Origin of the sequence: [Clostridium] celerecrescens 18A, from assembly GCF_002797975.1 — a bacterium.
GTDB lineage: Bacteria > Bacillota > Clostridia > Lachnospirales > Lachnospiraceae > Lacrimispora > Lacrimispora celerecrescens.
The window spans coordinates 980,415-1,095,757 of the sequence record NZ_PGET01000001.1; the positions used below are offsets into that span (position 1 = coordinate 980,415).

General features: G+C 45.1%; 99 protein-coding genes and 1 pseudogene (2 of these 100 cut by a window edge). 91 read left to right on the forward strand and 9 right to left on the reverse strand.

Annotated features, from left to right (window positions below; translation table 11 throughout):
• From H171_RS04625 to H171_RS04660, 7 genes are all read left to right on the forward strand, one after another.
• Window positions 1-284, forward strand: partial view of a dUTP diphosphatase gene (locus tag H171_RS04625; RefSeq protein WP_100042302.1) — the 3' portion only. Its footprint begins 154 nt before the window's first position; 284 of the gene's 438 nt are visible here — the last part of the coding sequence; the start codon falls outside the window, past its left edge; its stop codon occupies window positions 282-284.
• 50 nt (window positions 285-334) lie between these two features.
• Entirely contained in the window at window positions 335-1,114 is a 780-nt protein-coding gene (locus tag H171_RS04630) for a tetratricopeptide repeat protein (RefSeq protein ID WP_100304102.1), read from the forward strand.
• A gap of 13 nt (window positions 1,115-1,127) precedes the next feature.
• Window positions 1,128-2,399, forward strand: a complete 1,272-nt coding sequence (hflX, locus tag H171_RS04635) for a GTPase HflX (protein ID WP_100304103.1) — start codon at window positions 1,128-1,130, stop codon at window positions 2,397-2,399.
• 321 nt (window positions 2,400-2,720) lie between these two features.
• On the forward strand, window positions 2,721-5,087 hold the full coding sequence (locus H171_RS04645; protein ID WP_100304105.1) for a ribonucleoside triphosphate reductase: 2,367 nt from the start codon (window positions 2,721-2,723) through the stop codon (window positions 5,085-5,087).
• A 182-nt stretch (window positions 5,088-5,269) separates the two neighbouring features.
• The gene (locus H171_RS04650) at window positions 5,270-6,637 is read left to right on the forward strand and encodes a sodium-dependent transporter (RefSeq protein WP_100304106.1); all 1,368 of its coding nucleotides are present in this window, start codon (window positions 5,270-5,272) and stop codon (window positions 6,635-6,637) included.
• Window positions 6,638-6,884: 247 nt separating this feature from the next.
• Window positions 6,885-7,706, forward strand: coding sequence for an oxygen-binding di-iron domain-containing protein (locus tag H171_RS04655; protein ID WP_100304107.1), 822 nt, complete (start codon window positions 6,885-6,887; stop codon window positions 7,704-7,706).
• On the forward strand, window positions 7,703-8,974 hold the full coding sequence (locus tag H171_RS04660; RefSeq protein WP_100304108.1) for an HD-GYP domain-containing protein: 1,272 nt from the start codon (window positions 7,703-7,705) through the stop codon (window positions 8,972-8,974). Before H171_RS04655 ends, H171_RS04660 begins: the two co-directional genes overlap by 4 nt.
• A gap of 79 nt (window positions 8,975-9,053) precedes the next feature.
• Here H171_RS04660 and H171_RS04665 read toward each other — a convergent pair whose 3' ends face one another.
• Window positions 9,054-9,494, reverse strand: coding sequence for an RrF2 family transcriptional regulator (locus tag H171_RS04665; RefSeq protein WP_100304109.1), 441 nt, complete (start codon window positions 9,492-9,494; stop codon window positions 9,054-9,056).
• Window positions 9,495-9,661: 167 nt separating this feature from the next.
• On the opposite strand from H171_RS04665, the gene H171_RS04670 reads away from it, so the two are divergent.
• The 24 genes from H171_RS04670 to H171_RS04785 all read left to right on the forward strand — a co-directional run bounded on the left by H171_RS04670 (window position 9,662) and on the right by H171_RS04785 (window position 39,931).
• The gene (locus H171_RS04670; RefSeq protein ID WP_207655174.1) at window positions 9,662-11,020 is read left to right on the forward strand and encodes an MATE family efflux transporter; all 1,359 of its coding nucleotides are present in this window, start codon (window positions 9,662-9,664) and stop codon (window positions 11,018-11,020) included.
• A gap of 16 nt (window positions 11,021-11,036) precedes the next feature.
• On the forward strand, window positions 11,037-12,947 hold the full coding sequence (locus H171_RS04675) for an NAD(+) synthase (protein ID WP_100304110.1): 1,911 nt from the start codon (window positions 11,037-11,039) through the stop codon (window positions 12,945-12,947).
• 14 nt (window positions 12,948-12,961) lie between these two features.
• Entirely contained in the window at window positions 12,962-13,741 is a 780-nt protein-coding gene (locus H171_RS04680) for a TrmH family RNA methyltransferase (RefSeq protein WP_100304111.1), read from the forward strand.
• A gap of 216 nt (window positions 13,742-13,957) precedes the next feature.
• On the forward strand, window positions 13,958-14,398 hold the full coding sequence (locus H171_RS04685; protein WP_100307421.1) for an NfeD family protein: 441 nt from the start codon (window positions 13,958-13,960) through the stop codon (window positions 14,396-14,398).
• A gap of 1 nt (window position 14,399) precedes the next feature.
• The gene (locus H171_RS04690) at window positions 14,400-15,338 is read left to right on the forward strand and encodes an SPFH domain-containing protein (protein ID WP_100304112.1); all 939 of its coding nucleotides are present in this window, start codon (window positions 14,400-14,402) and stop codon (window positions 15,336-15,338) included.
• Window positions 15,339-15,484: 146 nt separating this feature from the next.
• Entirely contained in the window at window positions 15,485-16,651 is a 1,167-nt protein-coding gene (locus tag H171_RS04695; protein ID WP_100304113.1) for a patatin-like phospholipase family protein, read from the forward strand.
• 164 nt (window positions 16,652-16,815) lie between these two features.
• Window positions 16,816-17,751 carry an ornithine carbamoyltransferase gene (argF, locus tag H171_RS04700; protein WP_100304114.1) on the forward strand — a complete coding sequence of 312 codons (936 nt, stop codon included), beginning with the start codon at window positions 16,816-16,818 and terminating at the stop codon, window positions 17,749-17,751.
• A 3-nt stretch (window positions 17,752-17,754) separates the two neighbouring features.
• Window positions 17,755-18,063 carry a DUF6637 family protein gene (locus H171_RS04705; RefSeq protein WP_100304115.1) on the forward strand — a complete coding sequence of 103 codons (309 nt, stop codon included), beginning with the start codon at window positions 17,755-17,757 and terminating at the stop codon, window positions 18,061-18,063.
• A 5-nt stretch (window positions 18,064-18,068) separates the two neighbouring features.
• Window positions 18,069-19,046: a biotin--[acetyl-CoA-carboxylase] ligase gene (locus H171_RS04710; RefSeq protein WP_100304116.1), complete on the forward strand. Its 978-nt coding sequence runs from the start codon at window positions 18,069-18,071 to the stop codon at window positions 19,044-19,046.
• Window positions 19,046-20,143, forward strand: coding sequence for an A/G-specific adenine glycosylase (gene mutY, locus H171_RS04715; RefSeq protein ID WP_100304117.1), 1,098 nt, complete (start codon window positions 19,046-19,048; stop codon window positions 20,141-20,143). Before H171_RS04710 ends, mutY begins: the two co-directional genes overlap by 1 nt.
• Window positions 20,144-20,147: 4 nt before the next feature.
• Window positions 20,148-21,050 carry a diacylglycerol/lipid kinase family protein gene (locus H171_RS04720; protein WP_100304118.1) on the forward strand — a complete coding sequence of 301 codons (903 nt, stop codon included), beginning with the start codon at window positions 20,148-20,150 and terminating at the stop codon, window positions 21,048-21,050.
• A 104-nt stretch (window positions 21,051-21,154) separates the two neighbouring features.
• Window positions 21,155-22,297 (forward strand): RNA polymerase sigma factor RpoD, encoded by a 1,143-nt coding sequence (gene rpoD, locus H171_RS04725; protein ID WP_100304119.1) that lies wholly within the window; start codon window positions 21,155-21,157, stop codon window positions 22,295-22,297.
• Between the two features lie 71 nt (window positions 22,298-22,368).
• Window positions 22,369-23,004, forward strand: a complete 636-nt coding sequence (locus H171_RS04730; protein WP_100307422.1) for an epoxyqueuosine reductase QueH — start codon at window positions 22,369-22,371, stop codon at window positions 23,002-23,004.
• A gap of 121 nt (window positions 23,005-23,125) precedes the next feature.
• Entirely contained in the window at window positions 23,126-23,392 is a 267-nt protein-coding gene (locus tag H171_RS04735) for an HPr family phosphocarrier protein (RefSeq protein ID WP_025233660.1), read from the forward strand.
• Between the two features lie 607 nt (window positions 23,393-23,999).
• A complete protein-coding gene (gene gltB, locus H171_RS04740; protein ID WP_100304120.1) occupies window positions 24,000-28,559 on the forward strand; it encodes a glutamate synthase large subunit in 4,560 nt (1,519 codons plus the stop codon).
• Window positions 28,560-28,572: 13 nt separating this feature from the next.
• On the forward strand, window positions 28,573-30,060 hold the full coding sequence (locus H171_RS04745; protein WP_100304121.1) for a glutamate synthase subunit beta: 1,488 nt from the start codon (window positions 28,573-28,575) through the stop codon (window positions 30,058-30,060).
• 474 nt (window positions 30,061-30,534) lie between these two features.
• Window positions 30,535-32,238, forward strand: a complete 1,704-nt coding sequence (locus tag H171_RS04750) for a cache domain-containing sensor histidine kinase (RefSeq protein ID WP_242976859.1) — start codon at window positions 30,535-30,537, stop codon at window positions 32,236-32,238.
• A complete protein-coding gene (locus H171_RS04755) occupies window positions 32,213-33,790 on the forward strand; it encodes a response regulator (protein ID WP_100304122.1) in 1,578 nt (525 codons plus the stop codon). The genes H171_RS04750 and H171_RS04755 overlap by 26 nt, the downstream gene beginning before the upstream one ends.
• A gap of 170 nt (window positions 33,791-33,960) precedes the next feature.
• Window positions 33,961-35,370, forward strand: coding sequence for an ABC transporter substrate-binding protein (locus H171_RS04760; RefSeq protein ID WP_100304123.1), 1,410 nt, complete (start codon window positions 33,961-33,963; stop codon window positions 35,368-35,370).
• A 54-nt stretch (window positions 35,371-35,424) separates the two neighbouring features.
• Window positions 35,425-36,309 carry a carbohydrate ABC transporter permease gene (locus H171_RS04765; protein ID WP_100304124.1) on the forward strand — a complete coding sequence of 295 codons (885 nt, stop codon included), beginning with the start codon at window positions 35,425-35,427 and terminating at the stop codon, window positions 36,307-36,309.
• Entirely contained in the window at window positions 36,299-37,135 is an 837-nt protein-coding gene (locus tag H171_RS04770) for a carbohydrate ABC transporter permease (protein ID WP_100304125.1), read from the forward strand. Before H171_RS04765 ends, H171_RS04770 begins: the two co-directional genes overlap by 11 nt.
• 44 nt (window positions 37,136-37,179) lie before the next feature.
• Entirely contained in the window at window positions 37,180-38,286 is a 1,107-nt protein-coding gene (locus H171_RS04775; RefSeq protein WP_100304126.1) for a D-TA family PLP-dependent enzyme, read from the forward strand.
• Between the two features lie 36 nt (window positions 38,287-38,322).
• On the forward strand, window positions 38,323-39,438 hold the full coding sequence (locus H171_RS04780) for a M20 family metallopeptidase (RefSeq protein ID WP_100304127.1): 1,116 nt from the start codon (window positions 38,323-38,325) through the stop codon (window positions 39,436-39,438).
• A gap of 25 nt (window positions 39,439-39,463) precedes the next feature.
• The gene (locus H171_RS04785) at window positions 39,464-39,931 is read left to right on the forward strand and encodes a RidA family protein (RefSeq protein ID WP_100304128.1); all 468 of its coding nucleotides are present in this window, start codon (window positions 39,464-39,466) and stop codon (window positions 39,929-39,931) included.
• 526 nt (window positions 39,932-40,457) lie between these two features.
• Here the strand turns inward: H171_RS04785 and H171_RS04790 are convergent.
• Together H171_RS04790 and ychF are read right to left on the reverse strand one after the other, a co-directional pair.
• A complete protein-coding gene (locus H171_RS04790; protein WP_100304129.1) occupies window positions 40,458-41,156 on the reverse strand; it encodes a formate/nitrite transporter family protein in 699 nt (232 codons plus the stop codon).
• A gap of 175 nt (window positions 41,157-41,331) precedes the next feature.
• The gene (gene ychF, locus H171_RS04795) at window positions 41,332-42,429 is read right to left on the reverse strand and encodes a redox-regulated ATPase YchF (RefSeq protein ID WP_100304130.1); all 1,098 of its coding nucleotides are present in this window, start codon (window positions 42,427-42,429) and stop codon (window positions 41,332-41,334) included.
• A gap of 205 nt (window positions 42,430-42,634) precedes the next feature.
• Between ychF and lgt the strand changes: the two genes are divergently transcribed.
• The 30 genes and pseudogenes from lgt to H171_RS24870 form a co-directional block, all read left to right on the forward strand.
• Window positions 42,635-43,519, forward strand: a complete 885-nt coding sequence (gene lgt / locus H171_RS04800; RefSeq protein WP_100304131.1) for a prolipoprotein diacylglyceryl transferase — start codon at window positions 42,635-42,637, stop codon at window positions 43,517-43,519.
• Window positions 43,516-43,668, forward strand: coding sequence for an aspartyl-phosphate phosphatase Spo0E family protein (locus tag H171_RS04805; RefSeq protein ID WP_186802580.1), 153 nt, complete (start codon window positions 43,516-43,518; stop codon window positions 43,666-43,668). The genes lgt and H171_RS04805 overlap by 4 nt, the downstream gene beginning before the upstream one ends.
• A 195-nt stretch (window positions 43,669-43,863) precedes the next feature.
• Complete coding sequence (locus H171_RS04810) at window positions 43,864-45,684, forward strand: cache domain-containing sensor histidine kinase (protein WP_100304132.1); 1,821 nt, start codon at window positions 43,864-43,866, stop codon at window positions 45,682-45,684.
• Entirely contained in the window at window positions 45,662-46,420 is a 759-nt protein-coding gene (locus tag H171_RS04815; RefSeq protein ID WP_100304133.1) for a response regulator transcription factor, read from the forward strand. The genes H171_RS04810 and H171_RS04815 overlap by 23 nt, the downstream gene beginning before the upstream one ends.
• A gap of 235 nt (window positions 46,421-46,655) precedes the next feature.
• Window positions 46,656-47,699: a BMP family protein gene (locus H171_RS04820; protein WP_100304134.1), complete on the forward strand. Its 1,044-nt coding sequence runs from the start codon at window positions 46,656-46,658 to the stop codon at window positions 47,697-47,699.
• A gap of 175 nt (window positions 47,700-47,874) precedes the next feature.
• Window positions 47,875-49,395, forward strand: coding sequence for an ABC transporter ATP-binding protein (locus tag H171_RS04825; protein WP_100304135.1), 1,521 nt, complete (start codon window positions 47,875-47,877; stop codon window positions 49,393-49,395).
• Between the two features lie 3 nt (window positions 49,396-49,398).
• On the forward strand, window positions 49,399-50,463 hold the full coding sequence (locus H171_RS04830; protein ID WP_100304136.1) for an ABC transporter permease: 1,065 nt from the start codon (window positions 49,399-49,401) through the stop codon (window positions 50,461-50,463).
• An 8-nt stretch (window positions 50,464-50,471) separates the two neighbouring features.
• A complete protein-coding gene (locus tag H171_RS04835; protein WP_100307424.1) occupies window positions 50,472-51,389 on the forward strand; it encodes an ABC transporter permease in 918 nt (305 codons plus the stop codon).
• A gap of 269 nt (window positions 51,390-51,658) precedes the next feature.
• Window positions 51,659-52,084 carry a division/cell wall cluster transcriptional repressor MraZ gene (mraZ, locus tag H171_RS04840; RefSeq protein WP_025233638.1) on the forward strand — a complete coding sequence of 142 codons (426 nt, stop codon included), beginning with the start codon at window positions 51,659-51,661 and terminating at the stop codon, window positions 52,082-52,084.
• Entirely contained in the window at window positions 52,081-53,019 is a 939-nt protein-coding gene (rsmH, locus tag H171_RS04845; protein ID WP_100304137.1) for a 16S rRNA (cytosine(1402)-N(4))-methyltransferase RsmH, read from the forward strand. The genes mraZ and rsmH overlap by 4 nt, the downstream gene beginning before the upstream one ends.
• 17 nt (window positions 53,020-53,036) lie before the next feature.
• On the forward strand, window positions 53,037-53,519 hold the full coding sequence (locus H171_RS04850) for a cell division protein FtsL (protein WP_100304138.1): 483 nt from the start codon (window positions 53,037-53,039) through the stop codon (window positions 53,517-53,519).
• A 40-nt stretch (window positions 53,520-53,559) separates the two neighbouring features.
• Window positions 53,560-55,716, forward strand: coding sequence for a peptidoglycan D,D-transpeptidase FtsI family protein (locus H171_RS04855; protein WP_100304139.1), 2,157 nt, complete (start codon window positions 53,560-53,562; stop codon window positions 55,714-55,716).
• Between the two features lie 74 nt (window positions 55,717-55,790).
• Window positions 55,791-57,551, forward strand: coding sequence for a peptidoglycan D,D-transpeptidase FtsI family protein (locus H171_RS04860; protein ID WP_100304140.1), 1,761 nt, complete (start codon window positions 55,791-55,793; stop codon window positions 57,549-57,551).
• Between the two features lie 75 nt (window positions 57,552-57,626).
• Window positions 57,627-58,595 carry a phospho-N-acetylmuramoyl-pentapeptide-transferase gene (mraY, locus tag H171_RS04865; protein WP_100304141.1) on the forward strand — a complete coding sequence of 323 codons (969 nt, stop codon included), beginning with the start codon at window positions 57,627-57,629 and terminating at the stop codon, window positions 58,593-58,595.
• A gap of 12 nt (window positions 58,596-58,607) precedes the next feature.
• Complete coding sequence (murD, locus tag H171_RS04870) at window positions 58,608-59,954, forward strand: UDP-N-acetylmuramoyl-L-alanine--D-glutamate ligase (RefSeq protein ID WP_100304142.1); 1,347 nt, start codon at window positions 58,608-58,610, stop codon at window positions 59,952-59,954.
• 195 nt (window positions 59,955-60,149) lie between these two features.
• On the forward strand, window positions 60,150-61,301 hold the full coding sequence (locus H171_RS04875) for an FtsW/RodA/SpoVE family cell cycle protein (protein ID WP_100304143.1): 1,152 nt from the start codon (window positions 60,150-60,152) through the stop codon (window positions 61,299-61,301).
• Window positions 61,302-61,369: 68 nt separating this feature from the next.
• The gene (gene murA, locus H171_RS04880; RefSeq protein WP_100304144.1) at window positions 61,370-62,620 is read left to right on the forward strand and encodes a UDP-N-acetylglucosamine 1-carboxyvinyltransferase; all 1,251 of its coding nucleotides are present in this window, start codon (window positions 61,370-61,372) and stop codon (window positions 62,618-62,620) included.
• A complete protein-coding gene (locus tag H171_RS04885; protein WP_025233629.1) occupies window positions 62,617-63,342 on the forward strand; it encodes a cell division protein FtsQ/DivIB in 726 nt (241 codons plus the stop codon). Before murA ends, H171_RS04885 begins: the two co-directional genes overlap by 4 nt.
• Before the next feature lie 121 nt (window positions 63,343-63,463).
• Window positions 63,464-64,804 carry a cell division protein FtsZ gene (ftsZ, locus tag H171_RS04890; RefSeq protein ID WP_100304145.1) on the forward strand — a complete coding sequence of 447 codons (1,341 nt, stop codon included), beginning with the start codon at window positions 63,464-63,466 and terminating at the stop codon, window positions 64,802-64,804.
• A 145-nt stretch (window positions 64,805-64,949) separates the two neighbouring features.
• Complete coding sequence (locus H171_RS04895; protein WP_100304146.1) at window positions 64,950-65,276, forward strand: hypothetical protein; 327 nt, start codon at window positions 64,950-64,952, stop codon at window positions 65,274-65,276.
• A 15-nt stretch (window positions 65,277-65,291) separates the two neighbouring features.
• Window positions 65,292-66,356 carry a hypothetical protein gene (locus H171_RS04900; RefSeq protein WP_100304147.1) on the forward strand — a complete coding sequence of 355 codons (1,065 nt, stop codon included), beginning with the start codon at window positions 65,292-65,294 and terminating at the stop codon, window positions 66,354-66,356.
• Window positions 66,357-66,534: 178 nt separating this feature from the next.
• Window positions 66,535-67,392 (forward strand): methylenetetrahydrofolate reductase [NAD(P)H], encoded by an 858-nt coding sequence (gene metF / locus H171_RS04905; protein ID WP_100304148.1) that lies wholly within the window; start codon window positions 66,535-66,537, stop codon window positions 67,390-67,392.
• Window positions 67,393-67,465: 73 nt separating this feature from the next.
• On the forward strand, window positions 67,466-68,110 hold the full coding sequence (locus tag H171_RS04910; protein ID WP_100304149.1) for a vitamin B12 dependent-methionine synthase activation domain-containing protein: 645 nt from the start codon (window positions 67,466-67,468) through the stop codon (window positions 68,108-68,110).
• Between the two features lie 27 nt (window positions 68,111-68,137).
• A complete protein-coding gene (locus tag H171_RS04915; protein ID WP_100304150.1) occupies window positions 68,138-70,576 on the forward strand; it encodes a homocysteine S-methyltransferase family protein in 2,439 nt (812 codons plus the stop codon).
• 212 nt (window positions 70,577-70,788) lie between these two features.
• Window positions 70,789-71,880: a tryptophan--tRNA ligase gene (gene trpS, locus H171_RS04920; protein WP_100304151.1), complete on the forward strand. Its 1,092-nt coding sequence runs from the start codon at window positions 70,789-70,791 to the stop codon at window positions 71,878-71,880.
• Window positions 71,881-71,888: 8 nt separating this feature from the next.
• Window positions 71,889-72,131: an RDAC family protein gene (locus H171_RS04925; RefSeq protein ID WP_100304152.1), complete on the forward strand. Its 243-nt coding sequence runs from the start codon at window positions 71,889-71,891 to the stop codon at window positions 72,129-72,131.
• Between the two features lie 377 nt (window positions 72,132-72,508).
• A complete protein-coding gene (locus H171_RS04930) occupies window positions 72,509-73,864 on the forward strand; it encodes an NCS2 family permease (protein WP_100304153.1) in 1,356 nt (451 codons plus the stop codon).
• A gap of 383 nt (window positions 73,865-74,247) precedes the next feature.
• The gene (eno, locus tag H171_RS04935; RefSeq protein ID WP_100304154.1) at window positions 74,248-75,546 is read left to right on the forward strand and encodes a phosphopyruvate hydratase; all 1,299 of its coding nucleotides are present in this window, start codon (window positions 74,248-74,250) and stop codon (window positions 75,544-75,546) included.
• 374 nt (window positions 75,547-75,920) lie between these two features.
• Window positions 75,921-76,577, forward strand: a complete 657-nt coding sequence (locus H171_RS04940) for an MBL fold metallo-hydrolase (RefSeq protein WP_242976860.1) — start codon at window positions 75,921-75,923, stop codon at window positions 76,575-76,577.
• A gap of 108 nt (window positions 76,578-76,685) precedes the next feature.
• A pseudogene (locus H171_RS24870) lies at window positions 76,686-77,129 on the forward strand (4'-phosphopantetheinyl transferase family protein); the annotation flags it as partial.
• A gap of 31 nt (window positions 77,130-77,160) precedes the next feature.
• Here the strand turns inward: H171_RS24870 and H171_RS04950 are convergent.
• Entirely contained in the window at window positions 77,161-78,093 is a 933-nt protein-coding gene (locus tag H171_RS04950) for a DMT family transporter (RefSeq protein ID WP_100304155.1), read from the reverse strand.
• A 174-nt stretch (window positions 78,094-78,267) separates the two neighbouring features.
• On the opposite strand from H171_RS04950, the gene H171_RS04955 reads away from it, so the two are divergent.
• From H171_RS04955 to H171_RS04965, 3 genes are all read left to right on the forward strand, one after another.
• On the forward strand, window positions 78,268-79,440 hold the full coding sequence (locus H171_RS04955; RefSeq protein ID WP_100304156.1) for an SAM-dependent methyltransferase: 1,173 nt from the start codon (window positions 78,268-78,270) through the stop codon (window positions 79,438-79,440).
• Window positions 79,441-79,564: 124 nt separating this feature from the next.
• On the forward strand, window positions 79,565-81,109 hold the full coding sequence (locus H171_RS04960; protein WP_100304157.1) for a metallophosphoesterase: 1,545 nt from the start codon (window positions 79,565-79,567) through the stop codon (window positions 81,107-81,109).
• Window positions 81,110-81,218: 109 nt separating this feature from the next.
• Window positions 81,219-82,073, forward strand: coding sequence for a MurR/RpiR family transcriptional regulator (locus H171_RS04965; RefSeq protein ID WP_100304158.1), 855 nt, complete (start codon window positions 81,219-81,221; stop codon window positions 82,071-82,073).
• Between the two features lie 94 nt (window positions 82,074-82,167).
• Here the strand turns inward: H171_RS04965 and H171_RS04970 are convergent, their stop codons facing one another.
• Window positions 82,168-82,596, reverse strand: coding sequence for a PTS sugar transporter subunit IIA (locus H171_RS04970; RefSeq protein ID WP_100304159.1), 429 nt, complete (start codon window positions 82,594-82,596; stop codon window positions 82,168-82,170).
• Window positions 82,597-83,511 carry an N-acetylmuramic acid 6-phosphate etherase gene (gene murQ / locus H171_RS04975; RefSeq protein WP_100304160.1) on the reverse strand — a complete coding sequence of 305 codons (915 nt, stop codon included), beginning with the start codon at window positions 83,509-83,511 and terminating at the stop codon, window positions 82,597-82,599. It lies immediately after the preceding gene.
• A 164-nt stretch (window positions 83,512-83,675) separates the two neighbouring features.
• Here murQ and H171_RS04980 point away from each other — a divergent pair, with 164 nt between their 5' ends.
• The 15 genes from H171_RS04980 to H171_RS05050 all read left to right on the forward strand — a co-directional run bounded on the left by H171_RS04980 (window position 83,676) and on the right by H171_RS05050 (window position 99,759).
• Window positions 83,676-84,509 carry a MurR/RpiR family transcriptional regulator gene (locus tag H171_RS04980; RefSeq protein ID WP_100304161.1) on the forward strand — a complete coding sequence of 278 codons (834 nt, stop codon included), beginning with the start codon at window positions 83,676-83,678 and terminating at the stop codon, window positions 84,507-84,509.
• Between the two features lie 101 nt (window positions 84,510-84,610).
• Window positions 84,611-85,075: a PTS system mannose/fructose/N-acetylgalactosamine-transporter subunit IIB gene (locus tag H171_RS04985; protein WP_100304162.1), complete on the forward strand. Its 465-nt coding sequence runs from the start codon at window positions 84,611-84,613 to the stop codon at window positions 85,073-85,075.
• Window positions 85,076-85,100: 25 nt separating this feature from the next.
• On the forward strand, window positions 85,101-86,684 hold the full coding sequence (locus tag H171_RS04990; protein WP_100304163.1) for a PTS system mannose/fructose/sorbose family transporter subunit IID: 1,584 nt from the start codon (window positions 85,101-85,103) through the stop codon (window positions 86,682-86,684).
• Entirely contained in the window at window positions 86,685-87,392 is a 708-nt protein-coding gene (locus H171_RS04995) for an N-acetylmannosamine-6-phosphate 2-epimerase (RefSeq protein ID WP_100304164.1), read from the forward strand. It begins immediately after the preceding gene.
• Between the two features lie 278 nt (window positions 87,393-87,670).
• Window positions 87,671-89,737 (forward strand): methyl-accepting chemotaxis protein, encoded by a 2,067-nt coding sequence (locus H171_RS05000; protein WP_100304165.1) that lies wholly within the window; start codon window positions 87,671-87,673, stop codon window positions 89,735-89,737.
• A 327-nt stretch (window positions 89,738-90,064) separates the two neighbouring features.
• A complete protein-coding gene (pfkB, locus tag H171_RS05005; protein ID WP_100304166.1) occupies window positions 90,065-90,982 on the forward strand; it encodes a 1-phosphofructokinase in 918 nt (305 codons plus the stop codon).
• On the forward strand, window positions 90,982-92,901 hold the full coding sequence (locus H171_RS05010; RefSeq protein ID WP_100304167.1) for a PTS fructose transporter subunit IIABC: 1,920 nt from the start codon (window positions 90,982-90,984) through the stop codon (window positions 92,899-92,901). The genes pfkB and H171_RS05010 overlap by 1 nt, the downstream gene beginning before the upstream one ends.
• A 146-nt stretch (window positions 92,902-93,047) precedes the next feature.
• Window positions 93,048-93,701, forward strand: coding sequence for an HAD family hydrolase (locus tag H171_RS05015; protein WP_100304168.1), 654 nt, complete (start codon window positions 93,048-93,050; stop codon window positions 93,699-93,701).
• A 32-nt stretch (window positions 93,702-93,733) separates the two neighbouring features.
• Entirely contained in the window at window positions 93,734-94,801 is a 1,068-nt protein-coding gene (locus H171_RS05020; RefSeq protein ID WP_242976863.1) for an LCP family protein, read from the forward strand.
• 138 nt (window positions 94,802-94,939) lie between these two features.
• Window positions 94,940-95,929, forward strand: coding sequence for a metal ABC transporter substrate-binding protein (locus H171_RS05025; RefSeq protein ID WP_207655175.1), 990 nt, complete (start codon window positions 94,940-94,942; stop codon window positions 95,927-95,929).
• Entirely contained in the window at window positions 95,926-96,630 is a 705-nt protein-coding gene (locus H171_RS05030; RefSeq protein ID WP_100304170.1) for a metal ABC transporter ATP-binding protein, read from the forward strand. Before H171_RS05025 ends, H171_RS05030 begins: the two co-directional genes overlap by 4 nt.
• 2 nt (window positions 96,631-96,632) lie before the next feature.
• Window positions 96,633-97,496 carry a metal ABC transporter permease gene (locus H171_RS05035; protein WP_100304171.1) on the forward strand — a complete coding sequence of 288 codons (864 nt, stop codon included), beginning with the start codon at window positions 96,633-96,635 and terminating at the stop codon, window positions 97,494-97,496.
• 7 nt (window positions 97,497-97,503) lie between these two features.
• Window positions 97,504-98,865, forward strand: coding sequence for a TrkH family potassium uptake protein (locus H171_RS05040; protein WP_100304172.1), 1,362 nt, complete (start codon window positions 97,504-97,506; stop codon window positions 98,863-98,865).
• Window positions 98,866-98,883: 18 nt separating this feature from the next.
• Window positions 98,884-99,537, forward strand: coding sequence for a potassium channel family protein (locus H171_RS05045; RefSeq protein WP_100304173.1), 654 nt, complete (start codon window positions 98,884-98,886; stop codon window positions 99,535-99,537).
• Window positions 99,538-99,558: 21 nt separating this feature from the next.
• The gene (locus tag H171_RS05050; RefSeq protein WP_100304174.1) at window positions 99,559-99,759 is read left to right on the forward strand and encodes a FeoB-associated Cys-rich membrane protein; all 201 of its coding nucleotides are present in this window, start codon (window positions 99,559-99,561) and stop codon (window positions 99,757-99,759) included.
• Between the two features lie 64 nt (window positions 99,760-99,823).
• Here H171_RS05050 and H171_RS05055 read toward each other — a convergent pair whose 3' ends face one another.
• Complete coding sequence (locus H171_RS05055; RefSeq protein WP_100304175.1) at window positions 99,824-100,849, reverse strand: PTS transporter subunit IIC; 1,026 nt, start codon at window positions 100,847-100,849, stop codon at window positions 99,824-99,826.
• A gap of 247 nt (window positions 100,850-101,096) precedes the next feature.
• On the opposite strand from H171_RS05055, the gene H171_RS05060 reads away from it, so the two are divergent.
• Both H171_RS05060 and H171_RS05065 read left to right on the forward strand, forming a co-directional pair.
• A complete protein-coding gene (locus H171_RS05060; RefSeq protein WP_100304176.1) occupies window positions 101,097-102,371 on the forward strand; it encodes a CobW family GTP-binding protein in 1,275 nt (424 codons plus the stop codon).
• Between the two features lie 68 nt (window positions 102,372-102,439).
• Window positions 102,440-103,393: a TIGR03943 family putative permease subunit gene (locus H171_RS05065; protein ID WP_242976865.1), complete on the forward strand. Its 954-nt coding sequence runs from the start codon at window positions 102,440-102,442 to the stop codon at window positions 103,391-103,393.
• Between the two features lie 115 nt (window positions 103,394-103,508).
• Here H171_RS05065 and H171_RS05070 read toward each other — a convergent pair whose 3' ends face one another.
• Window positions 103,509-103,760, reverse strand: coding sequence for a VOC family protein (locus H171_RS05070; protein WP_100304177.1), 252 nt, complete (start codon window positions 103,758-103,760; stop codon window positions 103,509-103,511).
• 207 nt (window positions 103,761-103,967) lie between these two features.
• Window positions 103,968-105,377: a polysaccharide deacetylase family protein gene (locus tag H171_RS05075; protein WP_100304178.1), complete on the reverse strand. Its 1,410-nt coding sequence runs from the start codon at window positions 105,375-105,377 to the stop codon at window positions 103,968-103,970.
• Between the two features lie 188 nt (window positions 105,378-105,565).
• Between H171_RS05075 and H171_RS05080 the strand changes: the two genes are divergently transcribed.
• The 10 genes from H171_RS05080 to H171_RS05125 all read left to right on the forward strand — a co-directional run.
• Complete coding sequence (locus H171_RS05080; protein WP_100304179.1) at window positions 105,566-106,801, forward strand: D-alanyl-D-alanine carboxypeptidase family protein; 1,236 nt, start codon at window positions 105,566-105,568, stop codon at window positions 106,799-106,801.
• Window positions 106,802-106,939: 138 nt separating this feature from the next.
• The gene (locus H171_RS05085; protein WP_100304180.1) at window positions 106,940-108,457 is read left to right on the forward strand and encodes a sensor histidine kinase; all 1,518 of its coding nucleotides are present in this window, start codon (window positions 106,940-106,942) and stop codon (window positions 108,455-108,457) included.
• Window positions 108,429-109,238: a response regulator transcription factor gene (locus H171_RS05090; RefSeq protein ID WP_100304181.1), complete on the forward strand. Its 810-nt coding sequence runs from the start codon at window positions 108,429-108,431 to the stop codon at window positions 109,236-109,238. The genes H171_RS05085 and H171_RS05090 overlap by 29 nt, the downstream gene beginning before the upstream one ends.
• Window positions 109,239-109,415: 177 nt before the next feature.
• Entirely contained in the window at window positions 109,416-110,960 is a 1,545-nt protein-coding gene (locus H171_RS05095; protein WP_100304182.1) for a sugar ABC transporter ATP-binding protein, read from the forward strand.
• 2 nt (window positions 110,961-110,962) lie between these two features.
• Window positions 110,963-112,012: an ABC transporter permease gene (locus H171_RS05100; RefSeq protein WP_100304183.1), complete on the forward strand. Its 1,050-nt coding sequence runs from the start codon at window positions 110,963-110,965 to the stop codon at window positions 112,010-112,012.
• A gap of 26 nt (window positions 112,013-112,038) precedes the next feature.
• Complete coding sequence (locus H171_RS05105) at window positions 112,039-113,115, forward strand: ABC transporter substrate-binding protein (protein WP_100304184.1); 1,077 nt, start codon at window positions 112,039-112,041, stop codon at window positions 113,113-113,115.
• 67 nt (window positions 113,116-113,182) lie between these two features.
• On the forward strand, window positions 113,183-114,223 hold the full coding sequence (locus H171_RS05110; RefSeq protein WP_100307428.1) for a TRAP transporter substrate-binding protein: 1,041 nt from the start codon (window positions 113,183-113,185) through the stop codon (window positions 114,221-114,223).
• A 189-nt stretch (window positions 114,224-114,412) separates the two neighbouring features.
• The gene (locus H171_RS05115) at window positions 114,413-114,661 is read left to right on the forward strand and encodes a PspC domain-containing protein (protein ID WP_025233589.1); all 249 of its coding nucleotides are present in this window, start codon (window positions 114,413-114,415) and stop codon (window positions 114,659-114,661) included.
• A 189-nt stretch (window positions 114,662-114,850) separates the two neighbouring features.
• On the forward strand, window positions 114,851-115,171 hold the full coding sequence (locus H171_RS05120) for a PadR family transcriptional regulator (RefSeq protein ID WP_025233588.1): 321 nt from the start codon (window positions 114,851-114,853) through the stop codon (window positions 115,169-115,171).
• A protein-coding gene (locus H171_RS05125) for a DUF1700 domain-containing protein (protein WP_100304185.1) crosses the window boundary here: on the forward strand, window positions 115,168-115,343 show its beginning. It continues 568 nt past the right edge of the window; the window shows 176 of its 744 coding nt (coding positions 1-176); the start codon lies at window positions 115,168-115,170; its stop codon lies off the right edge, out of view. Before H171_RS05120 ends, H171_RS05125 begins: the two co-directional genes overlap by 4 nt.

Genomic DNA, 115,343 nt, shown 5'->3' on the forward strand with positions numbered 1-115,343 from the left:
AACTGCCGGCTGGATTTGAAGCCCATGTGGTTCCAAGAAGCAGTACATTTAAGAATTACGGCGTGATCCAGACCAACAGCATGGGAATTATTGATGAGACATACTGCGGGGACAATGACCAGTGGTTTTTCCCTGCCTATGCGTTGCGGGATACGGTGATCCATGTAAATGACCGCATCTGCCAGTTCCGCATTATGGAGCATCAGCCTGCTTTATGTTTAGAAGAAGTGGAACTTCTGGGACATGAGGACCGCGGCGGCCATGGAAGCACAGGAAAACAATGATATTGGTGAGATAGTGGCGAATCGAACTTCTTAAAGTTGGAGATAATAGCATGAGAAGAAAGACAGGATATGCGGCTGCCATCCTAGGGCTGGCACTGACAGTTACCATAGCAGCTGGCGGCTGCGGAAAAAAAGAAAACAAATATTCTTACCGGGCCGCAGGAATCGAGGCTCTTAACCAGGGCAATTATGACAATGCCGTGGAAGCGTTTGATCAGGCCATCGACTCATCCAAAGGATTAGTTGGGAAATTTGATGTGGATGTATTAAAGTACCGGGCAGAAGCCGAATACCTGGCAGGAGACTATTCTTCCGCCGCAGATACCTATGGCATACTCATAAAGGTGGATAAAGAACGGCCGGAATATTTAAATCTGCGTTCCGTTTCAAGGGCAGGGGCCGGCGATTTAAACGGTGCCATAGAGGACTATAAGAAAAGCGCTGAACTGGATAAAGAGAAAAAGGCACCGGGCAGGATGAAAGCCCTGCTGGCTGCAGGAGCAGCCATGGAAAAGGCCGGAACGGCTTCTGATGCCATGAGCCTCTATGAGGAAGCCCTTAGTGAAGGGGAAGAAAGCGCACAGCTTTATAACCGGATGGGCTTATGTAAGATGGCTGATGAAGATTGGGATGGAGCAGCCGAATATTTTAAGAAGGGCCTTTTAACAACCGACAGTTCAGAGGTCCCGGAACTTTTGTTTAATCAGGCGGTTGCCGAGGAGCGTAAAGGGGAATTTAAAACAGCCCTGGATCTGATGCAGCAGTATGTCTCAGCTCACGGCCCTGATGAGGAAGCGGAGCGGGAGATCACATTTTTAAAGACAAGATAGGTTGGGATGATTGATGGCAGAGCTGATTGAGTTAAAGGAAATAGAAGAACGGGTAATCCTGGTGGCAGTAAGTACCGAGGATGAGAATGACACAAAGGCGTCCCTTGACGAGCTGGAAGAGCTGGTAAAAACGGCTGGAGCCGTTACCGTGGATAAGATAATCCAGAACCGGGAGAGAATCCATCCGGGGACTTATCTGGGAAAAGGAAAGATTGAAGAAATAAAGGACCGTATCTGGGAGCTAGATGCAACCGGAATCGTCTGCGACGATGAACTGTCTCCGGCCCAGCTTCGTAATTTGGAAGAGGCCCTGGATACAAAGATCATGGACCGGACCATGGTGATCCTGGATATTTTTGCTTCCAGAGCCACCACCAGGGAAGGGAAGATCCAGGTGGAGCTGGCACAGCTTAAGTACCGGTCGGCCCGTCTGGTGGGCCTTAGAAGCTCCTTGTCCCGTCTGGGAGGCGGAATCGGTACCCGCGGACCCGGAGAGAAAAAGCTGGAAATGGACCGCCGTCTGATCCATGACAGGATCGGAATGCTAAAGGCCGATTTAGAGGATGTGAAACGTCACAGAGAAGTTGTCAGGCAGCAGAGGGATAAAAACCATGTTCCTACCGCCGCCATTGTAGGCTATACCAATGCCGGGAAATCCACCTTGTTAAACAGGCTTACAGATGCCGGGATACTGGCTGAGGATAAGCTGTTTGCAACCCTGGATCCAACCACAAGGAATTTAAGCCTGCCGGGCGGGCAGCAGATTCTTTTAACGGATACGGTAGGATTTATCAGGAAGCTTCCCCATCATTTGATCGAAGCTTTTAAAAGCACCCTGGAGGAAGCCAAGTACAGCGATATCATCCTTCATGTGGTGGACTGTTCCAATCCCCAGATGGACATGCAGATGTATGTTGTGTACGAAACGTTGAGGGAGCTTGGGGTTTGTGATAAGGTGATGGTTACAGTGTTCAATAAGATCGATACGGCAGAAGGCGGTGTGATCCTGAGGGATGTATCTTCCGATCACCAGGTGAGGATCTCTGCAAAAACCGGAGAAGGCCTTGACGAACTTTTAAATCTTTTAGAAACCATTCTTAGAAACCAGAAAATATATCTGGAAAAGGTTTATTCCTATAAGGAAGCAGGGAAAATCCAGCTGATCCGCAAATACGGGCAGCTGCTTAAGGAAGAGTATCAGGAAGACGGAATTCTGGTGAACGCCTATGTGCCATCGGAGCTGTTTGCCTCTCTGGCAGACAATGCCGATGCCTTTAATGAATGAAAAAACACAATATGTGGATTCGTATTAAAAAACCAATCCACATATTGTGTTTTTTCTTTTCTTCTGCTATAATGTTACTTATCAGGAATCGCTTTTAAAGTCTCTGATAAAAGGCAGTATATTTTCTGCCGTACATACGATTATCGGATTTGTTTTTTATTCCGGTAATGTTATAGCTTATCAGAAATCGGTTTTAAGATTGCTGATAAAAGGCAGTATTTTTACTGCCGTACACCCGATTATGAAAACTTGTTTTCATAATGTACTGTATGATAAAAATAGGAACATAAGGGGTTTTGCAGAGGAAAGGAGTTTAGTTTTATGATCCAGGTGGTAAAAAGAGATGGGGAAAGTGCTGAATTCAGTCTGAATAAAATCACGGAAGCGATTAAAAAAGCATTTAAAGCCACTCAAAAGGAGTATAACAATGAAATACTGGAACTGCTGTCTCTTCGGGTAACTGCTGATTTTCAGGGGAAGATGACAGGAGGCCAGATCGCGGTTGAACAGATTCAGGACAGTGTAGAACACGTTCTTGAGCAGGCGGGATATACCGATGTGGCGAAGGCTTATATTTTATACAGGAAGCAGAGAGAAAAGATACGGAATATGAAGGATACCATTCTGGATTACAAAGCTGTGGTGAACAGCTACGTAAAGGTAGAGGATTGGCGTGTCAAGGAAAATTCCACTGTTACCTATTCCGTCGGAGGGCTGATATTAAGCAACTCCGGTGCGGTTACGGCGAATTACTGGCTGTCTGAAATTTATGACCAGGAGATCGCTAATGCACACCGGAACGCGGATGTCCATATTCACGATTTGTCCATGCTCACCGGATACTGCGCCGGCTGGTCCTTAAAGCAGCTTCTTCTTGAGGGACTTGGCGGAATACCGGGAAAGATCACTTCTTCCCCTGCAAAGCATTTATCCGTACTTTGTAACCAAATGGTTAATTTCCTGGGAATCATGCAGAATGAATGGGCAGGAGCCCAGGCCTTTTCTTCTTTTGATACTTATCTGGCTCCTTTTGTAAAGGCTGACGATTTATCCTACCGGGAAGTGAAGAAATGCATTGAATCCTTTATCTATGGCGTGAATACGCCAAGCCGTTGGGGAACTCAGGCTCCGTTCTCTAATATTACTCTGGACTGGACCGTTCCTGCTGATATGGCAGAGCTTAACGCAATCATTGGCGGTGAAGAAGCGGATTTTAAATATAAAGACTGCAAGGCTGAGATGGATATGATCAATAAGGCCTTTATTGAAACCATGATAGAGGGAGACGCCAATGGGCGGGGCTTCCAGTATCCCATTCCTACTTACTCCATTACCAGGGATTTTGACTGGTCCAATACTGAAAATAACCGGCTGCTGTTTGAGATGACCTCCAAGTACGGTACCCCTTACTTTTCAAATTATATAAACAGCGATATGGAGCCAAGCGATGTAAGAAGTATGTGCTGCCGCTTGCGACTTGATTTAAGAGAACTTAGAAGGAAAACCGGCGGATTCTTCGGTTCCGGCGAAAGCACCGGTTCCGTGGGCGTTGTAACTATCAACATGCCAAGAATCGCTTACCTTTCTCATAATGAGGCTGATTTTTACAAGCGCCTGGATCATATGATGGATATTTCAGCCCGGTCATTAAAGACCAAGCGGGAGGTCATAACAAAACTTTTGAATCAGGGACTCTATCCTTATACGAAACGCTATCTGGGCAGTTTTGAAAATCATTTTTCCACCATTGGCCTGATCGGTATGAACGAAGTTGGCTTAAATGCCAAGTGGCTGGGCCAGGATATGACGAATGAAAAAACCAGACAGTTTACAAAGGATGTGTTAAATCACATGCGTGAAAGGCTGTCGGATTATCAGGAAATCTACGGAGACTTATACAATCTGGAGGCAACCCCGGCAGAGTCTACCACATACCGTCTGGCAAAGCATGACAAGAAGCATTATCCGGATATCAAAACAGCAGGAAATCCGGGAGATACCCCTTATTATACCAACAGCTCCCACCTTCCTGTGGATTATACGGCAGATATCTTTGATGCGCTTGATATTCAGGATGAGCTGCAGACCCTCTATACATCAGGAACCGTATTCCATGCATTTCTGGGAGAGAAGCTTCCTGACTGGGAAGCTGCGGCAAAGCTGGTACACACCATTGCGGAGAATTACAAGCTGCCTTATTATACCCTGTCGCCGACCTATTCCATTTGTTCGGAGCACGGATATCTTTCCGGCGAGCATAATGTATGTCCGGTCTGCGGAAAAAAGGCTGAGGTATACAGCAGGATCACCGGATACTACCGGCCGGTGCAGAACTGGAATGAGGGTAAAACCCAGGAATACAAGAACCGGACAACATACGATCCAGTCCGCTCTGTACTGAAAAAAGAAGCTGCTTTAGAGAACCAGGATAAGACATCGGTGAAAAATGCGGAGATCCCGGCCGGTACCTATCTCTTTACGACTAAGACCTGCCCGAATTGCCGGATGGCAAAACAGTTTTTACAAAACATGGATTATGAAGTAGTAGATGCAGAGGAAAATGCAGAGCTTGCCACAAAGTTTGGGATTATGCAGGCCCCTACTCTGGTGGTTATAAAGAACGACCAGATCCAGAAGATCACCAATGCTTCTGATATCAGGAAGTTTGCGGAAAGCACGATCTGCTGAAAGGAACCCCTTCCTCCGTCAATCCATCATTAAGATATGGTAGTCAGTAAAAAGATTCTATGCTATAATGGCATGGAATCTTTTGTCATTTCAAGCATAAATAGGGATGCCGGAATATAAAAAGAACGGACCCCGTTTGGAAAGATGGCAGAAAAAATGTGACTGAAGAGGAGCTTAGAAAGATGAAGAGAGAAAAATTTTCATCACGACTGGGATTTATCCTGATCTCAGCAGGATGTGCCATTGGCCTTGGAAACGTCTGGCGATTTCCGTATATTGTAGGCCAATACGGAGGAGCGGCTTTTGTTTTGATTTATGCGGTGTTTCTGCTCATTTTGGGCCTGCCTATTGTGGCAATGGAATTTGCCGTGGGACGTGCCAGCCAGAAGAGTATCGCTTTGTCTTATGATGTGCTGGAGCCAAAGGGCAGCAAATGGCATTATGCCAAGTACCTGGGGATGGCGGGAAATTACATTCTTATGATGTTTTATACCACGGTTTCCGGCTGGATGGTTCTATATTTTTTTAAGATGGCTAAGGGAGATTTTGTGGGTCTTGATGCGGAAGGAGTAGCCGGGGAGTTTGGGAACATGCTTGCGAATCCTGTTATCATGGGGATATTTATGATCATCATGGTAGTCGGCTGCTTTTCTATTTGTGCAAGAGGGCTTCAGGGCGGCGTGGAAAAGATCACAAAATGGATGATGTTATGCCTGTTGGGCCTAATGGCCATACTGGCCGTTCATTCGGTGCTCATGGAAAACAGCAGGGCAGGACTGGAATTTTACTTAAAGCCTGATTTTAATAAGATCAGGGAAGCAGGGATCGGTGAAGTCATATTCGCTGCTATGGGACAGGCTTTTTTCACCTTAAGCATTGGAATCGGTGCTCTTGCCATCTTTGGAAGCTACATCGGAAAGGATCACAGGCTGGCAGGAGAAGCCATCAGTGTGGCTGTTTTGGATACCTTTGTGGCTTTTATGGCGGGACTTATTATTTTCCCTGCCTGTTTTGCATTTCATATCGAGCCAGGGCAAGGGCCAAAGCTGGTCTTTGTGACGCTGCCTAACGTATTTAACAACATGGCAGGCGGAAGACTGTTAGGCAGTCTGTTTTTCCTTTTTATGTCATTTGCAGCTATTTCCACGGTAATTGCAGTTTTCCAGAATATCGTATCTTTTGCAACGGATTTAACTGGATGCACCGTAAAAAAAGCGGTGTGGATGAATGCAGCAGCCATTATCCTTTTATCTCTGCCCTGCGTGCTTGGATTTAATGTGTGGAGCGGATTTATGCCTTTTGGCGAAGGAAGCAATGTGCTGGACTTGGAAGACTTTATTATCAGCAATAACTTACTTCCCTTAGGAAGTCTGATCTATCTGGCTTTCTGCACCTCCAGATATGGCTGGGGATATGAGAATTTCATGAAGGAAGCCAACGAAGGAAGGGGAATCCGCTTTCCCAGATGGGCAAGGGCTTATGTAACGTTTGTTCTTCCTGTTATTGTTCTGGTGATCTTTATCCAGGGCTATGTGGCTAAATTCTTTTAAAAGGCTAAGTATAACCGTATTTCAGCACAGAGGCCCGCAGGCCAAACCCTGCGGGTCTCTGTGCTGTTATCCGGCCTTGTGGTAATCTGATTATTTTAAACGGCAGGCTGGAAAAAATAGACTTATAAAAATAAATATGGTATATTATGTCATAATATGCAGTATTTACATGGCAGAATTTTTATGCCGAACGGCATGCCATAGAAGGAAAGGAACGCAGCCAATTATATATTGGAGGACAATACAAATGAATAAGCAGGATTTGAATTACAAAGAGTATGTCGAAATTGCAGAAGGGATTTACTGGGTAGGCTTTTTTGACGAAAGTGCAGGTCTTCACTGCAATCCTTACCTAATAGTAGACGGTGGTGAAGCAGTGCTCATCGACAGCGGAAGCCGTGATGATTTCAGCACAGTTATGTTAAAAGTTATGCGCACGGGAATCAGCCCGGGCAAGATCAGCCGCCTGATTTATCAGCACTATGATCCGGATTTATGCGGTAATATTCCCCATATAGAAACGCTCATTAACAGCGAAGATTTAAAAATTATTTCCCATCATGAAAACAATATTTTCATCAATTATTATTCCATGAGTACACCGAAGCAGTGCATTGAACAATTAGGATTTCATTTTGAATTTGCCAGCGGCAGGCGTCTTGAATTTATCAGGACGCCTTATTCCCACTCACCGGGCAGCTTCATTACTTATGATGTGAAGACAAAAACATTATTCAGCAGCGATATTTTCGGAAGCTACGATTACAACTGGGACTTATATACAAGGATCGGCACGGAATGCAGGGACTGTACGCCTTTTAAGATCTGTCCCATCACCCGGAAAGCATGCCAGATAAAGGGAATTCTAGACTTTCACCAGCGAATTATGCCATCGAAAAAGGCGCTGCAGTATGCCCTTGAACGGATAGAGGAGCTGGATATTTCCCTGATCGCACCTCAGCATGGAAGTATCCTTGATACTCCTGCGGCGCAGGAAGCCGCAATCAGACAGCTGAAAGAATTGACCAATGTGGGGATCGACTATTTTCTTAAGGAGGAAGAAAATTGAGGCGGACGGACGCAGCCCTGCTGGGACAAAGAATAGGATTGGAACGGTCGGGTTCAGATGAATATGTAAAAGCCATGCTTGACCATTTTGTAAAACAGGTGGATAACCAGACTTATACCAAACTGGTCTCGGAGATCATGGAGCGGTATGTTGACGTGTCAAAACAGCTGGAAATAAAGAGCAGGGAATTGGAGAAAAGTGACGCCTCCCGCCGGGAAGCCCAGGAAATTGCACTAATAGGAAACTGGGAACTGAGCCTTTGCACAAAAAAGCTATGGTGGTCGGACACCATGTACAGAATCCTGGAGACAGACCAGTCCGTAGAACCGGATCTGATGGTTTATTTTCAAAAGGTTTATCCTGATGATAAAAAACTGGTGAATCAAATTTATCATGATATGCAAAGCGGAATGGTGCCTGCTGAATACCGGTACCGGCTGTTGATGGAGGGAGACCGGATCAAGTGGGTTCAGATCCGGTTTGTGGGATCAAAGGATTCCAATGGAATGCTTGCCAAAGTCCATGGCACGATCCAGGACATCACCAGTACGAAGGCGATTGAGGAAAAGCTGGAGGAATATAATCATCATTTAGAAGATCTGGTACAGAAAAAGGTGGCGGAGGTATCCGCTTCTCAGATGGCCACGATCCATGCGTTAGTAAAGCTTTCGGAGTCCAGGGATGATGAGACAGGAGAGCATATTGTCAGAACGTCACAATACTGCAGACTCCTTGCGGAAAAACTTTGGGAAATGGGGGCTCATAAGAAGGAAATAGACCGGGCCTTTATAGATGGTATCACCCAGGCCAGTCCTTTGCACGACATTGGAAAGGTGGGAATTCCGGATGGGGTTCTGCTAAAGCCCGGCAAATTGACACCAGAGGAATTTGAGATCATGAAAACCCATACCACCATCGGATATCAGACCCTGGCCAGCATTGAAAAGAAGGATACAGGAAGCGCATTCATCAAAGTCGGTAAGGAAATCACACTTTGCCATCATGAAAAATGGGATGGGAGCGGATACCCAAAGGGGTTTAAAAGGGAAGAAATTCCAATATCAGCGCGTATTATGGCTTTGGCCGATGTGTATGACGCGCTGCGCTCAAAACGTGTGTATAAAGAGAGTTTCTCCCACGAGAAAAGTTTGGGGATTATTACTCAGGGAAGAGGCAGTCATTTTGATCCTCTTTTAGTAGATCTTTTCCTTGAACATGATTCCTCTTTCCGCGAAATATTCGATGGGACTTTAACTGGCAAGGAATAAACGGCTGAATGAATTTAAGTTTCAAAAAGTTCGTGTTTTCCTCTGACGTTGGAGAACACGAACTTTTATATGCCATTGTTTAGATTTCGTAATAATTGGCCTGGCCATCCAGCCTTTTTTGTTCTTCCACCAAATCTGCCAGGGTGATGCCGTCTACCACATCGGAGATCGCATGATCCAGCTTTTTCCATACCATGAGTGTGGCACAATTATGGGAACGGCTGCAAGGGTTGACTTCATCTTCCAGACAAGATACGGGAACCAGACTTCCCTCAGCAAGGCGCAGGATCATGCCGACGGTATACTCCGAAGGATCCTTTGTCAGATAATAACCGCCCTGGGCACCCCTTCTGCTTTTCACGTACCCGGCCCTGCTTAAGATGGTGACGATCTGTTCCAGATATTTATCCGATATTTCCTGGCGTTCCGCCACCTGATTGATTTTTGTGCATTCGCCCGGATGAAGTGCAAATTCAAGCATCATACGAAGGGCGTAGCGTCCCTTGGTAGAAAATTTCATGGTAAAAAATCCCCTTCCTAATTATTCTTATCTGTTTAGTAGGATATAAAAATATTGTACACGAAACCACCTGGAAAGTAAACCTCAAATTATCCGGCTTCCCAATTCATGAAAATGGATGTATACTAATATTCATTGGGGAATTGGGAAAAGAAGGGAGGAAATTTGTGAAAAAAAAGCAAAGTACAAACCAGATTATTATGACGGAAGGCGAAATCTGGAAACAGCTCCTTGCTTTTTCTGTGCCTCTTCTGGCCGGAAACTTATTTCAGCAGCTTTATAATACCGTGGACTCCGTGGTAGTTGGCAATTTTATCGGAAGCGATGCCCTGGCTGCCGTAGGTTCAAGCAACTCTCTGATCAATTTGATCATTGGCATGTTCATGGGAATCGGCACAGGTGCAGGCGTCATCATATCCCAGTATTATGGGGCAAGGGATGAGATGAAGCTTCACTGGGCGGTTCACACCAGCATGGCATTAAGTTTGATGGGAGGCCTGATCCTGATCGTATTAGGGGTGCTTATGTCACCTTTTATTTTAAGCTGGATGGGGACGCCGGAAAAGGTCATGCCCAGTTCAGTAGCGTATTTAAGAATATTTTTCTGCGGTTCTCTGTTTAATATTGTATACAATATGGGAGCAGGAATTTTAAGGGCAGTGGGAGATTCCAAAAGGCCTCTTTATTATCTTTGCGTGTCTTCTGTGATAAATATCGTCCTGGATCTGGTTTTTGTGGTGGTCTTTGGTATGGGTACAGCAGGAGTGGGGTATGCAACAGTTATAGCCCAGGCAGTCTCTTCAGTTCTGGTCGTATGGGCATTGGTTAAAACAGAAGATATCTACCAGCTTGTTCCGGGGAAAATAAGAATAGACAGGAGGATGATGGTGCGTATTTTAAAGCTTGGCATTCCAAGCGGAATCCAGCAGTCTATTATTTCCCTGTCCAATGTCATTGTTCAGGCAAATGTCAACAGCTTTGGCTCTGCCGCTATGGCGGGATTTGGCGCTTATAGCAAGATTGACGGATTTGCCATGCTCCCCCTTCAAAGTTTCTGTATGGCGGCTACCACCTTTACCGGACAGAATATCGGAGCAAAAAAACCAAAACGGGTAAAGCAGGGGGTGTTTCAGGGCATTGCCATAAGTATGGCATATACGGCATTCATTTCAGTAATTTTATATCTGAATGCAGAACATATCCTTAAAATCTTTTCAACGGATGAAGACGTTATTGCCTATGGATATTCCACCATGCTGGTACTGCTTCCTTTTTACTGGACCATAGCCATTCACCAGATTTTAATGGGCAGTATCCGGGGCAGCGGGCGGACAATGGTATCTATGCTGATCGGCGTGGGAAACATGTGTATACTGCGTATGATCTATATTAATCTGCTGGTGCCATTTTTCCCCAGTTTTGGAGCGGTGATGTGGTGTTATCCTATAACATGGATTACAACCATGCTGATGGACTGTGTTTACAGCATAAAGGCCAAGTGGATTCCAAATGGTAGCAATGAATAGATAGGAGATAAAAGAGATGAAACATGGATATATCCGGGTTGCCGCGGCAACCCCTGATGTAAAGGTAGCAGACCCGGAATTTAACAGGGAGCGGATTTGTGAGCAGATAAAAGAGGGAATTAAACGTGAGGCAAAACTCATGGTGTTTCCGGAGCTTTGCCTCACGGCCTATACCTGCGGCGATTTATTTGGGCAGGATGCCCTGTTAAGAAAGGCCCGAAAGGAGCTTAAAGAGATTTTAAAGGCTACGGAAGGCTACGATCTTCTATGCTTTATAGGCATGCCCTGGGAATGGGGAGGAAAGTTATATAATACGGCCGTTGCCATACAAAACGGCAGGATTCTAGGGATCGTACCAAAGACGAATCTACCCAATTATTCAGAGTTTTATGAACTGCGTTATTTCCAGCCGGGAAACGATATACCTGTGATGGTAAAATGGGAAGATGAACTGATTCCCATGGGTGCCAATATTCTTTTTGCATGTGAGGACATTCCCCAGCTTATCGTGGCTGCGGAGGTCTGCGAGGATGCATGGGTTCCAAATCCTCCATCCATCCGCCATGCTACCGCCGGAGCAACGGTGATCGTAAACTGTTCTGCCAGCGATGAGACAACAGGTAAGGATATTTACCGGAGAAGCCTTATCACGGGACATTCTGCCAGTCTGGTATGTGGTTTCATCTATGCCAACGCAGGAGAGGGTGAATCCACTCAGGATCTTGTATTCGGCGGCCAGAACCTCATAGCAGAAAATGGCTCTCTGCTTGCAGAATCCAAACGTTTTGGAAATGAAACCATATACGGGGATATGGACTTGGAGAGGCTGATTCATGAAAGACGGCGGATGACAACCTTTCCCAAAGCCGACCATACGAATTATACGGTGGTTTCTTTTAAAATGAAGAAAAAGGAACTGGACTTAAAGAGATCCATTGATCCAAGGCCCTTTGTCCCGGACAATGAGAAGGAGAGGAACAGAAGATGTGAGGAAATTCTTTCCATACAGGCTATGGGCTTAAAAAAGAGGCTTGCCCATACTGGCTGTAAGCATGCGGTGATAGGAATATCCGGAGGCTTAGATTCCACCCTTGCCCTTCTTGTGACAGTCCGGGCCTTTGATATGCTGGAAATCACCAGAAATCAGATCCATGCGGTGACCATGCCCTGTTTCGGAACAACGGACCGTACCTATCAGAATGCATGCACCCTGACCAAAACCCTTGGAGCTGAGCTTATAGAGGTGAATATCAGGGAAGCCGTAAGCCTTCATTTCCGGGATATTGGACACAGGGAGGATGTTCACGATGTAACCTATGAAAACTCCCAGGCCAGGGAGAGGACCCAGGTGTTAATGGATATGGCAAACAAGCTGAATGGAATGGTCATAGGAACGGGTGATATGTCTGAGTTAGCTCTAGGCTGGGCAACCTATAACGGCGACCATATGTCCATGTACGGAGTGAATTCATCGGTGCCGAAGACCCTGGTGCGCCATCTGGTACACTACTATGCGGATACCTGCGGGGAAGAGTCTTTAAGCGGTGTGCTTCTTGATGTTTTGGACACGCCTGTTAGCCCGGAACTTCTTCCGCCTCAGGATGGAGAGATTGCCCAGAAGACAGAGGACCTGGTAGGCCCTTATGAGCTTCACGATTTCTTCCTGTACCAGATCTTAAGGTTTGGCTGCCGGCCGGAGAAGGTATACCGCATGGCGGTCTACGCCTTTACAGGTAATTATGAGAAGGAAGTCATTTTAAAATGGTTAAAGGTATTTTACCGCAGATTTTTCAGCCAGCAGTTTAAGCGTTCCTGCATGCCTGACGGACCCAAGGTAGGTTCTGTGGCAGTATCCCCAAGGGGAGATTTACGCATGCCAAGTGATGCCGTAAGCCGCCTGTGGCTGGAAGAACTGGAAAATTTATAAAAGAGAGGTACGTTATGATAACCAGCAGTGCCAATGCAAGGGTGAAACAGGTGATGAACCTGTCAAAGAAGGCCAAAGTCAGAAATTTAAACGGCCTCTTTGTAGCGGAAGGCCTTCGCATGTTTAAGGAAATTCCGGTGGACAGGATCGACAGCGTATTTGTATCGGAAGGTTTTTTAAAGGCTGAAGACCATAAAAGGCTTTTGTCAGAAGTGAAGTACGAGGTTGTTTCGGAGGATGTGTTTAAGGTCATGTCAGATACCCAGACACCTCAGGGGATTTTAGCCATTGTCAGGCAGCATGCCTTTAAGGAAGAGGACTTGCTGGCTGCACCTGGCCCTTTGTTTCTGATGATTTTGGAAAACATTCAGGACCCGGGGAATCTTGGAACGATTCTCAGGGCCGGGGAAGGAGCTGGAATCACCGGTGTGCTCATGAGCGATACTACGGCGGACGTTTATAATCCAAAGGTAATCCGTTCCACCATGGGATCAGTTTTCCGCGTTCCATTTGTTTATACGAAAGACCTTACGGCCTCTTTAAAGGCCCTAAAAGCCGGCGGGGTCAGATTGTATGCGGCACATTTAAATGGCAGGAATAATTATGAAAAAGAGGATTATACTGTTGATACAGGCTTTTTAGTGGGAAATGAAGCAAACGGCCTGACAGATGAAACGGCAGCGCTGGCGGATGCTTATGTAAAGATCCCCATGAAAGGGAAGGTAGAATCCTTAAACGCGGCGGTTGCGGCCTCTGTATTGATGTTTGAGGCTGCCAGACAGCGGCGGATGTAACTGTCAGAAAATTGTAAGGCTTTTTACTGCAGAAATATTGAGAAATATTGGAACATATAGTATGATAGAAGTAGTTCAGCCATATTGAGACATGTGCCCTTCGTAAATATGTTCTTTCCGACAAATTATGAATGGCGTGGCTAAACGATAACGCATGTCCACAGATAGATTTGCCAGGCAGCTTTGCCTACAATGGCAGGGAAGGGGAATGATAAGATGGCAGCAGTCTATTGGCTTATTGTATTTGTAGTGCTTCTTGGAACTGAAGCGGTAACCATGGCCTTAACGACCGTTTGGTTTGCGGGAGGAGCATTGGTTGCATTTGTGCTGGCGCTGTTTGGGGTAAATACCCAGGTGCAGCTGGCGGTATTTGTAATTGTATCATTTGTTCTTCTTTTCTTTACCAGGCCTTTTGCTTTAAAGTATGTAAACCGGAACACGGTAAAGACCAATTGGGAAAGTCTCATTGGAAAAAAAGCCAGGGTTACGGTTGAGATTAACAATGCGGAGAGCAAAGGTGCAGCGATCCTAAACGGCCAGGAGTGGACGGCCAGGGCGTTGGAGGACGACAAAGTATATCCCGTTGATGCTATGGTGGAAGTAAAGGAAATAAGAGGCGTAAAATTAATTGTGAGTATGGAACAGGAGGAATTATAATATGGGACCAGTTGGATTTACAGCAGTTATTATTATATTGATTGTTATTCTTGCGTTATTGTCATCCTGTATCAGGATCGTTCCCCAGGCGCAGGCCCTGGTTGTAGAGCGTTTGGGCGCTTTCCTGGAAACATGGTCCGTAGGCGTTCATATTAAGATGCCTATTCTTGACCGGGTGGCCAAAAGAGTAAATTTAAAAGAGCAGGTGGCAGATTTCCCGCCTCAGCCGGTTATCACCAAGGATAACGTTACCATGAGAATTGATACGGTAGTATTTTTCCAGATCACAGACCCGAAGCTTTATGCATACGGCGTTGAGAATCCCATCATGGCCATTGAAAATCTGACGGCTACGACCCTTCGTAATATCATTGGTGACCTGGAACTGGATCAGACGTTAACCTCAAGAGAGACGATCAATGCAAAGATGAGAGAAACCCTTGATATTGCCACAGACCCATGGGGAATTAAGGTAAACCGTGTGGAACTTAAAAATATCATGCCTCCGGCAGCGATTCAGGATGCCATGGAGAAACAGATGAAGGCAGAGCGGGAACGCCGTGAAGCCATCTTAAGGGCGGAAGGAGAGAAGAAATCCACCGTTCTTGTAGCGGAAGGAAAGAAAGAATCCGCTATTCTTGATGCGGAAGCTGAAAAGCAGGCTGCGATCCTTCGTGCAGAAGCAGAGAAGGAGAAGAGAATCCGTGAGTCAGAAGGCCAGGCGGAGGCAATCCTTAAGATCCAGCAGGCAAATGCTGATGGAATCCGTATGATCAAGGCTGCCGGTGCGGATCAGGCAGTTTTAGTCCTTAAGAGCCTGGAGGCATTTAAGACGATTGCGGACGGTAAGGCGACCAAGATCATTATCCCTTCTGAGATTCAGGGCCTGGCTGGGCTGGTTTCTTCCATTACGGAGATTCCAAAGAATCCGGTGGAATAGTTATTATACTTCCATTTAAACACACCGCAGCAGGGGGCAGATGCCCTCTTGCTGCGTTTTTAGCATAATTTCTCTGATTCTGCCCATGCTTGTTGGGCATAGAGGTATACCCGCAGGTGTTTCCTTATAGTGTGAAAGGAGGGCTTATGGAACTGAAACTGGATTTAAGCAGAGCGTATGGACTGGTGCTTGAAGGCGGAGGAGCCAAGGGAGCTTACCAGATCGGTGCCTGGAAGGCTCTGAGGGAAGAAGGAGTAAAGATAAGGGGAGTTGCAGGTGTTTCCGTTGGCTCCTTAAACGGTGCTCTTATTTGCATGGATGATCTGGAACGGGCGGAAGAGATATGGAAGAACATTGAGTACTCTCATGTTATGTCGGTAAACGATGAGACCATAAAGGCGTTAAAGGAAAAGGATTTCAAGTCCTTAAATCTACAGGAGCTGATAAGCAGCGGACTGCAGATCGTAAAGGATGGCGGATTTGATATCACACCTCTGAAAAATCTCATTGAGGAAGTGGTGGGAGATGAGGAAAAGCTCAGAAATTCTGACAGGGAACTTTATACCGTAACGTATTCGGTTTCAGACAGGAAGGAAATAGCCGAGGATATTATAAAAAGCGATGCAGGATCCATCAAGGATATGCTGCTGGCCAGCGCTTACTTCCTGGCTTTTAAAAATGAAAAGCTGGGCGGAAAACGGTATATGGATGGCGGAGGAGTCAACAATGTCCCCATTAATGTTCTTATTGATCATGGGTATGAGGACATCATTGTGATCCGCATCTATGGTCTGGGGTTTGACAAAGAAAGGGTGACTGAGATACCGGAGGGGATCCGTGTGTATCACATTGCTCCCAGACAGGACCTTGGGGGAATCCTGGAGTTTGATAAAAAGCAGACGAGAAAAAATATGACTTTGGGATATTTTGATGCAAAAAGGTTCTTATATGGACTTTGCGGGCGTATTTATTATATTGATGCACCAAATACGGAACCCTACTATTTTGATAAGATGATGTCGGAAGTGGAACTTTTTAAAATATATATGCAGGATACACTTAATGAGGAAGGAATGGCTGCTCTGACGGGGTACCGTGCCTTTACGGAAACGTTATTCCCCAGGCTGGCTGTGGAATTTAAGCTGAAGGAGGACTGGGATTACAAGGATATGTACTTAGGCCTGTTGGAAGATCTGGCAAAACGTTTGAAGGTCAAACGATTTCAGATTTATACGGTAGATCAGCTGATGGAGGAGATCAGAAAGAAACTCCGGTCCCTTGACAAGGTGAAACCGCAGCAGCAGGGGATATAGTCTGAAAGAAAAACACCTTTCCCCCCCTTTTTGTGAATTGACCGGGGATACAGTTATATATCCTTAATGCATTAATATACAAAAATAAAAAAAGTATTGCATAACTATGCGGGATACTCTATAATAATGTATAAAAATACAAATAGAAAAGCGGAGGATGCAATATGAATTTAAAAGGAAGAAATTTTATCACATTAAAAGATTATTCACCGGAAGAAATTGGGTACCTGCTGGACTTAGCAGCTGATTTAAAAGCCAAGAAAAAACAGGGGATTACGGGTAACTCCCTGAAGGGTAAAAACATCGCTCTTATTTTTGAAAAGCCGTCAACCCGCACCAGATGTTCTTTTGTGGTCGCTGCGGTTGATGAAGGAGCACATCCGGAATATTTAGGAAAAGATGATATTCAGCTTGGACATAAGGAAAGTGTGGAAGATACGGCAAGAGTTTTGGGAAGAGTATTTGACGGAATCGAATTCCGTGGATTTAAACATAAGACCGTGGAAGATCTGGCTGAATATGCAGGCGTTCCGGTGTGGAACGGGCTGACTGATGATTATCATCCAACACAGATTCTGGCAGATCTTCTCACGATGAAAGAACATTTCGGATATTTAAAGGGACTCCGTTTCGTATACGCAGGGGATGGACGCAATAATATGGCTAACAGCCTGATGATCGGCATGAGCAAGATGGGCGTTCATTTTACCATTCTGGCTCCTAAGAGCCTCTGGCCTAAGGGGGAGCTGGTGGAATTATGCCAGGATTATGCCGCGGAAAGCGGAAGTACCATCACTCTGACAGAGGATACGGATGAAGTTAAGGATGCAGATACCATTTATACTGACGTATGGTGCTCCATGGGTGAAGAGGACAAGGCTGCCCAGCGTATTGCACTTTTAAAGCCATATCAGGTGAATAAGGATCTGATGGAAAAAACAGGGAAAGACACTACCATATTTATGCACTGCCTGCCGGCTGTCAAAGGAAATGAAGTAACAGAGGAGGTCTTTGAATCCGGCGCATCTGTGGTATTTGATGAAGCAGAAAACAGAATGCACACCATTAAGGCGGTAATGGTGGCAACGTTAGGAGAGTAGAACATGTATATACAAGAACGAGGAAGAAGCCTAAGAAACGCTTCCATGATTGTGGATGTCCTCCATATTGTAGTAGGAATCCTGATTGTAACATTGGCTGTTATATCATTTTTAAATCCGGAAGATCATATGTTTCTTTTCCCGGCAATATTTTTTCTGGCCGGCATGCTAAACCTGGTCAATGGGATTTATAAAATAAGACTTAGTGGCAGAGAGAAAAAGAAGAAGGCGGCCGGCATTGCTGTCCTCATGTTCGGATTTCTTCTTATCGCCCTTACGGTAATCAGTGCGGTCAGTATCTGGTGGAGGTGATATCAATGAAAGCTGAGATTCTTAAGCTGCTTAAGGAAAGTGACGGTTACTTATCCGGGCAGGAGCTGTGCGGCCGCTTTGGGGTTTCCAGGACGGCTATTTGGAAAGCCATCCGCCAGCTTGAAGAAGAGGGATATCAAATTGAGGCGGTTCGAAATAAAGGGTATCATTTCATCGGTTCTTGTGATATAATGACGAAAACAGAGATAGAAAGCTGTATGAAAGGGAGATTTGGCCGGGAGGTGGAATACCACAAGGTCATAGATTCCACCAACATAAGGGCCAGGCGTCTGGCAGAGGAAGGGGCTTCCTGCGGAACCCTTGTTGTGTCTGACAGCCAGAGTGCAGGGCGGGGCAGAAGAGGGCGCGCCTGGGTGTCCCCGTCCGGGAAGAACATATTTATGAGCCTGATCTTAAGGCCGGACATTCTTCCAGCTTCCGCTTCCATGATTACACTGGTAGCCGCCCTGGCGGTCTATGACGGGATAAGGAACGTTACGGGCCTTGATGCCGGCATTAAGTGGCCGAATGATATTGTGGCAAATGGGAAAAAGCTATGCGGCATTTTGACAGAAATGAGCGCCGAACTGGAAGGAATCCATTATATCGTAGTGGGGATCGGAATCAACGTCAATATGGAGGGATTTCCGGAAGAAGTAAGTCAGATGGCCACCTCCCTGCTTCTGGAAACAGGAGAAAAGGTGAGAAGAAGCAGGTTGGTTGCCGCCATTATGGAGGCATTTGAACAATATTATGAAGAATTTATCAGCCAGGGTGATTTATCCGGGCTGATAAGTGTCTATAATAAGCATATGGTCAATACGGGAAAGGAAGTAAGAATTCTGGACAGATCAGGTGAATATACCGGCTTGGCCCTGGGAATTAATGAAAAGGGAGAGCTTCTTGTGGAAGTACAGCCGGGAGAGGTAAAACATGTAATCTCCGGAGAGGTATCTGTCCGGGGAATCTATGGATATGTGTAATGAAGAACCATTCGCTTTATGATCAATTACAGGTTTTAGAACCCCAGGAAAAAGAATTGGGCACCAGGGAGCGTTTAAAAGCCATGGAACGCCCGCTTTTGTCCTGGTACCTGGAGAATGCCAGGGCCCTTCCTTGGAGGGACAAGCCGGAACCATACCGGGTATGGATATCGGAAATCATGCTGCAACAGACCAGAGTAGAAGCTGTAAAACCTTATTTTGAGCGTTTTATGGAGGCCTTACCAGGAATCAATGATCTGGCGGCAGTGCCGGAGGACCGGCTGCTGAAACTCTGGGAAGGGCTTGGCTATTACAGCAGGGCTAAAAATCTAAAGAAAACAGCGGAGCTTCTTGTAGAGCAGTATGGCGGAGAGCTTCCGGCATCCTACGAGGAGCTTAAAAAGCTTCCGGGGATCGGGTCTTATACCGCAGGTGCAATTGCGTCCATCGCTTATGGCATCCCGGTCCCGGCGGTTGACGGCAATGTCTTACGGGTGGTTTCCAGAGTAACAGGCAGCAGAGAAGACATATTAAAGCAGGCAGTCAAAAGCCGTATGCAAGAGGAATTAAAGGCGGTAATGCCAGAACAGGAAGCCAGTTCTTATAATCAGGGCCTCATTGAAATCGGAGCGATTGTCTGCGTGCCAAACGGTTCGCCCCTGTGCAGCCAATGTCCTCTGGCCTCCATCTGCATTGCCAGGATCAAGGGCCTTACCGGTGAGATACCGGTGAAAACGCCTAAAAAGGCCCGCAGGGCGGAGGATAAGACAGTCATGCTCCTTTGGCTGGAAGGACGGGTTGCCATCCGTAAACGGGATGATACAGGGCTTCTGGCTTCTCTTTATGAGTTCCCCAATGTTGAGGGACACTTAGAAGAGGAAGCGCTGCTTGCCAGGCTGGGAATAGAGGAGGCCAAAATAACGCCTCTTCCTGCAGCAAAGCATGTGTTCAGCCATGTGGAATGGCATATGATAGGATTTCGGATTGAACTTGGAGAACGGCCCAATGGAGATTTTTTATGGGTTACTGCGGAAGATTTAGAAAAAACATATTCCCTGCCAGGTGCATTTAAGACGTATACAAAATTGATCAGGTGATATAATGAAAAAGATTCTATTTATATTTAATCCGCGTTCCGGGAAGGCTCAGATCAGGAATAAGCTGATGGATATCCTGGATATTTTTACAAAAGCCGGTTATGAATTGTTGGTTCATGTGACACAGCGGACAGGTGATGCAATGGAGGCTGCTGCAGCATACGGGGATAGTGTTGATCTGGTTGTGTGCAGCGGCGGAGACGGGACTTTAAATGAAACCATAAGCGGTCTCATGAAATTGGATAATATTCCAGACCTGGGATATATCCCTGCCGGTTCCACCAATGATTTTGCTTCCAGCTTAAAGATTTCCAAAAGCATGGTAAAAGCGGCAGAAGCGGCGGTTTTTGGCGAGCCTTTTCCCATTGATATCGGCTGTTTCTGCGGGGACAGGCACTTTGTGTATATTGCAGCGTTCGGGGCCTTTACAGAGGTTTCCTATTTAACCCCTCAGGATAAGAAGAATGTCCTGGGGCATCAGGCGTATATGCTGGAAGGCATGAAGAGCCTGGCTTCCATACAGTCCTATGAGCTGCGGATTGAGTGTGAAGAACTCACGCTGGAAGGGGAGTTTATTTTCGGCATGATAACCAATACCATGAGCGTCGGGGGCTTTAAAGGGCTTGTGACACAGGATGTGGCTCTTGACGACGGTGAATTTGAAGTGCTGTTAATACGGACACCCAAAACTCCTCTGGATTTGACAAATATCATTAATTACATGTTTCTGAAGGAAGAACCAAATGAATACGTCCATAAATTTCGGACAAGGTCTTTGAGAATTCTCTCAAAAGAGCCTATTGACTGGGTATTAGATGGGGAATTTGGCGGGACCAGGAGGGAAGTAAACATCATAAATTTAAAGAAAAGAATCCGTATTATGAGAAAAACGCCGAAAAAGCTATAAAACTGCTTTTTTGGCAGAAATATGTTGAAATATGGATTCCGGTAGTATATAATGAAAAGTTGTGTGGGCTTTATGTATACCTCTTAGCGAAAGGACGTTATTAAGTGGAAAAGGATAATTTTTTAGATAAGCTTGGAAAACTGGTCGAACTTGCAAAAACGAAGCATAATGCGTTGGACGTAACGGAGATTAATAACTTCTTTATGGGGGAAGAACTGACAACAGAGCAGATGGATCAGATTTATACGTACCTGGAGAATCGCGGCGTAGACGTGATTCCGGTCATTGACGACTCCGTTTTAACTGAAGATGTGCTCATGTCAGACGACCTGCTTTTGGATGATGATCTTGATGACGGCTTTATTAAGGAAATGGATGAAGAAGATATTGATCTTGACGCCATTGACTTGCTGGAGGGCATCGGAACGGAAGACCCTGTCCGCATGTACCTGAAGGAAATTGGCACGGTACCACTTTTGAATGCAGAGGAAGAACTGCGCCTTGCTAAGAGAAAAGCGGATGGTGATGATGATGCCAAAGAACGCTTGATCGAAGCAAACCTTCGCCTTGTAGTCAGCATAGCAAAGCGTTATACAGGCCGTGGAATGAGTTTCCTTGATTTGGTTCAGGAAGGAAATTTAGGCCTTATTAAAGGCGTGGAAAAATTTGATTATACCAAAGGTTATAAATTAAGTACATATGCTACCTGGTGGATACGCCAGTCTGTAACCAGAGCCCTTGCAGACCAGGCCAGAACAATCCGTGTGCCTGTGCATATGGTAGAAACGATTAATAAGATGTCCAAGATGCAGAGAAAGCTGACTCTTGAGCTTGGATATGAGCCGTCTGTTTCAGAACTGGCGGAAGCTCTTGACATGTCAGAGGATAAGGTTATGGAGATCATGCAGATCGCCAGAGAACCTGCATCCCTTGAAACTCCCATTGGTGAAGAAGATGATTCCAACCTGGGAGATTTCGTGGCTGATAATAATGTTGTGACTCCGGAAGGTAATGTAGAATCCGTTATGCTGAGAGAGCACATTGATGCTCTTCTTGGAGATTTAAAGGAGAGAGAACGCCAGGTGATCGTACTCAGATTTGGATTAGAGGATGGCCATCCCCGTACTTTGGAAGAAGTAGGAAAAGAGTTTAATGTTACCAGGGAGCGTATCAGGCAGATAGAAGCGAAGGCTCTTAGAAAGCTTAGAAATCCTGTCCGCAGTAAAAGGATCAGGGATTTCCTATAGGAAACAAGAGGCGTTGCAGGTTGCTGCAGACGCCTTTTTGTGCTTTTGAAAACAGCAGGGAAGGAGCTACCATGAACCAGAGGAATTATCAGAAGGAATTGGATCAGGTCATTGCAGAATTAGAGGAACAGGGAAAAGTTCCCAGGCTGCTTTTACATAGCTGTTGTGCTCCGTGCAGCAGTTATGTGCTGGAATATTTATCCCGTTATTTTGAAATAACCGTGTATTTCTATAATCCCAATATAGATCAGCCGGTTGAATACAAAAGACGGGTGAAAGAGCAGGAAAGGCTCATTGCATCTATGGATTTTATTCATCCTGTGACTTTGGAAACAGGAGCTTATGAACCGGAAGAATTTCACCGGATTGTGAGAGGTCTTGAAAAGGAGCCGGAAGGCGGTGCCAGATGTTTTAAATGCTATGAACTGCGCCTCCAGGAGGCTGCAAAGGTTGCTCAAGCCGGGCGCTTTGATTATTTCACCACCACTCTGTCCATAAGCCCTTTAAAGAATGCGGAAAAGCTCAATGAGATCGGTGAGAAGCTTGCAAAAGAGTATCGCGTCGCTTATCTTCCCTCTGATTTCAAGAAAAAAAATGGATTTAAGCGGTCTGTAGAGCTTTCTGAGAAATATGGTTTATACAGGCAGGATTACTGCGGCTGTTTCTATTCCCAGAAAGAAAGGCAGAAGCTTTCGGAAATTTCTTAGATAGGAAAATGCTTTGTAAAATATGTAAAAAGACACACTGGTTTGTCTTGACACAAATTGGATATTGTTATAAAATTAACTGCAAGGAGTATAAAAAATTGAGGATAAAGGAGATAAAAATATGTTATCAAAAACACTGACCGTAGTAAATCCATCCGGACTTCATTTAAGACCAGCAGGTGTTCTTTCCCAGACGGCTATGAAATTTAAATCCGATGTGATCATCGAATATGGAGAGAAGAGAATCGTAGCTAAGAGCGTGTTAAACGTTATGGCAGCCGGAATCAAATGCGGAACAGAGATCAAATTGATCTGTGAAGGCGAAGATGAGGCAGCAGCAATGAAAACCATGACGGAAGCAATTGAAAGCGGACTTGGAGAGATGTAATTCAGTTTTAAATTTAAAAAAAGTTAGTATAAGCCCTGGGAAGAAAATCCCGGGGCTTTTTCTGCATAAAAATGAGTGGGATTATGAGGGAAAGCAGTATAGAAGTTGTGAATATGAAATGCAGACTTAATGATTGAAAGTGAAAACTTCATAAAATTAGAAGTTTGTGCCAGTATCCTTAAAAGGACGTAAAATTGTGTTATATCGGGAGAAAAAATATTGATGCAGATTAAAATTGTAAGAATATAATTTGATTAATGTGTTAATGTCAAATTATCTGAAAATTAAAGAATAAAACTCGTTTACAAGGAGAAAAAAATGTAGTATTATCAACTAAAATTTACTGTTACTCATTGGTGCCACATAAGAAGAGGAAGTAATCAGGAGTGTTTAAAAACATGGGCAGGGAAAAGGGACGCCCTCTGGGCGACCGCCAAACCCAAGAAGCATGTGCAATTGAGAGGAACGCCCTCCGGGCAAACCATCAAACCCAAGAAGCATGTGCGATTGAGAGGAATGCCTAAAGCATTGGCAAGAAAAAGGAACGCCCTCCGGACATATCGTTATGTCCAACTAGCAAGGGCAAAAGAGAGGAAAGGAAGAGATTATGGATAAAGGTTTACAATCCCCTAATAAAAAGGAGTTGCCGGGCCTATATGATCCCCGCTTTGAGCATGATAACTGCGGCATCGGTGCGGTTGCCAACATAAAAGGCGTGAAGACTCACCGGACGGTGGATCAGGCTCTCCATATCGTAGAGAATCTGGAACACCGTGCAGGAAAGGATGCGGAAGGAAAGACAGGAGACGGAGTTGGAATCATGCTTCAGATCTCCCATAAGTTTTTTAAAAAGGTGACAAAGCCTCTGGGCATAGAGCTTGGTGAGGAGAGGGAATATGGTGTTGGTATGTTTTTCTTTCCACAGGACGAGCTTGCCAGAAATCAAGCCAAAAAAATGTTCGAGATCATTGTAAAGAAAGAGGGGCTTGAATTTACAGGTTGGAGGGATGTGCCTATACATCCGGAGCTGATCGGTGCCAAGGCGGTGGACTGTATGCCCTGCATTGCCCAGGGCTTTGTAAAAAAGCCAGCTGATACGGCCAAAGGATTGGAGTTTGACCGGAAGCTTTATGTGTCAAGACGGATTTTCGAACAAAGCAACGACAATACCTATGTGGTTTCCTTAAGCAGCAGAACCATTGTATATAAGGGCATGTTTTTGGTGAAGGAACTTAGGAAGTTTTTTCCGGACCTCCAGGATAAGGATTATGAATCTGCTGTTGCAGTGGTTCATTCCCGGTTCAGTACCAATACAAACCCAAGCTGGATGAGAGCCCATCCCAACCGCCTTATTGTTCATAATGGTGAGATCAATACCATTCGCGGAAATGTGGATAAGATGATGGCAAGGGAAGAGAATATGGAGTCCGAGTATTTCCGGTATGACATGCATAAGGTCCTTCCTATCATTAACCAGGAAGGTTCCGATTCCGCCATGCTTGACAATGCGCTGGAATTTATGATGATGAGCGGAATGGATCTTCCCCTTTCTGTTATGGTGACCATTCCTGCACCATGGGAGCATGACAAATCCATGCCTCAGGAAATCAAGGACTTTTACCGTTACTATGCAACCATGATGGAACCTTGGGACGGACCGGCTTCCATCGTATTCAGTGACGGCGACCTGGTTGGTGCCGTACTGGACCGCAATGGCCTTCGTCCGTCCAGATACTACATTACCGATGAGGACCAGATGATCCTGGCTTCTGAGGTGGGCGCCATTGATATCGAGCAGAGCCATGTGGTGCGAAAAGAGCGCCTTCGTCCAGGCAAGATGCTTCTCATTGATACCGTTAAGGGATGCCTGGTCAGCGATGAGGAGCTGAAAGAATATTATGCGGCCCGCCAGCCTTATGGGGAATGGCTGGATTCCAATTTAATTGAGCTGAGAAAGCTGCCCATCCCCAATATAGGGGTTCCTGCCATGAACAGAGAGGAAAGGGCGAAGCTGCAGAAGACTTATGGTTATACCTATGAGGAATACAAAACCATGATCCTTCCCATGGCCTTAAACGGTGCGGAAGCAGTTTCAGCCATGGGAGCAGACAGTCCCCTGGCGGTATTAAGCAAAAAGCACCAGCCCCTTTTCAATTATTTCAAACAGCTCTTTGCCCAGGTTACCAATCCGCCCATTGATTCCATCCGGGAAGAGATCGTTACCTCTACCACGGTTTATGTGGGTGAGGAAGGGAATATCCTGGAGGAGACGGCGGAAAACTGCAAGATCCTGAAAGTCAATAATCCCATACTTACCTGTACGGACCTTCTGAAGATTAAAAATATGAAGAAGCCGGGCTTTAAGGTAGAAGTGATTCCCATTACCTACTATAAAAATACTTCCCTGGAAAAAGCCATTGACAGGCTGTTTCTTGAGGTAGACCGGGCGCACCATGATGGTGCGAATATCATCATCTTGTCTGACCGGGATATTGACGAAAACCATTTGCCCATTCCTTCCCTGCTTGCGGTATCGGCTTTGCAGCAGCATCTTGTCAAAACAAAGAAGAGGACTTCTGTGGCGCTTATACTGGAAAGCGGAGAGCCAAGAGAAGTACATCACTTTGCTACTTTGCTGGGATATGGAGCCTGTGCCATAAATCCCTACCTGGCCCAGGAATCCATTCGTTCCCTCATTGAAAAGGGCATGCTGGATAAAGATTATTATGCGGCCGTAGAGGATTACAACGCGGCAGTTCTTCACGGCATTGTAAAGATAGCTTCCAAGATGGGAATCTCTACCATACAGTCCTACCAGGGAGCCCAGATTTTTGAGGCAATCGGCATTTCAAAGAAAGTGATTGACAAATATTTTACCGATACGGTGAGCAGAGTGGGAGGAATCACCCTGGATGACATAGCCAATGATGTGGATGTCCTTCACTCAGCAGCCTTTGATCCCCTTGGCCTTGACGTGGATTTGACCCTGGACAGTGTGGGAAGCCATAAGGAGAGAGCAGGGCAAGAGGAACATTTATACAATCCTCTTACCATCCATCTCTTACAGGAAGCGGCCAGAACCGGCAGCTACGAGACTTTCAAAGAATATACCCATGCCTTGACGGAAGAGGGACAGACGGTTAATTTAAGAAGTCTTTTGGACTTTGATTATTCCAAAACAAAGGAAATTCCTTTGGAAGAGGTGGAAAGCGAAGAATCCATTGTTAAACGGTTTAAAACAGGAGCTATGTCTTACGGATCCATTTCCCAGGAAGCTCATGAAACCCTGGCGATTGCCATGAACCGGATTCATGGAAAATCCAACAGCGGCGAGGGAGGCGAAAGCCTGGAGCGTCTGACCGTAGGTCCGGACGGCGTAAACCGATGTTCTGCTATCAAGCAGGTTGCTTCCGGACGATTTGGAGTAACCTCAAGGTATCTGGTAAGTGCCAGAGAAATCCAGATTAAAATGGCTCAGGGAGCGAAGCCGGGAGAAGGAGGCCAGCTTCCAGGCGGGAAGGTATATCCGTGGGTTGCCAAAACCAGGCATTCCACGACAGGAGTAGGTCTTATCTCTCCGCCGCCTCACCATGATATTTATTCCATTGAGGATCTGGCCCAGCTGATTTATGACTTGAAAAATTCGAATACCAATGCCAGGATTTCTGTTAAACTGGTTTCTGAGGCAGGAGTGGGCACAGTAGCCGCAGGTGTTGCAAAGGCCGGTGCACAGGTAATCCTTATTTCCGCCTTTGACGGCGGAACCGGTGCGGCTCCAAGAAATTCTATTTATAATGCAGGGCTTCCATGGGAGCTTGGTGTAGCGGAGGCTCATCAGACCCTGATTATGAATGGGTTAAGGGATAAGGTGATCCTGGAGACAGACGGGAAGCTGATGACGGGGCGGGATGTTGCCATTGCCTGTGCCCTGGGAGCGGAGGAGTTCGGCTTTGCTACAGCCCCTCTTGTGACCATGGGCTGTGTCATGATGAGAGTCTGTAATCTGGATACTTGTCCGGTGGGCATTGCCACCCAGAATCCGGAGCTTAGGAAGCGCTTTAAAGGAAAACCGGAACACGTAATCAATTTCATGAATTTTATTGCCAAAGAGCTTCGGGAATATATGGCAAAGCTTGGTATCCGCACCGTAGATGAACTTGTGGGAAGGACGGATCTGTTAAAGAAGAAAGCCAGTATTCCTTCTGAAAGAGCTGGAAAGGTGGATTTTTCCGCTATATTGGGAAATTCCTATGCTGGGCAGAAGCTTTTAGGATACGATAAGAAACAGGTATATGATTTTGAACTAGAGAAAACCATAGATGAGAAGATCATCCTTAAGAAATTAAGAGATGCTCTGCGGGCCGGTCAGAAAAAGAGCCTTCATATCGATATTTCCAATACGGATCGGGCCCTGGGTACCATATTTGGCTCGGAAATTACCAGACTTTATCCGGATGGGCTTTTGGAGGATACCTTTACCATCAACTGTACGGGCAGCGGCGGTCAGAGCTTTGGAGCCTTTATTCCAAAGGGCCTTACTTTAGAGCTGGTGGGCGACAGCAACGATTATTTTGGAAAGGGACTTTCTGGCGGCAAGCTGGTGGTTTATCCGCCCCAGGGCGTTAAATTTAAGGCTGAGGATAACATTATCATCGGAAATGTGGCCTTATACGGCGCTACAAACGGAAAGGCATTTATCTGCGGGATCGCAGGCGAACGTTTCTGTGTCCGGAACTCTGGAGCAACCGCTGTTGTGGAAGGTGTGGGAGACCATGGCTGCGAATACATGACAGGCGGGCGCGTGGTGGTGCTGGGGCCCACTGGCAAAAACTTTGCTGCAGGAATGAGCGGCGGCATCGCCTATGTTCTGGATGAAAAGAGAGATTTATATAAGAGGCTTAATAAGGAAATGGTTTCCTTTGAAGAAGTTACCAATAAATACGATGTTCTTGAATTAAAAGACATGATCAAAGAACATGTGGCTTACACCAATTCCGCAAAAGGAAAAGAGATTCTTGATAACTTTGGAGAGTATCTTCCTAAGTTTAAGAAGGTCATGCCTCATGATTACAGACGCATGCTGAACACCATCGTTCAGATGGAGGAAAAAGGGTTAAGCAGCGAACAGGCACAGATTGAAGCATTTTATGCCAACACAAAGAAGTAAGGAGGAGCTGATCATGGGAAAGCCAACAGGATTTTTAGAATACAGCAGAAAAACAGGAAAAGCGGTAGACCCCAAGGCTCGTATTAAGAATTATAACGAGTTCCACCTGCCTCTTTCTGAAAAAGAACAAAAATGCCAGGGTGCGCGCTGCATGGACTGCGGCGTCCCCTTCTGCCAGTCCGGTATGATCTTAAAAGGTATGGTTTCCGGCTGCCCCCTTAACAATCTGATCCCGGAATGGAATGAGCTTGTTTACACCGGGACATGGCAGCAGGCCTACAACAGGCTGAAAAAAACCAATAGTTTTCCGGAATTTACCGCCAGGGTGTGCCCGGCTCCCTGTGAAGCCGCATGTACCTGCGGGTTAAATGGAGATCCGGTGAGCATCAAGGAAAATGAGTACGCCATCATTGAACGTGCTTATGAAAGCGGCATAGCAGGTCCCATCCCGCCAAAGATCCGCACCGGGAAAAAAGTGGCCGTCATCGGTTCCGGCCCGGCAGGTCTGGCAGCAGCAGATCAACTGAACAAACGGGGGCACAGCGTTACTGTATTGGAAAGGGAGGACCGCATAGGTGGTCTTCTCATGTATGGGATCCCCAATATGAAGCTGGAAAAGCATGTGATAGACCGGAAGGTGGAGATCATGAAGCAGGAAGGAGTGACGTTCCTGACAGGCACTGATATTGGAAAAAACCAGAAGGCCAAAGATCTGTTAAAGGAATATGACCGCATCATCCTGGCCTGCGGGGCTTCCAATCCTAGGGATTTAAAGGTTCCGGGAAGAGATGGGGGAGGAATTTATTTTGCAGTAGATTTTTTAAAGTCAACCACAAAAAGCTTATTGAATTCCAACTTACAGGATAACAGCCATATTTCCGCAAAAGGTAAGCACGTCATCGTCATCGGCGGCGGTGACACGGGTAACGACTGTGTGGGAACGGCCATCCGCCATGGGTGTGCTTCCGTCACCCAGCTTGAGATGATGCCAAAGCTCCCTGAAAAAAGAACCCCTGATAATAGCTGGCCCGAATGGCCGAAAGTTCTGAAGACTGATTACGGCCAGGAAGAATCCATTGCCGTATTCGGAAAGGACCCCAGGGTATACCAGACGACGGTAAAGGAATTTATTAAGGATAAGTCCGGCAAAATAGTGAAAGCCGTGCTCATGGGACTGGAGCCTAAAACGGATGAAAAGACCGGCCGTTTAAACATGGAGCCAGTAGCCGGCAGTGAGAGAGAAGTTCCGGCCGATATTGTTTTAATTGCAGCAGGATTTCTGGGCGCCCAGACTTATGTTGCTGATGCTTTTGGCGTGAAATTAAACGGCAGAAGTAATGTGGAGACAGAAGAGGGGAAATATAAGACGAATGTAGATAAAGTATTTGCAGCCGGTGATATGCGCCGGGGACAATCGCTGGTAGTTTGGGCGATCAGGGAAGGCCGGGAAGTGGCAAAGGAAGTTGATAGGAGCTTAATGGGGTATTCCAACCTGGCATAGTCGGAAGGGATAAACCAATAAAGGCAAAGAGGCTTTTGTAATATAGATGGGCGATCATCTATTGCACAAAAGCCTTCTTTTTATAATTTATACAAAAGCGGATTTGTTCACAGATTTTATAGATTTGAAAAAACTGCGCGGTCAGCTAAATCCTTTATAGTATAACTATGCATTGATATATCACCTTCTCGGAATTTATTTTAATCTTGCCTTTGCTTTCTGTATGAAGTACACTAGACGTAAAAGTTTCTGTCTTATTTATATTGCGCGGATATATACAGATTATGAAACTGCTTAGGGGAAAAAAGCGGGGGTATAGCAGTGAAAAATAAGTTTAGGGTCAATTTACGTATAAAGATCATATATATTTGCATCATTTTCCTTTTTATAAGCGTTCTTATAATTATGAATTATGCGTTCAACCGGAGCAGAAACCTCCTGATTGAGCAGGAAGCAGGCATAATATCCCAATATATGAATCGTAATGAGCTGGCATTAACGGATATCACTGATTCCATACGGAAGTTGTCTGCCGCCTCAAGTACTAACAAGCAGGTGTCTGCGTTATTGAATCAATCCTTTGAAGGGAAGGTCTTTTCTTCGGAAAATGCCGGTCGGATTCGTTCTGTAGTGGAGACCCTTACGTTTTATAGAAACATATTTTTTGATTATCGGATGCATTATATTATACTGGGAGTGGATGGTACCGTATACAGTGTGACGGATGGGATTGACAACAGCACTTATTTTGGGAAGCAGTTCTCTGAAAGCGTCTGTAGACAGGACTGGTATCATGACTTTATGGAAAGTCAGGAGGTATCGCGGTGGGTTATTCCCTGTACATATAATGATAAGGGTGTATTTAAAGGCGAAGGGGACAACCCCAGGGATGAAGATTTCATCTTATTTATCAGACGGATACGTGATTACAATTCTCAGAAATTTCTAGGTATTTCTTTTGTATCATTTCCGACTGAAAACCTGTCACAGATCCTAATCCCATATGAAGGGGCGGCTATGGCTCTGTTTAATGAGGAGCAACGTTTGGTTTATGCGAATGAAGATGCGGATCTGTTTCATGATATTTCCGTTAATAATATGGATCTCTTATTAAAGGAGCATGATGGATATTTCCACTATACAGTGGCTGAGAGAGAGTATCTGATTAATTATGTGACAATGGATAGTTCTGGATGGCGTTTGGTGAATATGGTTCCCTTGGATAAAACCACGGAAGCCGTTGACAAGCTTTATAGTGCCGTCACCACGATGATGATTCTGCTTGCAATAGGGGCCAGTGTTGTCTGCCTGGCAATGTATGTATATGTAAATGCGCCTTTGAACCGTCTCATCCTTAAAATAAGCAGCATAAATATTGGTGGGACAGTACTCTCTGATGTGGAGGGGGTGGAAGGGTGCGCAAGACCTGTAATAGGTATCGTAGAAGCAGAGCATGAGATTAATCGGATGGTGGATTATATTGAAAAGTTGTCTGCTCAAGCCATTAAGCAGAAGGAGATTGAACAGAATCTTCGATATGAGATGCTCAGGGCCCAGCTGAACCCCCATTTTTTGTTCAATACCCTCAATGTAATTAAATGGTCTGCAATGATTTCCGGTGCTGGAAACATTGCGGATATGATTACCTCCTTGGGAATTCTGTTGGAAAACACCATGAACCGGGGAGAGGAGGAGGGGCCTCTCCGTGAGGAGATCCGGGTGGCTAAAGCATGGGTGGAAATCAAAAACTGGGCTTTGAAAAACAGGATCCAGATTCATGCCGATGTCCCTGAAGTGCTGGAGGACTTCCAGGTAATTCGATTTTTTCTTCAGCCATTGGTGGAAAACGCAGTTTTTCATGGTATGGAGGATGTGGAGAACGGGGAGATCTGGATTAAGGCGGAACAATATAACGGCAGGGTATGTGTCACGATTCAGGATAATGGGATAGGGATTGAGTCCGAGGTATTGGATGAAATATTAAAGGAATTAGATGTCCGCCAAAAACGCCGTAATGTAACAGGAATCGGCCTTACCAGCATCCATGAATTAATGAAATTAAAATATGGACCGGATTATGGCCTTTACATTGAGTCTAAGAAAAACATTGGTACAAAAGTGTATGTAATATTTCCTGATTGGGGTGGGATGGATGTTGAAAATAATGATTGTGGATGATGAATTGATTGTAAGAGTGGGGTTTCAGTCTTGTATAAACTGGGAGGAATATGGGTGTGAAATAATTTCCACCTGTGAATCTGCCAGGGATGCAATCACTTTTTTTGAAAAGCAGGTACCGGATGTTGTATTTACGGATATTATGATGCCGGAAATGGATGGGATCCAGCTGGTAGAATATATTTGTACTCATTATTCCAGGACAAAAGTGGTCGTTCTAAGCTGCATCAATGAAATCGAATATGTGAAAAAGGCTATTAAGCTGGGAGCTGAGGATTATATACTCAAACTGTCAATCACAAGGAACACCATGATTGAACTGATTTCCAGGCTGAAAGAAGTCATAGAGAAAGAAGGGGAAAAAGAAGGAGAGCTTGAACTTGCGGGGAATGCCAGTCCTTTGAACAGAGAGGAGGATTTTAGACTGCTTCTTTCCGGAAGTCCGGTCTGCCCTGATTTTGAGCGGCTTCTGGACAGGATGGGTTTCATCTTTGATCCGCATGTTTCATATTGCAGCGGCTGCCTTCTGATAGATCATTTGAGAACTGCAATGGATCAGGAAGATATGGATTCTTATACCAGAAGATATGGTCTCATTAATATCATAAAAGAATATTTTGGAAAGCTTCCACGGTTCGAGTTGGCGTTTGTAGGTGAAGGAGAGATCATGGTGATATTTACCCTGAAGGCTGGAGAGAAGCTGAAGGTTTTATTACCTGACATATTGAAGTTTTTAAATCATACCCTGAAAACCCATCTAAATCTGACACTTTCCATGGGACTCGGGAGTCCGTGCGATGAGCGAACCCAAATACCATTCAGCTACCAACAGGCGAAAGAGGCGGCACATCTTCGATTTTTTGATGGGGAAGCCTCGTTACATGAGAATCAGGCTGAAGAAAAAGCACCAATAGTGATTAATAAAGATGTTCAGAGAAAAATTCAGGAAGCTGTTTTTGCACTGGATTATCGGGAAGTCAGCAGGCTGACAGATGAATGGTTTGAGGGGATGGCAGCTTATCGCCATTTTGGGCAGATAGAGGTCATACGCCGGTCTGTACTGAAAGCCTGGATTTTTATTTCAGGGAATACGTTTCAGGAGGTGGACGATGCCTCGGAATATGATGATTCCGTCTTCATGGCGGATTTTTGGCGTGCTGAAACAATATGGGATTTAAAGCACTGCTTTCAAGACGAGCTTCAAATGATTCTAAATCAGCTCCAGGCCAATAAGGCAGCCAGCCCGGAAATTATGGGGCTGCTTCATTACCTGGAAACACATGTGGAAGAGAATATCAGTCTGGAAGAGGCGGCAAGGCATTGTTCTTTAGGGAAAAGCCAGTTTTGTATATTGTTTAAGAAGACTACAGGCATAACGTTCGTTCATTATTTTAATAAACTGAAGATGAAAAAAGCCTATGCCATGTTAAGCAGCGGAAAGATCCAGGTGCAGGAGGCTGCAGATCGGATTGGAATCAAGGACATATCATATTTCAGCCGACTCTTTAAAAAATATTATCATATAAGCCCCAGTGATGTAAAAAGACTGTAAATATCGTATCATTTTGACATAAAACCGGACAATAGTTCAAATAAAAAATAGGGATTGGAGGTGGTGGAATATAATACCAACAATCCCTATTTTTGTTTATTCAAAATAAGATATGCAGCCGCTATACTGTGATTACAGGTAAAATATGTAAAAACGAAGGAGGAAGTATTATGAAAAAAAGAATTTGTCTGGCTCTAAGCGCAGTAATGCTTGCAGGTTCGCTTGCTGGGTGTTCAGGCGGAACAAGCGGAATTCCCGGTGACACTCAAAAGGCGGAAGAAACTTCAAAGACGGAAACAGCAGCGAATGAAAGCAGTAAAGGACAGAACGAAAAACCCTATGCAGGAACTACCATACGGGTACTTAGTATGACAGGACAGATATCAGATGCTATAGAGACTTATCTTAATGATTTTGAAGATAAAACAGGAATTAAAGTAAACCTGGAGCTTTATGGAGAAGGACAGCTGCGGGAAAAATGCACAACCGAATTCCTTGCAGGTTCATCCACCATAGATGCATTTCTGATGAGTCCTCTGCAGGATATGGCAGCATACAGCAACAATGGCTGGATTGAGCCGCTGGATACTTATCTGGAGGATCCCTCCTTTGACTGGGAAGATTTTTCATCTGCACCTATGGATCAGATTAAGATTAAATCCACTGGTGAGATCGGAGCCCTTCCTCTCTATTCTTCCGTACAGCTGATGTTTTACCGGAAGGATATATTTAAGGACAAAGGACTTACACCGCCGGCTACCTATGATGAACTTCTGGAGGTATGTGAGAAAATAAACGATCCAGCTAATAATTTTTATTCTATTGCATGCCGCGGAGAGAAAATAGCACTTACCTCTCAATTCTCCCCGTTCCTATACGGCTTTGGTGGGGCCTATTTTAAGGAAGGAGCCAGTGCGTTCCATACTCCTGAGAACTTAGAGGCGGCAAAATTTTACGGCAAACTGCTGGGAACATATGCTCCGGAAGGAATCCTCACAGCGGGCTATTCTCAGATGACTCAGTTGTTTAATGCAGGCCAGGTGGCTATGTGCATTGATGCGATTGCATTGTACCAGACTTTGGTAGATGCAAATGAGTCCGCTTATTATGATCAGGTTGGTGTTGCCCCTATTCCGGAAGGACCTGCCGGCCGTCAGTCCTACAAACAGGTTGTGTGGGGAGCCTCCATTTACTCAGGGTCCAAAAACAAAGAAGCTGCCTGGGAATTTTTAAAGTTCGTAGGAGGCAGTGACATTGCGGTTTATATTACCCCAATGGGTATGCCCACCTTCCGTGATTCCGTCTGGAAAGACGAGAGAGTCACATCTGCAATGCCCGAGGATTTCATTGCGGCATACAATGTGGAAATTCAGGCTGAAACCACAAATCAGTACGGACTTCCAAGAATGACAGCCGTCTCAGAAGCCAGGGATGCGATGGGTGAGGCAATCGTATACTCTATTGAGACAAAAGGTGAGGGATCTGCTTTGGCAGGTAAGATGCAGGCGGCCTCCCAAAAAGTTGACCAGCTGTTGAAAGATGCAGGAGAATATGGTGCAGATTATCCCTATGAAGAATAGGCTAAAGCAAAAAAGGAGCCTTTTAAGGCTCCTTTCCATAACAGGAGAAGGAATATGAATAATTTTGTAAATAAGCATATCAGATGGGTCTTTGTTCTGCCGACTTTCCTTTTTATGGTAGTTATGCTCGCGGTTCCCATTCTTATGACGTTCGCATTTAGTTTGAATGACTGGAACTTGTTAATGGGAACCGGAATGAGTTTTAATTTTGGGAAAAATTATCTGGAAGTGCTGGCCAGCAAAGAGTTCTGGCAGTCACTGGGAGTTACATTTTATTACACGGTACTTTCTACTTTGGCTGAGATGCTTCTGGGACTTTCCATTGCACTTGTGCTCAACAAAAGGTTCAGGGGAAAAAATGTAGTAAAGACGATTGTGCTCCTTCCGTACATGATGGCGCCGGTGGCGGTAGGGTTAATGTGGATGCTGTTCTACGAACCCTCTTCTGGTCTTTTGAATTATGTATTTACCTCAGTAGGTCTTCCAAGGTCCTCTTTTGTTTCTGCAAAACAGACAGTCATACCGGCCATAGCAGCGGTGGAAACATGGCAGATGACCCCGATGGTCGTTATTGTGTGTCTGGCAGGACTTTCTTCCCTTCCAACAGATCCAATGGAAGCTGCCAGGGTGGACGGTGCCACGCCGGTGCAAACTTTTTTCCAGGTAACATTGCCGCTTCTTACGCAGACTCTGTTTTCCATCGGGCTGCTGCGCTTTATAGATGTGTTCAAATCCTTTGATCTAATTTATGCTATGACAAAAGGAGGACCTGCCAACGCCTCCAGGACTTTAAATCTCTTTGCATACGAAACAGCTTTTTCCTATTATAAATTCGGGCTATCTTCAACAATGCTGATGCTGCTGTTTGTAATCGTATTGCTGTTAAGCGTTGTGGTAATGAAGTTTCAGAGAAAGTTGGTGGAATATTATGGCGGTTAATAAGCAAAAAGCGGGGAAATTACTGAAACAATGCCTGTTTGCGGGACTGATTCTTATAATTGTGATTCCTGTTTTGTTCCCGCTTTATTTTGTTCTCGTATCGTCTTTTAAGAATATGGCACAGGTTTATATCATGCCGCCGAAGCTGTTCGGTTTCAAGCCGATCCTGGACAACTATATCTACATATTCAAGACACAGCATTATGGTACGTACATGCTGAACTCCACGATCGTGGCGGTTGCATCTACTGCATTGTCCCTTCTGATGGGAGTGCCAGCGGCTTATGCCATAGCCAGATATAAGATGGGGAAGGTCAGTATCGCTATTTTGACTGCAAGGTTATTGCCTAACATATCCATTCTGCTCCCTTATTACTTTGTTTTTTCAAAATTACGGATGATAGATACCTATGGAGTACTGATTATCAGCCATATGATTCTGTCCCTTCCGCTGATCGTGTGGATTATGGTGGGGTTTTTCAATGATATGCCCATTGAATTGGAGGAAGCTGCCATTGTGGATGGCTGTACCAGGCAGAAATGTTTTGTAGATGTCCTCCTGCCAATCAGCGCGCCGGGGCTGGTGACTTGTTCGACACTGTCCTTTCTGGGATCTTGGAACAATTTCCAGTTTGCATTGATACTCAGCGGTGAAAAAACGAGGACTCTTCCTGTATCCCTGCAATATTTTGTATCGGGAGCCGATATCCGATGGGGGCGTATGCTGGCAGCGACCATTGTGGTGATTGTGCCTACCATCATCCTGACCATGATCCTTCAGAAATACATTATACAGGGAATGACGGCTGGTGCTGTAAAAGGATGACATTTCCAAGAGCACCATAAGATACCACGAATTGGAGGGAAACGATAATGAATTGCTACGATATAAGAAAAACGGAAGAAATTATTTCTCCCAGCCTAATATATTATTTAGACATAATCAGAAGTAATATTCAGAAAGCCATAGAGGAGGCTGGTTCAGCAGAACGTCTTTGGCCACATGTGAAAAGTCATAAATCCATTGATATGTTAAAACTACAAATGAAGTATGGAATAGTAAAATTTAAAGCAGCAACAGTTGCAGAAGCAGAAATGGCAGCGCAGGCTGGAGCAGAGCGTATCATTTTGGCCTATCCTCTCATAGGGCCTAATATAGGCAGGTACGTGAAACTTGCAAAGGCATATCCAAATTCATGCTTTTACGCAATCGGAGATGATGTGAAGCAGCTTGAATTCCTTTCAGATAAATGCATGAAAAATGGATATCGGATGCCAGTGCTTGTGGATGTAAACATGGGAATGAACCGGACAGGTGTGACGATAGACAAGCTGGAAGCCTTTTACAGGATTGTAAATACGTTTCCGGGCATCTGCATGAAAGGTTTCCATTGTTACGACGGAAATCATAATAATAAGGATATCATTGTCCGCAATGCAGAAGTTGCAGAGGTCGATCGGCAGGTAGAAACTGTCTTGAAACATTTAAGGCAAGATGGGATTGAATGCGGTCTTGTGGTAGCTGGAGGCACCCCTTCTTTTCCCTGCCATGCTGAAATTACTGACTGGTATCTGTCACCTGGAACTGCATTTATAACCGATGCAGGATATTATATAAATCTTCCGGATTTAGGCTTTATTCCGGGAGCGGCTGTGATGACAAGAGTCATAAGCCACCCAGCTCCTGGTCTATTCGCGACCGACTTAGGATATAAGGGAATTGCATCTGATCCGGTAGTACAAAGAGGGTATATTGTGGGCATGGAAGAAGCAGTACCTGTTATCCATAGTGAGGAGCACTGGGTGTTTAAGATGGAGGATGCATCAAAGATTCCGGAAATCGGAACATGTCTTTACGTAATACCGACCCATATCTGTCCTACCAGTGCATTATATCCTGAAATTCTGTTAGTAAAAAATGGAGAGGTTATTAATACATGGAAAGTAACAGCCAGAAATCGGAAACTTTCTTACTGATATAGGAAGAAAGTACTGGGATAAAGGGGAAAGTATATGGATGCAATTGATCTGTTGGAACAACTGATAAGCTTTGATACAACGTCTCCGCCTGGAAATGAACGACCTGCAGCTATGTTTCTGGCTGACGTACTGAAAAATTATGGATTTCACTGTGAGATGCAGGAACTGGGAAATAACAGGGCCAATCTGATAGCGGTAATAGGAGAGGGAGCAGGGCCGGAGCTTATGCTTAATGGTCATTTGGATGTAGTACCCGCTCATGGGCAATGGCGTTTAAATCCCTTTGTTATGACTCGGGAAAAAGGAAGACTTTATGGACGGGGAACCTCTGATATGAAGGGGGGGATAGCGGCCATGTGTGAGGCTGCAATCCGAATTGCCCAAAAAGGAGGGCCCCAAAAAGGAAGGTTGAAGCTGCTGTTTGTGGCAGATGAGGAGTGTTCCAATTTAGGAACAATGAAATATCTAGAGGTTTATGGGACATCTGATTACGCAATAATCGGGGAACCTACAGGATTGGAAATAGCCATTGCCCATCGGGGCGTTTCAAGGAATTATGTTGATTTACATGCTCCTGCCAGGCATGCGGCTCTTCCTGCAGCAGGAAGAGATTCGATAGAAAAAGCCGGACTTACTATATGGGCTTTGAAAAGGCTGAATCGGGAGCTTAGTGCTATGAGACATGAAGTACTGCCGTCCCCCCGTATATCAATCACCATGATGCATGGTTATGAAAAGGATAATGTGGTGCCTGAAACTACCCGCATGCTTTTGGATTTCAGGATTCTGCCAGGTATGAGCCAGCAGCAGGCAGAGAAGTTAATAAAGAATGGCTTGAGAAAAGCCGGTATTACTGACTGCAGCATTATTCCCCATTTCTATATGCCGGGCGGAGAACTGCCATCTGATAACTCTTTTGTAGGATTGTGTCTGGAAGAAAGGAGGCGTCTGCTTCAATCTGAGAGCAGACCTAAAGCCTTTGATGCTTCTTGTGAACAATGTTTTTTTGTAGGACATGGGATTCAGACGCTTATATGCGGCCCGGGCAATTTATCTCAAGCTCATACATTCAATGAGTATTTAGAAGAAGATCAAATCAGAAAAGCAGTGGATTTGTATGAACGGATTATAGATAAGATTATAAATTAAAATAAAATAATAGGAGAAATAACAAATGAGAGATGTATATGAAATATTAAAGGAAAAAGGAGTCACCCTTCCTCAGCCACCAGCAAAAGGAGGTGTATATACTCCGGTACAAGAATTCGGAGAGAAGTTCTTATATTGTTCCGGCTGCGGACCGGATTTAGGTGATGGAAATAACATTACAGGAAAGTTGGGAAAGGATTTAAATGTAAAAGATGGACAGAAAGCAGCTTATAATTGTATGCTGAATCTGCTTGCTAATTTAGATGAAAAGACAGGGGATTTAAACAGGATTAAGCGTTTTGTCAAAGTTTTGGCATTTGTTAACAGTACTGACGAGTTTGGAATGCAGCCACAGGTTGTAAATGGGGGTTCCGATTTCATTGCAGAAATTTTTGGTAAAGAGACAGGACTTCCGGCCCGCTCCGCAATCGGAGTGAATACACTTCCAGGCGGGATTGCATGTGAAATCGAAGTGCTGGTAGAATTGAAATAAGACAAGGCTGGAAAAATCCCCGGAAGGCCGGTAAATTATACCGGACATTTCGGGGATTGTTGTTTATTTGAATGAGGCTTAAAATTCCTTATCAGCAATCAAACAAGCTTTCCGGGCCTGACTGCACCAGCCTCTCCATGGATAGCAAACAGCCATGACCACACCCCCTGATATAGAATACACACTCATATGATTTTATCATAAAATCATAAAAAATTAAGTTGAATTCATAAAACGATAATATGATGTACCACTAACGATAATTACAACCTGTAAAAAAATGACGTTCCTTATTATAGTATTAGTAGAAGGTAACAATTGTTTTCTGCTGAAAATACGAAAGGGATGGGAAAACTATGAGTAAAAGACTTTTTAAAGGGTATTTCCGAAATTACGTTACAGGCTACGGAATCAAAACAGCTCTTTTCATATCGGTTCTTGCCGTATATATTATAGCCAGATGGCTATGAACCAGGAACGCCCCAAACTTGGGGCGTGTGAATCAGAACGTTGATAAAAAAGCATCCTAATGTAGGAGGGCTGCCTCTTCGCTAAGATGTTTTTTAGCCAAAGGAATGAGGCTTCCCCCTACTAAATTTCCCGCAGATATAACCAGAATATAAAGGATTGCTTTTGCATTCCAGGCATTTCCCATAGTAAAATAAAACATATCTGCTATGCTGTGCTCATAACCAGAAAGAATAAATATCATGACCGGCATGACTAAAGCCAAATATCTTCCGATTCCGTCTTTTATGATCTGATAGCCAATCACTGCGATGCACATCATAATACCGCACATGACTGCCATGATAAATGTGCTGAACAGGGTATCCGACAGCTTCATATTCACAAGTTCCCTTGTGTGATCTATGAGCTTGGCTAGTTTGGTATATCTGAATACAATCCCAGAACCTGCAGTTCCTATAAAATTCCCTAAGTATACAATAAGTATTGTTAATAAGTAGGAAGGCTTTTCGTTTACAATATAACAAACCTTTCCTGTGTATAGGTTAAATCCAAAGGTATAGATGGTAAATAATCCGATTGAAAATAAAAAAGAACCAGCGATATGGTTTTCAAGAGTTAGATAAATCACTCCTCCCATGCTGATGGCAATTCCGGCAATTATTGCGTTAATAAATGTTTTCATTTTTTGATACTCCCTTTTCTTTTTTAAAACGTTTGCCTTGGCTGTAAAAAGGCTTTTTCTATGACCAGACATATTATAGCATAAGGAAAGGGGGTTACAAGGACAATTCCCTTATTGACATAATTTATCAGTCATGGGGACCAGATGGATTTATGAAAAAGAGGAATAGGCATAAAAGAAGGCCAGCGCCTTCTGGCGCTGACCAGTATGTTCCGGTCTCTATAAAATGCCCGCGAATAAATTTCTTCTATACATTAAAGCGGAACAGGACAACATCGCCATCCTTAACCACGTATTCTTTGCCTTCCAGACGAACCAGACCTTTTTCTTTCGCAGCGTTGTAGCTTTTGCAATCCAGAAGGTCCTGGTAATTTACAACCTCTGCGCGGATAAAGCCCCGCTCAAAATCAGAGTGGATCTTACCGGCAGCCTGGGGGGCTTTGGTTCCTTCTTTGATGGTCCATGCTCTTGTTTCAGTAGGACCGGCAGTTAAGTAGCTGATGAGCCCAAGTAAATGATAACTGGCTGCGATCAGTTTTTCCAGGCCGGATTCTGTAAGTCCCAGATCTTCTAAGAACATCTTTTTCTCGTCTTCTTCTAATTCAGCGATTTCCTGTTCGATCTGTGCGCAGATAACGAAAACTTCACTGTTGTTTTCTTCTGCAAATTTACGGACCATTCCCACGTAATCATTGGAAGCTCCGTCATCAGCCAAGTCGTCCTCGCAGACATTGGCAGCGAAGATCACAGGTTTAAAGGTGAGAAGATTAAGGGTGGAAATAAATTCTCTTTCATCCTCATCCTCAATTTCCAAGCTTCGTGCCAGATTTCCATCCTCTAAGTGGGTTTTGATCCTCTTTAAAATCGCCAGTTCCTTTGCAAGTGATTTATCATTCATAGCGCCCTTGGTGGACTTGGAGATACGGCGGTCTAAAATTTCCAAATCGGAAAAGATCAGTTCCAAATCTATGGTTTCAATATCACGCAGTGGATCTACGCTTCCGTCTACATGGATTACATTGGTATCCTCAAAGCAGCGTACCACGTGGACGATGGCATCTACTTCACGGATATTGGAAAGAAACTGATTGCCCAGCCCCTCTCCTTTGGAAGCTCCTTTTACAAGTCCTGCAATATCGACAAATTCTATGACGGCAGGGGTGATTTTTGCGGAATCATAAAGGGCGGCCAGCTGACCTAAGCGCACATCCGGAACAGGAACTACTCCTACATTGGGATCAATGGTACAAAATGGATAGTTCGCAGATTCCGCACCGGCCTTTGTAAGAGAATTGAACAAGGTGCTTTTACCTACGTTTGGCAATCCGACAATACCTAATTTCATAGCAATTACCTTCCTAATATTGTTAATATTCATAGTTGATTTTTATCTGCAACTAATATAGAATAGCATATTATCCGTAAAAATAAAAGAGAAAAACACAAGAATCAAAGCTTTGTCGAATTATAGTTGAATATGTCGGGCGAATCTGTTTGATTTTTGTGTTTTCCCGGGGTAAAATAAAGAAAACATCGAAAGGAGAAGACGAATGGCAAATACGGCAGATATTAGTTTTGTTCATTTGGGATTTACAATCGACCATTTGCAAAACAGTATCTCAATATTTGGATTCCGCATTGCATTTTACGGGATTATCATTGGGTTTGGAATATTAGCAGGTCTCTGGGTTGCGACAAGGGATGCAAAACGCAGGGGGCAGGACCCGGATATATATCTGGATTTTGTTCTGTATGCAATCATAATTTCTATCATGGGAGCCCGAATCTATTATGTTATTTTTGATTGGGACAATTATAAAGATGATCTGCTTCAAATTTTAAATCTCAGGGCAGGAGGACTGGCCATCTATGGAGGTGTCATAGGGGCCGTTATAACTCTGATTGTTTATGCCAGGGTAAAGAAATTATCATTTTTTTCCTTGGCTGACACTGGATGCCTAGGATTGATAACCGGGCAGATTATAGGAAGATGGGGAAACTTCTTTAATTGCGAGGCGTTTGGCGGATATACCGACAGCCTGTTTGCTATGAGAATCAGAAGAGCGCTGGTTAATGAGAATATGATATCGAAAGAGCTTTTGAACCATTTGATCGTAAAGAACGGAGTAGAATATATACAGGTGCATCCTACCTTCTTTTATGAATCAATCTGGAATCTCTTAGTACTATTATTTATGCTTTGGTACAGGAAACGTAAGAGATTTGATGGAGAGATGCTTTTTATATACCTGCTTGGCTATGGTTTGGGACGAGTGTGGATAGAGGGACTCCGCACGGACCAGCTAATATTCTTTAGTACTGGCATTCCGGTGTCTCAGGCACTGTCATTAATTCTGGTAGTGATATCTACTCTTGTGCTCTTCTGCAAACACAGACAGATACGAAAAAAGAGCAAAGGAGAAGTAATGATATGATGATGTCAAAAGAAGAGTTAATACACGATATTGAAGAAGCAAGAGAAAGATTAAATAAAAGCATTGATCATGATGATGAAGATGTTATTTATCACAGGAGTGTAGAACTGGATAAATTGATTGAACAATATATTGCCGCAGGCTACTGATACCATTAGCCTGTGATGCGTTTTGTGCAAATTTAAGAAGGACGTGGAAAGAGAAGGAGCTCTTTCCGCGTCTTTTTTTATGGATGAACGATTTTTGTAAAAGTAATTTGACACAATTCACGGTGGGATGTAATATTTATCTATGAATTGTAGAAAACTGTTACAAATACGGTAATAGTGTCCGGAGGTGGGGAAATGAAGCATTTGTCGTTCCGAATGAAATTGACTCTGGTGTTTATTATAACAGCCATGATCGAAGGGGCTATTATAGGGAGTCTCTCCTTTTCCCATAGCAAGGCCATTGTTGTAAAGAATAAGAAACAGGAAATGTCAGATACCATAAACCGCATTGATATCAATATCAATGTCAAGGTCCGCTATATTATGGAAATCCTTGACAATGCTGTGGCCAGCCAGCTTGTACGTGATGCATGTACCCCCGGCTGGGACGATGGGGATAAGGGGATCAGCCGTACCTACCTTGATGATTACTGCAGAAGTCTCATCAAATCCGTTGGGGAACAGATGGATATTTCCATCATCAATGCCTCCAAGGTGATGTATACAACTGTCGATACCAATGGGGCGGCCCCCAAAGACATCTCGGTAAAAACATTTAAAAGCTATGATGATGCCGTAGGCGGCAGAAACAATAAAACTGTCTGGCTGGGCATTATGCCAAAGCTTTTTTCAGATCCAATAGAAGATCATCAGGCGGTTACCGTGGTCAGGGCGATTCAGGACAGGAATGAAGAGAAGAGTCTGGGAATTATGGTGATTGAACTGGATCCGGACATGTTCAGCAATCTGCTTTTAGGAAATCAGGGATTGTTTCAGTATCAATACCTGTTTATTTTAGACCAGAAGGGACAGGTGATCTGCAGCAATCCCAAGATAAACAATGGGTGGCAGGAAGAAATTAATGACCGGTTCGAGCGGGGGATCCGGCGTTTTGAATTGATATGGAACGATAAGAGGTATTATGTCTGCGGACAATATAACGGCATCACTGGCTGGAGATCTTATTCGGCGATACCCTTTGAAGGGCTGTTTCCCCAGGCCGGAGATTTGAACAAAGCCATTTGGCTGGTGGCAGTGATGAGCACCCTGGGAATTGCAGTATTCATCGTTCTTCTGGTTTATACCATGGCGAGACCGATCAAGCGTCTTTCTAAGGCTATGGGACAGGTTCAGAAGGGAGATTTTGCCGTTCGGGTTCCCAATAAAAGAAAGGATGAAATCGGCGAACTGACAGAATCCTTTAATTACATGCTGGAAGAGATCAATACCCTGATCAGGCAGGTCTATCAGGAAAAGATCGCCCAGAAGAATGCGGAGGTCCAGGCGCTCCAGGCACAGATCAATCCTCATTTTCTCTACAATACCCTGGATTCTGTCAACTGGATGCTGATCGACCGGGGAGAATTTGATATCAGCGACATCATCCTTTCACTGGCAGGCCTTATGCGCTACAGCATCGAAGATGAAAATGCCTTTGTCCCCCTTGAAAAGGAAATCGGATATGTGCTGTGTTATTTGAAAATTCAAAAGAATCGTCTGGAAGAACGGCTGGAATATTCTGTGGAAGCAGAGGAATCCCTGGCAGCTGAGCGGGTTCCAAAGCTCATTCTGCAGCCCATTGTAGAAAATGCCATCACTCATGGAATTGAGCCGAGAAACAGGAAGGGAATCATCCGCATCGTCTTAAAAGATCACGGAGATGAAATGCTTATTTCGGTAGAAGACAATGGAATCGGCATGACTCCTGAACAGCTTAACCACCTGAGGGAAGAAGTACCTGATGTGGAGAAGGAAGGACATACAGGAATCGGAGTAAGGAACGTAGACCGCCGTATCCGCCTCCACTATGGGGAAGCTTACGGGATTTTTATAGAAAGCACATATGGAGAAGGTACGATTGTAAATCTGCGCATTCCCAAAGACCAGGAAACTGTATCAGAGGGCGGAGGAGGGAAAGGAGAGGGCGTAAGATATGAAGCTGATCATCGTGGATGACGAACCGAAAATCAGAAAAGGGCTTTTTAAACTGTTAGATGCCCAGGAAGGTTTTCAGGTTACAGGGGTGTTTGAAGACGTCCATTCGGCTCTCAAGGCTCTGTATGAATTGGAAGCTGACGTAATCATTACAGATATCAAGATGCCGGAAGTATCAGGCCTAGAACTGATCCGCCAGATCCGGGAAAGAAACTTAAATATCCGCATCATTATTTTAAGCGGGTACAGTAATTTTTCCTATGCCCAGAAGGCCATTGAGCTGGGAGTGACCAGATATTTGTTAAAGCCAACGGATCCAAGAGAACTTCTGTCCGTATTAAGAGAATTGGAACAGGAGCTTTCTCCGGAATCTCATAAAAAAGAAGAAATCCGGGACCGGCCCTCAGAAGGGGAAGGCGAGGTCGGAAATTTATTGGTTTTAAAAGCCATTCAATATATTGCCGTTCACTATGGAGGCAGGATTACGTTAACAGATATGGCCGGCGAGCTTCATCTGTCCCCCAATTATCTTTGTGAGCTTTTTAAACGGCATACAGGAAAAAATCTTATGGAATACGTTACTGAATACCGGATGCAAAAGGCGAAATCATACCTGAACCATGTGGAATATAAGGTGGCAGATGTGGCGGAAATGGTAGGTTACAAAGAGGCGAAATATTTCAGCAGTGCTTTTAAGAAAGCATATGGGATCACACCCCTGGAGTATCGGAACAGGCGACAGAGCCATTTGATTTAGTGTAAAAGAAGACGGGAAAATGACCAAAAAGTCTCTCCTGTCTTTATTTTATTTGGTCATAATTACAAATAACTTAATATTTTGGTATAAATAGTAATCTCATAGAATTGCGATGACTTCCGGAAAATGATAATCTATTACTACAAACAACACACTGACGTCTGCGAATCGTGTCGATAACTGAAGAAATGTCAGATATTAACGTGAACGGATGCAAAAAAAGGAGGAACTTAGTATGAAGAAAAGATTTGGCGCATTACTCATGGCAGCGGTAACAGCAGCAGCACTTGTACTCAGCGGCTGCAGTGCCGGAGGTAAGACAGAGGGTGCAGCTGAAACAAAGGCTCAGGCAGGAGGAAAAAGCGCGGCGGATTATAAAATTGTCCTCATTCTTCCAGGGCCTATCAATGACCAGAGCTGGAACGCAACAAACTATGCAGGCCTTACAGCCTGTAACGAAAAGCTGGGCACCAAAATGGAATACGTAGAGAACGTGCAGGCATCTGACTATGAGTCAACCTTCCGTGAATATGCGGAACGAGGCTATGACCTCATAATGGCAGCCGGTTCCCAGTTTGACGAAGCAGTAGCAGCAGTGGCTCCCAATTATAAGGACACCACTTTTTGCGCGGTGAACGGCTCCAAATGTGACGGAGATAATGTGGCTCCTATTTTCCCAAAAGAATATGAAGCCAGTTATATAGCCTCCATTCTTGCAGGAAATGTAACAAAGAACGGAAACTTCGCAACCATCGGAGGGTTCCCCAACGAGCCGATGGAGCATTTGATGGATGTATATGAAAAAAATTCTGTTAAAATCGCAGAAAGCCGTGGCATTACCGGTGCAAAAGCGACTAGAGCCTATGCCAATAGCTGGAACGACGTAGCCCTTGGCAAACAGATGGCAGAGCAGATGATCGACAACGGAGCAGACACCATGTTTGTATATGCCAACGAAGTAGGTCTTGGCAGCATTGAGGCAGCTAAGGCAAAAGGCGCTAAATTCATTGGTTTTTCCAGTGATCAGACCACCATCGATCCAAATACCGTTGTAGCTTCTGTAAATTTTGATTTCAAGAATTTCTATATCTGGGCTCTGGGCCTTTATATGGATGGGAAGCTTTCCGGAAATATGGTTCATGAAGCTGGTATTAATGAAGATATCTTTGCGCCGGTATATACCGATAATATTTCCCAGGAAGTAAAGGATGCGGTAGACCAGGGAATCAAGGATTTCAAGGACGGCAAGGTAGATTTACAGGCGATGTTTGAAAAGTAAGATCTAACCGGAGGGCTGACGCAGGAGAAAAACAGGATTGTTTAAACTGCGTAGCCCTCATTGTTTGAGCGGGCAATGAGCCGGACGAAATGCTTGCATATTCATTCGGCGAATGCCGCATCAACTAAGAAAAATCCGCAAAGCGTGTTTTCTTAGCAGGAAGAGGAGGGGTTTCGTGAATACACCATTTTTTGAATTAAAGAATGTATCAAAATATTTTGCCAGGGTCGTGGCAAACAAGGACATTTCTTTTTCTGTAAATAGGGGAGAGGTGCTAGCACTATTGGGAGAAAACGGGGCAGGAAAAAGCACGGTTATGAAGATCCTCTATGGCCTTTACAAGGCGGATGAGGGGCAGATCCTGATGGATGGAAAGGAACAGAGGATCACCTCCCCAAAAGATGCCATGGCTTTGGGAATTTCCATGATCCAGCAGCATTTTTCTCTGGTATCCGCCCATACGGTAACGGAAAATATTATTTTAGGCAATGTTAACGGCGTGATTGATTACGATAAATGCAAGAAGGAAGTTGAAGAGCTTTCTGCCCAGTACGGGTTTCAAATTCCTGTGAATGCAAAAGTGGAGGAGCTTGCAGTGGGAGTGCAGCAGAAGGTGGAAATCCTTAAGGCCCTCTATTTAAAGACAAGCCTGCTGATTATGGATGAACCTACAGCAGTGCTGACGCCCCAGGAGGCGGAAACGCTGATGGAGTTTGTAAAAGAGTATACGTCCAGGGGAAATTCTGTTATTTTCATCACCCATAAGATGAAGGAGGTTATGGAGGTTGCGGACAGGATCATTGTTATGCGAAACGGAAGGCTTACGGGAGACCTTTCTGCAAAGGATACCAATGAGGTAGAGCTGGCCAGGCTGATGATGGGGAAAGAAATGGTGCCCCCAAAGAGGGAGCAGACAGAAGAGCAAAAAGAAAGAAAGGTCTGTCTGGAGCTGTCTTCCGTTACGGTACAGCGCAAAGGAGAGCCGCCACTTTTGAGTGATTTGTCATTTCAGATCATGGAAGGTGAGGTCTTTGGAGTGGCAGGAGTGAGCGGAAACGGGCAGGAGGAGCTGTGCGAGGTAGTTTGCGGTGCCCTTCCTGTGACCTCGGGAAAAGTGCTTTTAAATGGCATTGATATTACATCCACTTCCATCCGGGAACGCATCGATCAGGGAATCGGATACGTTCCGGTAGACCGTTACCGGGATGCAATGGTAGGAGAAATGACCCTGGCTGAAAATATGATGCTAAAAACAAGCTTTGATAAGAAATGGATCTCACACGGCTTTTTAAATAAGAAGAAACTCCAAAATGACACACAAAATGCCATCAATGAATTTGATATTAAGGCGCCGGGTCCGGATGCCCAGATCAAGGGATTATCAGGGGGCAACCAGCAGAAGGTCATTCTTGCCAGGGAAGTGGGAAACGCAGGAAAAGTGCTGATCATGGACCAGCCTACCAGGGGACTGGATCTGGGAGCCATCAATAACATTCATAATAACATCCTGGCAGAACGGAAGAATGGAAAGGGGATTCTGCTCGTATCCACCGAATTGTCGGAGATTTTCCAGCTATGTGACAGGATTGCCGTTATCTACAAGGGCTCCTTTATGGGAATCTACGACCATGACCAGCTTAACACAGAACGGATCGGTCTATTAATGGCCGGCTACAAAGAGGAGAAGGAGGCGTAAAGCATGAATACAAAAGTCAGGGACTTAATTGTGACAAATGCTGCTGCCATCATTGCCGGCTTGCTCTTAAGCGGCCTCATGCTTTTGCTGCTGCATATCAACCCGGTCGAAGTATTTGTATATTCCATCAATACCATGTTTACGGATAAATATACCATGGGGGAAGTGTTTTTAAAGGCTACACCCCTTATATTTACAGCGCTGGCCTTCGCGTTTACGTTTAAGGCAAATCTGTTTAATATCGGCGCACAGGGACAGTTTTATATGGGCTCCATTGCCGCCATTGCCTTATCCCTGCAGCTTGACGGAAAGGTTCCTACAGCAGTGCTTTTAATTCTTGTGTGCCTGACTGCGGCACTGGCAGGCGGGCTTATGGGCGCTTTGATCGGATTTTTAAAGGCACGCTTTAAAGCCAATGAATTCCTTGTCAGCATGATGTCCACTTACGTTGCTTTGGCTGTCATGAATTATCTGCTGCGCACATTTTTAAAAGAATCCAAAGGAGAGTATCCCCAGACCGATGCCATAACAAGGTCTGCATGGCTTCCTGTTATCGTAAAGGGGACCAGGCTGCATATCGGATTTGTGCTGGCGGTTCTGGCGGCCGTTGGCATCTGGGTGCTTCTCTATAAGACGCCCCTGGGATATCGGATCCGTGCAGTGGGAAGCAATGCCTCTGCATCAAGGATGTCAGGAATTGATTCAAACAAGATCTTTGTGGCCGCATTTTTTATCAGCGGCGCCCTGGCGGGAGCAGCCGGATTTACGGAAGTAAACGGTGTTCAGCATATGCTGATTCAGGATTTTAACAGCGGAGTAGGCTCCGCAGGCCTGGGAATCGCAATTCTTGCCAATGCCAATCCCATCGGAATCATATTCGCCTCGCTCCTGTTCGGCGCTTTAAGTGTTATGGGGAATTTAATGGGGCGCATGCCGGGAGTCAATGTTCCTGCAAGCATTGTTGATCTGATGCAGGGGTTTGTCATGCTGTTCGTTATCATATCCTATTTCTTCCGGCATTATCTGGAAAACAGGAGAGAGAAGCGCAGACTGCAGAAAGGAGCGTGAAACAGGTTATGATCATAAGCTTATTAAAACGTGCACTGATGATGAGTACGCCCTTGCTGTTTGGTTCCATTGCAGAAGTAATCGCAGAGCGTTCGGGTATGATGGTTACCGCAATCGAAGGGATTTTCCTTATGGGAGCCTGGGGTGGATTCGTGGGAACCTATTTGACCGGCAGTGCATTCATCGGAATTCTTGCCGCTATTTTTTCGGGACTTATTGCGGCAGCCGTGTATGGGGTGGTATGTATTTATTTAAAACAGCACCAGGTAGTCACTGGTACGGCCATTAATGTGCTGGCAGCCGGGATCTGTACTTACCTTCAGCGGGTATTGTTCGGCGTTCCCACCGCACCCCTTAAAATCAGCCCTCTCCCTGAGATCGCGATTCCCGTTCTCAGTAAGATTCCAGTCATGGGTCCGGTGTTTTTCCAGCAGAATATATTGACCTATGTGGTTTATTTACTCATTCCTGCGTCCTATTTCCTCTTATTCAGGACATCCTTTGGACTGACCATCCGTTCTACGGGGGAAAATCCGGAGGCAGTGGATGTGGCGGGTATCAATGTAAATGCAGTCCGGTTCTTTACGGTCCTTTTGGCCGGAGTAATGGGAGGCATTGCAGGCGCATTTTACTCCGTAGGATATTTGGGAATGTTTACCACAAATATCATCGGCGGACGCGGCTGGATCGCATTTGCCATATGCTTTTTGGGCAACTGGAATCCCAAAGGAGCTGTTTTGGGAACCGTGGTGTTCGGGCTTACGGAAGCCATTGCCATTTATATGCAGTCGGTGGGAGGAGGAAGCTACTTCCCTAATGAATTATTCATCGCCCTGCCTTATCTGCTGACCATTATATTGACCGTATCCAGAAGAAACTTTAATGTACCCGCTAAGCTGGGAGTCGCATACAGCAAAGAAAATTAATAATGTAAAAGACAGGCATTCCCTGGTCCGTGAGTTCCAAATCACTGACTTAGGGAATGCCTTTTTTCCATTATATGGAAATCCTTGCAGAACAGCCGTTCACAGTTACATGAAGGACAGATCAAATTGAAAATTCTTCGAAATTGTTCTTGCTATTTCACAGTAAATGTACTAGAATTAAACCATAAGTGGTGGAAAGTGGTGCAAAGTGGTAGAAAATGGTGGGATAGTGGTCCAAAACCCTACCGATGTACAAGCAGGTGATTGGTATGTTCATGGGTGAATACAATCATACAGTCGATGCAAAGGGGCGTCTCATTGTCCCGTCGAAGTTCAGAGAGCAGCTGGGAGAAGAATTCGTCGTTACGAAGGGTTTGGATGGCTGTTTATTTGTGTATGATAATGATGAGTGGACTGCCCTGGAAAATAAATTAAAAAGCCTGCCCCTGACCAACACCAATGCCAGAAAGTTTTCCAGATTCTTTCTGGCCGGAGCAAGTGCCTGCGAAGTGGACAAGCAGGGAAGAATTCTGCTTCCTGCAGTTTTAAGGGAACATGCGGGAATCGAAAAGGACGCAGTTCTTGTAGGCGTGGGAAGCCGTATTGAAATCTGGAACAAGGATGCATGGATCGCAGCCAATACCTATGAAGATATGGAAGAAATCGCGGAAGCTATGGAAGGACTTGGTATATGATGTTTGAACACAAGTCAGTGCTGCTATATGAAACCATTGACAGCCTGAATGTAAAACCAGACGGAATCTATGTAGATGGAACGCTGGGAGGAGGCGGACACGCTTTAGAAGTGTGCAAGCGCCTTGGAACTTACGGAAGATTAATCGGAATTGATCAGGATGGGGACGCCATTAAGGCAGCCTCAGAACGGCTGAAGGCTTATGAAGATAAGGTGACGGTCGTAAGAAGCAATTACGAAAACATACAGACAGTATTAAAGGATTTAGGAATCGAACGAGTGGACGGGATTTACCTGGACTTAGGGGTGTCCTCTTACCAGCTTGACATACCGGAAAGAGGATTTACCTACAGGGAAGAAGATGCGCCTTTGGACATGCGTATGGACCAGAGGAATGAACAGACAGCAGCCGATATCATCAACACCTACAGTGAATTTGACTTATACCGGATCATAAGGGATTACGGAGAAGATAAGTTTGCAAAAAATATTGCTAAGCACATTGTTAGGGAAAGGCAGATAAAGCCCATTGAGACAACAGGAGAGCTGTCTGAGATCATCAAAGGAGCGATCCCTGCAAAGGTAAGGGCAGTGGGAGGACATCCTTCCAAACGGACATTCCAGGCGATACGGATCGAGCTGAATAAGGAACTGGAAGTTTTAATGAAGTCCATTGATACCATGATTGATCTGTTAAATCCAGGTGGGCGGTTGTCCATTATCACATTTCATTCTTTGGAAGACAGGATCGTAAAAACAAGATTTAAGACCAATGAGGACCCATGTATCTGCCCGTCTAATTTTCCGGTCTGCGTATGCGGAAAAAAGAGCAAAGGCAAGGTGATTACAAGAAAACCAATCATACCGTCGGAAGAAGAGATTGAAGAAAACAAACGTTCAAAGAGTTCAAAGCTTCGGGTATTTGAACGAATTTAAAAAGGGAGGAAGAGAGAGTGGCTGCAAGAAAGAATGTGCGTTCCTATGGGAGCTCCACTTACGTTCAGGGGAATACTGTCCGTAAAACCATGCCGGTTCCTATGCCGGTTCATACACCGGAAGAAATCCGTCGTCCATCAGTAAACCATCAGGTCAGAAGAAATCGTGAAAAGGCTTTGCAGATGGATTTGCCTTATGTGGTCATGCTGACCATTGCCGCAGTCTGCACCCTCTGCCTGTGCGTGAATTATCTGCATTTGCAATCCTCTATTACAGCCAGTATTCATGGCGTTGAGCTTTTAGAAGCAAAGCTGGAACATTTGAAAACTGAAAATAATGCATTGGAAATGAATATCAACACTTCTGTCGATTTGGATCATGTGTATAAAGTGGCTACTGAGGAACTTGGTATGGTCTATGCGAATAAGGACCAGATCCTTCACTATGATAAGACGGAAAGTGAGTATGTAAGACAGAATGAGGATATCCCGAAGCACTAATAAAAACAGGAGTAAAAAGAGTAAGGTATTTCCCCGTTATATGCAGGAAAAGCTGGCGATTACTGTTCTGGTAATTACGCTGGCTTTGTTTGCATTAGTTATGACGCTGTATAATCTGATGACAAATAAAAAGGAAGATTACAATCAGATCGTGCTGTCCCAGCAGGAATATGACAGCCGCATCATACCCTTTAAGCGCGGGGATATCATGGACCGCAACGGAACCTATCTGGCAACCAGTGAAAAGGTATACAACCTAATCCTGGATCCCAAACAGATCATGTCAGACCAGGATTCTTTCCTGGAGCCGAGCGTAACAGCTCTCACAGAATGCTTTGGCTATGACCGGACGGAAATCATGAACCTCATACAGGAAAAGAAGGATAAGCAGTATGTACGCTATGCAAAGCAGCTGACTTATGACGATAAACAAAAATATGATAAGTATAAGGCAGACCAGTCAGATACGCTGAAAAAAAGCGGAAAGGCTATTAAAGGAATCTGGTTTGAGGATGAGTACAAACGGGTGTATCCCTATAACTCCATGGGCTGCAATGTCATTGGCTTTGCCAACGGAGATGGAATGGATGGAACAGGAGGGATCGAGCAGTTTTATAATACGACCCTTATGGGAATCAACGGAAGGGAATACGGATACTTAAATGATGACTCCAACTTAGAGAGAGTCATAAAGCCAGCGTCCAATGGCAGCACCGTGGTTTCCACCATGGATGTAAACATACAGAAGATCGTAGAAAAATATATCAATGAATGGGAACAGAATACAGGAAGCAAACGGGTAGGCGTAATCGTTATGGATCCCAATAACGGCGAGGTCCTGGCCATGGCAAATGATAAGGCATTTGATTTAAACAATCCAAGAACCTTAAGGCCGGAGTATACCGATGATGTACTGCGGCAGCTTGGGATCAAGGAAGCCATGGACGATTACAAGAGAAAGAATAAAGATGCCCAGCCTTTAACGGAAACAAACGTTACAGAGCACTATTCGAGTGAAGAGATCAAGTCCCTGGGGACCCAGGTGGCATGGAACCAGACCTGGCGTAATTTTTGCATCAGTGACGGATTTGAGCCGGGGTCAACAGAAAAGATTTTTACCGTATCAGCCGCTATGGAAGAAGGAGCGATTACCGGTAAGGAAACTTATGAGTGCAACAAGTTCCTTGAGGTGGGAGGGCATAAGATCAACTGCGTCAGCAGATATGGACATGGCCTGATCACCGTTGAGGAAGGACTGATGAAATCCTGCAACGTGGTCATGATGCGGATTGCCCAGCAGATGGGAAAAGAAAAATTCTACAAGTATCAGCAGATTTTCGGTTTCGGCTCTAAGACCGGAATCGATCTGCCAGGAGAAGCAGATAATAAAACTCTTGTTTATACCCAGAATACAGCGGGGCCTACGGATCTTGCAACCAACTCCTTTGGACAGAATTTCAGCACGACCATGATCCAGATGGCTGCTGCCTATAGCTCTGTAATCAATGGAGGTTCCTATTATGAACCTCATGTGGTGAAGCAGATCCTTAACGAACAGGGTTCTGTCATTAAAAAGGTTGAACCAGTTCTTGTCAGGGAAACGGTATCGGAATCAACCACCAAATACATCAATGAAGCACTGTTTAAGACCGTCAATGCAGAGGGAGGAACAGGAGGCGCTGCAAGGGTGGTAGGATATAAAGTTGCCGGTAAAACCGGTACTGCCGAGAAGATCCCCCGTGATAAGACCAATTATGTGGTATCCTTCTGCGGCTATGCTCCGGCGGACAATCCTCAGGTTCTGGTTTATGTTGTGGTTGATGAGCCTCATGTGGAGGATCAGCCTCACAGTACCTATGCCAGCCAGATTTTTCAGAAGATTATGGCGGAGATTCTTCCTTATATAAATGTGTTTCCGGATACAGATGCAGAAACCTCGCCATTGCCGGAGGAAGCAGCAAAGCTTCCTGAGCAGGAAGGGATAACCAGTGAAACTGAAAGCGCATCCCAGGGAGAAAATGCGTCTGAAGAATCAGGTGCAGAAGAGACCACTGGGCAGGCTCCTACCATGGAAAACGGAAATCCGATTCCTGAAGAGTATTTAAATCCTTCGGAAGAATACGTCAACAGGGAAGAAGGGGAGGACGGTTCCAATCTCCCGGCAGCACTTCCGACCGAAGAGACCACAGCCCAATAAGGAACTTTTTTTAAAGAACTCATAAAAAGTCCTGAAATTCATATACTGTAGAAATAATGGTGATGGAGCAGTGCATGAGTTCAAATAAGACACATCACAGAGAAAAAATAGCCATCCTGTTTTTCCTGTTATTTCTTGCCATGACAGGGCTTATGGGGCGGCTTATTTTTCTAATGATCTTTCGTTCGGAACATTACAGTGCCATGGCATTGGACCTTCATGAACGGGAAAGGACCATTAAAGCCGCCAGGGGAACTATCATTGATGCCAATGGAACCGTCATTGCCACCAACCGGACGGTGTGCACCATATCGGTCATACATAACCAGATCAGAAAAGCAGATGAGGTTGTGGCAGTCCTTTCAAAGGAGCTTGGTCTTCAGGAGGATGAAGTTCGGAAAAAGGTAGAAAAGTACAGTTCAAGGGAAATTATTAAAACCAATGTAGACAAGGCTATGGGAGACACGATCCGGTCCTACCATTTAGACGGTGTAAAAGTGGATGAGGATTACAAGCGTTATTATCCCTATGACACCCTTGCCTCCACAGTTCTTGGATTTACGGGGGGAGATAATCAGGGAATCATCGGTCTGGAGGTAAAATACGAACAATATTTAAAAGGCCTTAACGGTAAAATCCTGACCATGTCTGACGCAGCAGGAATTGAAATAGAAAATGCAGCGGAGGATAGGATCGAGCCTGTGGCGGGACAGGATCTGCATATCAGCCTGGATGTCAATGTCCAGCGTTATTGCGAACAGGCTGCTTATCAGGTGATGGAGAAAAAAGGCGCAAAAAGAGTGTCAATAATTGTTATGAATCCTCAGAATGGGGAAATTATGGCAATGGTAAATGCACCTGAATTTAATTTAAATGATCCGTTTACACTAAATGCAGACGCCGGAGTTCCCGCATCTGACAAAGAAAAGCAGGATTTGCTAAACAAGATGTGGAGGAATCCCTGTATTAATGACACCTATGAACCAGGATCCACCTTTAAGATCGTTACCGCAGCTGCAGGGCTGGAAGCCGGAGTGGTGAAGCTTGATGACCATTTTTCATGTCCGGGCTTTCGGGTCGTAGAGGACCGTAAAATCAGATGTCACAAAGTGGGCGGCCATGGCTCGGAAACGTTTCTCCAGGGTATGATGAATTCCTGCAACCCAGTTCTTATCGACGTAGGACAGCGTCTTGGCGTAGATAATTATTATAAGTATTTTGAGCAGTTCGGATTAAAAGGAAAGACCGGAATCGATCTTCCCGGCGAGGCATCCACCATTATGCATAAAAAGGATAATATGGGGCTTGTGGAGCTGGCAACCGTTTCATTTGGCCAGTCCTTCCAGATCACGCCTCTGCAGCTGATTACAACCGCTTCTGCCATCATTAATGGTGGAAACCGTGTGACACCTCATTTTGGAGTGAAGTCAGTAAGCACCGACGGAGCTTCGGTCCATGAATTTACTTATCCGGTAAGCGAAGGGATCATATCTGCCCAGACCAGCGAAACTATGCGTTATATCCTGGAACAGGTTGTGGCGGAAGGAAGCGGAAAAAGAGGGCAGGTCGACGGCTATCGGGTGGGCGGAAAAACAGCAACCTCTGAAAAGCTTCCAAGAAGTTTAAAAAAGTACATTTCATCCTTTATAGGCTTTGCACCAGCGGATAATCCCCAGGTGATTGCTCTCATTACAATCGATGAACCTGAGGGGATTTATTACGGCGGAACCATAGCTGCACCGGTGATTGCCGACATTTTTAAGAATATTCTTCCATATCTGGGAATAGAGCCAACCGAGGAAAAATCTGCTTCTGCGTTTCGAATCTATGGTTGATTATTCAGGCAAAAAGACGTATACTACTTACTGTGTACTTTTGAAATACAAATACATAAAATATTGAGGTGTGACATGATTAACGAAACGATTCTGGCAATCATCATAGCATTTGCAATCAGCGCCATGCTGTGTCCCATTGTAATACCATTTCTTCACAGATTAAAATTTGGCCAGGAGGTCCGCAAGGAAGGACCTGAAAGCCATTTAAAAAAGCAGGGTACTCCGACCATGGGAGGGCTTATCATATTGACCAGCATCATCATTACATCGCTGTTCTATGTGAGGGAATATCCGAAGATCATTCCTGTGCTTTTTGTGACAGTTGGATTTGGTATCGTTGGGTTTCTTGATGATTACATTAAGATCGTGATGAAGCGGTCAGAGGGACTTACGCCTATTCAAAAGATGGCAGGGCAGTTAATCATTACAGGAATCTTTGCCTATTATCTGCTCCATTCAAAGGATGTGGGAACGGGAATGTTAATTCCCTTTACCGGAGGTTTTGAAAAAGGGCTGTATCTGAATTTGGGAATATTCTTCGTACCGGCGGTATTTTTTCTCGTAATAGGGACTGATAATGGTGTAAATTTTACCGATGGCTTAGATGGGCTTTGCACCAGTGTTACCATTCTGGTGGCGACATTCCTGACTGTGGTTTCTATCGGGGAAAATACCGGCATCAGTCCCATTACCGGAGCGGTTGTGGGAAGTCTTTTGGGATTTCTGTTATTTAATGTGTATCCTGCCAGGGTGTTTATGGGGGACACCGGTTCCCTTGGACTTGGAGGATTTGTTGCTTCCAGCGCCTTTATGATGCAGATTCCTGTTTTCCTGGCCATTATCGGTTTTATTTATATGATCGAAGTATTATCCGTTATCATTCAGGTGACATATTTTAAAAGAACAGGCGGAAAGAGGATTTTTAAGATGGCCCCCATCCACCACCATTTTGAGTTGTGCGGCTGGTCGGAAACACGGGTGGTAGCTGTATTTGCTATCGTGACTGCGGTTCTTTGCATGCTTGCATACCTTGGATTATAGGAGAGAAACTATATGAATCAGAAAATTTTAGTTGCCGGCAGCGGAAAAAGCGGCATTGCCGCCGTAGGGTTGATCCTTAAAACAGGCGATGAAGTAATTCTTTACGACAGCAATGCTGCCCTTCATAAGGAGGAACTGCTTCATCAGTTCGAAGAAGAGGGAAGGGTTTCAGTTTTACTGGGAGAGCTTAAAAAGGAAGATCTTACAGGTGTAAGCTTATGTGTCATAAGCCCCGGCATTTCCTTAGAGGCCCCCTTTGTAACTGTCCTTAAGGAGGCGGATATCCCGGTCTGGAGTGAAATCCAGCTGGCTTACCACCATGCCAGAGGAAAGCTGGCGGCAATCACTGGAACCAATGGTAAGACAACCACTACGGCCCTCATCGGGGAAATCATGAAAGCATATTATGACCATGTGTTTGTAGTGGGCAATATCGGGGTCCCGTATACTGAGGAAGCATTAAAGACGACTGAGGATTCGGTAACGGTAGCAGAGGTCAGCAGCTTTCAGCTTGAGACGATCACCGGCTTCCGTCCGGATGTGAGTGCGATTCTGAACATAACGCCAGACCACCTGGACCGTCATAAAACCATGAAATGCTACATAGAAGTAAAGGAACGAATCACATCAAATCAGAGACCTCAGGATTTTTGTATCTTAAACTATGACGATCCTGTTTTGCGTGAATTTGGAACCGCCATCAAGCCCAAGGCTGTTTATTTTAGCAGCCGCCAGTTTTTGGAAGAAGGCTACTGCATGGATGGGTACAGGATTATCCGAAACCACAATGGGGAGAGGACTGAGATCGCAGACATTCGCGAGGTACAGCTCTTAGGCCGCCATAACCATGAGAACATCATGGCCGCAGCCGCTGTATCCGCTGAAATGGGAGTGCCCATGGAGATCATAAGCAAGGTGATCAGGGAGTTCAAGGCGGTAGAGCATCGGATTGAATTTGTTGCGGAAAAGGCCGGAGTGAAATATTACAATGATTCCAAAGGAACCAATCCGGACGCTGCAATCCAGGCAATAAAAGCCATGCCAGGGCCTACGCTGCTCATTGCAGGAGGCTACGATAAGAACTCCCAGTACGACGAGTGGATTGAATCCTTTGACGGTAAGGTAAAATACATGGTGCTTCTGGGGCAGACCAGGGAAAAGATCGCCGAGTGTGCGGCCAGACATGGTTTTACGAATGTAATGTATGCGGAAGATATGCAGGAAGCAGTAAAGGTATGTGCTTCTTATGCCAACAGAGGAGATCATGTGCTCTTATCTCCGGCCTGCGCCAGCTGGGGGATGTTTAAGTGCTATGAAGAACGCGGCGAAATCTTTAAGGAAAGCGTCAGAAATTTATAAAAGCAATGAACCATGCAGAAACATGCATAAAATATATGCGTGGGAGCTTGCTCACTAAGCATATATTTTATGCATGTTTCTATAGGGCGAATGCCCGTTATGAATCATTTGGCGGTGCCCTTCCGCCAAATGATGAATGCATGGTGGATTATATATAAATAAAAATGAATCAACAGTTTGGCGAGGAGGAATGATATGGCAGAAAAAGGGCCAGTGAAGAAAAAAAACAAACCGCGCCGTTTTTATGATTACAGTCTTTTGTTTACTGTAATATTTCTGTCTGTTTTTGGTTTGGTCATGATTTACAGCGCCAGTTCTTATGCAGCCCAGCTAAAATTCAATGACGCCGCTTATTTCATGATGAGGCAGGCCAAGATAGCCCTGGCAGGCTTTGTTATCATGATTGTGATATCCAAACTGGATTACCACTGGTACGCGAAATTCGCTGTGTTTGCTTACGCTCTTTCTTATGTTTTGATGATTACCGTATCCTTAGTTGGGCGTAAAGTAAACGGTAAGAGAAGGTGGCTGGGAGTGGGAAGCCTTTCCTTTCAGCCTACGGAATTTGTAAAAATTGCTCTGATTGTCATGCTTGCTGTTCTGATTGTTCAGATGGGAAGGAATATTAACACGAGAAATGGCGTGCTTCTGGTTATTGTGACGACACTCCCTATAGCGGGAATCGTAGCGGCAAATAACTTAAGCTCCGGAATCATCATCATTGGGATCGCTTTTGTCATGCTGTTTGTGGCATGTAAAAAGAAATGGCCGTTTTTTGTCTGTGGTCTTGCAGGCGTAGGCGCGCTGGCCTTTGCCGGGCCAATGGCTGCTGTTCTGGAAAAGCTTAATATTCTTCATGATTACCAGCTGGGCCGTATCCTGGTATGGCTGGAGCCGGAGGCTTACCCCTCCACCGGAGGTTATCAGGTGCTTCAGGGGCTTTATGCCATAGGTTCCGGCGGACTGGTAGGCAGAGGACTGGGAGAGAGCATACAGAAGATGGGGTTTGTACCGGAAGCACAAAACGATATGATTTTTTCCATCATCTGTGAAGAACTTGGGCTTTTTGGAGCGGTTTCTGTAATTTTGATATTCCTTTTCATGATTTACCGGTTCATGCTCATTGCGGATAATGCACCGGATTTATTTGGGGCATTGCTTGTTGTAGGGGTTATGGGACATATTGCCATACAGGTTATCTTAAATATTGCGGTTGTAACCAATACCATACCAAATACTGGTATCACCCTTCCTTTTATCAGCTATGGAGGTACCTCTGTTCTTTTTCTGATGATGGAAATGGGCATGGTTTTAAGCGTTTCCAACCAGATAAAGCTGGAAAAATAATGGGATGTGAAAACATTCTCTCACTTTTAACATAGGATAGTATATAAGAAGCCATGGGAGGTACCGGATTGTCAGTCATACAGGTCCAGGGGTTACGATCCTTAAAAGGTGAGATAAAAATTCAGGGTTCTAAGAATGCTGTTCTGCCCATGATGGCAGCAGCGGTTCTCCATAAAGGTACAACAGTGATTCATAATGTCCCCAGGATACAGGATGTGTTCTGTATGCTGGGGATACTTGAGCATATTGGATGTATATGCTGCTTTGACGGCCATTCCTTGACAATTGATGCCCGTGATTTGACTCAGGCGGAGATACCGGAAGAGTATATAAAAAGCATGCGTTCTTCTATCATGCTCTCCGGTCCTTTGCTTGGAAGGACTGGCAATGCGGTCACCAGCTTCCCTGGTGGCTGTTCCATTGGAGAGCGCCCCATAGACTTACACTTATCTGCCTTTCGGAAACTTGGTGCGATCATTGAGGAGAAGGGTGATAAGCTTATAGTGTCAGCAAATCGGTTAATAGGCAGCCATATTTATTTTCCCTTTCCCAGCGTGGGGGCTACGGAAAATGCCCTGATGTCAGCTGTGTATGCCCAGGGGATAACCGTGATACATGGAGCAGCAAAGGAACCGGAGATCATCACACTATGTGAATTTTTAAACAATATGGGGGCTGACATACATGGAACCGGTACTTCCGTTCTGACAGTCACAGGCGTAAGTGAGCTTTGTGATTCTGAATTTACAGTGGCAGGAGACAGAATTGTCGCAGGAACCTATTTAATGGCTGTCATGGCTGCTGAGGGAGATATCGTAATACAGGGAATTCAACCCGGACATTTAGCTTCCGCCATCTCTCTTGCCGATAGAATGGGCGCGGAACTGAAACGGTATGAAAGCTGCCTGGAAGTATCCATGAGGGGACGCCCCGATTGTGTAGATGTCATAACAGAACCCTATCCGGGCTTTCCCACGGACCTTCAGTCCCAGTTAATGGCGGTCATGGCATCTGCAAAAGGTACCGGCAGAATTAAAGAAACGATCTTTGAGGGAAGATTTGGAACTGCAAAGGAGTTGCATAAGCTTGGCGCAGATATTATAATAGAGGGGAAGCGGGCTGACATACGCGGACTTTATCCTTTAAAGGGAAACCGCGTAACAGCTACGGACCTGCGGGGAGGCGCGGCTCTTGTAGTTGCAGGGCTGGCATGTGAGGGCGTGACTGAGATTCATGAGTGCCATCATATTGAACGAGGTTATGAAGACATCTGCCGTGACTTGAGCAGTCTTGGTGCAGCGATCAGAGGGATGCAATGAATGATTTAAAAAAGAGCAGAAGAAAAATAAAATTTGGAATCACAGCTGCCGTGATCTTGTTGGGAACTGCCATTTTTTTGTCGCTGCAGATCAGGAATATTACGGTGAGCGGTAATAAAAAATATACATCGGAACAGATCGTTGATATTTTGTTCAAGGACAGCTGGGACCGGAATGCGGTTTTTTGTCTCTATAAGGATCGTTTTAAGAAGCATGAACAGATCCCTTTTGTAGAAGATTATAAAATCGTATTCCTGAGCCCGGTAAGAGTGGAAGTGATCGTCTATGAGAAATCGGTGGTAGGCTATGTGTCCTATATGGGCAGCTATATGTATTTTGATAAGGACGGGATCGTGGTAGAAAGTTCCAGCGGAAAGCTGGAAGGAGTTCCTTGGGTCACGGGGCTGCAGTTTGGGCATATTGCCCTGCACCAGCCCCTTCCGGTGGAAAAGGGGAAGATTTTCAATGAAATTCTAAACCTGACTCAGCTTTTATCAACGAAGGCAATTCCTGTTGACCAGATCCGTTATGATTCCCGGGGGGACGCTACTCTTGTTATGGGAGATATCCGTGTTTTCCTTGGAAGCTATGACCAGATGAATGGAAAAATCTCTGAGCTGAAGGATCAGCTTCCTGTTTTAGAAGGTTTGTCAGGGACTCTATATCTGGATACCTATGATGAGGCGGAAACAGTCACATCTTACCGTTTTGTGAAGAATTAATGAATTTACATAATTTGCTTGGAATTTTGTTTAAAAAGTGGTTGATATTTTTGGTAAAATCAAATATTATATTAATTAGGTTTATAGAGTAAGCTGTTTATGGTTAAAGGAGGATATAATCTTGTTAGAGATTAAGATAAATGAGGCGGACAATGCCGCAAGAATTCTGGTAATCGGAGTAGGCGGTGCTGGAAATAACGCGGTCAACCGCATGATTGATGAGAATATAGCTGGTGTGGAATTTCTTGGAATCAACACGGACAAGCAGGCTTTGCAGTTTTGTAAGGCTCCTACAGCCATGCAGATCGGAGAGAAGCTGACCAAGGGTCTTGGTGCAGGTGCCAAGCCTGAGATCGGTGAAAAAGCGGCAGAGGAGAATGCAGACGAGCTGGCTCAGACCATGAAGGGCGCGGATATGGTATTCGTTACCTGCGGAATGGGAGGCGGTACCGGTACCGGAGCTGCACCTGTTGTGGCTAAGATCGCAAAAGATATGGGAATTCTTACCGTCGGTGTTGTAACAAAGCCTTTCCGCTTTGAAGCAAGAACCCGTATGAGCAATGCCGTTAACGGTATTGAGCGTTTAAAAGAGAGTGTAGATACATTAATCGTTATCCCTAATGACCGTCTTCTGGAAATCGTAGACAGACGTACTACCATGCCGGATGCCTTAAAAAAGGCAGATGAAGTTCTTCAGCAGGCCGTACAGGGCATTACGGATTTAATTAATGTACCCGGACTTATTAACCTGGACTTTGCAGATGTACAGACTGTCATGACAGATAAAGGCATTGCCCACATCGGTATCGGCAGGGCAAAGGGTGATGAGAAGGCATTGGAAGCCGTGAAGCAGGCGGTATCCAGTCCATTGCTTGAAACCACCATTGAGGGCGCCTCTCACGTCATCATCAACATTTCCGGTGATATCAGCCTGGTTGAGGCCAATGAAGCAGCCAGCTACGTTCAGGAAATGGCAGGAGATGATGCCAATATTATCTTTGGAGCAATGTATGATGAGAATGCTCATGATGAAGCCAGCATCACCGTGATCGCCACAGGTCTGGACATGCAGGCTGAGACTCCTGTATCCAAGGTCATGACGAATTTTTCCAACCCTAACTTTAAACAGCCGAAAGCAGCACCTCAGACCCAGGCAGGGAATCAGGAAGCAGCCGCTACTGCAGCGACCCCTGGATATAACCAGAATTATAATCCCAATTACGGGAATGCGAATTATTCCAATCCAGCTTACAACAATCAGAATTATCCAAATAATAACAGCAGCTATAATAACCAGAATTATGGAAATCAGAACTACGGTGCAGGGAATTATCAGAAGCCGAATTATGCGGGGCAGAATAACCCTCAGGGTGCTCCCCAGGGAGGCGGACAGCCTTATCGCCCGACTGTGAATAAGGAAGTTCAGATCAATATTCCTGATTTTTTAAGAAATAAAAGATAAAATTTATCAGATTACATAATCAGGCAGGTTCCGATGAACCTGTCTGTTTTTGAAATATACTGCATGGGCAATAAAGATGAAACACCCTACGGGTATACCTTTATGCCCAAAAAGCATGGGCAATAAAGATGAAAGGAGTGGCAGAATGTCAGAGAGAGAACAGGATTGGGAGATTTCAGAGGATTACTACAACAGCAGAGAAGATGGAAGAAGCCTGTCTCTGGAAGATTTTATCACAGAGTCAGATAAACAAGCGGCTGATCTTGTGCCTTTTGGTCAATCGGATGAGTTGTTGAAAAAGACAATTGCAGATGTTCATCAGGTGCTGGTGCTGGCTCAGGAAGGAAAGAATATTGCTGAGATTGCTTTCATTACCGGACTTCAGGAGAAATATGTTTATGATATACAGGTTTGCGCCCAGGGATTCAGGGAGGACGACGAAATTGCCGTGGCTCATCTGGTACTGGGATAAAGGAGGGATTTTGAAATGATGAAAAAGATTTGTCCGGTTTGTGATCTTCCGGTTAATGAGGCGAATTATTGCCCGCGGTGCAGGAAGGTGGTCCGGAAGCCCCTTTTATGGAAGGCAGATTATTATTTGAATGAAAAACGTCCGGATCATAGCAGCCATGATGTTCATCAGGCTGACGGAGCAGGAAAGCCGCAGAAAAGGAATGTACAGGGACCGACAGGCCGGAAAAGTACGACTGTAGGACCGGTTACCCCCAGGCAAAATGTGGGAAGACCTTCCCCTAAGCCTGCCGGCAGCCATAATCCGCCGCAGCCCTCCCTGCCAGGCAAGGAAAAGGGAAGGAAGAATTCCACTGTGCCTGTAGTGATATCCGTTGCTCTGTTTGTTCTTATAAATGTTCTTCCAAGAATCATTGGAACGGTAAACCGGGCCGTAACGGACGAAAAGATCAGTAACTTTGAGACAGCGGTTCCATATGATGATTCCGGCTTTACCGAGCTTTTAGAAGAGGATGTGAAGGCGATTGGAGAGTCTTGTACCGGCTATGATCATTTCCCGGTTGACGGTAGGCAGGTGGCAGCTTCCATGGGGCAGTTTTTTAACGAAAACAACTATGGCTATGAGATAGAAGAGGGTGCTGTTTATTCTGATAATTATCAGTTTGAAGAAGAGGGCGGCCCCATATCCTATTATGAAACCGTGGAAAGCTTCACTTTTGAAGATGAGGCTACCAGTCAGCTGGATCCAGGCGATGAAGATTACGTATATCAGTATGTGGATATTAATTATGATACTGCTACCGGTGAACTTCATGATTATATTTCTTCCCTGAAAGACAGGGATAATTCCCTTGTCTTTTTAGGTGAGTTCTTAAGTCTTGCAGAAACAGGAGCAGGTATCCCCCAGGAAGAAAGCAGCATTCCGGCTATTATGGAACAGGCCGTAACCGGAGAATGGCAGGAAGATGGAGTATTTATTACAGAAGGGCTGTTTGATATCAACCTTTATCTTACCAAGGATGAGGTCAGGATTTACGTTTCTTACAGCAATCCTCAGGTGATGGAAAGTCAGGAAACGTAAGCAGAACCTATTGCGGGAAGCAGTCTTTTGTGGTAAAGTGTTAAAATAATAAAAAGCAGCCCTTTGGGCATGGGCGATAAAGGGAAAACACCCATTAATGATGAACCACCTTTCGGGTATACCTTTAAACCCAAAGTACACGGGCGTCAATGATGAAACGAAAGATAGGAGACAGAGCATGAAAATAAAAGATATATTGAGCCAGGGAAAGCCAACCCTATCCTTTGAAGTGTTTCCTCCCAAAACTGAGGATAAATATGAATCAGTGGAACAGGCTGCGTCAGAGATCGCAAAGCTGAAACCAGCTTTTATGAGCGTCACTTACGGAGCAGGCGGAGGAACCAGCCAATATACCGTTGATATCGCTTCTGCACTTCATCACCAGCATCATGTAACGGCTCTGGCTCATTTAACCTGTGTAACCTCCACCAAAGATAAGGTACACCAGGTTCTTGATGAACTGAAAGAGGCTGGAATTGAAAATGTGCTTGCTCTCAGGGGGGATATGCCTACCGATGCTCCTGCTAAAAAGGAATACCATTATGCCTCTGAGCTGATCAGGGAAATAAAGGAAGCAGGGGATTTCTGCATTGGCGCGGCCTGTTATCCGGAAGGTCATGTAGAATCCGCCAGCAAGACCATTGATATGGATTACTTAAAACAGAAGGTGGAAGCAGGATGTGATTTTGTTACCACCCAGATGTTTTTTGACAATAATATTTTATACAATTACCTGTACCGCATCCGGGAAAAGGGAATCACGGTTCCGGTTATCGCAGGAATCATGCCTGTCACCAATGTAAGGCAGATCATCCGAAGCTGCCAGCTTTCAGGTACTTATCTGCCTTCCCGTTTCAAGGCCATAGTGGACAGGTTCGGAGATAATCCGGCAGCTATGAAGCAGGCGGGAATTGCTTATGCCACAGAACAGATCATTGACCTTATCGCCAACGGAGTGAATGCCATCCATGTTTATTCCATGAATAAGCCGGATGTGGCGTTAAAAATCAAGGAGAACCTTTCCGAGATATTGTGATTCTTTTAACCAGGGTCCGGCTCCTTTCAAAAAGGAGCGGACCCATTTAAAATGAAAAAACGGAGGAACAGCAATGGAAATCAGCCGAAGAGAGGTCCGGCGATATCTGGGATACGGGAAAAATGAAGGTGATGAAGCTGTAAATACCCTGATTGAGGAATGTATCAGGGAACTAATGGCTGCGGCATCTCCAAAAAGCATAAGCCGGGTTTATCCCCTGGAGCTGCTTTCTGATGACTGGATCGATTTTACCGTATTTAAGACCAGAAGCCGGAATTTAAGCCGGAATTTACAGGACTGTGAACAGGTGATCTTATTTGCCGCTACGTTAGGTGCAGGGGTGGATGTGCTGTTGCATAAATATACAAAACTGCAGATGAGCAAGGCAGTCACCATGCAGGCGGCGGCAGCCGCCATGATAGAGGAATATTGTGATGAGGAAAACCGGAAACTGAAGGAAGAATATGAGGACAGGAGCCTGTACTTAAGACCCAGGTTCAGCCCAGGCTACGGAGACTTCCGCTTAGAGTGCCAAAAGGATATTACTACAGTTCTGGAAACGCCTAAAAGGATCGGTATCATGCTGACGGACAGCCTTCTCATGACCCCTTCCAAGTCCGTCACTGCGGTGATGGGAGTCAGCGGAAAGCCTTACCGCTGTGAGATAAAGGGATGTGAATCCTGTGGAAAAACGGACTGTGCATACCGTAGAGATTAGAAGATACAAACGCAGATGGAGGAATGTATGGCAGCGATTTTAGAAGAGATAAAGAAGAGGATGGTATTTTTTGACGGCGGAACAGGAAGCCTTTTGCAGGCAAATGGCCTGGAACCGGGAGAACTGCCGGAAACATGGAATGTAAAGCATCCGGATATCATAACGAAACTTCACCGTGATTATCTGGAGGCAGGTGCAGACATCATAAAAACAAATACCTTTGGAGCCAATGGGCTGAAATTTTATAAAGGTGCGGAATTCGATCTGGAAGAGGTAGTGACTGCAGCCTTAAAAAATGCCAGGAATGCGGTGGAGACAGCTTCATATCCGGCCGGAAAGAAAAAGGGGTATATTGCCCTTGATTTAGGCCCTACGGGAAAGCTTTTAAAGCCTTTAGGAGATCTGGACTTTGAGGATGCCTACAAAATGTTTTCCCAGGTAGTTAAAATCGGAGAGCGGGAGGGAGCGGATCTGGTGCTTATAGAGACCATGAGCGACAGCTACGAGGCCAAGGCAGCTGTACTTGCTGCAAAGGAAAACTGCAGTCTTCCCGTATTTGTTACCACTATTTTTGATGATAAAGGAAAGCTATTAACCGGAGGAAATGTTGAATCTACCGTTGCCCTTTTAGAAGGCCTGGGGGTTGACGCCCTGGGAATCAACTGCGGCCTGGGTCCGATACAGATGAAGGGCATACTAAGGGATATCATGAAGGTAGTTTCCATACCGGTCATCGTAAATCCCAATGCAGGTCTTCCAAGAAGCGAAGGCGGAAAAACGGTATATGATATCGATGCAGATGAGTTTGCGGCTGCCATGAAGGAGATTGCAGAGGAAGGAGCCTGTGTGATCGGAGGCTGCTGCGGAACCACACCGGAACATATTGAGAAAACTGTGGCTCTCTGCAAAGACTTTCCTGTAAAGCTGCCGGATAAGAAAAAACGTACCGTGATCTCTTCCTACGCACAGGCGGTTGTGATTGACAAGGATCCGATCATCATCGGAGAAAGAATCAATCCAACAGGAAAATCAAAATTTAAGCAGGCCCTACGGGATCATAACCTGGAATACATTCTCCGTGAGGGAGTAGCTCAGCAGGACAATGGAGCACACGTCCTGGATGTGAATGTGGGACTTCCTGAAATTGATGAGCCTTCCATGATGGTGGAAGTGATAGGGGAGCTTCAGAGCATCATCGACCTGCCTCTACAGATTGATACCTCCAATATAGAAGCAATGGCACGGGCAATGAGAGTTTATAATGGAAAGCCTCTTATTAATTCCGTAAATGGGAAGAAAGAGGTGATGGAGGCTATTTTTCCTCTGGTGAAACAATATGGAGGCGTTGTGGTCGCCCTTGCCCTTGATGAAGACGGCATTCCTGAAACAGCTGAAGGCAGGATCGCTGTTGCAAAGAAAATCTACGATAAGGCCGCAGAATATGGAATTGAGAAGAAGGACATTATTATAGACGCTCTCTGCATGACTGTAAGCTCTGACAGCAGTGGCGCGCTGACGACCCTTGAAACTTTAAGAAGGGTCCGTGATGAACTGGGAGGCAGGACCATACTGGGCGTTTCCAACATTTCCTTTGGACTCCCGCAGAGAGAAATCATCAATGCCGCCTTTTTCACAATGGCCCTTCAAAACGGCTTAAGTGCCGCTATCATAAACCCCAATTCAGAAGCCATGATGCGTTCCTATTACAGCTTTCGGACTCTTGCGGATCTGGATCCTCAGTGCAGCGGCTACATCTCGGTTTACAGCGGCCAGGTGGCTACTCTCGGTGAGACAGTGAGGCAGGGAACCTCTTCTTTGCCAGGAGGCGTTTCCGGAGGGGAGATGTCTCTGTCAGAAAGCATTGCAAAAGGCCTTAAGGACCGCGCATATGCGGCAGTGAAAGAGCTTTTAAGAGAGCAGGAGCCTTTGACCATTATAAATGGAGAGATGATCCCAGCGCTGGACCGGGTGGGAAAAGGCTTTGAAAATGGAACAGTATTCCTGCCGCAGCTCCTGATGAGTGCAGAAGCAGCCAAGGCGGCATTTGAAGTCATAAAAGAAAAGATGGCGGAAGGCGGCATGGCACAGGAGAAAAAGGGAAGGATCATCCTGGCTACGGTCAAGGGTGATATTCACGATATAGGAAAGAATATAGTTAAGGTCCTCCTGGAAAACTACGGCTATGATGTCATTGACCTGGGAAAAGACGTTCCTCCGGAAAGGATCGTGGATACCGCAGTAAAGGACGAAGTAAAGCTGGTAGGCTTAAGCGCCCTCATGACCACCACCGTTCCAAGTATGGAAGAGACCATCAGGCAGCTTAGGGAAGCTGCTCCTTCCGCCAAGGTAATGGTAGGAGGTGCGGTACTTACGGAAGGATATGCAAAAACCATTGGTGCGGATCAATACTGCCGGGATGCTATGGCTTCCGTAAACTATGCAGAGGGAATATTTCAGGCAAAATAAGCCGTTCGATTGACAAATATTGAATGAATGGTATAATATCCACGAAAGCAATGAGTAGTGCGAAACAGGGCATAAAAGGATTTTTGTTGTGCTCGCACATAAGAAAATCCTTTTATGCCCTGTTTCATAGGGCGAATGCCCGTGAGGGATCGAATCCTCCGGATTCGGTCCCTGCACTACGGATTTACGATACAAAACATCTGGAGGTAAAAATGGGAAAGATTATTTTAACAGGGGACCGGCCCACCGGTAAGCTCCATATCGGCCACTATGTAGGTTCATTAAAACGCAGGGTGGAGCTGCAGAATTCCGGTGAATTTGACGAGATTTTTATCATGATAGCGGATGCACAGGCACTTACGGACAATGCCGATAATCCGGAAAAAGTTCGTCAAAATATCATAGAGGTTGCGCTGGATTACCTTTCCTGCGGTCTGGATCCGAAGAAATGCACCCTTTTCATCCAGTCCCAGATCCCGGAGCTTACGGAACTGTCCTTTTACTATATGAATCTGGTAACCGTATCCAGGCTGCAGCGGAATCCTACGGTAAAATCCGAGATTGCCATGAGAAACTTTGAAACCAGCATCCCAGTAGGCTTCTTCACCTATCCGATCAGCCAGGCAGCTGACATTACAGCATTCCAGGCCACCACAGTGCCCGTAGGAGAGGACCAGGAGCCCATGATCGAGCAGACCAGGGAAATTGTACGGAAGTTCAATTCCGTCTACGGCGAAGCCCTTGTGGAGCCAGAGATCCTGCTTCCGAATAATAAGGCCTGCTTACGTCTTCCAGGAACCGACGGAAAAGCCAAGATGAGCAAGTCCCTTGGAAACTGCATTTATTTATCCGATCCGGAAGATGAAGTAAAGAAAAAGGTCATGAGCATGTATACAGACCCGAATCACATCCAGGTTTCCGACCCTGGAGAAGTGGAAGGAAACACAGTATTCACGTACCTTGATGCATTCTGCAAAGATGAAGATTTTGAAAAATATCTGCCGGATTATAAAAATCTTGACGAGCTAAAAGACCACTACAGGCGGGGCGGTTTAGGTGATGTGAAAGTGAAGCGGTTCTTAAACAGCATCCTTCAGGCAGAGTTAGAGCCTATCCGCAGAAGAAGAAAAGAATACGAGGCCAATATCCCTTACGTATACCAGATCTTAAAAGAAGGAAGCGATAAGGCAGAGGCAATGGCAGCCAGGACCTTAAAGGGCGTGAAAGAAGCCATGAAGATCAATTATTTTGATGATCTGGAGTACATTGAGGAGCAGGCAAGGAAGTATAAGGGCCAGGAATAGAGGCGTATATGAAAATTGTTTCCATCACCGAGATCTTACAATGCAATGAATTTATTAAAAACAAAGGCCTGGAATTTAAGATCCACTTAAGGGACGCCTGCGGGAAACAGTCCTGCTGGATCGAAACAATCCAGGAAACAACCACCAGCGGACAATGGGAGGAGCTATATGAGGCTCTGGAGGAGTTTTTTGGCAGGCTCCGTTTTAAGCTGGAATATGGAGAAAATAAAACAGATTTCTGGCTGTTGTGATATCTGAGACAGGAAAGCCGGGAAGGTACAATCGAAGCTTATTCTTTGTACCTCCCCGGCTTTTTTCTATACCAAAAACAAGACCAAAACAAGAGCTTTTCACATACTGACACCTACCTATTCCCTCATACATTCAGGCTACCGCTGAAACAACAGTCAAACTGCAAAAATGCGCGTCAACAATCCATATTAAATAAGTAGAATTAATTATTTGCTTATTTATTATTAAATATACTAATGAAACAAATTAAAATTAATAATAAATAAAGTATTAAAATTTTATTAAAATTTCTTGAAGAAATAAGAAATAACAGTTATAATAGTGTGGTAACTTAATAACGAGAATCTCTCAAAATAAAATGAAAAGGAGTTTTACCATGGAGCAGTTTTTTAAACTCAAGGAAAATGGAACGAATGTTACTACTGAGATTATTGCTGGAATCACCACATTTTTTGCCATGGCGTACATAATTATCGTGAATCCGAATACTTTAAGCCAGGCAGGCATGGAATGGGGAGCAGTATTTTTAGCAACCATTATTTCTGCGATTATAGGGACATTAGTTATGGGGCTTGTTGCCAATGTACCCTATGCTCAGGCACCAGGTATGGGTTTGAATGCTTTTTTTGTTTACACGGTTTGTTTTGGACTGAAATTTACATGGCAGCAGGCTTTGTCAATGGTTTTCGTCTGCGGACTCCTTAACATTTTCATCACAGTAACCAGGATACGTAAGTATATCATCAAAGCCATTCCTGTAAGTCTCCAGAATGCCATCGGCGGAGGCATTGGTATCTTTATTGCTTACATAGGTCTTCTGAATGCAGGTGCCATCAATTTTGCAGCTGGCGTTCCCGCAATGTCCGTGATCTCAACAAAAGCTCTTATTTTATTTATTATTGGTCTTGTATTGATTGTTATATTAACTGTTATGGATGTAAAAGGCGGAATATTAATTGGTATAATTTTAACAACTTTGATCGGCATTCCATTAGGCATTACAAAGACAGGAGATACCGTGAATTTTTCAGAAGCTTTATCAGTGCTTCCAACGACGTTCGGAGTGATTTTTACGGCAGAAGGACTTCCTGCTTTATTTGGCGATGTGGCGAAGCTCCCTCTGGTGTTAATTACGATTTTCTCATTCAGTTTATCCGATACCTTTGATACCATCGGAACTTTTATTGGAACAGGCCGCAGAAGCGGAATCTTTAGTGCGGAAGATGAGGCTTCCTTAGAGTCAGGCAAAGGGTTCTCATCTAAGATGGATAAAGCGTTATTTGCTGATGCTACAGCGACTTCCATTGGAGCCATTTTTGGTACCTCAAACACAACCACTTATGTGGAAAGTGCGGCAGGTATCGGAGCTGGCGGACGTACCGGACTTACTTCCGTAGTTGTAGCTATTTGTTTTGCCGTAAGTGCATTCTTAGCCTCTTTTATCAGCGCAATTCCATCCGTGGCAACGGCACCGGCTCTTGTTATTGTTGGCTGTATGATGATTTCTTCATTCAAGGAGATTGATTGGAGTCAGTTGGAAGAATCAATTCCCGCCTTCTTTGCAGGCGTGTTTATGGCACTTTGCTATAGCATTTCCTACGGTATTGCAACAGCATTTATTTTCTACTGCATCGTAAAAATCTGTAAAAAGAAAGCTAATGAGTTAAATCCTATAATTGTAATAGCAACCATTCTGTTTATTGTAAACTTCATATTACAGGCGTTTCTGTAATTTCAGATTTTAGAATATTCATTGGTTCGTCCTGTAAAATTTTAAGCTTTTGTTCCTGTACCACACAGGAGCAGAAGCTTTTTTTCTCAATAAAGGAAAAATCAGTAATAATTATCAATGTCAGTGTTGAAATTTATGGTAAAATGTGATATGATCATTCTGTGAATTAGGACAAACTAACTCATAATAATAATGGAAATAAGCCATATTAATGAAGTATGGCTGCCAAGGCGGTTCAAAATTTTGATTAAGCCAGCAGCTAAGAGAACGGCATCAGAAGTGTTACCTGTATAATGATGAAAGATGATAACGTAAATTGAAAAGAATTTCCGTAATGGAACTTTTCCATAGTGGAAACCATTTAAAAGAAAAGGAGATAAACCATGAATTATCTGGAGATTGAAAAAGTAATAGGAAGAGAAATTATTGATTCCAGAGGAAATCCTACCGTAGAGGCTGAAGTACATCTTGCAGACGGGACTATGGCCAGAGGAGCGGCGCCAAGCGGTGCCTCTACCGGTGAATTTGAGGCTCTGGAGCTTCGGGATGGGGACAAGGCCCGTTATGGCGGAAAAGGTGTCTTAAATGCGGTTCATAATATTAACACAGTGATCCATTACGCGATTACGGGAATGGATGCTTCCGACATTTATGCCATTGACCAGGCAATGATTACCGCAGATGGAACTCAGGATAAGTCCAGACTGGGAGCCAACGCCATATTAGCAGTATCCATTGCCTGTGCCAGGGCGGCGGCTATGAGCATGGGAATTCCCCTTTACCGGTTCTTAGGCGGAATAACCGGTAATCGTCTCCCGGTTCCTATGATGAATATTTTAAACGGCGGAGCACATGCTGCTAATACCGTAGATGTACAGGAATTTATGATCATGCCGGCAGGAGCATCCAGTTTTAAAGAAGGTCTTAGATGGTGTACAGAAGTATTCCATTGTCTGGCGTCCATATTAAAGGCAAAGGGCCTGGCTACTGCAGTGGGAGATGAAGGCGGTTTTGCTCCGGATGTGGATAGTGACGAGGCTGCTATTGAACTGATCCTTGAGGCTATCAGAAAAGCTGGCTATGAACCAGGGCGTGATTTTGTTCTGGCTATGGATGCGGCTTCCAGTGAGTGGAAGGGTGCAAATAAGGGAGAGTATATCCTTCCTAAGTGCGGCAAGCATTTTACCTCTGAAGAACTCATCGAACACTGGAAAAAGCTATGTGAAAAATATCCCATTTACTCCATTGAGGATGCCCTTGATGAAGAAGACTGGGAAGGCTGGGAGCAGCTTACGAAAGAACTGGGCAGCAAGATCCAGCTGGTTGGAGACGACCTGTTTGTAACGAATACAGAGCGTTTAAAGAGAGGAATCTTAAACGGATGCGGTAATTCCATTCTTATTAAGCTGAACCAGATAGGTTCCGTATCGGAAACTCTTGAGGCGATTAAGATGGCCCACAGTGCAGGTTATACGGCCATTGCTTCCCACCGTTCCGGTGAAACGGAGGATACCACCATTGCAGATCTGGCGGTTGCTCTTAATACGTGTCAGATCAAGACAGGAGCGCCCAGCAGAAGCGAACGTGTGGCAAAATATAACCAGCTGCTTCGGATTGAAGAAGAACTGGGAGAAAGTGCGGTTTATCCGGGAATGGATGCATTCCATATCCGGCGGTCATAAAGAATGGGGAAAGGCCCGGCAGGTCTGGCATTTTAGACCTGCCGGGCCTTTTGTGCATCCGAAACAGCGATACTTAAACACGGGATTTTGTTTGGCAGACTCTTTGTTCCGAATTGGAAAAAGAATTGATGAAAGGGACAAAGGATGATATGCTATAAGCCATAAGAAGTCAACGCCTCTTTGAAAAAAGCGGGAAAACAGGTGCATTTAAAGCAGGTATCCGCGAAGACGGTAAACGGAGTAATTGATTGTATTTACAGAAAAAGATAGAGGAAAAATCGGGAATATACAAGGCTTTCTTTCAATACAATGAACAATAGCGTAATGGTGCCAAAGGCATTTTCCGGCAGAGAAATAATGTATTTGAAAGTGAGATGAAAAAGTTGGCAGAAGTAAAACGGATCAGATGCGGAAGTGTGAACAGCTATCTGATTGAGGAACATGGTAGAGCCGTTCTTGTGGATACAGGAAGGAACGGATTTGAAGAAAAAGTACTGGCCCAGTGCCGGAAAACGAAGGTTGAACTGATTGTGCTCACCCATGGTCATGTGGATCATGTACAGAATACAGCCTACCTTAGGAAGGAACTGGGAGTACCGGTGGCCCTTCATAAAGAAGATTTAAACCTTATAAAGGACAATTTTATGGAACCTCTCCGTTTTCGGGGGATGCTGGGAATGGCAGTTGCAGAGGTTACAGCGAAAAGCTCTGAAACGGACCGGATACCGGAGTTTAAACCGGAAATCTTTATCGATGAAGGTGACTGGCTGAAGGATTATGGAATCAATGCCAGGATCATGGGGCTGCCGGGGCATACCAGAGGGTCCATAGGAATTGATCTTGATGAAAAGGCTGTCATAGTAGGTGATGCACTGATGAATATGTTCTATCCCGGGCTGTCCCTGGTGTATTGGGACAGGGCGAAGATGTTAAAAAGCGCGGATAAGATTAGCGCTCTCGGCGCAAGAAAGGTATATTTCGGTCATGGAAGTCCGGTGGAAAACCGGGCATGGAACAGGGCGGGGATTTAGACAAAGGTTTAAGACGGTATGGTACGGATTTATTTGGAAACGTATGAAGCGACCCCAAGAAAGGAAAAGAGGGAGCAGGAGCACGGGCTTGGAAAAGAGCTTCTTCGAATGGGACTTAAGGATTTATATGGTATTGATTCTGAGTTAAATGACCAGCCGGCCATTTTGACAGAAGAGCATGGCAAACCATATTTAAAGGACTTTCCTCACATCCACTATAACATCAGCCACACAGATGGCCTGGTGGCCTGCGCAATAGGAGACCGGCAGGTGGGAATTGATGTGGAGCGGATACGGCCCTTCCGGCAAAATATCCTTAAAAAGGTTTTTTCTGATGCCGAAAGACACCGCATGGAGGAAATACCGGAGACAGAGCGTTCCCAGTATTTCTTTCGCATATGGACATTAAAGGAAAGCTACTTAAAAGCGGCAGGCTTAGGTATAACTGTCCCCCTGACTTCCATTTCTTTTGAATGGGAGGAGGAGGCTTCTTTTGCATGCTCTGCCCCAGGTGCATCATTCCATCAGACCATGCTGAAGGGGGGCTATGTACTTTCCATATGCACTCTGGGAGATGAAGAAATTAATTTTGGACAGAACCTTGTTTTTTCTGCCAGAGCCGAAGGCCTTTTGACCGGGCTTTGCTTTCAGAAACCATCAGACCGGCCAGGGTCATCACGATTCCGCAGACAGACTGGAAACTGATACGTTCATCCAGCAGGAGCATGGATGAGATCACGGTAATTACCGGGACAGCATAGATGTAGACGCTGGTCTTTACAGAGCCCAGCTCCTTAACCGCAAAATTCCAGGTAGCAAAGCATAGGGCGGAAGCACCCAGGCCCAAAAACAGAATATTTAATAAATTCTTTGTGTCAGCAAGGCGGTAAAAGCCTAGACGGAAAGGGAGAATTGCCAGTGCAGGAACCATGAACAGAAGGCCGTAGAAGAAAATGCGCCTTGTTGTTTCAACGGTCCCATGGCCGTATTCTCCTATTTTTTTTGTGATGACGGAATAAGCGGCCCAGGTAACAGCGGCAGCAAGCGCAAGAAAATCGCCCTTGGGGTTTATCCTCATGCCGGCTGACTTCTGAAAGCTGATCAGGCTGATTCCAATGATAGCAATTAGAAATCCGGCCAGAAACTGGGGGCCTGGTTTTTCCCCTTTTAAGAACAGCCAGTCAAACAGAGCAGTAAAAAATGGAGCTACGGCAATGATCACGCTGACGTTAGCAGCAAGGGTTATGGTAAGCGCAAAGTTTTCCATAAGAAAATATAAGGTAACACCGCATATTCCGGCGGCTGCGAAAAGGCATTCCTGTTTTTTGCTTTTTGTCCGCAAAAGGCGGGGACAAGCCAGCCATAAGGCAGCATAGCCGATAAGAAAGCGGAAAAACAAAATTTCGAGAGGAGTAAAAGCCCCAAGAAGAACTTTGGTTGAGATAAAAGTGGTTCCCCATACGAAAATGGAGAATCCGGCGGCCAGGTGTCCGTATAAATTGTTCTGCTTATTCATGATTGTCTTCTCCTGTAAGTAATTTTATTAGATTCTAACACAGATCATTAAAAATGTCTTGCAGAATGCCTCTGATATTGAAAAAATGGAACTTTGCTGAAAACAAGGCTTATGAAATCATAAAAAACGGGCAAAAATCTCATTAGGAATAAAGAGCAGATTGGAGGAAAAGCCATGAAAACCATGACAGACAACTTTTTAATTTCCTTTCTTCAGAGATTTGACGAGCATCCTTTTGATGTAAAGCTCCGCGGAGAGACTTATCATATCGGGGAAGGGAATCCGGCGTTTATTGTGAACTTAAAAGAGGATATTGAGGGCAGGGATTTGCTGACCAGCACTTCACTGGCACTGGGAGAGGCCTATATGAAAGGAACCCTGGATGTGGAAGGGGATCTGTATCACGCTTTGAATCATTTCCTGGGCCAGATGGGGAAATTTTCAATGGATCAGGGAAAGCTTAGGAAGCTGATTTTTTCGTCCCAGTCTAAAAAGAATCAGGAGAAAGAAGTCACTTCCCATTACGATATCGGCAATGATTTCTACCGCCTTTGGCTTGACGACACCTTAAGCTATTCCTGTGGATATTTTAAGACAGAAAATGATACCTTACACGATGCCCAGTGCAATAAGGTAGAGAGGATATTAAAGAAGCTTTACTTAAAAAAAGATATGACCCTTTTGGATATCGGCTGCGGCTGGGGATTTTTACTGATTAAGGCTGCCAAGGAATACGGGGTGCAGGGAGTTGGGATCACGTTAAGCAAAGAGCAGAAAAAGAAATTTGAAGAACGGATAGAAGAGGAAGGCCTGACGGGCAGGGTGTCTGTGGAATTAATGGATTACCGGGATCTAAAAAGCTGGGGCAGAACCTTTGACCGGGTAGTCAGCGTTGGCATGTTGGAACACGTGGGAAGGGATAATTACGAGCTGTTTGTAAAAAATGCGGAGGCGGTGCTAAATCCCGGAGGATTACTCCTTCTTCACTACATCAGTGCTCTGAAGGAATATCCCGGTGATCCATGGATGAAAAAATATATTTTCCCGGGAGGCACCATACCAAGCCTCCGGGAAATGATCAATATTCTAAGTGAACACCGGTTTTATACCCTGGACGTGGAAAGCCTTCGCCGTCATTATTGTAAGACATTGCTTTTATGGGGACAGAATTTTAATAACCACCGTCCTGAAATCGAGGAGAAAATGGGTACAGAGTTTGCCAGAATGTGGAACTTATATTTAAGCTCCTGTGCCGCCACCTTCAATAATGGGGTCATTGATCTCCACCAGATACTTGTATCCAAAGGGATAAACAATCATCTGCCTATGACAAGGTGGTACGAATAGCATAGAAAAGCCTTACCTATCCTGCTTTCTGCTGAGGAGAAACAGTTGCCGTATTTGTGAAAGCATGATATGATTCCATAGGATAAAATTGACAGGAAGTGGAAAGGGATCTTTGTGTAACCACATGAACAAAAGAAAAAAGAACTGGCTCCTGGTCCTGATTTATTCAATCATGATTCTTCTTTGCTTTGGCATTGTCATGGTTGTGGATCATCTGGATACCTCTGACAGTAACAGGAGGGAAACGTCCGGAAGTCCTTATGAGGAAAGCTCAGATAAATCAGGACAGGAGGAAAGTACAGAAATAAAAGACCATATAAATCCTGATCCAGAGATAAGTGGTGATATGACGATGCCGGAAACCAGCAAAGAGATCAGGAAAAAGCAGTCGGCTAAGCCGCCTGTGATAGAAGAAGAGGAAGAGCCGGAGGAATATAAACCTCCTGTAATCGTAGTCGCCTCTGATGTCCATTATTATTCTCCGGATCTGACAGATTATGGGGAAGCATTTGAGGAGATGGAAAAAGGTGACGATGGAAAGCTGGTCCATTATATTCCTCAGCTCATGGACGCATTTACGGCTGAAATGGAGGAACTAAAGCCATCTGCTGTGATTTTAAGCGGAGATCTTACTCTTAATGGGGAAAAGGCAGGCCATGAGGCGCTGGCTCAGAAACTTGAGATACTGGAAGAAAAGGGCGTAAAGGTGCTTGTCATACCTGGAAACCATGATATCAACAATTATTTTTCAGCCTCCTATTTCGGCAAGGAGAAAGAGGTGGCGGAAATCGTGGATCCTGAAGGATTTTATAACATTTACCGCCGCTTTGGATATGACCAGGCAAGGAGCCGGGATGAGGATTCCTTAAGCTATGTTTATGAGCTGGATGAAAAAAACTGGCTTTTAATGCTTGACTCCGCCCAATATGAACCCCTTAACAAGGTTGGGGGAAGAATCAAAGAAGAAACCCTTAAGTGGATGAAGGAACAGCTTGAAGAGGCAAAGGATCTGGGGATAACCGTGATACCGGTGGCTCATCATAACCTGTTAAAGGAAAGTATACTATATCCAACCGACTGCACCCTGGAAAACAGCCAGAATGTGATAGAGCTATTGGAATCTTACCGGATTCCTCTTTACATAAGCGGTCATCTGCACTTACAAAGGACAAAGAAGCATAAGCCGGAACCGGGGGAAAGTGAAGATGCATACCACATCAGTGAGGTGGTGGCGGACTCCTTCGCTATCTCTCCCTGCAGATACGGCATTCTTAAATGGACGGAGGATGGAAGGCTGGTTTATACCACCAGGGAAACGGATGTGGAACGCTGGGCAAAAGGAGCGGGGATCTCCGATGAAAACCTTTTAAAATTTAAGGAATACGGTACGAAATTTCTTATTGATGTAATCAGCAGCCAGGTTTCCGGCAAAATCAAAAACCTGCCGGAGGAGCAGGTGGAAAAGATGGCAGGATTATATGGGGATATTAATAAAGCCTACTGTGAAGGGATTCCTGTTAATGCAAAGGAGATACGGTCAGAGGAAGCCTTCCGTCTATGGCAGAGGAATCTGCCTGACAGCAGGATGTTTGCTGAAATCGGCATGATTCTTAAGGATACAGGTAACGATCACAATACCTGGGAGTATGATCTTCAGAAAAAGGAGTGAAACAGAAGGGTAAAGCAGAGGACGCCTCTTTACAATTAATTTCATATCGTGATATAATTATGAAATAATATTACACAAAATATTGCACAAAGTTTGAGGTGGATTGTTTATGCAGGAAAATATTAGCGTATCCGGTGTTCTCTGCTCATCCTATGATTCGTTTTTTGAAGCGGAAAAAAAGATTGCGGATTATATTCTGGCACATAAAAGTGAAATAATCGATTTGACAGTAGCGGAACTGGCTCTGGCAAGCGGAACAAGCGATGCCACTGTATCCAGATTCTGCAGAAGGTGCGGATTTAACGGTTTTCATCACTTAAAGATCAATCTGGCAAAAGAGGTGGCAGAGGAAAGAGGAAATTCCATTGAAGTTTCTAATGACATCAGCCGGGACAGCATTGCTCAGTCCCTTCAGAATATATTGGCCAATAAGGTAGCGGAACTGACCCAGACCATATCCATGATGGATCCGGAAGAGTTAGAACGGATTTTGTCTGTGATAGAACATGCCAGAACCGTGCAGCTGGTTGCCGTGGGAAATACCATACCGGTTGCTCTTGATGGCTCCTTTAAATTCAATCAACTGGGAATTCCGGCCGTATCCGGTACCATTTGGGAGACACAGATGGCTTATACCTGCAATCTTAAGGAAGAGGATGCGATCATCATCATATCCAATTCTGGCTTTTCCAAGCGCTTAATGACTCTGGTAGCAGTTGCAAAGGAAAACCATACGCCAACCATTGCCATTACGAATAATTCGTCCTCCCCTCTTGGACATGCCTGTGATTATCACATTACGACAGCCACCAGAGAAAAGCTTCTTCTAGGAGAATTCTGTTTTTCCAGAGTGTCGGCTACGACAGTGATTGAAATATTGTATCTGTTTTTGTCTGTCAGCAAAAAAGATTCCCATGACCGTATCAGGCGTCATGAAATCGCTATTTCCGATGATAAAAAATAATCAGAAAGGGATATCGCCATGATAAGAAATCATAGAGATTTCATGTCAGGGCGATATCCCCTTTTTGTTTCTATTAGTTTTTCAGTACCTTCTGTCAGAACCCAATTGAGGAATCGTCTGCCTCCTGCTTACCGTACATCATCTCATCTACATCTATAAAGGTAGAGGCTGCATTCTGCATTAATGTGGAAGCCAGATCTCCAATGGGTACGAACTGGCGGCTGATTAAGGCTTCAATAAGCAGTGGAAGATTGATGCCTGTCAAATGACGAAAACTATATTCCTGGGATAACGCCATAATGGTGTTTGCTGGAGTTCCGGAGGAGACATCGGTGAGGATCAGCAGATCGGGGCCTCTTAAGCTCTCAATTGACCTGCGGATTTCAGTCTTTAAATCGTCTGGGCTTTGGGAAGGGGCAAGCCCCACTGCGGCTACCTGGGACTGGGGACCCAGGATCATTTCCGCTGTTTCTAACATCGCTTTGGAGTAGGTACCATGTGATACAAGTAAAAAAGCTGTCATTTAGCACACCTCCCTGCTGTTGTAGGTGTTAATGGCAGCTGAAAGATTTTCCCCGGCGGCAGTCAGGTATTGCCAGGCTTTGTCCGCATCCAGATCGGAAAGCCCCATGAAGACCGCCAGCTTTACCCTGTGGCCTGAGGCCGCAAGAAGTGCATCCGCCTTCTCGTCCCCGCAGTTAAGACATTCTTTAATGATATTTTTTGCGCGGACTACTAGCTTTTCATTGGTTGGCTGCACGTCCACCATAAGATTCTGGTATACTTTTCCCATTTGGATCATAACGGAAGTTGAGATCATATTTAAGATCATTTTCTGGGCGGTTCCCGCCTTCATTCTGGTAGAGCCTGTCACTGCCTCAGGGCCTGTCACTACCTCCACAGCAGTCTTAGCATGCTGGGATAGCCGTGCGTTAGACAGGCAGGAGACAGCGCCTGTGTAGGCACCGATGGAATCCGCATAGTCCAGCGCACCGATCACATAGGGAGTCCGGCCGCTGGCAGCCAGTCCTACCACCACATCCCGTGATTTGAGACCGCAGCGGATTAAGTCCTCCTTTCCGGCCTCCGCGTTGTCCTCCGCTCCCTCGCTGGATTTACGCAGTGCCCTGTCTCCTCCTGCGATGATCCCCTGCACCAGATCCGGGGTAACGCCGTAGGTGGGTGGACACTCGGAGGCATCTAACACACCCAGCCGTCCGGAGGTACCTGCGCCTACATAGTACAGGCGGCCGCCCTCTGACAGGCGCCTGCAGATTTCATCCACCAGTTGGGTGAGGGCCGGCAGGCATTTTTCCACCGCCATGGCGACACCGGCGTCCTCACGGTTGATAGCGGTGAGCATTTCAAAAGTAGACATGGAATCAATGGACTGTGTATTGGGATTTCTTTGCTCTGTTTCTAAGGCTATTAAATTCATATAATTCCCCTCCGTATGTTTTGATAATTTTATTATAAGGTTTTGAAATTAAAAATCAAATATTTGAGCTTATTCTGAAACTTTGTTTTACTTCCTGAAATTTTTGTGCCATAATGTGAACAAATACAGCAAAACAGACAAGAGAATTAGCAAGGAGGTTCGTTATGAGTGTTTTAATTAAATTAAGAGACTACAGAAATCTGCCGGAGGCGGAGAACCAGGTCAGGGAATACATTCTGAAATATCCGAAAAAAGTCCTGGAATTTACGGTGTATGATCTGGCAAAAGAATCCTTCACATCACCGGCCACCGTGATCCGTCTTTGTAAAAAGATTGATATTAAAGGCTTTGCGCGGCTGAAGGTGCTGCTGGCAGAGGAGACCAAGTATTTTCAGGATATGAAGCTGAACCTGTTGGACACTACCACCATAGAAAAGAACGACACACCGCATGCAATTATAGAGAAGATCACCAACATTTCCATCAAAACCATAGAGGAGACCAGGGTGCTGGTCAATGAGAAACAGTTTATGGAAGTGGTGAAGCTGCTGCAGAAAGCTACGGTCATTGATTTCTATGGCGAGGGCGCCTCCAACATGGTGGCGGTGGATGGCCAGTTCAAGTTTATGCGCATTGGGAAAATTGTAAATACCTACCAGCTTTATGACCGGCAGTATGTCCAGGCTGTGAATTCCGATGCCACACATGTGGGAATCATCATTTCCTATTCCGGCGAGACTAAGAGAATGATCCAGATCGCCGGTATTCTTCAAAAGAATGGAACCCCAGTGGTGGCGGTAACTTCCAGCAGCGAGAATTCCTTAAACCGGATTGCGGATCACAATTTGTTTGTGACAGCCAAAGAGACGGTGTTTCGAAGCGGAGCCATGGCATCCAGGACTGCGCAGCTTTACATTATCGACATTTTATATGCGCTGTACTGTTCGCTGGATTATGATGAGAGCATCCAGAAAATCCAGCAAACACGCATTGAGTAATTCCTTGTTTCACAAGTTGAAATAAAGTTTCGCTTTATCGTATAAATATTGACATTTACTTTCAGGTCTGATAGTTTGAGGTTAAGAAAGGAGGCGGATTTATGATTACCATAGCTAGAATTGATGAGCGTCTGATACACGGCCAGGTGGCCTACGCATGGACTGTGGCCTACAAAAGTGAGGCGATCATGGTGATTGACAATGAGATCGCAAAGGATAAATTCCAGATATCCCTGCTTCAGATGGCCTGCCCAGCCGGCGTGAAGTGTTTTATCTGTGATGAGGAGAAGGCGGTGGAGCTTTTAAACAAGTATGAGAAAAGGAAGATTTTTGTGGTCGTAAAGCATCCGGCCACGCTGCTTTCCATTTGCGGGAAGGGGATTGATTTAAAGGCAGTCAATGTGGGCGGGCTTTACTTCAAGGATGGCAGGAGGCAGTTGTCCAAGACGGTCTATGTGGACAAGGAGATGGAAGACATTTTCAGGAAATTGAACAGCCGGGGAGTAAGGCTTGAGAACAGGACAACTCCAACAGATGCGGAGGAAGATTTGATGAGGTTGATGTGATTTTAGACTAAGGAGGGTGTTTCTTATGAATACAGTTCAGGTGCTGTTATTAAGTGTATTTATTGCTGTCTTGATTTTAGAGAATTATGGATATGGCTACTGGATGATCTCCAGGCCGATTTTTGCCGGGCCGCTGATCGGACTTCTGTTGGGGGATTTGAAGACTGGTCTTTTGGTTGGCGGAAGCGTGGAACTGATGTACATGGGCGTGATTCCTGTGGGGGGAAGCGTTCCTCCCAACGCCCAGATCGCAGGTATCCTTTCAACGGTGTTTGCCATTTTAAACGGCGGCAATGCGGAGGTGGGAATCGCACTGGCCTTGCCCATCGGCCTGATGGCTCAGCTGCTGATCATGTTCGCATGGAATTTAAACATTGTTTTGATACACAGTGCGGATAAATACGTACAGACCGGCGACCACAAGATGGTGGACCGTATGCATCTGTGCGGTCTGGTAGTGTTTTTCTTCGTTTTCTTTATTCCCACGTTTCTGGCAATCCAGTTCGGCAGTGAATTTGTGAATAGCGTGGTGGCAGCCATGCCTCCGGTGCTGACGGATGGTTTAAAGATTGCTTCCGGAATTCTTCCCGCAGTAGGAATGGCGATGCTGTTGAAGATGATGAATTTTAAAAAGTACTGGTCCTTCTTCGCCCTGGGGTTTGTGTTCTCCATCTACCTGGGATTAAACGTGCTGGCCATCTCCATCATTGCCCTTGCGTTGGTATTTGCAATATATACCATGCGGAATAAGGAAATAGACGACGATGACGGCTTTGGAGATGAGGAGGCGGATTCTGGCACCGCCGAGGGCATGCTGGGCAGGAAGGAGTTGAAAAAGGTATTCTGGCGTTCTTTCTTCTTCATGACTACCATCAATTATGAACGGTATTGTTCCCTGGGTTTCTGCTATGCCATGATCCCGGCGCTGAAAGTTTTATACCCGAAACAGGCGGATTTACAGGAAGCCATGCAGCGGCACAATGAGTTTTTCAACTGCCATCCATACACCGGCAACGCGGTTCTGGGCGTATCCCTTGCACTGGAGGAGCAGCGGGCGGTGGGCAAATTGATTTCTGCCGAAGCCATTTCCTCTACCAAAGCTGCTCTCATGGGGCCGTTATCCAGCATTGGAGATTCTGTGTTTAAAGCTACATTTATGACTATTTTTGCGGCAATCGGCGCTGCCCTTGCCTTGGATGGAAATGTGGCGGGTCCGTTCCTGTTCCTCATTCCCAATGTGCTTCTCAATGTGTGTTCCAGATGGCTGTTCATCAAGTACGGCTATGAACTGGGGACAAACCTGGTAGTGAAAATGAAAAGCAGCGATATCATTGATAAATTTGTGGAGGGAGCTACCATTGTAGGAATGATGGTGGTAGGAGCCATGATCGTGGGCTTTGTGAATGTGAAGATTGGCTGCGTTTGGGTTATCGGCGGGAAAGAGATCATTCTGCAGGATATCATCAACTCCCTGATGCCAAGCCTGTTGCCGCTGCTTCTGGTGCTGGCCTATTATTGGATTTTGATAAAACGTAAAAAAGGAATGTACATCTGCATTATTGCAAGCTTTGTATTAGGAATTGCAGGAAAGGTGGTTGGACTCTTCTAAATGAACCAGTCAAGTAAAAATACATTGAAACAATTAAAACACAAATTGATTGTATCCTGTCAGGCGAGGGTCGGCTGGCCCATGTACGGGCCTGAGATTATGGCTGCTTTCGCGGCTGCGGCCAAGCAGGGCGGTGCTGCCGGAATCCGTGCCACAGGTGTGGACAACATTAGAAAAATCAAAGAGCGGGTTGATCTTCCGATTATCGGTATCAACAAACAATTCTTGGATAATTATAATGTGTACATCACCCCTACTTATGAAAGCGCCAGGGAGATTCTGGAGGTGGGAATCGAGATCATTGCCCTGGATGCTACTCCAAGGAAAAGGCCTGGAGGGGAAACTGCGGAGGGAATTTTGAAGAAAATTCGTGCGGAATATCCGAATGTACTGGTGATGGGTGAGATTTCCACACTGGATGAGGCAAAAGCAATTATTCCTCATGGCTTTGACATTATATCCACCACACTTTCAGGATACACTGAGGAAAGCCAGGAAGTGAATAGCGTGAACTTAGAATTAATCCGCCAGATACATAAGATTACTGATATACCGATTATCGCGGAAGGGAAGATCATACGCGAAGAGGAAGCCGTGGAAGCCATGAACGCTGGTGCCCACGCAGTAGTTGTAGGTACCTCCATAACCAGGCCTGAGATCATCACTGAAAGATATGTAAAAGCCATGAAGGACGCAATGGAGATATAACTTCCCATTACAGCTATCAACACACATTTAAGGCTATAGCCAATCATCGGCTATAGCCTTATTATGTGTTTTCGCCAGTATATACAAGATAGCAAAGAACATCTATGAATTATAAATAGGATATTATATTTCAAGAAAAGATGAAACTGAAAATCTTATAAATATACTCATTTATGTCGATATAATACACAAGAAGCTGGAAAAGGAAGGGATAAAGAGAGAATATATGCAGAAGATTTTACAATTACCTGAGAAAAAAATTTAAAGGAGATGTTAAGATGAAAGAAGGAAAATTACTATGGAAAAACAGACTTTCAGTAAAGATTCCAATTACAATGGCTATTATAATCTTAATTGTCATTGTAGCAATGTGCTCCTGTTTAAGTTTGTTAGCAGGTACTACCGTTACCAGAATGACGGAGAAGGAGCTGAACTATATTGCAGATGAAAATGCAAAAGAAGTGCAGTCGTATTTAGACAGTATGCTTGTATTTTCCCAGGCGTTATCCTTAGAGGTGCAGAGATATCAGGTACTTAGCAAGGATGAAGCAGACAAAATGCTGAAAGATTCTTTACAGGGGGTATTAAATAATAACAAGATATTTTCCGCATATTATGCGTTTGAACCAAACAAATATATGCCGAATACACCCAACGGACTTTCTTATTATGCATTCCGTGACGGCTCTGGTGTCGGTCTTGATGTTTTGAATGATTTTGGTACATATGGAAATGAAGATTACTATTTACCTGCAAAGAACAATTTATCTGTTCATGTAACAGAACCGTACGAGTACCAGCTTTCTACAGGTGAAAAAGTCTGGCTGATCACATTGAGCAGCCCTATTGTAAATAAAAACGGTGAATTTTTAGGGGTTGCAAATTGCGACATCGACATGTCAAGTATTGCAGGGCTGGATTATGCAGACGGAGGATATAAAACTTCCTATAGTTATATTGTAACAAACACTGGGACCTGTCTGGCTCACACAATAGACAAAGGAATTGTTGGCAGCATTCCTCAGTCTGTTTCAGATTATGAGGCGATTCGGAAAGCAGTAGCAAGCGGAAATTCGGTAACAGATAAAATTAAGAATTCTTTTTCTCAGGGAAAATCTGCATTGGCTATTCATAAAGCACTTCATGTAGATGGGACTGATGTGAACTGGTCGAGTGCTTTTGTAGTGAATGAAAGCGAGGCAATGAACTCAGTAACAAAGATGACCTTCGCACTAGCGGGCATTGGTATGACTGGTTTAATCATACTGATCTTGGTCAGTGTTATGGCGCTGAAGAAAGGTCTTGCTCCAGTGGATTCAGTCATGGGTCTGGCAGAAAAGATGAGAAACGGTGATCTTTCCCACGGCAATGAGAACATGAATTATAAAAATGATGAATTAGGATTGTTAGCTAAGATATTTACGGAAACTTCGGAAGTCTTGGGCGGTTATATCAATGAAATATCAGAGGTACTTGAACATGTAGCTTCTGGCAATCTGGTTATTTCAATTGACAGGGACTTTATGGGAGATTTTAATAAAATAAAGATTGACTTAAGCCGTATATTAAATTCTCTAAATAGTACGTTCAACGAAATGAGGGTAGCTGCTGAACAGGTGGCATCCGGTGCCGGACAGTTTTCTGACAGTTCTCAGTCATTGAGTCAGGGGGCAATCGAACAGGCAAGCTCAGTAGAAGAACTTTCCGCAAAAATCATGGAAATTACCAATCAGGTTAAGGAAAGCGCAATGTACGCGAATAATGCGAATGAAAAGGCTGAGGCTGTAGGAACAGAACTGGAAAATAGCAATAAACAGATGAAAGAACTTCTAAAAGCCATGAATGATATCACTGTAACTTCAAGCCAGATTGGAATTATTATAAAGACGATAGAAGATATTGCATTCCAGACTAATATACTGGCTCTTAATGCGGCTGTTGAAGCAGCCAGAGCCGGAGAAGCAGGAAAAGGATTTGCAGTTGTTGCAGATGAGGTGAGAAATCTTGCATCAAAGAGTGCAGAGGCAGCAAAGAATACGACCGGATTAATTGAAAGTTCCCTTCATTCCGTAGAAGAAGGTGGTAAATTTGCTGAGATTACAGCGACTTCACTTGGAAAGGTTGTGGCAGGCGCCAAAGAAATTATTTCGGATATCGCTGAAATTTCTGAGAAATCAAAAGTGCAGTCCTCTTCTTTAGAAGAAGTTACCGCAGGCATTGATCAGATTTCAAATGTAGTTCAGAACAATGCAGCTATCGCTGAGGAAAGCGCAGCGACCAGTCAGGAATTATCAGCACAGGCTCAGATGCTGAAAGAACAGATTGCAAGATTTAGGATTAAATAAAAGCACATGAAACTACAGGTTTGCACAAAGTCAGGATGACTGTGCAAACCTGTTTTTTATTCGATAGCTTTTATAAAGAGTAATTTCTATAATAAACAATGCTGAAATTGCAGATATTATGAGATAAACATTCTGGAATATTAATAAGTGAATTGGTATAAAAGGACGGCTTTTTTCTTACAGACCTCATAGAAAAATTGTGCAAGTTCCTGAAAAAATACAAGAAAAAATATTTCTTGAAGAAACATATTGACGAAATAAATCAATCGTAGTATATTGTAAAAGAGGGAAGAAATAAAATTTTATATATAAAAGGAGAGGTGACATATGATTTACACCGTAACATTTAATCCGGCATTGGATTATGTCGTAAGGGTAGATCACTTTGCACTGGGAGAAGTCAATAGAACGGAGCAGGAAAGCATCTATTATGGGGGAAAAGGACTCAATGTATCTGCGGTTTTATCGACTTTGGGGTATGAAAATACCGCACTGGGCTTTGTGGCAGGGTTTACCGGAGATGAAATTGAACGGGGAGTGAAAGGACTGGGATTTCGGTCGGATTTTATCCGCGTTGAAAAGGGGTTGTCCAGAATCAATGTGAAGCTTAAATCCCGGGAAGAAACAGAAATTAACGGCATGGGCCCTGAGATCACCGGAGAAGACGTAAAAAAGCTTTATGAAAAGCTGGACCGTCTGACTGCAGGGGATGTGCTGGTTTTGTCTGGCAGCATTCCTAAATCCATTGCCGATGACATCTATGAGCGGATCATGGAGTCTTTAGACGGAAGGGGAGTCCGTATCGTGGTGGATGCTACAAAGGATCTGCTTATTAATGTACTTCCTTATCATCCATTCCTTATTAAGCCCAATAATCATGAGCTGGGGGAAATGTTTGGCGTTACCCTCCATGGCCCGGAAGAGATCATTGCTTACGGAAGACGTCTTCAGGAAAAAGGTGCCAGAAATGTACTGATTTCCATGGCAGGAGACGGAGCGATCCTGATTACGGAAGAAGAGGATGTGTTCCGGATGGGAGTGCCTAAGGGAACGGTGAAGAACTCCGTGGGAGCAGGAGATTCCATGGTGGCTGGATTTATTGCAGGTTACTTAGAAAACGGCAGCTTTCAGCATGCCCTGCGTCTGGGAAGCGCAGCGGGAAGTGCCAGTGCCTTTTCAGAGGGGCTTGCAGGCAGAGAAGATATTATGAGATTGTATGAGGAATTATCAAAGGAGGGGTTTTGATGAAAATTTCAGATTTGTTAAAAAAGGAAAGCATTGAACTGGGAGTAAAGGTTACCAGCAAGGAAAAAGCCATTGACAGGCTTGTTGGCTTAATGGAAGCTGGAGGAAGGCTTAAGGATAAGGCTGGATATAAGGAAGGGATTATGGCAAGGGAAGCCCTGGGAAGTACGGCGGTTGGTGACGGAATCGCCATTCCCCATGCAAAGGTGGCAGCGGTAAAGGAACCGGGCCTTTCTGCGATCGTAGTGCCGGAAGGTGTGGATTATGAGGCTTTTGACGGTTCTCTTGCTCATTTGATTTTCATGATCGCAGCACCTGAGGGAGAGGCGGATGTTCACTTAGAGGCGCTATCCAGGCTTTCCACTCTTCTTATGGATCCGGATTTTAAGAGCGATTTAACAAAGGCTCAATCAAAGGAAGAATTTTTACAGCTCATTGACGATAAAGAGTCAGAACGGTATCAGAAGAAGGAAGTAAAAGAGGAACCGGCTGAAAAGGTTCCCAGCGGATATCAGGTTTTGGCAGTGACAGCATGTCCCACTGGAATTGCCCATACCTTTATGGCCGCAGAGAATTTAGAGCAGCAGGGGAAGAAGCTTGGGATTCCCCTTAAGGCGGAAACCAACGGAGCAGAAGGAGTAGGCAATGCCCTGACAAAGGCTGAGATTGCCGCAGCAGATGGAATCATCATAGCAGCGGATAAGAAGGTGGATATGGCCCGCTTTGACGGAAAGCGGGTGGTCGTGGCCACTGTAACAGAAGGTATTCAAAAGGGAGAAGAGCTGGTCAAACGGGCAGTCAGCCCGGAAACTCCTGTTTACCATCATTCCGGTTCTGCTGCCTCATCAGAAAGCGGAGACCAGGAGAATGTCGGCCGCTCCATCTATAAACATTTGATGAACGGCGTTTCCCACATGCTTCCTTTCGTGATCGGCGGAGGTATTTTGATCGCCCTGGCGTTCCTGTTTGATGATTATTCCATTGATCCTTCTAATTTTGGAAAGAACACACCTCTGGCTGCTTATTTAAAAACCATTGGGGAACAGGCCTTTGGAATGATGCTTCCGGTTCTGGCAGGATATATTGCCATGAGCATTGCAGACCGCCCCGGTCTGGCAGTGGGATTTGTCGGCGGGCTTATTGCTAAAATGGGTGCTACGTTTGCAAACCCGGCTGGAGGAAGTGTAAACTCAGGCTTCCTTGGAGCCTTGTTAGCCGGTTTCATCGGCGGATACATTGTAATCATGCTTAAAAAAGCGTTTGGCAAGCTTCCAAAGTCCCTGGAAGGAATCAAACCTGTTCTTTTATATCCTTTAATCGGCATTTTCCTTGTGGCCGTGGTAACAACCTTTATCAATCCCTTTGTAGGTGCTATTAATGATGGACTTACGGGCCTTTTAAATGGTATGGGCGGCACCAGCAAGATCATCCTTGGGGTTGTCGTAGGAGGCATGATGTCCGTAGATATGGGAGGTCCTGTGAATAAGGCTGCTTATGTGTTTGGTACGGCTCAGCTGGCAGAAGGCAATTTTGATATTATGGCGGCTGTTATGGCTGGCGGTATGGTTCCGCCAATTGCCGTTGCTCTCTGCACCACATTTTTTAAAAAGAAATTCACGGAGAAGGAGCGTCAGTCTGGCGTGGTCAACTATATTATGGGATTATCCTTTATTTCTGAGGGAGCCATTCCCTTTGCGGCCGCTGATCCCATCCGTGTAATTCCTTCCTGTATCGTCGGTTCTGCAGTAGCAGGCGGCCTTTCCATGGCTCTTGGCTGTACCCTTCGGGCACCTCATGGTGGGATATTCGTCCTTCCAACCATTGGAAATCCCTTTGGATACCTGTTAGCCATTGTCATAGGCTCTGTTGCAGGCTGTCTCGTAATGGCGGCATTAAAGAAGAATCTGGAAACAGAGTAAGTTGTTTAAAGCGTCCCGGCATAACGGCTGGGGCGCTTTATGCTTAGCAGTGAAGATCTGGTTGGGGTGGATTTTTAGATGATTATGTTCTATAATTTAGAGAAGCAGGATAGAATCGCCCTAAAGAGAACAGGAAGGAGAACAATATGTACCAATGCTGTATATTTGATCTGGACGGAACCATTATCAACACCATTCATTCCCTGGCTTACAGTATAAGCCTGACCATGGAGCATTTTGGCTATGGATCGATCGATGAGGTTCACACCAAAAAGTTTGTAGGGGATGGATTTAAAAAGCTGGTGGAACGGGCCCTTATTTATTCGGGAGATGATAAGCTGGCCCATTATGAGGAAGCCCTTGCATTTTATGAGGAGACCTTTGAGAAAAACTGCCTTTACAAGGTGGAGCCATACGAAGGAATGACAGAGTTTCTGACATTTCTTAAGGATAAAGGAATCAAGATCGGGGTTCTGACCAACAAAGGCCATGAACGGGCCGTTGAATGCGTGGAAGCCGTTTACGGCAAAGGTTTTTTTGATTTGATTACCGGGGAGGGAAATGGGGTCAAATGCAAGCCTGATCCGTCAGGAGCCTTCATGACAGCAGAGTATTTTGGTGCAAAGCCTTCGGAATGCCTTTATTTTGGAGACACCAATACCGATATGAGGACAGGTATCAATGCTGGAATGGATACGGCAGCCGTAACCTGGGGGTTTCGTGAACGGGCGGAACTGGAAGCATTTCATCCCAGGTACATTATAAATCATCCCAATGAGATCAAATATGTTTTTGAATAAAATTTCAAAATAAAGGGAAATTAAGGAGAGATATGAATGAGTATCTCTTCTTTTTATTTGACAATATGGGAGGAACCATGACGAAACACTTAAAATGGGGTTTGATTATGATAGCGGCTGTCTGGGCCGCCTTAATTGGGACAATGCTTGGATATGCCTGGAACATCATGCATATGCCCAAAGTTCCCAAGCTGCAGATGCCTCAGCTTCAAAATACGAATATAAGCATAGAGACCCAGGAAAAGATGGAGGGCTACTGGACGGTAGTGGTGTTTGGCGTGGATTCCAGGGAAGGGACCCTGGATAAAGGGACCCGGTCGGATATGCAGATGATCCTTAATGTAGATCTTGGAACAGGAGAAATACGAATTGTTTCAATCTACCGGGACACCTATTTACGGATAGATGAGAAGGAACGCTATGATAAGATCAATGAGGCTTATTTTAAGGGAGGACCGAAACAGGCCATAGAGGCTCTAAAGGATAATCTGGATCTGACCATTGACGATTACGCATCATTTAGCTGGAAGGCCGTTGCTGATGCCATCAATCTTCTGGGAGGGATCGATGTGGATATCAGCCATGAGGAATTCCGGGTGATCAACGGCTTTATTACGGAAACTGTGGAGTCAACAGGCGTAGGCTCCTATCACTTAAAAGAGGAAGGCCCTAACCATTTAGATGGGGTCCAGGCAGTTGCCTATGCTAGGCTCAGGAAGATGGATACGGATTTTAAGCGGACGGAACGTCAGAGAGAGGTGGTTGACTTAGCGCTTAAAAAGGCCAGGGAAGCGGATGCGGCAACCTTAAGCAAGGTAGCAGCTGCCGTGCTTCCCCAGATATCCACCAGCGTTGGAATGAAGGATCTGCTCCCTCTAATGAAAAATATAAAAAGGTTTCACATGACTGAAACGGAGGGATTTCCATCAAAGCTTAAGGATGTTATGATCGGTAAAAGAGACTGTGTTGTCCCTGTGACCCTGGAATCAAACGTAAAAAGGCTTCATCAGTTCCTGTTTGATGAAGAAAACTATGAACCCTCAGAGACGGTAAAAGAGATTAGCAGACAGATCGAGCTCCGGATAAAAAACAAGAAATAATAGGTGTTTGGCCTGTAGAGACAGGAGGAGATTTTTCTTCTTATGCCTTTTACAGGCCTTTTCCTGTTTTAATAAAAAACTGTCCTTTTCCTTCTGAATAAAATGTGCTATACTATGCAGATGGAATCAGATAGGAGAATGAAAATGAATATAAAAAGCTTAAAAAAACTCCTGTTTTTATGCCTTGCCATTCCTTGTGCAGCCGTAGCATTATTGGGCTGCAGCAGAAATGAAAGGCTCTCATATACGGGAGAATCTAAGCTCAAGGTTGTGACGACCCTGTTTCCATATTATGACTTTACAAGACAGGTGGCCGGTGATAAGGTGGAACTGACCATGGTGGTTCCGGCAGGAATGGACAGCCACTCCTTTGAGCCAACTCCCGCAGATGTGCAGGTCATCCGGGAGGCAGATGTTTTAATATGCAACGGCGGAGCCTTAGAACACTGGCTTTCCCAGGTTCTCAATGCGGTTGATTCCGGTTCCATGACGGTTGTTACGGGAATGGATCAGGTGAATGCAGTACAGGAAGAACTGGTGGAAGGGATGGAAGAGGAAGAACACCACGATGACGATGACGGCCATGACGGCGATATAGAATATGATGAGCATATTTGGACCTCTCCTGTGAATGCCATGATTCTGGTGGAGTCGATCCGGGATACCCTTTCTGAAAAAGATCCGGAGAACCGGAGTTATTATGAGGAGAGAGCAAAGTCATACCTTGAAAAGCTTAAAAAACTTGACGATGAATTCCGTAAGGTGGCAGAAAATAAAAAGCGGGATATGATCGTTGTAGGAGATAAATTTCCGTTCCGTTATCTGGCGGATGAATACGGACTGTCTTATCGGGCAGCGTTTTCCGGCTGCAGCACGGATACGGAACCAAGCGCCAGAACCATTGCATATCTCATTGACAAAATGCGTTTGGAACAGATTCCGGTGATTTATTACCTGGAGCTTTCCAGTCACCGGGTGTCTGAGATCATTGCAGAGGAGACAGGGGCAGAACCCCTTTTGCTTCATTCCTGCCACAATGTTTCAAGAAGAGAGTTTGACAGCGGTGTCACCTATCTTGACCTTATGGCGCAGAATGTGATTAATTTAAAAAGAGGATTGGATGAATGAACCCATTAATACAATGCAGTCATGTGGATTTTGGATATGAGAACCAGGATGCTGTAGTGGATGTGACTATGGACGTTAATCCGGGGGAGTATGTCTGCATCGTGGGAGAGAACGGCTCCGGAAAAAGCACTTTGATGAAGGGACTTTTAGGGCTGTTAAAGCCAACAGACGGCGTCATATCCGTGTCCGATGAATTGAAAAAGAGCGGGATCGGCTATCTGCCTCAGCAGACTGCGGCTCAAAGGGATTTTCCGGCAACGGTCCGTGAGGTGGTCATATCCGGCTGTTTAAGCCGCAGAGGGAGCCTGCCCTTTTATTCCGGAAAGGAAAAAAAGCTTGCAGTTAAAAACATGGAGCGGTTAGGAATTATGGGCATTGCCGGTAAATGCTACCGTGAATTATCAGGAGGCCAGCAGCAGAGAACCCTGATTGCAAGAGCTCTTTGTGCTACGGATAAGCTTCTGATCATGGATGAACCTATTACAGGTCTGGATCCCTCTGCCATTGCGGAATTCTATGAAATCATCCGCAGATTGAACCGTGAGGAAGGGGTTGCCATTCTGATGGTATCCCATGATGTCGCCAATGTTGTAAAAGAGGCGGATAAGATCCTTCATTTGAAACGGGAGGTCCTGTTCTACGGGACGACAAAGGACTATTTAAAAAGCAATGCCGGATATATTTATACAGGAGGTGCGTGAAGATGGGAATGATGAGTGAAATGCTGTCCTATCCGTTTTTGGTACGGGCCTTGGCAGGAGGAATCCTGGTTTCTTTATGTGCTTCTCTTTTAGGCGTCAGCCTGGTATTAAAACGGTATTCCATGATTGGTGACGGACTGTCTCATGTCTCCTTTGGAGCCTTGTCCTTTGCAGTGGCTTTTGGCTGGTCCCCGTTAAAGATATCGGTTCCGGTGGTGGTGATTGCTGCTTTTTTCCTGCTGCGCATCAGGTCGAACGGAAAGATGAAAAGTGACGCTGCCATTGCCATGATATCCGCCGTCGCACTGGCGGCGGGCATTATCGTCACCTCTATGACGACCGGAATGACTACGGATGTAAGCAGCTATATGTTTGGAAGCATACTGGCTATGAGCAAGGAGGATGTCCGCTTAAGTGTGATTTTATCCTTTTTTGTGCTGGGGCTGTTTCTGATTTGCTATAACAAAATTTTTGCGGTGACCTTTGACGAAAGCTTTGCAAGGGCAACGGGAGTGAATGTATCCTGGTACAATGTTTTGATTGCGGTACTGACCGCTGTCACCATCGTTCTGGGTATGAGGATGATGGGTGCCATGCTGATCTCCAGCCTCATCATTTTCCCTTCCCTTACCTCTATGCGGGTGTTTAAAAGCTTCCGTGGAGTGGTGATATCTTCCGGAATATTATCAGTCGTTTGTTTTGTGATCGGCATGATGGCATCGTACCGTTATTCTACCCCGGCGGGAGCCAGCGTGGTGATGGTGAATCTAGCGGCATTTCTGGTTTTCTCAGCTGCAGACTATGGAGTGAGAATGAGCCGGGCCGATAAAAAAGCGGGACAAGGTACCGCAGGAAAAGAGGAATGACAGTGAAATGAACGTGGAAGAAAAAAGATTAAAGCGTGTCAGACGGCACGTGAGCCAGACACAGTTTATTGCTTATGGATTTTTTTGTCTGATCTTAACAGGAGCGCTGCTTTTGATGCTTCCGATTTCCAGCAGGGATGGTCAGTCTGAAGATTTTTTAAGCTGTCTGTTTACTGCGACCAGCGCTTCCTGCGTGACGGGGCTGATCGTCAGGGATACCTGGACCCAGTGGTCTTTGTTTGGACAGATGGTGATAATTACAATGATACAGATCGGGGGCCTTGGGTTTGTTACGGTGGGCGTGTTTATCTCCATCGTGCTCAGGCGGAAGATAGGCTTAAAAGAGAGAGGGCTTTTGCAGGAAAGCGTTAATACGTTGCAGATCGGCGGAGTTGTAAGGCTGGCCAAAGGGATTATAAAAGGAACCTTTCTCATTGAAGGAACAGGAGCTGTTCTTCTTGCCCTCCGTTTTGTTCCTGAATACGGGTTCTGGAGGGGAACGTTTTATGGCATTTTCCATGCCATATCAGCCTTCTGCAATGCAGGATTTGATTTAATGGGAAATCAGAAGCCCTTTAATTCCTTAGTTTCCTATTACGATGACTGGCTGGTGAATCTGGTCATCATGTCTTTAATCATCATAGGCGGCATCGGTTTTATCGTATGGGAAGATATCTATAAGAATAAGCTTAACTTTAAAAAATATATGCTGCATACCAAAATGGTTTTGGTGAGTACAACAGTTCTGGTTTTTGGAGGAGGATTCCTTTTCTATCTGCTGGAACGGAACAATCTTTTGGTGGGGATGAATGCAAGCGGACAGATTTTAACCTCCATGTTCAGTTCCGTAACAGCCAGAACAGCCGGTTTTAATACCACTGATACAGCATCATTGACCGACGGGAGTAAGCTCCTTACCATAATCCTCATGTTTATCGGAGGAAGCCCAGGATCAACAGCTGGAGGAATTAAGACGACTACAATCTTTGTCCTTCTTATGTGTGTACATTCCAACATCAAGCAGACCTATGGGGTCAATATTTTTGGAAGGCGTCTGGAAGAGAGTGTCATCAAGCGCGCAGGCGCTATTTTGACCATCAACCTGTTTTTGGCTCTTTCTGCTTCCCTGGCAATTATGGCAATTCAGCCTTTGGGATTTTCGGACATACTGTTTGAAACGGCATCAGCCATCGGAACGGTAGGTATGACCACAGGTATCACAAGGGATCTTTACTCTGTATCAAAGGTGATCATTATTATCCTCATGTACAGCGGTAGGATCGGAAGCTTGTCCTTTGCCCTGGCATTTGCTCAAAGTCATCGCAAGGCTCATGTGGAACAAGTAGCAGAAACCATCAATGTGGGTTAAAGGAAAGGGAGTAAAATCATGAAATCAGTATTAATTATTGGACTTGGCCGGTTTGGCCATCATCTGTGTCTTAATTTGGCGAGGCTCGGAAATGATGTTATGATCGTGGATCAGAAGGAAGAGTGCCTGGAAGACTTACTTCCATATGTAACCAGTGCTAAGATTGGTGACTGTACCAATGAAACGGTATTAAAAAGCTTGGGAATCGCTAATTTCGATCTGTGTTTTGTATGCATCGGAACGAATTTCCAGAGCAGTCTTGAGATCACCAGTCTGGTCAAGGAACTGGGAGGCAGAAGAGTGATCAGTAAGGCAAACCGTGATATTCATGCCAAATTCCTGCTGAGAAACGGAGCGGATGAAGTTATTTATCCAGACCGGGACATTGCAGAAAAGCTGGCTGTCCGTTACAGCACGGATCATGTGTTTGATTATATTGAGCTGACCCCGGAGTACTCGATCTACGAGATTCCTCCTCTTCCGGAATGGGTGCATAAATCCATAAGGGAAGCGGATATCAGAAACAGGTATCACATCAGTGTCCTGGGAATTAAGCGGGAGGGCAGGGCCCAGCTCATGCCGCCGGCGGACTATGTGATCCAGGCTCAGGAGCATTTGATGGTGATTGGCAAAAGAGAGCATATTGAGCATATACTAAAGGAACTAAAGTAGAGAAGCAATAGGAGGTCTGTTATGCCTGCATGGTTAGCTTCAAATGGTTCGACGGTTTTAGTGGCCCTTGTCCTATTGGTGCTGGTGTGTATTTCAGTCAGACAATTCATAAAAAATAAGGGAAAAGGCGGCTGTGGACATTGCAGTGGGGGCTGCAGCCATTGCAGCGGAGGCTGCGGTCATTGCGCCTTTGGAAATGCAGATGATGAACAGAAGGAATGAGAAAGAGTAAAAAGCAGAAGGAGGAAGCCTGATTATATGCGGCATCCTCCTTTCTGTTTTTTCATTATTTTAAATCAAGTGTTAGGTCTCCAAATTTAATCCAGCCGATTTTTCTAAGTATTTCACCGAACAAAAGGGTGAGAACGGCAGGCAGGAGGAAGCAGACCATGAGGATTCCAAGCCACATAAAGGTCCCGCCTTTCATTGCCGTATAGATACCGATGGGACCTACCAGCCCGCAGGTGCCCATGCCGGAGCCCGCCGGAATGTTTTTTAGCTGGAATACCATGGTGGCGATGGGGCCGGTTATCATAGAAGCAAGGGTGGGGGCGATCCAGACCTTTGGATTCTGCACAATGTTTCCCATTTGCAGCATGCTGGTGCCAAGGCCCTGAGCCATAAGGCCGCCTACCCCGTTTTCCCGGAAGGAAAGGACGGCAAAGCCGATCATCTGCGCACAACAGCCGGCTGTGGCAGCTCCCCCTGCCAGGCCGTCAAGAGATAAGGCGATACAGATGGCAGCGCTGCTGATGGGCAGGGTGAGGGCGATGCCGATCAGGGCGGATACCAGGATTCCCATAAAAAATGGCTGTAATTCAGTAGATGTTTTCACAAGAATGCCAAACCAGTTCATAAAGCCAGCTACGCCCGGTCCCACGGATTGTGCAATGAGAACTCCGGAGATGATGGTCACTCCGGGGGTGACCAGAATGTCCAGCCTCGTTTCCTTTGAAACGATCTTTCCCAGTTCCGTGGCAACCACCGTTGCAGCGAGAGCGCCCACAGGCCCGCCAAGAGCATTGCCGGCTATTCCAACGGTTGCTGCGGAAAAAAGGACTAAAGCAGGGGCGTGGAGGGCATAGGCGATGGCAACTCCAAGGGCCGCGCCGGTAGCGCTTTTCGCGTAATCCGCGATCACGTTGAAAATAGTGAGATTAAATTGCTGGCCCAGAGTACCGAATATGGTTCCGATCAAAAGAGACGCAAAAAGGCCAAATGCCATAGCACCTAATGCATCAATGAGATAGGTCTGGACAGTAATTGTGACGTTTTTCCTTTTCAGGAACTCTTTTACGCCGCATTTTTCCATATTAAAAATCTCCTTTAAATAGTTTGGTGCACACATTTGACCATTGTCAAAGCAGTTGTCATGTATTCTACCATAAAATGATCGAATTACAAGGTTTTTTGAAGAATTTCCTCAAAACTGATAATTTTTTAACAATATCTGCAGGAAAAACCCATGGCCCTCTGCTTGACTTTGCCAAAGGTTTGTGACACAATAAATAAATGTAATTTCATGCATAACCCTGGAAAGAAAAGAGGTACGTTTAGATATGACAAAAATTGATATTATATCCGGTTTCCTTGGAGCTGGAAAAACAACTTTTATTAAGAAGCTGCTGCAGGAAGCCATAGCCGGAGAGCAGGTTGTCCTGATTGAAAATGAATTTGGTGAGATCGGTATTGACGGAGGATTTTTAAAGGATGCGGGGGTTGAGATCCGGGAGATGAATTCCGGCTGTATCTGCTGCTCTCTGGTAGGTGATTTTGGTAAATCCCTTGAGGAGGTGCTGACAAAGTACCATCCGGACCGTGTGATTATTGAGCCGTCAGGCGTTGGAAAATTATCTGATGTGATGAAAGCGGTTATTGACGTTGCTTCTGAGGTGGAGGTAATCTTAAACAGTGCGGTCACCATCGTGGATGCACAGAAATGCAGGATGTATAGAAAAAATTTCGGAGAGTTTTTCAATAACCAGATCGAAAATGCAGGAACTATCGTATTAAGCCGTACCGATATTGCTCCTGCCGACAAAGTGGATCAGGCACTCCAGATCATCCGGGAGCTGAATCCAAAGGCGTCTGTAGTGACGACTTCCTGTGATGAATTGAGCGGAAAACAGCTTCTTGAAATTATAGAAAAACCGGATACCATGGCAGAGGATTTGTTGAAAGAGGTGAAAGAGCACCGTCATCATCATGAGGAGTCAGAATGCGGCTGCGGAGGCCACCATCATGACCATGAGGAGTCAGAATGCGGCTGCGGAGGCCATCATCATGACCATGAGGAGTCAGAATGCGGCTGCGGAGGCCACCATCATGACCACGGGGAGTCAGAATGCGGCTGCGGAGGCCACCATCATGACCATGAGGAGTCAGAATGCGGCTGCGGAGGCCACCATCATGACCATGAGGAGTCAGAATGCGGCTGCGGAGGCCACCATCATGACCATGAGGAGTCAGAATGCGGTTGCGGAGGTCATCATCATGACCACCACCATGAGCATGGTGAGGATTGCGGCTGCGGCCATGATCATGACCATCATGCAGATGAAGTATTCAACAGCTGGGGCCTTGAAAATGTAGCACCTATGAGCAAAGAAGAGCTGGACAAGATTCTTGATGAACTGGCTTACGGAGATAGTTATGGAGATGTACTTCGTGCCAAAGGAATGATTCCAGGTGAGGAAAAAGGTACATGGCTTTACTTTGATCTGGTGCCGGAGCAATACGAGATCCGAAACGGAGCGCCGGAATATACCGGTAAGGTATGCGTGATCGGAGCGAATTTAAAGGAAGAGGAACTTAAGAAATCCTTTTTAAGATAGCAGAACGGAGGGAACCCCTTACAGGGATACCTATATGCCCAGAGAACAAGGGCAGGAAAGAGGGAACCATGAGCAACACAGATGAAATGGAAGACGACTTTATGCCGGTATTCCTCATAAATGGATTTTTGGAAGCTGGAAAAACCCAGTTCCTTCAGTTCACCATGGAGCAGGATTATTTTCAATCTGACGAGAAGACGCTGCTGATTGTTTGTGAAGACGGTGAAACTGAATATGACCAGGCCCTGTTAAAGCGCACCAGGACAGCAGGCGTGTTTATAGAAAGCATAGAAGAACTGAACCCTGAAAGGCTTTTGGAGCTGGAACTGCTTTATAATCCGGAACGGGTTTTGATCGAGTGGAATGGAATGTGGAATCTGGATGAGCTAAAGCTTCCCGATGATTGGAGAATCTATCAGCAGATCACCCTGATCGATATGTCCACATTTGAATTGTATTCTGCCAATATGAAACCTTTGCTGTATTCCATGGTCCGTAATTCAGAGATGGTCATTTGCAACCGCTGCGACGGAATCGAAGATTTATCCGGCTACCGGCGGACTCTAAAGGCCATGTGCCCCAAGGGAGAGATCGTATTTGAAGATTCTGAGGGAGAGGTCAATGAGATCCCGGAGGAAGATCTGCCTTATGATATGGGGGCAGACGTGGTGAGTATTTCACCGGAAGCCTATGGGATCTGGTATCTTGATTGTATGGAAAGACGGGACCGTTATGAAGGAAAGACTGTGGAATTTACCGCTATGGTCTTGAAAACTCCAGATTTCCCGAAAAATTATTTTGTACCAGGACGTATGGCAATGACCTGCTGCGAGGATGATATGACCTTTTTAGGATTTGTCACCAAGGCAAGGGAAGCCAGAGAACTGGAAACGAAACAATGGGTCCGCGTCAAAGCAAAGATTGCATATGAGTTCTGGAGAGATTATGATGGAGAGGGCCCCGTATTATATGCGGAGTCTGTGGTTCCGGCTCAGCCAATTAAGGGATTTGTACAGTTTTAGGAAAGCAACCGGGAATATCAACAATTGTTTCCCATGATATAATCTGGACTGAAAGAAGGCCGCCCTGCTGAAAGAAAATTAGCAGGGCAGCCTTTTTATACGTGCAATGAGACATTTAAACAAATAAACACCACCTGATGCCGTATTTGTCAATAAAATCTGTCATCAGAGGACTGAATTGGCATGGCGCTTCTGAGTTTCTTTCTGCAACAGCCAGTATTTCTCCCTGAATGTCAAGCTCGGCATGATAATATGTTCCGTCGCTATTTGGATAACTGCTGATAAGAGCAGCATCAAAAGCCTTTTGATAAAGAGCCACAGCTTCATCACTTCTTGTAACATATGCCTGCATCATTGACCTTTTCATAAAAACCTTCCTGCGCATGATTCCTGTTGTGTACGTGATCCGATTACTGCAGTCTTCCGCATAAATAAAAGTTGTCGTTCTCTGTTTCCAGTTTTTAATATAACACAGGCATGCTGCCTTTACAATTATTTTTCTTCATGGATAATCGGCATAAGGCAGAAAAAAGCCGTAGAACTTTAAACGTCTACGGCTTTTTTCAAGGACTGTTTACATTGGCGGAACCGGTGTCGGTCTAGCCGGGTCAAAAACATCAGGAACATTAAACAGATCCGTTAAACTATCGGGGTAATAAAACATCCGGTATCCGTCAAGGTTTCTTCTGGCCTGACGGAAGTAGTCGGTACCCATCTGCATCCAGGTTGGCTTGCTGGCGTCTACGTTACAGAAATAACGGAAGCCAAGAGACTTTAAATATGTAAAACGTTCATTGTCATTAGTATAAGGGGTCCAGCTACCGATATCACTTCCAAAGGGGAAGAGGATAATATCTGTGGGTCCGGTTAAGGACTCAACGTTACGTTTCCATTTATCGCTGTCTGCCTTAAAATGGTTCATGGAAATCTGTCCCATGTTCCGGTGGCCCCAGCTGTGGGAGGACAGCTCCCAGCCGTGATCCTTTAACGCCTGAGCTACCTTTGCAGCCTGCTCCCGGTCTGCTTCATAATTGGGATTGGTATCCTTGTAGGATTCATCTGTCCGGTATCCCAGGATCCCGTTGTAGCCGGTAAAGGCCAGAATTCCACGCGCTCCTTTGTAGGAAAAGCCTGGATGGGTTTGTATGAAGCCTTCAAGGATCGGCACCAGATCATAATCGCCCACAGAAACGCTGCCGTCAGCCATAGTCATCTCGCAGGTGGGATATCCATCCTCTCCGATGATCATGCGGGTGGCAAAGCCGTCGCCTTGCATATATTCGTAATAGCACACATCATCCTGAGACAGGACAAAGGCTTTCTTGCCTGGAGGAAGCATGATATCTCCGTATACAAATTTAGGATTTCCGTTCTCATCCTTCGCCTCATATGCAAGATCATGGATCTTCACAAGAACATATCCCTTGTCATACATAGACTGCATCATCTTAAGGAATTCCGATTTGGTCGTCATCATCTGGTTGTAGCCCCCCTGCTTGGAATCTCCATCAAAGGCTTTTGAAGTGTCGATGATAAGAGAATGGAAAAAAACATGGGTCACATCCTGGGGATTGAACCGCACCAGGGCTTCCTTGGCGGTATTATAACCTGCAATGGCAGAGGTCACTTCTTCCTTTGCGCTGAACTCGGGGTCAGACTGGAGAAGACTGATTGCCCCATCGTAATCGTATTCAATAGAAAGGGTATCTGCCTGGGAAAGCAGGGACTTTAATTTTTCTTCTTCACTGGCTTGTCCGCTTGTGGCCTCTTCGGCGGAAGGATCCGGAGCTCCTTCATCGGAAGGATGTTCTGCAACGGAAGTATCGGCAGGCAATGCCCTGTATTTCAACCTTTTGCTTATCGCAACTCCGCACAAAGTCAAAACGGCAACGATTAAAATTCCAAGAAGAACGATCAGGATAACCTGTAATGTATGGTTCCGGCCTCCTCCAGAATTTCGTCCACGAAAGTCATGTCTGTTCATAGTACAACCTCTTAATTCTGTAGTATTGGGGCAGTATTAATAGATTTTAAACATACCCGGTACAAGTATAGCATACTTTACCGGAAGATGAAACGAAAAGATGGCAATTATTTTTGGAAAAAATGGCATATGTAAGGGAAGCAGTCCCATACAATGGTACAAAGGAATTTTAGGGGATCGTGTATCATATGAAGAGAGTTACGGCATTTGTTTTAAGCTGTCTTCTGCTGTTTTTCTGTTTATGCTTTCCGGCGGCAGGGCAAGAGCCGGATGTGACGGTAGCCTCGGACATGATTATCCAGGCAGAAGAGGCAAAACGGGTGAATGCGGAGGGCGGTCCGGCTTTGCAGTCCCCCAGCGCCGTTCTGATGGAAGCGTCAACTGGACAGATTATTTTTGAAAAGAACGCGGATGAAAAAAGGAGCCCGGCGAGCATTACGAAAATTATGACTTTGATACTTATTTTTGACGCGCTGGATTCTGGTAAAATCAAGCTGACGGATGAGGTTGTTACAAGCGCCCACGCAAAGTCCATGGGAGGCTCCCAGGTTTTCCTGGAAGAAGGGGAAATTCAGACGGTGGAAACCCTGATTAAATGCATTGTTATCGCATCGGGGAATGACGCTTCGGTAGCCATGGCGGAATACATAGCAGGAACGGAAGACGAATTTATTAAGATGATGAATGAGCGTGCGGCAGGACTTGGGATGACAAACACTCATTTTGAAGATTGCTGCGGACTTACCGATTCTGCCACCCATGTGACAACGGCCAGGGATATTGCGATTATGTCCAGAGAATTAATCACCAAATATCCTCAGATTCATAACTATTCTACGATCTGGATGGAGAATATCACCCATGTGACAAAGCAGGGAACAAAGGAATTCGGTCTTTCAAATACCAATAAGCTATTAAAGATGGCTACGAATTTCACTGTGACCGGTTTAAAGACCGGTTCCACATCAGTGGCAAAGTATTGTCTTTCTGCAACTGCAGAGAAGGAGGGAGTGCGCCTCATTGCCTCAATCATGGCAGCTCCGGATTACAAAGTCAGGTTTGCCGATGCCCAGACTCTTTTAAACTATGGATATGCCAACTGCAAGCTGTATGAGGATAAGGAGATGCTTCCTCTTCCTGATATGGTGGTTGATAACGGAGTAACGGATCAGGTTCCGTTGAAATATGGCGGTTCCTTTTCTTACTTGAGCCTTAAGGGAGAAGATTTCTCAGCCATTGAAAAGACGCTGGAGCTGGCACCTTCCATTTCTGCTCCGTTAGAAGAGGGACAGAAGGCCGGGAACCTTATTTATACCCTTGGAGGGAAACGGATTGGAGAAGTTCCCATATTAACTGCCGAGTCAGTCAGGGAAGCTAAATTTGCCGATTATTTTAAGCGCCTTTGGAAGGCCTTTAACCTGTAGTTATTATGGGATAAACACTGCCCTGTAAGTGGTACACAAAAAATCTGTGTACCGTTTACAGGGTATTTTTTGTTATTGACGGAAGTTCAAGGAAAGGATAAGATTAGTTAGTGAAAACGAATCGTGGGAGGTAAACAGGTGGGAGATCGATTGCTTGCCCTTTGGTATCAGATGTCTTTGAAAAGGAAACTATACGTGATCATAGGAAGCGTGGGAATCATTATGGCAGCTTCCATTTTCATCAATCTGAAAGTGGCATATATTTTTATCAACGATGTGAGCATTATCATGGATGATAACCTGGCCTGCTATAAGTTTCAGGAGTCCATGGAGAATGAAAGGGGATTGTTTGCCCAGCTGTTAGCAAACAATACTCCGGAAAATATGGAGGCATACCGTCAGGGCTGCCAGGAAACCAGAGCATATCTAAACAGCCTGCCCTATGATTATGATAAAATAGGGGAAGAGCGCTATGGGATCACCTGGAACATCAAAAACGGTTATGATACCTATGAGAAGCAGCGGGAAAAAGTAGTGGAAATGAATCAGAATGACCCCAGCTATATCAGGGAACTGTACAAAACATATAATATGCAGAAATATCTGGATCTCTATGGTACACGTCTGACAAGGGTGGTTTTAATGGGAGGAAATGATTATTACGAAATCCAGATCCCTGTGCTTAAGCGCATGCCTTACATTCTGGTCGCTATCAGCATCCTCGCTTTTTTTGTGCTTATGCTCCTTTTGCGTTTTATTACAGGCAGCATTGTAAAAACAGTGGTGCAGCTGGCTACGGTCTCAGGAAAGATCGAGAAGAACGATTTTTCGTCCCCTGACGTCCATTGGGATGGAAAGGATGAGATCGGACAGCTGGTAAGCGCATTCAACAAGATGAAGCATGCTACCCGGGACTACATCACAGCGACGGAGGAGAAACGGCTGATGGAAGAAAAGCTGTACCGGCATGAGCTGGAGAGGGCGGAGCTTGAGAAACGGTTTTCCATGGCCCAGCTTCAGCTGATCAAAAGTCAGTTAAATCCCCATTTTCTTTTTAATACACTGAATATGATCACCAGGATGGCACAGATGGAGGAAGCGCCGGTGACGGAGGAAATGCTTGTGGCAATCAGCAGCCTTCTTCGTTACAGCCTCCGGACGTCCAATGCCTTTGAGCCTCTTGAGCAGGAGCTTAAAGTAGTTAAGGATTATATGTACATTCAAAAGATGCGTTTCGGAGACCGGATTCAATGGGATATCAATTGCAGCATGGACCTATATAAGGAAGAGGTACCGGTCTTCATGCTTCAGCCGTTGGTGGAAAATGCGGTAATTCACGGGATCCAGGAAAAGGAGAACGGAGGAAGCATCAGCATACGGATCGAGAAAAGAGGAGAGCTTTTATGGATATCCGTAGCAGATACGGGAAAGGGCATGGACTCAGAAACACTGGCTGCTATCAGGAAAGCCATTGAAACAAAGGGGACAGGCCTTGGAATCGGGCTGGGGAATATATATAGAAGGATTTCTTATTACTACGAATATGGAAAGGTAACCATTGACAGCGGAGAAAGCAGCGGCACAGTGGTACAGATAGAATTTGGTCGGAGAAGGGATATAATGGATCATGTATCGGTTAATGATAGTAGAAGATGAAATGATAGAGCGGATTGTGCTCAAAAAGATGCTGTTAAAGAAATTTGGAGAGGAATGTCAGATCTTTGAGGCTCAGAACGGCAAAGAGGCAGTGGAGATTTTTAAAAGAGAAGATATCCAGGTGGTGATCCTGGATATTGGTATGCCGGGAATGAACGGAATCCAGGCTGCAGAAATCATGAGGAAGGAAAATAAGGATTGCTGCCTTATTTTCCTGACCGCCTACGACCGCTTTGACTATGCAAAAAAGGCGATTTCCATCAGGGCCATGGAATATCTGCTGAAGCCTTATTCCCAGAAAGAGGTCTTGAACGTGGTTGAGGAAGCTCTGCGGATTGCCGGTGAACAGGGGGATAAGCAGGAGGAAATCAAACCGCATACGGACAGAGAAGAGGAAGATACCCATCCGGTTTTGGAGGAAGAATCTGATTTTAGCGGCAGCCGTTTGTCTGTAATGACATCCATGGTGGAGGAATACATCCGGTCAAATTATATGAATGATATTTCCATGAGCGAAACAGCCAGGGCCGTGGGATATTCAGAGCCTTATTTTTGCAGGATGTTCAAGCTGCAGTTCGGGCAAAGCTTTACCTCTTATCTGGCGGAATACAGGGTGGAGGAAGCGAAAAAGCTGCTGGCTCAGCCCAATGTGATCGTAAAGGAGGTAGGAGTCAGAGTGGGTTACTTGGATTCCAATTATTTTACAAAGGTTTTCAAACGGCTGGAAGGGGTAAATCCTTCGGAGTACAGAATGTCCAGTCTGAAAGACCTCCAAAGTTAATCTGATTGTTAAAATGCCTGTCATGATGAGATGACAGGTATTTTTTTATGTACATTTGGCTGAAAGGATAAAATTCTACTATGGATGATAAAAAGTTACGATAGAATCTGCCTGGGCCTGTCGGTATAATGAATTCAAACACAGAGAGTGTATAGAAAGCAGAGAGGAGGAAGGGGCATGGAACAGGAATTGTTTCGAATGGAAGGGATAAGTAAAAGCTTCCCCGGAGTCAAGGCTCTCGATAAGGTTAGTCTGTCAGTGAATAAGGGGGAGGTCCTTGGGCTTGTCGGTGAAAACGGAGCCGGCAAATCCACCCTGATGAAGATTTTATCCGGTGTTCACCGGGCAGATGAAGGTGAAATATTCATTGAAGGAAATAAGGTGGACATTGATTCCGTTGCAAAAGCCCATGAGCTTGGTGTGTGTATCATCATGCAGGAGTTAAATATGTGCGGTCATCTTAGTGTGGCAGACAATATATTCATCGGCAGGGCTCATAAAAAAGGAATTTTTATCGATGACGGCAAGATGCATGAGGAAGCGCAGAAGATTCTTGATGATCTGGGTATTGAACTAAATACCTATGCCCATGTGGGAAGCTTAAGCATTGCTCAGCAGCAGATGGTAGAAATTGCGAAAGCGATCAGCTTTAATTCGAAAATACTGGTTCTTGATGAGCCGACAGCAACCCTTACAGAAAAGGAGATCGAGCAGTTGTTCGGTATCATCCGCCGCTTAAAAGAAAAGGGAGTGGGTATGGTTTATATTTCCCACCGAATGGCGGAACTTAATCAGATCTGTGAACGGGTTACGATCATCAGGGATGGCCAGTACATCGGCACCAGGAATCTTAATGAGATCACCATGGATGAACTGGTAAATATGATCGTAGGGCGTTCTTTGGAGGACAAATATCCTAAATATAAACGTAACATCGGAGAAATAGTTCTTGAGGCCAGAAATGTCCGCAGAGGCACTAAAGTAAATGCGGATTATTTTTGTGTGAGAAAAGGAGAAATTCTTGGAATATCAGGACTGGTAGGAGCTGGAAGAACAGAGCTGATGCGCTGCATCTTCGGTGCGGATCAGGCGGATTCCATGGAGCTTACGCTGGAAGGAAAACCAATCAAGGTCAACTCTGTGATCCAGGCCATTAAGCATGGGATCGGATATGCTACGGAGGACCGGAAGCGTGATGGTCTGGCTCTTGGCCTTGATATTAAATATAATACGAACATGGCCCATCTTCCAAACATCACTCATTTTGGATTTATCAATGATAAGGAAGGGCTTAAGAATGCGGAAAAATATGTGGAGCTTCTGCGTACGAAAACCCCAAGCGTGCACCAGCTTTGCGGAAATCTTTCCGGAGGCAATCAGCAAAAGGTAGTTTTAGCAAAATGGCTGTGCAATGATGTAAAGGTGCTGATCGTTGATGAACCAACCAGGGGAATCGATGTTGGAGCCAAGTACGAGGTGTATGAGCTGTTTAACAAGCTGAGCGCCCAGGGAGTGTCCATTATCATGATTTCTTCTGAACTGCCGGAGATCCTTGGAATGAGCGACCGGATTCTGGTCATTCACCAGGGGGAAATCAACGGAGAATTAGATGCAAAGACCGCTACTCAGGAAGATATCCTGTATCTTGCGGCAGGTTATAACAAATTAGAAGGAAAACCGGCGCCCGTATTATCAGGCAGCGGTAATAGAAAGGGAGAGTAAGGATGGGAAACTTAAAAGCAATGGTGCAGGAAAAGAAAGGCGGTTCGTTCAACAAGCTAAATGCAGCCACACGGCGGGCAATCTACTCACTGTGCATCCTGGTCGGACTGTTTGTGCTGTTTTCAATTCTTCAGCCTGCTAAATTTTTAGCCCCGGCCAATCTGCAGAACCTTCTGCAGCAGATCGTTACCTATACCATCATCGGCTGCGGCCTGACCTTCTGTCTGGTCTGCGGAGGAAACGATTTATCAGCCGGCGCTTCCATGGCACTGTCAGGCATTATTATGGTATCACTTCTGATGCAGGGACTGCCTCTTGTGGTATGTATCGCACTTTGCCTGATCATGGGTATCATGACAGGTATTATGAATGGATTTTTTATTGAAATTCTGGGCGTTGTGCCCTTTGTTGCAACTCTGGCAACCCAGTGGGTATACCGAGGCATGGCAAACGTGCTTGTAAACGGTGCACCTCTGTATACAACGAACATTCCTTCTAAGGAGATTCAGAAACAGTTTTACGTTCTGGGCGGCGGAAGGATCGGAGGGGATGGACTTCCCTACAGCGTTATCATTACTTTGATTTATGCTTTGGTTTTAGGTGTTGTTCTTGCGAAAATGCGGATCGGGCGCCAGATTTATGCCTGCGGTTCCAACTTAGAGGCTGCAAAGCTTTCCGGAATTAATGCAGTGAAGACACGTATGTTTGCATATTGTATTTCCGGATTATCCGCAGCAATCTGCGGAATCCTGGTTGCTTCCCGTCTTTCCAGTGCCCAGCCTACGGCAGGAAACGGTTATGAGATGGAAGCGATAGCAGCGTCTGTATTGGGCGGCATCTCCATCCTGGGCGGAGAAGGAACGATTCTTAATACGGTAATCGGAGCCTTGATGATGGGAGTAATCCGTAACGGACTGAACTTAAACGGTGTCAATTCGTTCTGGCAGCAGATGATCGTAGGTATTATCCTGTTGATCGCAGTAGCATCCCAAACGGCGAAGAAGAGCGGAGACTTAGGGGCAATCAAGCGGTTTTTTGGCTTGAAAAAATAAAACAATCAATTCAGGAGGAAAAAGAAATGAGAAAAGTAACGGCAGTTTTGTTGGCAGCAGCTATGGCAGTTGCCGGTCTGACCGGCTGTGGAAGCCAGTCAAGCAACGCTACCACCGCGGCAGCAGAATCCAGCCAGGGGGCGGCTACTGAAAAGGCGGAAGAATCAAAAGATTCCGCTAAGGGCGAAACAGCAAATGGAGAGAAAACCATTTACGTAATTGTAAAGGTTCTTGGAAACCAGTACTGGAGCGTGCTTCAGGCCGGTGCAGAACAGGCCGGTAAGGAACTGGGATGTAACGTAGTAGTAGTAGGAACTGCTCTGGAATCAGATATCGAAGGCCAGCTTACCCTGCTGCAGAATGCAGTATCCGCACAGGCAGATGGAATCGTTATCGCTCCTTTAGACAGTGTATCCCTTGACGCTCCTATCACAGAGGCGTATAATTCAGGAATACCGGTAGTTCTGGTAGATACAGTGATCAATAGCGAAAACTACAGTGCTGCTCTTTTGACCAATAACGTAGAAGCAGGAAAAGTTGCTGCTGAGGAACTGATGCGCAGGCTGAAAGACAAGGGAGTTTCTGAAACAGAAGATGCTCAGATCGCCATTCAGGTTGGTTCCACCGGTTCTCAGACCATCAATGACCGTGTTAAGGGCTTTAACGAGTACTGGCAGGAAAATGCTCCTGAGAAATGGCAGGTATTAAACAACGATATTAAGGTTAATGATGGAGATATCAGTAAGGCAGTAGGTTTCTGCCAGGACTTTATCACCACATATCCAAACTTAAAAGCAGTGTTTGGTCCTAACAACGGTTCTACCGTAGGATTTGTAACTGGTCTTACAGAATCCGGACGCACCGACATCTCCATGGTTGGATTTGATTTCTCTGCAGAAATTGAAACCATGATCCGCAGCGGCGAATACGATGTGTCTTCCGTAGTACAGCGCCAGTATTATATGGGATATGACGGCGTAAAGACAGCTCTTGAAATGTCAGCTGGAAACACTGTAAATGAAAAGACAATAGATACAGGTGTAATCCTGGTAACTTCTGATAATGTAGATGACGCTGAAGTACAGAGCATCATCAATCCATAATCAAAAAATAATATAAATAACAAACGCTTCCTCTGTGCCCAGGGGAGGCGTTTTGGGGGTAAAAGGAATGGACAAACAGATTGCCAAAAGGGCGGCTTTGATTGTTTTTGCAATGGCTGCAGCTTGCTTTTTTATATTTCTCCTGAAATCGGGAAATCCGGGGAAAACTCTTTTTTTTCGGGACAGGAAAGAAGCACCGGAATATGTGCTTTCCTATGCGGATAACCAGCCGGAGGATTATCCGACCGTACAGGGAGCGAGGAAATTTGCAGAGCTGGTGCAGGAAAAGACGTCCGGAAGGATTAAGATCAATGTGTTTGCCGGCGGTGAAATGGGGAGTGAAAACGAAGTAGTGGAACAGCTTCAATACGGCGGGATCGATTTTGCCCGGGTTTCGGTCATGATCCTGGCTGAAATAAAGCCTAAATTTAATGTGCTGCAGCTGCCTTACCTGTACAGAGATGAAAAGCATATGTGGAAAGTGCTTGATGGAGAGATCGGAGAGGAATTTAAGGATGATTTAAAGGAAAGCGATCTGGTGGCCCTTTCCTGGTATGATGCAGGTGCCAGACATTTTTACAATTCTTCCCGCCCCGTCAAACGCATCGAGGATATGAAAAAAATGCGCATTCGCGTTGCCAATTCCGACATGATGTCAGCTATGGTGGAGGCACTTGGTGCAAGGGCGGTGCCAATGGCTTATTCTGAAGTATATGCAGCTTTAGAAACCAGCACCATCGATGGTGCGGAAAACAACTGGCCATCCTATGAAACTATGGGACATTATGAGGTGGCAAAATACATCACGCTGGATGCCCACACCCGGATCCCTGAGATGCAGCTGGCCTCCCAGGCCACCTGGGAGAAGCTGAGTGATGCGGACAGGAAGATCATTACGGCCTGCGCAGAAGAGTCGGCCAGGTATGAAAGAAGGCTGTGGGAGATTCGTGAAGAGAATGTCAGACAGCGGCTGATAAAGGCCGGCTGTATTGTCACGGAGCTTAGCTCATCAGAGCAGGTGCGCTTTCGGGCAGCTGTCATGACAGTTTATCAAATGTATTGCAGCGAATATATTGATGTGGTAAACCGGATCGCCCAGATACGGTGATGAATGGATAACGGATGCTTTCAAGGTGAATTGCCTGAAGCATCCGTTTTTTTATAGGGTAAAATAAAAATTTTAATAGGTGTTGACAAGTAATATTATATGGCATATAATATTGTTATACGACGTATAATATAGAGAATAAAATAATATTATATATCAGTTCAATAGAAGAAAGGAAGGTGTGCAATCGTGGAACCAAAACGTTTGTACCGGTCTGTGAAGAACAGAGTTCTCTGTGGTGTATGCGGCGGTATTGGAGAATATTTTCAGGTGGATCCTGTTATGATAAGGCTGATATGGGTTCTTTTAATGTTTCTTCAGTCATGGCGCCATTTGTTCCGTTCGTTCATGGGATTTTCTCTGGTAGGAGGAAGCCTGGTCCTTTACGTCATTGCTGCGGTCATCATACCCCAGGCGCCAAAGGATGAAATAAGATAGCGTTGTTCAAGTTTTAAGAATACACCCTCTGGGTATACCTGTATACCCGGAAATTATGAGCAATAATAAGGAGGCACCCTTTGGGTATACCTATATGCCCAGAGAACATGGGTAATAATAAGGATACACCCTTCGGGTATACCTGTATGCCCAGTAAGCGTGGGCAATTATAAGAATAGGAGTGGGCACATGGTTTTTAACACAGGAGCAGCATTATTGGACGCCATTGTCCTTGCAATAGTGTCAAGGGATCAGGAGGGTACCTATGGTTATAAGATCACGCAGGATGTGAGAAATGTCATTGAGATTTCAGAATCAACCCTTTATCCGGTACTCCGAAGATTGCAGAAGGAAGAGTGTCTGGAGGTTTATGATCTGGCATTTGACGGCAGGAACCGAAGATATTATAAGATTACGGAAAAAGGAAGGGTTCAATTGAATCTCTATAAAGGTGAGTGGGTAGGCTACTCCCAGAAAATATCCCGGATTTTTGAGGAGGCACATATATGAGCAGGGATGAGTTTATGAGAGAGCTGGAGTATCTGCTGTCGGATATTCCAGATGAGGAAAAGGCGGATGCCATCGAATATTACAGGGATTATCTGGAAGAAGCGGGGCAGGAAAATGAAGAAAAGGTGATCAAGGAGTTTGAAAGCCCTGAGCGGATCGCAGCGATTATCCG

Coding starts and splice junctions, on each gene's coding strand:
- H171_RS04730 (WP_100307422.1), top strand. CDS start 22,369: ATGAACCAGAGGAATTATCAGAAGGAATTGGATCAGGTCATTGCAGAA.
- H171_RS04970 (WP_100304159.1), bottom strand. CDS start 82,596: ATGACAGCTTTTTTACTTGTATCACATGGTACCTACTCCAAAGCGATG.
- H171_RS04675 (WP_100304110.1), top strand. CDS start 11,037: ATGAAACATGGATATATCCGGGTTGCCGCGGCAACCCCTGATGTAAAG.
- H171_RS05095 (WP_100304182.1), top strand. CDS start 109,416: ATGGAACAGGAATTGTTTCGAATGGAAGGGATAAGTAAAAGCTTCCCC.
- H171_RS04940 (WP_242976860.1), top strand. CDS start 75,921: ATGAAAAAGTTGGCAGAAGTAAAACGGATCAGATGCGGAAGTGTGAAC.
- H171_RS04895 (WP_100304146.1), top strand. CDS start 64,950: ATGTCAGAGAGAGAACAGGATTGGGAGATTTCAGAGGATTACTACAAC.
- H171_RS04810 (WP_100304132.1), top strand. CDS start 43,864: ATGAAGCATTTGTCGTTCCGAATGAAATTGACTCTGGTGTTTATTATA.
- H171_RS05060 (WP_100304176.1), top strand. CDS start 101,097: ATGACAAAAATTGATATTATATCCGGTTTCCTTGGAGCTGGAAAAACA.
- metF (WP_100304148.1), top strand. CDS start 66,535: ATGAAAATAAAAGATATATTGAGCCAGGGAAAGCCAACCCTATCCTTT.
- H171_RS05000 (WP_100304165.1), top strand. CDS start 87,671: ATGAAAGAAGGAAAATTACTATGGAAAAACAGACTTTCAGTAAAGATT.
- H171_RS05070 (WP_100304177.1), bottom strand. CDS start 103,760: ATGAAAAGGTCAATGATGCAGGCATATGTTACAAGAAGTGATGAAGCT.
- H171_RS04830 (WP_100304136.1), top strand. CDS start 49,399: ATGAATACAAAAGTCAGGGACTTAATTGTGACAAATGCTGCTGCCATC.
- H171_RS04685 (WP_100307421.1), top strand. CDS start 13,958: ATGGCAGCAGTCTATTGGCTTATTGTATTTGTAGTGCTTCTTGGAACT.
- H171_RS04915 (WP_100304150.1), top strand. CDS start 68,138: ATGGCAGCGATTTTAGAAGAGATAAAGAAGAGGATGGTATTTTTTGAC.
- H171_RS05035 (WP_100304171.1), top strand. CDS start 96,633: ATGGGAATGATGAGTGAAATGCTGTCCTATCCGTTTTTGGTACGGGCC.
- H171_RS04820 (WP_100304134.1), top strand. CDS start 46,656: ATGAAGAAAAGATTTGGCGCATTACTCATGGCAGCGGTAACAGCAGCA.
- H171_RS05120 (WP_025233588.1), top strand. CDS start 114,851: ATGGTTTTTAACACAGGAGCAGCATTATTGGACGCCATTGTCCTTGCA.
- H171_RS05100 (WP_100304183.1), top strand. CDS start 110,963: ATGGGAAACTTAAAAGCAATGGTGCAGGAAAAGAAAGGCGGTTCGTTC.
- H171_RS04745 (WP_100304121.1), top strand. CDS start 28,573: ATGGGAAAGCCAACAGGATTTTTAGAATACAGCAGAAAAACAGGAAAA.
- H171_RS04980 (WP_100304161.1), top strand. CDS start 83,676: ATGAGTGTTTTAATTAAATTAAGAGACTACAGAAATCTGCCGGAGGCG.
- H171_RS04710 (WP_100304116.1), top strand. CDS start 18,069: ATGAAAGCTGAGATTCTTAAGCTGCTTAAGGAAAGTGACGGTTACTTA.
- mraZ (WP_025233638.1), top strand. CDS start 51,659: ATGTTCATGGGTGAATACAATCATACAGTCGATGCAAAGGGGCGTCTC.
- H171_RS04815 (WP_100304133.1), top strand. CDS start 45,662: ATGAAGCTGATCATCGTGGATGACGAACCGAAAATCAGAAAAGGGCTT.
- H171_RS04995 (WP_100304164.1), top strand. CDS start 86,685: ATGAACCAGTCAAGTAAAAATACATTGAAACAATTAAAACACAAATTG.
- H171_RS04755 (WP_100304122.1), top strand. CDS start 32,213: ATGTTGAAAATAATGATTGTGGATGATGAATTGATTGTAAGAGTGGGG.
- H171_RS04750 (WP_242976859.1), top strand. CDS start 30,535: ATGAATCGTAATGAGCTGGCATTAACGGATATCACTGATTCCATACGG.
- H171_RS05030 (WP_100304170.1), top strand. CDS start 95,926: ATGAACCCATTAATACAATGCAGTCATGTGGATTTTGGATATGAGAAC.
- H171_RS05020 (WP_242976863.1), top strand. CDS start 93,734: ATGAATGAGTATCTCTTCTTTTTATTTGACAATATGGGAGGAACCATG.
- H171_RS04645 (WP_100304105.1), top strand. CDS start 2,721: ATGATCCAGGTGGTAAAAAGAGATGGGGAAAGTGCTGAATTCAGTCTG.
- H171_RS05040 (WP_100304172.1), top strand. CDS start 97,504: ATGAACGTGGAAGAAAAAAGATTAAAGCGTGTCAGACGGCACGTGAGC.
- H171_RS05090 (WP_100304181.1), top strand. CDS start 108,429: ATGTATCGGTTAATGATAGTAGAAGATGAAATGATAGAGCGGATTGTG.
- H171_RS05050 (WP_100304174.1), top strand. CDS start 99,559: ATGCCTGCATGGTTAGCTTCAAATGGTTCGACGGTTTTAGTGGCCCTT.
- mraY (WP_100304141.1), top strand. CDS start 57,627: ATGATTAACGAAACGATTCTGGCAATCATCATAGCATTTGCAATCAGC.
- H171_RS04855 (WP_100304139.1), top strand. CDS start 53,560: ATGCAGGAAAAGCTGGCGATTACTGTTCTGGTAATTACGCTGGCTTTG.
- H171_RS04885 (WP_025233629.1), top strand. CDS start 62,617: ATGAATGATTTAAAAAAGAGCAGAAGAAAAATAAAATTTGGAATCACA.
- pfkB (WP_100304166.1), top strand. CDS start 90,065: ATGATTTACACCGTAACATTTAATCCGGCATTGGATTATGTCGTAAGG.
- H171_RS04835 (WP_100307424.1), top strand. CDS start 50,472: ATGATCATAAGCTTATTAAAACGTGCACTGATGATGAGTACGCCCTTG.
- H171_RS04780 (WP_100304127.1), top strand. CDS start 38,323: ATGGATGCAATTGATCTGTTGGAACAACTGATAAGCTTTGATACAACG.
- H171_RS04910 (WP_100304149.1), top strand. CDS start 67,466: ATGGAAATCAGCCGAAGAGAGGTCCGGCGATATCTGGGATACGGGAAA.
- H171_RS04950 (WP_100304155.1), bottom strand. CDS start 78,093: ATGAATAAGCAGAACAATTTATACGGACACCTGGCCGCCGGATTCTCC.
- trpS (WP_100304151.1), top strand. CDS start 70,789: ATGGGAAAGATTATTTTAACAGGGGACCGGCCCACCGGTAAGCTCCAT.
- H171_RS04785 (WP_100304128.1), top strand. CDS start 39,464: ATGAGAGATGTATATGAAATATTAAAGGAAAAAGGAGTCACCCTTCCT.
- H171_RS04805 (WP_186802580.1), top strand. CDS start 43,516: ATGATGATGTCAAAAGAAGAGTTAATACACGATATTGAAGAAGCAAGA.
- rsmH (WP_100304137.1), top strand. CDS start 52,081: ATGATGTTTGAACACAAGTCAGTGCTGCTATATGAAACCATTGACAGC.
- ychF (WP_100304130.1), bottom strand. CDS start 42,429: ATGAAATTAGGTATTGTCGGATTGCCAAACGTAGGTAAAAGCACCTTG.
- H171_RS05065 (WP_242976865.1), top strand. CDS start 102,440: ATGAGCAACACAGATGAAATGGAAGACGACTTTATGCCGGTATTCCTC.
- H171_RS04900 (WP_100304147.1), top strand. CDS start 65,292: ATGATGAAAAAGATTTGTCCGGTTTGTGATCTTCCGGTTAATGAGGCG.
- H171_RS05055 (WP_100304175.1), bottom strand. CDS start 100,849: ATGGAAAAATGCGGCGTAAAAGAGTTCCTGAAAAGGAAAAACGTCACA.
- H171_RS04790 (WP_100304129.1), bottom strand. CDS start 41,156: ATGTCTGGTCATAGAAAAAGCCTTTTTACAGCCAAGGCAAACGTTTTA.
- H171_RS04765 (WP_100304124.1), top strand. CDS start 35,425: ATGAATAATTTTGTAAATAAGCATATCAGATGGGTCTTTGTTCTGCCG.
- H171_RS04655 (WP_100304107.1), top strand. CDS start 6,885: ATGAATAAGCAGGATTTGAATTACAAAGAGTATGTCGAAATTGCAGAA.
- H171_RS04650 (WP_100304106.1), top strand. CDS start 5,270: ATGAAGAGAGAAAAATTTTCATCACGACTGGGATTTATCCTGATCTCA.
- H171_RS04705 (WP_100304115.1), top strand. CDS start 17,755: ATGTATATACAAGAACGAGGAAGAAGCCTAAGAAACGCTTCCATGATT.
- H171_RS04720 (WP_100304118.1), top strand. CDS start 20,148: ATGAAAAAGATTCTATTTATATTTAATCCGCGTTCCGGGAAGGCTCAG.
- H171_RS04985 (WP_100304162.1), top strand. CDS start 84,611: ATGATTACCATAGCTAGAATTGATGAGCGTCTGATACACGGCCAGGTG.
- H171_RS04965 (WP_100304158.1), top strand. CDS start 81,219: ATGCAGGAAAATATTAGCGTATCCGGTGTTCTCTGCTCATCCTATGAT.
- H171_RS05110 (WP_100307428.1), top strand. CDS start 113,183: ATGGACAAACAGATTGCCAAAAGGGCGGCTTTGATTGTTTTTGCAATG.
- argF (WP_100304114.1), top strand. CDS start 16,816: ATGAATTTAAAAGGAAGAAATTTTATCACATTAAAAGATTATTCACCG.
- H171_RS05075 (WP_100304178.1), bottom strand. CDS start 105,377: ATGAACAGACATGACTTTCGTGGACGAAATTCTGGAGGAGGCCGGAAC.
- murQ (WP_100304160.1), bottom strand. CDS start 83,511: ATGAATTTAATAGCCTTAGAAACAGAGCAAAGAAATCCCAATACACAG.
- gltB (WP_100304120.1), top strand. CDS start 24,000: ATGGATAAAGGTTTACAATCCCCTAATAAAAAGGAGTTGCCGGGCCTA.
- hflX (WP_100304103.1), top strand. CDS start 1,128: ATGGCAGAGCTGATTGAGTTAAAGGAAATAGAAGAACGGGTAATCCTG.
- murD (WP_100304142.1), top strand. CDS start 58,608: ATGAATCAGAAAATTTTAGTTGCCGGCAGCGGAAAAAGCGGCATTGCC.
- H171_RS05010 (WP_100304167.1), top strand. CDS start 90,982: ATGAAAATTTCAGATTTGTTAAAAAAGGAAAGCATTGAACTGGGAGTA.
- H171_RS04990 (WP_100304163.1), top strand. CDS start 85,101: ATGAATACAGTTCAGGTGCTGTTATTAAGTGTATTTATTGCTGTCTTG.
- mutY (WP_100304117.1), top strand. CDS start 19,046: ATGAAGAACCATTCGCTTTATGATCAATTACAGGTTTTAGAACCCCAG.
- H171_RS05015 (WP_100304168.1), top strand. CDS start 93,048: ATGTACCAATGCTGTATATTTGATCTGGACGGAACCATTATCAACACC.
- H171_RS04630 (WP_100304102.1), top strand. CDS start 335: ATGAGAAGAAAGACAGGATATGCGGCTGCCATCCTAGGGCTGGCACTG.
- H171_RS04930 (WP_100304153.1), top strand. CDS start 72,509: ATGGAGCAGTTTTTTAAACTCAAGGAAAATGGAACGAATGTTACTACT.
- H171_RS04875 (WP_100304143.1), top strand. CDS start 60,150: ATGGCAGAAAAAGGGCCAGTGAAGAAAAAAAACAAACCGCGCCGTTTT.
- H171_RS04680 (WP_100304111.1), top strand. CDS start 12,962: ATGATAACCAGCAGTGCCAATGCAAGGGTGAAACAGGTGATGAACCTG.
- H171_RS04860 (WP_100304140.1), top strand. CDS start 55,791: ATGAGTTCAAATAAGACACATCACAGAGAAAAAATAGCCATCCTGTTT.
- H171_RS04925 (WP_100304152.1), top strand. CDS start 71,889: ATGAAAATTGTTTCCATCACCGAGATCTTACAATGCAATGAATTTATT.
- H171_RS05105 (WP_100304184.1), top strand. CDS start 112,039: ATGAGAAAAGTAACGGCAGTTTTGTTGGCAGCAGCTATGGCAGTTGCC.
- H171_RS05045 (WP_100304173.1), top strand. CDS start 98,884: ATGAAATCAGTATTAATTATTGGACTTGGCCGGTTTGGCCATCATCTG.
- H171_RS05025 (WP_207655175.1), top strand. CDS start 94,940: ATGAAAATGAATATAAAAAGCTTAAAAAAACTCCTGTTTTTATGCCTT.
- H171_RS04960 (WP_100304157.1), top strand. CDS start 79,565: ATGAACAAAAGAAAAAAGAACTGGCTCCTGGTCCTGATTTATTCAATC.
- lgt (WP_100304131.1), top strand. CDS start 42,635: ATGGCAAATACGGCAGATATTAGTTTTGTTCATTTGGGATTTACAATC.
- H171_RS04955 (WP_100304156.1), top strand. CDS start 78,268: ATGAAAACCATGACAGACAACTTTTTAATTTCCTTTCTTCAGAGATTT.
- eno (WP_100304154.1), top strand. CDS start 74,248: ATGAATTATCTGGAGATTGAAAAAGTAATAGGAAGAGAAATTATTGAT.
- H171_RS05080 (WP_100304179.1), top strand. CDS start 105,566: ATGAAGAGAGTTACGGCATTTGTTTTAAGCTGTCTTCTGCTGTTTTTC.
- H171_RS04735 (WP_025233660.1), top strand. CDS start 23,126: ATGTTATCAAAAACACTGACCGTAGTAAATCCATCCGGACTTCATTTA.
- H171_RS04695 (WP_100304113.1), top strand. CDS start 15,485: ATGGAACTGAAACTGGATTTAAGCAGAGCGTATGGACTGGTGCTTGAA.
- H171_RS04665 (WP_100304109.1), bottom strand. CDS start 9,494: ATGAAATTTTCTACCAAGGGACGCTACGCCCTTCGTATGATGCTTGAA.
- H171_RS04760 (WP_100304123.1), top strand. CDS start 33,961: ATGAAAAAAAGAATTTGTCTGGCTCTAAGCGCAGTAATGCTTGCAGGT.
- H171_RS04690 (WP_100304112.1), top strand. CDS start 14,400: ATGGGACCAGTTGGATTTACAGCAGTTATTATTATATTGATTGTTATT.
- H171_RS04770 (WP_100304125.1), top strand. CDS start 36,299: ATGGCGGTTAATAAGCAAAAAGCGGGGAAATTACTGAAACAATGCCTG.